The sequence below is a fragment of the Enterococcus sp. 7E2_DIV0204 genome (assembly GCF_002140855.1).
In the GTDB taxonomy this organism is placed as follows: domain Bacteria; phylum Bacillota; class Bacilli; order Lactobacillales; family Enterococcaceae; genus Enterococcus_L; species Enterococcus_L lemimoniae.
Genome location: NZ_NGKY01000001.1, coordinates 1,095,961 through 1,181,627 on the forward strand (window position 1 = coordinate 1,095,961; position 85,667 = coordinate 1,181,627).

At 36.6% G+C, this 85,667-nt stretch carries 74 protein-coding genes and 2 pseudogenes (1 of these 76 running past the window's edge); 16 read left to right on the forward strand and 60 right to left on the reverse strand.

From position 1 onward, the window contains the following. From A5819_RS05210 to A5819_RS05240, 7 genes are all read right to left on the reverse strand, one after another. Positions 1 to 52: the beginning of an acyl-CoA thioesterase gene (locus A5819_RS05210; protein ID WP_086277393.1), read on the reverse strand. Its footprint begins 443 nt before the window's first position; 52 of the gene's 495 nt are visible here — the first part of the coding sequence; its start codon is at positions 50 to 52; its stop codon lies off the left edge, out of view. Between the two features lie 24 nt (positions 53 to 76). Next, entirely contained in the window at positions 77 to 637 is a 561-nt protein-coding gene (locus A5819_RS05215) for a nucleoside triphosphate pyrophosphatase (RefSeq protein WP_086277394.1), read from the reverse strand. A 25-nt stretch (positions 638 to 662) separates the two neighbouring features. Further along, a complete protein-coding gene (mutL, locus tag A5819_RS05220; protein ID WP_086277395.1) occupies positions 663 to 2,744 on the reverse strand; it encodes a DNA mismatch repair endonuclease MutL in 2,082 nt (693 codons plus the stop codon). A 38-nt stretch (positions 2,745 to 2,782) separates the two neighbouring features. Beyond that, positions 2,783 to 5,350, reverse strand: a complete 2,568-nt coding sequence (mutS, locus tag A5819_RS05225; protein ID WP_086277396.1) for a DNA mismatch repair protein MutS — start codon at positions 5,348 to 5,350, stop codon at positions 2,783 to 2,785. A gap of 2 nt (positions 5,351 to 5,352) precedes the next feature. Further along, the gene (locus A5819_RS05230) at positions 5,353 to 5,721 is read right to left on the reverse strand and encodes a RicAFT regulatory complex protein RicA family protein (RefSeq protein ID WP_086277397.1); all 369 of its coding nucleotides are present in this window, start codon (positions 5,719 to 5,721) and stop codon (positions 5,353 to 5,355) included. A gap of 425 nt (positions 5,722 to 6,146) precedes the next feature. Next, on the reverse strand, positions 6,147 to 6,944 hold the full coding sequence (locus A5819_RS05235) for a TIGR00282 family metallophosphoesterase (protein WP_086277398.1): 798 nt from the start codon (positions 6,942 to 6,944) through the stop codon (positions 6,147 to 6,149). 118 nt (positions 6,945 to 7,062) lie between these two features. Continuing rightward, positions 7,063 to 7,965 (reverse strand): helix-turn-helix domain-containing protein, encoded by a 903-nt coding sequence (locus A5819_RS05240; protein WP_086277399.1) that lies wholly within the window; start codon positions 7,963 to 7,965, stop codon positions 7,063 to 7,065. Between the two features lie 432 nt (positions 7,966 to 8,397). Between A5819_RS05240 and A5819_RS05245 the strand changes: the two genes are divergently transcribed. Next, entirely contained in the window at positions 8,398 to 8,583 is a 186-nt protein-coding gene (locus A5819_RS05245; RefSeq protein ID WP_086279653.1) for a helix-turn-helix transcriptional regulator, read from the forward strand. Between the two features lie 116 nt (positions 8,584 to 8,699). On the opposite strand, the gene A5819_RS05250 is transcribed toward A5819_RS05245, so the two are convergent. Further along, positions 8,700 to 9,290 (reverse strand): family 1 glycosylhydrolase, encoded by a 591-nt coding sequence (locus tag A5819_RS05250; protein ID WP_176271363.1) that lies wholly within the window; start codon positions 9,288 to 9,290, stop codon positions 8,700 to 8,702. Between A5819_RS05250 and A5819_RS20065 the strand changes: the two genes are divergently transcribed. After that, positions 9,219 to 9,455: a PTS sugar transporter subunit IIA gene (locus A5819_RS20065; protein ID WP_369596902.1), complete on the forward strand. Its 237-nt coding sequence runs from the start codon at positions 9,219 to 9,221 to the stop codon at positions 9,453 to 9,455. The genes A5819_RS05250 and A5819_RS20065 overlap by 72 nt on opposite strands. Positions 9,456 to 9,517: 62 nt before the next feature. Here the strand turns inward: A5819_RS20065 and A5819_RS18910 are convergent. The 8 genes and pseudogenes from A5819_RS18910 to A5819_RS05285 form a co-directional block, all read right to left on the reverse strand. Then, positions 9,518 to 9,686, reverse strand: a pseudogene (locus A5819_RS18910) (cell filamentation protein Fic); the annotation flags it as partial. A gap of 72 nt (positions 9,687 to 9,758) precedes the next feature. After that, a complete protein-coding gene (locus A5819_RS05255) occupies positions 9,759 to 13,541 on the reverse strand; it encodes a SpaA isopeptide-forming pilin-related protein (protein ID WP_139843282.1) in 3,783 nt (1,260 codons plus the stop codon). Between the two features lie 118 nt (positions 13,542 to 13,659). Continuing rightward, a complete protein-coding gene (locus A5819_RS05260) occupies positions 13,660 to 14,286 on the reverse strand; it encodes a hypothetical protein (protein ID WP_086277402.1) in 627 nt (208 codons plus the stop codon). After that, positions 14,216 to 15,379, reverse strand: coding sequence for a DUF916 and DUF3324 domain-containing protein (locus tag A5819_RS05265; RefSeq protein ID WP_086277403.1), 1,164 nt, complete (start codon positions 15,377 to 15,379; stop codon positions 14,216 to 14,218). The genes A5819_RS05260 and A5819_RS05265 overlap by 71 nt, the downstream gene beginning before the upstream one ends. A 72-nt stretch (positions 15,380 to 15,451) precedes the next feature. Continuing rightward, the gene (locus A5819_RS05270) at positions 15,452 to 16,270 is read right to left on the reverse strand and encodes a WxL domain-containing protein (RefSeq protein WP_086277404.1); all 819 of its coding nucleotides are present in this window, start codon (positions 16,268 to 16,270) and stop codon (positions 15,452 to 15,454) included. Between the two features lie 58 nt (positions 16,271 to 16,328). Next, positions 16,329 to 17,177 (reverse strand): WxL domain-containing protein, encoded by an 849-nt coding sequence (locus A5819_RS05275; RefSeq protein ID WP_086277405.1) that lies wholly within the window; start codon positions 17,175 to 17,177, stop codon positions 16,329 to 16,331. After that, positions 17,174 to 17,467 (reverse strand): LPXTG cell wall anchor domain-containing protein, encoded by a 294-nt coding sequence (locus A5819_RS05280; RefSeq protein ID WP_086277406.1) that lies wholly within the window; start codon positions 17,465 to 17,467, stop codon positions 17,174 to 17,176. Before A5819_RS05280 ends, A5819_RS05275 begins: the two co-directional genes overlap by 4 nt. Positions 17,468 to 17,593: 126 nt before the next feature. Next, positions 17,594 to 18,274 (reverse strand): winged helix-turn-helix domain-containing protein, encoded by a 681-nt coding sequence (locus tag A5819_RS05285; protein ID WP_086277407.1) that lies wholly within the window; start codon positions 18,272 to 18,274, stop codon positions 17,594 to 17,596. 378 nt (positions 18,275 to 18,652) lie between these two features. Between A5819_RS05285 and A5819_RS05290 the strand changes: the two genes are divergently transcribed. The 3 genes from A5819_RS05290 (at position 18,653) to A5819_RS05300 (ending at position 22,406) form a co-directional block, all read left to right on the forward strand. Next, positions 18,653 to 20,581 (forward strand): MucBP domain-containing protein, encoded by a 1,929-nt coding sequence (locus A5819_RS05290; protein WP_086277408.1) that lies wholly within the window; start codon positions 18,653 to 18,655, stop codon positions 20,579 to 20,581. A 63-nt stretch (positions 20,582 to 20,644) separates the two neighbouring features. After that, the gene (locus tag A5819_RS05295) at positions 20,645 to 22,090 is read left to right on the forward strand and encodes a helix-turn-helix domain-containing protein (RefSeq protein ID WP_086277409.1); all 1,446 of its coding nucleotides are present in this window, start codon (positions 20,645 to 20,647) and stop codon (positions 22,088 to 22,090) included. Next, entirely contained in the window at positions 22,068 to 22,406 is a 339-nt protein-coding gene (locus A5819_RS05300) for a MucBP domain-containing protein (protein WP_086277410.1), read from the forward strand. Before A5819_RS05295 ends, A5819_RS05300 begins: the two co-directional genes overlap by 23 nt. Before the next feature lie 598 nt (positions 22,407 to 23,004). On the opposite strand, the gene A5819_RS05305 is transcribed toward A5819_RS05300, so the two are convergent. Then, positions 23,005 to 23,769 carry a DeoR/GlpR family DNA-binding transcription regulator gene (locus tag A5819_RS05305; protein WP_176271364.1) on the reverse strand — a complete coding sequence of 255 codons (765 nt, stop codon included), beginning with the start codon at positions 23,767 to 23,769 and terminating at the stop codon, positions 23,005 to 23,007. 155 nt (positions 23,770 to 23,924) lie between these two features. Here A5819_RS05305 and A5819_RS05310 point away from each other — a divergent pair, with 155 nt between their 5' ends. From A5819_RS05310 to A5819_RS05335, 6 genes are all read left to right on the forward strand, one after another. Beyond that, complete coding sequence (locus tag A5819_RS05310) at positions 23,925 to 25,016, forward strand: ABC transporter ATP-binding protein (RefSeq protein ID WP_086279654.1); 1,092 nt, start codon at positions 23,925 to 23,927, stop codon at positions 25,014 to 25,016. After that, positions 25,003 to 25,875: a carbohydrate ABC transporter permease gene (locus tag A5819_RS05315; RefSeq protein ID WP_086277412.1), complete on the forward strand. Its 873-nt coding sequence runs from the start codon at positions 25,003 to 25,005 to the stop codon at positions 25,873 to 25,875. Before A5819_RS05310 ends, A5819_RS05315 begins: the two co-directional genes overlap by 14 nt. Before the next feature lie 125 nt (positions 25,876 to 26,000). Further along, complete coding sequence (locus A5819_RS05320) at positions 26,001 to 26,843, forward strand: carbohydrate ABC transporter permease (RefSeq protein ID WP_086277413.1); 843 nt, start codon at positions 26,001 to 26,003, stop codon at positions 26,841 to 26,843. Between the two features lie 34 nt (positions 26,844 to 26,877). Beyond that, on the forward strand, positions 26,878 to 28,191 hold the full coding sequence (locus A5819_RS05325; RefSeq protein ID WP_086277414.1) for an ABC transporter substrate-binding protein: 1,314 nt from the start codon (positions 26,878 to 26,880) through the stop codon (positions 28,189 to 28,191). Positions 28,192 to 28,199: 8 nt separating this feature from the next. Then, positions 28,200 to 29,642 (forward strand): CehA/McbA family metallohydrolase, encoded by a 1,443-nt coding sequence (locus tag A5819_RS05330; RefSeq protein ID WP_086277415.1) that lies wholly within the window; start codon positions 28,200 to 28,202, stop codon positions 29,640 to 29,642. Continuing rightward, the gene (locus A5819_RS05335; RefSeq protein WP_086277416.1) at positions 29,639 to 30,346 is read left to right on the forward strand and encodes an HAD family hydrolase; all 708 of its coding nucleotides are present in this window, start codon (positions 29,639 to 29,641) and stop codon (positions 30,344 to 30,346) included. Before A5819_RS05330 ends, A5819_RS05335 begins: the two co-directional genes overlap by 4 nt. 848 nt (positions 30,347 to 31,194) lie before the next feature. Here A5819_RS05335 and A5819_RS05340 read toward each other — a convergent pair. From A5819_RS05340 to A5819_RS05440, 21 genes are all read right to left on the reverse strand, one after another. Further along, on the reverse strand, positions 31,195 to 32,097 hold the full coding sequence (locus A5819_RS05340) for a helix-turn-helix domain-containing protein (protein ID WP_176271365.1): 903 nt from the start codon (positions 32,095 to 32,097) through the stop codon (positions 31,195 to 31,197). Between the two features lie 453 nt (positions 32,098 to 32,550). Continuing rightward, positions 32,551 to 33,150 carry a response regulator transcription factor gene (locus A5819_RS05345; RefSeq protein ID WP_086277418.1) on the reverse strand — a complete coding sequence of 200 codons (600 nt, stop codon included), beginning with the start codon at positions 33,148 to 33,150 and terminating at the stop codon, positions 32,551 to 32,553. Further along, the gene (locus A5819_RS05350; RefSeq protein WP_086277419.1) at positions 33,143 to 34,261 is read right to left on the reverse strand and encodes a sensor histidine kinase; all 1,119 of its coding nucleotides are present in this window, start codon (positions 34,259 to 34,261) and stop codon (positions 33,143 to 33,145) included. The genes A5819_RS05345 and A5819_RS05350 overlap by 8 nt, the downstream gene beginning before the upstream one ends. A 9-nt stretch (positions 34,262 to 34,270) precedes the next feature. Next, on the reverse strand, positions 34,271 to 35,023 hold the full coding sequence (locus A5819_RS05355) for an ABC transporter permease (RefSeq protein WP_086277420.1): 753 nt from the start codon (positions 35,021 to 35,023) through the stop codon (positions 34,271 to 34,273). Then, complete coding sequence (locus tag A5819_RS05360) at positions 35,020 to 35,904, reverse strand: ABC transporter ATP-binding protein (protein ID WP_086277421.1); 885 nt, start codon at positions 35,902 to 35,904, stop codon at positions 35,020 to 35,022. Before A5819_RS05360 ends, A5819_RS05355 begins: the two co-directional genes overlap by 4 nt. A gap of 167 nt (positions 35,905 to 36,071) precedes the next feature. Then, complete coding sequence (locus A5819_RS05365; protein ID WP_086277422.1) at positions 36,072 to 36,779, reverse strand: hypothetical protein; 708 nt, start codon at positions 36,777 to 36,779, stop codon at positions 36,072 to 36,074. 45 nt (positions 36,780 to 36,824) lie between these two features. Continuing rightward, positions 36,825 to 39,425: a YfhO family protein gene (locus A5819_RS05370; protein ID WP_086277423.1), complete on the reverse strand. Its 2,601-nt coding sequence runs from the start codon at positions 39,423 to 39,425 to the stop codon at positions 36,825 to 36,827. A 28-nt stretch (positions 39,426 to 39,453) separates the two neighbouring features. Next, entirely contained in the window at positions 39,454 to 40,068 is a 615-nt protein-coding gene (gene lepB, locus A5819_RS05375) for a signal peptidase I (RefSeq protein ID WP_086277424.1), read from the reverse strand. Positions 40,069 to 40,085: 17 nt separating this feature from the next. Next, positions 40,086 to 40,637, reverse strand: a complete 552-nt coding sequence (lepB, locus tag A5819_RS05380) for a signal peptidase I (RefSeq protein WP_254907221.1) — start codon at positions 40,635 to 40,637, stop codon at positions 40,086 to 40,088. A gap of 106 nt (positions 40,638 to 40,743) precedes the next feature. After that, the gene (locus A5819_RS05385) at positions 40,744 to 41,409 is read right to left on the reverse strand and encodes a hypothetical protein (RefSeq protein WP_086277426.1); all 666 of its coding nucleotides are present in this window, start codon (positions 41,407 to 41,409) and stop codon (positions 40,744 to 40,746) included. A gap of 427 nt (positions 41,410 to 41,836) precedes the next feature. Further along, complete coding sequence (locus A5819_RS05390; RefSeq protein ID WP_086277427.1) at positions 41,837 to 42,910, reverse strand: DUF916 and DUF3324 domain-containing protein; 1,074 nt, start codon at positions 42,908 to 42,910, stop codon at positions 41,837 to 41,839. 80 nt (positions 42,911 to 42,990) lie between these two features. Beyond that, a complete protein-coding gene (locus A5819_RS05395; RefSeq protein WP_086277428.1) occupies positions 42,991 to 43,785 on the reverse strand; it encodes a WxL domain-containing protein in 795 nt (264 codons plus the stop codon). 27 nt (positions 43,786 to 43,812) lie between these two features. Further along, entirely contained in the window at positions 43,813 to 44,616 is an 804-nt protein-coding gene (locus A5819_RS05400; protein ID WP_086277429.1) for a WxL domain-containing protein, read from the reverse strand. A gap of 2 nt (positions 44,617 to 44,618) precedes the next feature. Beyond that, on the reverse strand, positions 44,619 to 44,960 hold the full coding sequence (locus A5819_RS05405) for an LPXTG cell wall anchor domain-containing protein (RefSeq protein ID WP_086277430.1): 342 nt from the start codon (positions 44,958 to 44,960) through the stop codon (positions 44,619 to 44,621). An 18-nt stretch (positions 44,961 to 44,978) separates the two neighbouring features. Next, positions 44,979 to 47,525 carry a MucBP domain-containing protein gene (locus A5819_RS05410; protein WP_086277431.1) on the reverse strand — a complete coding sequence of 849 codons (2,547 nt, stop codon included), beginning with the start codon at positions 47,523 to 47,525 and terminating at the stop codon, positions 44,979 to 44,981. A gap of 43 nt (positions 47,526 to 47,568) precedes the next feature. Then, positions 47,569 to 48,255 (reverse strand): winged helix-turn-helix domain-containing protein, encoded by a 687-nt coding sequence (locus A5819_RS05415; protein WP_086277432.1) that lies wholly within the window; start codon positions 48,253 to 48,255, stop codon positions 47,569 to 47,571. A 237-nt stretch (positions 48,256 to 48,492) separates the two neighbouring features. After that, the gene (locus A5819_RS05420; protein ID WP_086277433.1) at positions 48,493 to 49,653 is read right to left on the reverse strand and encodes a site-specific integrase; all 1,161 of its coding nucleotides are present in this window, start codon (positions 49,651 to 49,653) and stop codon (positions 48,493 to 48,495) included. A 542-nt stretch (positions 49,654 to 50,195) separates the two neighbouring features. Beyond that, positions 50,196 to 51,848, reverse strand: coding sequence for a peptide ABC transporter substrate-binding protein (locus tag A5819_RS05425; RefSeq protein ID WP_086277434.1), 1,653 nt, complete (start codon positions 51,846 to 51,848; stop codon positions 50,196 to 50,198). Between the two features lie 168 nt (positions 51,849 to 52,016). Further along, positions 52,017 to 53,573, reverse strand: coding sequence for a ribonuclease Y (gene rny / locus A5819_RS05430; protein ID WP_025871645.1), 1,557 nt, complete (start codon positions 53,571 to 53,573; stop codon positions 52,017 to 52,019). A 256-nt stretch (positions 53,574 to 53,829) separates the two neighbouring features. After that, positions 53,830 to 54,879 (reverse strand): recombinase RecA, encoded by a 1,050-nt coding sequence (gene recA, locus A5819_RS05435; RefSeq protein WP_010762249.1) that lies wholly within the window; start codon positions 54,877 to 54,879, stop codon positions 53,830 to 53,832. Positions 54,880 to 54,986: 107 nt separating this feature from the next. Next, on the reverse strand, positions 54,987 to 56,234 hold the full coding sequence (locus A5819_RS05440; protein WP_086277435.1) for a competence/damage-inducible protein A: 1,248 nt from the start codon (positions 56,232 to 56,234) through the stop codon (positions 54,987 to 54,989). Between the two features lie 339 nt (positions 56,235 to 56,573). On the opposite strand from A5819_RS05440, the gene A5819_RS05445 reads away from it, so the two are divergent. Continuing rightward, the gene (locus A5819_RS05445) at positions 56,574 to 57,686 is read left to right on the forward strand and encodes a PspA/IM30 family protein (RefSeq protein ID WP_086277436.1); all 1,113 of its coding nucleotides are present in this window, start codon (positions 56,574 to 56,576) and stop codon (positions 57,684 to 57,686) included. Between the two features lie 126 nt (positions 57,687 to 57,812). On the opposite strand, the gene A5819_RS05450 is transcribed toward A5819_RS05445, so the two are convergent. The 11 genes from A5819_RS05450 to A5819_RS05500 form a co-directional block, all read right to left on the reverse strand. After that, positions 57,813 to 58,601, reverse strand: a complete 789-nt coding sequence (locus A5819_RS05450; protein WP_086277437.1) for a TraX family protein — start codon at positions 58,599 to 58,601, stop codon at positions 57,813 to 57,815. 235 nt (positions 58,602 to 58,836) lie between these two features. Continuing rightward, positions 58,837 to 59,460, reverse strand: a complete 624-nt coding sequence (locus A5819_RS05455; protein WP_086277438.1) for an NAD(P)-dependent oxidoreductase — start codon at positions 59,458 to 59,460, stop codon at positions 58,837 to 58,839. Positions 59,461 to 59,539: 79 nt separating this feature from the next. Further along, complete coding sequence (locus tag A5819_RS05460) at positions 59,540 to 59,953, reverse strand: Rrf2 family transcriptional regulator (RefSeq protein ID WP_086277439.1); 414 nt, start codon at positions 59,951 to 59,953, stop codon at positions 59,540 to 59,542. A 177-nt stretch (positions 59,954 to 60,130) separates the two neighbouring features. Next, a complete protein-coding gene (locus A5819_RS05465; RefSeq protein ID WP_086277440.1) occupies positions 60,131 to 63,145 on the reverse strand; it encodes a polysaccharide lyase 8 family protein in 3,015 nt (1,004 codons plus the stop codon). Positions 63,146 to 63,256: 111 nt separating this feature from the next. Further along, a complete protein-coding gene (locus A5819_RS05470; RefSeq protein ID WP_086277441.1) occupies positions 63,257 to 64,060 on the reverse strand; it encodes a gluconate 5-dehydrogenase in 804 nt (267 codons plus the stop codon). Positions 64,061 to 64,075: 15 nt separating this feature from the next. Next, a complete protein-coding gene (gene kduI, locus A5819_RS05475; protein WP_176271366.1) occupies positions 64,076 to 64,918 on the reverse strand; it encodes a 5-dehydro-4-deoxy-D-glucuronate isomerase in 843 nt (280 codons plus the stop codon). Positions 64,919 to 64,931: 13 nt separating this feature from the next. Further along, positions 64,932 to 65,939, reverse strand: coding sequence for a sugar kinase (locus A5819_RS05480; RefSeq protein ID WP_086277442.1), 1,008 nt, complete (start codon positions 65,937 to 65,939; stop codon positions 64,932 to 64,934). Positions 65,940 to 65,943: 4 nt separating this feature from the next. Further along, the gene (locus A5819_RS05485) at positions 65,944 to 66,588 is read right to left on the reverse strand and encodes a bifunctional 4-hydroxy-2-oxoglutarate aldolase/2-dehydro-3-deoxy-phosphogluconate aldolase (protein WP_086277443.1); all 645 of its coding nucleotides are present in this window, start codon (positions 66,586 to 66,588) and stop codon (positions 65,944 to 65,946) included. Between the two features lie 24 nt (positions 66,589 to 66,612). Next, positions 66,613 to 67,413, reverse strand: a complete 801-nt coding sequence (locus A5819_RS05490; RefSeq protein WP_176271367.1) for a PTS system mannose/fructose/sorbose family transporter subunit IID — start codon at positions 67,411 to 67,413, stop codon at positions 66,613 to 66,615. Then, entirely contained in the window at positions 67,406 to 68,197 is a 792-nt protein-coding gene (locus tag A5819_RS05495; protein WP_086277445.1) for a PTS sugar transporter subunit IIC, read from the reverse strand. Before A5819_RS05495 ends, A5819_RS05490 begins: the two co-directional genes overlap by 8 nt. Before the next feature lie 352 nt (positions 68,198 to 68,549). Further along, a complete protein-coding gene (locus tag A5819_RS05500) occupies positions 68,550 to 69,482 on the reverse strand; it encodes a PTS mannose/fructose/sorbose transporter subunit IIAB (RefSeq protein WP_086277447.1) in 933 nt (310 codons plus the stop codon). 357 nt (positions 69,483 to 69,839) lie between these two features. Here A5819_RS05500 and A5819_RS05505 point away from each other — a divergent pair, with 357 nt between their 5' ends. Further along, entirely contained in the window at positions 69,840 to 70,547 is a 708-nt protein-coding gene (locus A5819_RS05505) for a GntR family transcriptional regulator (RefSeq protein WP_086277450.1), read from the forward strand. Between the two features lie 17 nt (positions 70,548 to 70,564). Here A5819_RS05505 and A5819_RS05510 read toward each other — a convergent pair whose 3' ends face one another. The 4 genes and pseudogenes from A5819_RS05510 to A5819_RS05525 all read right to left on the reverse strand — a co-directional run bounded on the left by A5819_RS05510 (position 70,565) and on the right by A5819_RS05525 (position 76,230). Further along, a complete protein-coding gene (locus tag A5819_RS05510; protein ID WP_086277454.1) occupies positions 70,565 to 72,343 on the reverse strand; it encodes a beta-galactosidase family protein in 1,779 nt (592 codons plus the stop codon). Positions 72,344 to 72,355: 12 nt separating this feature from the next. Next, positions 72,356 to 73,519, reverse strand: a complete 1,164-nt coding sequence (locus A5819_RS05515; RefSeq protein WP_086277458.1) for a glycoside hydrolase family 88 protein — start codon at positions 73,517 to 73,519, stop codon at positions 72,356 to 72,358. Between the two features lie 142 nt (positions 73,520 to 73,661). Continuing rightward, positions 73,662 to 74,489 carry a hypothetical protein gene (locus A5819_RS05520; protein ID WP_086277460.1) on the reverse strand — a complete coding sequence of 276 codons (828 nt, stop codon included), beginning with the start codon at positions 74,487 to 74,489 and terminating at the stop codon, positions 73,662 to 73,664. Then, a pseudogene (locus tag A5819_RS05525) lies at positions 74,476 to 76,230 on the reverse strand (DUF2264 domain-containing protein). Before A5819_RS05525 ends, A5819_RS05520 begins: the two are co-directional and overlap by 14 nt. A 432-nt stretch (positions 76,231 to 76,662) precedes the next feature. Between A5819_RS05525 and A5819_RS05530 the strand changes: the two are divergent. Both A5819_RS05530 and A5819_RS05535 read left to right on the forward strand, forming a co-directional pair. Beyond that, complete coding sequence (locus tag A5819_RS05530; RefSeq protein ID WP_086277462.1) at positions 76,663 to 77,469, forward strand: hypothetical protein; 807 nt, start codon at positions 76,663 to 76,665, stop codon at positions 77,467 to 77,469. A gap of 215 nt (positions 77,470 to 77,684) precedes the next feature. Then, positions 77,685 to 79,457: an oleate hydratase gene (locus A5819_RS05535; protein ID WP_086277464.1), complete on the forward strand. Its 1,773-nt coding sequence runs from the start codon at positions 77,685 to 77,687 to the stop codon at positions 79,455 to 79,457. A 100-nt stretch (positions 79,458 to 79,557) separates the two neighbouring features. Here the strand turns inward: A5819_RS05535 and yqeK are convergent, their stop codons facing one another. From yqeK to A5819_RS05555, 4 genes are all read right to left on the reverse strand, one after another. Then, positions 79,558 to 80,139 carry a bis(5'-nucleosyl)-tetraphosphatase (symmetrical) YqeK gene (gene yqeK / locus A5819_RS05540; RefSeq protein ID WP_176271452.1) on the reverse strand — a complete coding sequence of 194 codons (582 nt, stop codon included), beginning with the start codon at positions 80,137 to 80,139 and terminating at the stop codon, positions 79,558 to 79,560. A gap of 93 nt (positions 80,140 to 80,232) precedes the next feature. Then, entirely contained in the window at positions 80,233 to 80,799 is a 567-nt protein-coding gene (locus tag A5819_RS05545) for an NADPH-dependent FMN reductase (protein WP_086277468.1), read from the reverse strand. 11 nt (positions 80,800 to 80,810) lie between these two features. Then, complete coding sequence (locus tag A5819_RS05550; protein WP_086277471.1) at positions 80,811 to 81,878, reverse strand: LLM class flavin-dependent oxidoreductase; 1,068 nt, start codon at positions 81,876 to 81,878, stop codon at positions 80,811 to 80,813. A 38-nt stretch (positions 81,879 to 81,916) separates the two neighbouring features. Next, entirely contained in the window at positions 81,917 to 82,336 is a 420-nt protein-coding gene (locus tag A5819_RS05555) for a MarR family winged helix-turn-helix transcriptional regulator (protein WP_254907299.1), read from the reverse strand. Between the two features lie 199 nt (positions 82,337 to 82,535). On the opposite strand from A5819_RS05555, the gene A5819_RS05560 reads away from it, so the two are divergent. Next, positions 82,536 to 83,507 carry a tRNA-dihydrouridine synthase gene (locus A5819_RS05560; RefSeq protein WP_086277475.1) on the forward strand — a complete coding sequence of 324 codons (972 nt, stop codon included), beginning with the start codon at positions 82,536 to 82,538 and terminating at the stop codon, positions 83,505 to 83,507. A 183-nt stretch (positions 83,508 to 83,690) separates the two neighbouring features. Here A5819_RS05560 and A5819_RS19190 read toward each other — a convergent pair whose 3' ends face one another. The 3 genes from A5819_RS19190 to A5819_RS05575 form a co-directional block, all read right to left on the reverse strand. Beyond that, positions 83,691 to 84,137, reverse strand: coding sequence for a DUF6287 domain-containing protein (locus A5819_RS19190; RefSeq protein ID WP_254907222.1), 447 nt, complete (start codon positions 84,135 to 84,137; stop codon positions 83,691 to 83,693). A 358-nt stretch (positions 84,138 to 84,495) separates the two neighbouring features. After that, entirely contained in the window at positions 84,496 to 84,927 is a 432-nt protein-coding gene (locus tag A5819_RS05570) for an SMI1/KNR4 family protein (RefSeq protein WP_086277477.1), read from the reverse strand. 56 nt (positions 84,928 to 84,983) lie between these two features. After that, a complete protein-coding gene (locus A5819_RS05575) occupies positions 84,984 to 85,583 on the reverse strand; it encodes a hypothetical protein (protein ID WP_086277479.1) in 600 nt (199 codons plus the stop codon). Positions 85,584 to 85,667: the final 84 nt, after the last annotated feature.

The window sequence follows — 85,667 nt, forward strand, 5'->3', positions numbered from 1 at the left end:
GAGGATAGGTGATCATATGTGTTTGGATCGCTCTTGTTTGGGAACATTTCATTGATTTTTTCCTTCTTTCCTTGTTCTAGCACTGATCAAAAGACGGCAGCATACGATAAAGAGTAGCGATTGGAAGGCCCATGATCGAATAGTAATCCCCTTGGATACTTTTTACTAACAGGGCTCCTTGTTCTTGGATTCCATATGCGCCTGCTTTGTCTTCATACTCTTTTGTATCTAAATAACGATTGATTTCTTCATCTGTCAAATCATAAAATTCAACTGTTGCTGGAACCGTTGCAGAAGATTCTTGATCATCTTTCATCAAGACAACACTGGTGTACACTTTATGTGTTCTACCACTCAGTTGTCTCAACATCCGAAAGCCATCTTCTCTAGAAGTGGGTTTTCCCAATATTTCATTATCGATCGTGACGATCGTATCAGAACCGATCACTAGATCATTTGGATACTGTTTTGCAATATGAGCTGCTTTTTGCGCCGCCATCGTCAAAACATAATCCATTGGCGTAAAATAACTTTTTACATCTTCATCAATATCAGCCGGTACTACTTCAAAATCAGAAATGATGCGACTTAATAACTCATGTCTACGCGGCGATTGAGAGGCCAGGATAACTGCCATTAGGATAAAACCTTCTTCCCTATTTTTAATGTGGATCTTGAATTCGTTTAAACATTTTTTCCATATCTGAGTTAGTAAAGTGGATCAAAACAGGGCGTCCATGAGGGCAATTGAACGGATTTTCACACGTTTCTAAATCCTTCAGCAACACTCGAGCCTGTTGTTCATTCAGATAATGATTGGCTTTGATCGACCGTTTACAGCTCATCATAATTGCGGTGGCTTCACGGAATTTTTTCACGCTAACAGATCCAGTCGTTAAAAACATGTCAATCATTTCCCGAATGATCGATTCTTCTTCTCCTGCTGGATACCATGTTGGATGAGATCGAACAATGAAACTGTTTTGACCGAAATCCTCTAAGTGAATCCCGACTTCTGCCAATGTTTCTTTTTGTTCTTTGATCTTTAACGCATCACTATTAGGATAATCAATCACGATCGGTACCAATAATTCTTGTAAATCATTGGTAACTTCACCGATTTTTTCTCTAAAATACTCATATTTGATTCGCTCTTGAGCGGCGTGTTGATCAATGATATACAGGCCGTCTTTACTTTGAGCAAACAAGTATGTGCCATGCATTTGACCAAAGTATTCTAGTTCTGGAAAACGTTCTTTAGGACGTTCATCTGATAACTTGTTCAGCATTTTATTTAAGTCATTTTTAGCCTCAGTCTCTGAAAAATCAAACTCTGGATGATGGCTCAATTCTTCTTCATAGACTTGTTCATCTACGTTTGCCGCTTCCTCACTTGATGAAACAGTCTCCTCTGATGTCTGAGATAGCGCTTGCTGATCACTATCAGGAAAGGAAGCTTGCTCCTCAGGTGAACTAAATGCGTAGGCCAACAAAGCCTCTCGCTCAGAGTCTTCTTTCGTTTGTGGTTCGGGTGTTTGTGCCCAACTGTTGACTGGTTTTTGTGTTGAAAATTCTGCCGTTGTCTCTTTAACAAAGAAATTACCGCTAGCTGCATCATATCCTAAACTACTAGGTTTCCGATTCGGTTTAGCCGGTGCTTCTGGTTCTGTTAGCGGAATCTCCATTTGTTCGACCTTTGGCTGCATTTCAACTTTCTTTTTAAAGCGCAAATTGTCTGCCGCATTGGGGATCAGTTGCTCATGACTCAATACTTCACGAATCGCTGTACTGATCAAGGTCATCAGCTCTTTCTCCTTACTTAAACGAACTTCTTGCTTGGTTGGATGAACATTGACATCGACTAACAGCGGATCCATCTCGATCTCTACTACCGCTAATGGGAAACGACCCACCATCAATTTAGAGCCATAACCATCAACGATTGATTTATTCAAAGCAAAGTTTTTGATGTAACGGCCATTAATGATCGTTGATAAATAGTTACGACTCGCTCTAGTAACTTCCGGTAAAGAAACATACCCCGTCAATTTAAAGTCTAAATCTTTCGCTTCGATTTTCAGCATTTTTTTAGCCGTACTGATGCCATAGATACCTGCGATTGTTTGTTTCAAATCACCATTGCCAGCTGTATTCATCATCTTATTGCCGTCATGTACCAAACGAAAAGCAATCTTTGGATGGCTCAGGGCTAAACGATTAACAATATCGCCCACATTGGCTAATTCGGTTTGGATCGTTTTAACATATTTTAAACGCGCAGGCGTATTGAAAAACAGGTTTGAAACGGTGATTTTTGTGCCTTTTCTTAGCGCTGCTGGACGATGTTCTTCGATCGTTCCGCCTTTCATTTGTACAAGGCTACCTTCTTCTTCATCTGAGACAGCCGTTTCAACGCTGATTTCCGATACAGAAGCAATACTGGGCAAGGCTTCACCGCGAAAGCCTAAGCTACGGATCCGAAATAGATCATCTCGGGTATGAATTTTACTTGTTGCATGTCGTTTAAAGGCATTTAAGATGTCCTCTTTAGCGATTCCTTCACCATTATCAATGACTTGAATCGTCTTCAAGCCAGCTTCCTCAATGAAAATGTCAATTTGCGTACTGCCAGCATCAATGGCGTTTTCAACAAGTTCTTTAACTACAGATGCCGGACGTTCTACTACTTCACCCGCAGCGATCTGATTGGCAAGCTGTTCAGATAGTTCTTGGATTTTTCCCATTTAGGATCATCTCCTTGTTCCATTTTCCACTCTGGAATTTAGATTCTTTTTTGTAGTTCGTGTAATTTATTTAAAGCGTCCATTGGTGTCATCTCTAATAAGTTGATTTTCTTTAACGTATCGATCACACTTAATTCATCGGTGGATACTTCTTTAAAGAGGGATAATTGTTCTGTATCTTCTTTGATTTCATCTTTGTATTCAATCTGTTTTAGGGGTTGTTCTTCTGACTCTAAAGCAGAAAGGATCGTTGCTGCACGTTCTAATAAATCGCTTGGTAATCCGGCGATTTTCGCTACATGGATCCCATAACTTTTATCTGCTGGACCTTCCATCATTTTATGTAGGAAGACAACTTCGCCATTTTTTTCCACAGCCCCGACATGAATATTTTTTAATCCGGTTAGGTTTTCATCTAACACGGTTAGTTCATGATAGTGAGTAGAGAACAGTGTTTTGGCTTTGACTTCTCGGTGGATATATTCGATGATTGCTTGGGCTAATGCCATTCCATCATAAGTTGCCGTCCCACGTCCCAACTCATCGAATAAAATCAAACTGTTTGGGGTAGCGTGACGTAATGCTTGATTGGCTTCCATCATTTCTACCATAAAGGTACTTTGGCCTGCAATCAAGTCATCTGATGCGCCAATTCTGGTAAATATTTGGTCAAAAATCGGTAACTCAGCTGATTCAGCTGGTACAAAACAACCAATTTGAGCCATTACTACAGTTAACGCAAGTTGACGCATATAGGTACTTTTACCTGACATATTTGGTCCAGTGATCAATAGAATGATGTCTTCTTTACTCATATGCACACTATTTGGAATATATTCTTGGTGGCCTAAAACCTTCTCCACAACGGGGTGCCGCCCTTCCACAATATGCAATTCTTTGCTATTGCTTTTTAAAGTTGGACGCACATATTGGTATCGTTCACTGACGGTAGCAAAGGCTTGTAACACATCAACGGCACTGATCGTTTTCGCTAATTTTTGCAGTCGTTCGATGTTCGCTTTGACTTGTTCACGTACCTCTAGAAATAGTTGATATTCTAGATCAACTGATTTTTCTTCTGCTTCTAAGATCAGGGTTTCCATCTCTTTTAGTTCTGGTGTGATAAAGCGCTCTGCATTTGCTAAAGTTTGCTTACGTTCGTATTTGCCTTCTGCTAAGTTGGCTAAATTAGATTTTGTGACTTCGATATAATAACCAAATACACGGTTAAACCCAACTTTTAGGGTTTTGATGCCTGTTTCTTGGCGTTCTTTGGCTTCTAATTCAGCTAGCCACTGTTTGCCATGACGCATCGCATCGCGGTATTCATCTAATTTTTTATTGTAATTATCTTTAATGATATTTCCTTCAGTAATCGCAAGGGGTGCTTCTTCGTTGATTGCTTGACTGATCAGTTCAACAACATCCTCTGCTGGATTTAAATCAAGTAACAGATCATTCCATTCTCCTTGGTTGATGCCAACAATCAATTCACGAACCAATGGAACTTGTTCTAAGGATGTTCTTAGTTGGATCAAATCACGTCCATTAACATTTCCAAATGCGACACGGCCAGCTAAACGTTCTAAATCATATACTTTTGTCAGTCTAGACTGTAGATCGACACGCTCAAAGTAGGCATTTAATAATGATTGAACCATCGCTTGGCGTGTTTGGATTTGTTTTTCTTGGATCAAGGGACGATCCAGCCATTGTTTTAACAAACGTCCGCCCATTGCGGTTTTTGTTTCGTCCAACAACCATAATAATGTTCCTTTTTTCAAACCAGTCCGAATCGATTGTGTCAATTCCAAGTTGAATTTAGAATAGTGATCCATTTTTAAGAAATGGTCTGGTTGGTACTCGACAGCTTTTTGAATGTGTGATAATCCGCGTTTTTGCGTTACCGTTAAATAAGTCAATAATTTCCCGGTTACTTCGACTTCTAGCGGATGTGTCAGCTCGCTGGTTAAAAAGCTGAACTCGGCATTTTCTTCTGCTTGTTTTTGTTCAGAAAAAATAATATTCAAACGGTCTTTCAACGTTTGTTGTAATGTTTCTGCTAATGGACTACCTAGCACGATTTCTTTAGTTTGTAGTGCTGAGGCTTCATTGATCACAGCATCTTCATCGCTTAAGACCGCCGTTTTCAATTCTCCCGTACTTAAATCGACATAGGCTAAGCCAAAGACGCCATTTTCTTCTACGATAGCCGTTAAATAGTTGTTGTCTTTTGCATCTAAGCCTTTACTAGTCATAACCGTTCCTGGAGTGATCAGCTGTACAACTTCACGTTTGACCATACCTTTGGTTGTTTTAGGATCTTCTACTTGTTCACAAATCGCTACTTTATAGCCTTTTTCTATCAATGTATCAATATAGCCTTGAGCGGCATGGTGGGGAATACCACACATTGGGATCGGATCATCCGCATTGCGATTACGGCTCGTCAAGGTCAATTCTAACAACTGTGAGGCATTGATCGCATCTTCGTAAAACATTTCATAAAAGTCGCCTAATCGGTAAAATAGAAAAGCGTCCTGATATTGTTCTTTGATTGCTAAATATTGTTCCATCATTGGTGTGTTCTTCGTTTTTTGAGGCATTATTACCCTTCCTTTTCTAGCTCTTCATTGATTCTATACTGGATCATGTCTGTGACATGTTGTAAAAGGTCGTTGGCTTCCATCAGTTGTTCTCGATAAGCGACAACTAAGGGATGTTCATCGAATTCTTTCGTTAGTGCGTCTGCTCGCTGGATTGCAGCTTTCTCCGCTTCTGGTTTATCATAATGCGCAAATTGAACAGCATCTTTTTGTGCAGCTTTGATTTGTTCAACTAAATCTGTCAGTTTCTCATTTTTTTGAACTTTAGCTTCTAATTCTTTATAACGCTGAATCAATTCGTCCTCACCAAGTAAGGCTAATAATTTGGTTAATTCTTCGTTGATTTTTTTATCTGTAATGGATGGCTCCATGTTTTCACACCTTTATTTTAGGGTAGATTTTGTTGGAAAATGAGTCTACTTATTTTAACATAATTCCAGCAAAATCAACAGTTTACGTAAAATAAAACAGCAGGCCTTCTTTTATAATATACGGAAAAAAACGGAAACTGCAGAAAAAAAGAGGCAACCATTTTTTTAGGTTCCCTCTTTTTTCTAAAGAATAGCTCTATTCTTCATTTTTCTTTAATTCGGCTACTTGTTTTTCTAATGCTTTGATTTTTTGTTGTCTTTTTCTATATAGATATACTGCAAGAAGTAACATCAGGACAATCAAGAACAGAACGAGATATAGAAAAATTTATGTCTTATGTCTAGAATATCAAGAACTAAACAAAAAAACGGAAGTATTGAACTCTTATCGCCAGAGTTCAATACTTCTGTCTTTTTAAATAAATCTATTCTTCAAATGGTCGATCTTCACTGATCTGGATCGGTTCTATTTTTTTAGCTTGACCTGTTTGATCATCGATATCAATGACACAAGCAGATAGTAAACTTCTTCCTTCTTCAACAACTTCAAAACGTTTTGGTAAGGCTGTGATAAATTTTTCTATGATCGGTTCCCGCTTCATACCTAATATGCCATCATATGGTCCAGTCATACCAACATCACTTAAAAAGGCCGTTCCTGCTGGCAAAATTCGTGCATCATTGGTCTGAACATGTGTATGAGTCCCTACAACAGCGCTGACTTTACCATCTAAAAACCAGCCCATTGCTTGTTTTTCACTGGTAGTTTCGCCATGAAAATCAACAAAAATCAACGGCGTCCGCTTGCGTGCTTCAGCAATCAATTCTTCTGCTTTACGAAAAGGATCGTCGATATCTGCCATAAAAACACGGGCCTGCATATTGATTACAGCCAACTCAAGCTGGTTGACCTTCACAAACACCATTCCTTGTCCTGGTGTCCCTTGCGGAAAGTTAGCTGGTCGGATCATTTTTTTCGCATCATCGATAAACTCAAAGATCTCTTTATTATCCCAAGTGTGATTACCTAGTGTGACAACATCCGCACCATCTTGTAAAAACTTCTTGTAGATCTTCCCAGTGATCCCTCTACCTGCTGCCGCATTCTCGCCATTAAGAATCGTTACTTGGGGACGATATTTTTTCTTTAGTTTTGGTAAATAGGTGGTGATTGTATCGCGACCTAGAGATCCTACTACATCTCCTATAAATAATATACGCAAAAATCTTCCTCTTCTCTTTTGATTTCTGTTTTTATTATAGAGGTTTTTGGGGTGGAAGGGAAGAGGTGGAGATATGCTGAGGGTTTACCTGTAACTGGAAGTAAAAAAAATTGATCATTTAATTATGTTTTACAAAAATAACTGGAAAATCTTTTTTATCGATGTGTTCGTCCATGCCAGCTAAAACTAGTTTGACATCGGTACTAATTTGATCTGCTAAATCAATATCACCTATATCTTTTAGTAAATGTATATACTCTTGAATTCTCTGTATATATTGATAATCACCGATATTTACATAATCTAATAAATTTTCTAAATACTTTAAATGTGTTTGATAATGAAAATCTTTTCGCTCTTTATCATTTTTCTTAGCTAAATAAATATATTTTCTTGCAAGATAATACTCTTTTTCGTAAATCCTAGATGTTATTGCATTCAAAAGAATATAATAAAAAGAATCGTTAACCTTTATAGTTTGTTGTACTTCAGTAAGAAAAATTTTTTGTATAAGTACATCTGCTTTTTCTTTTTTAAAGAATTTCATCGCATTTCTAATAATTATGTAGTCATAGTGCTGATAATCCTTTTTACCACTCATCAAAGAGTAGATATTTTCTAATTCCTCTAACTTTACTTCGTCAATCTCATCCCATAATTGAGAAAAATAACATTGTATAGCAAAATAATTGGATAGTTCTCTTAAATTCTTATTTTTGTTTGAAAGTTCTTTAAAATAATTAACTAACTCCTGTTTGGCAATTTCATCTTGCAAGTTCTGAACACAATACAAGTACAGAGTTTTAAACTCTTGTTGCTCTATATCTAACGGAGCCATAGCAAAAACTTCTTCTGGTAAAAGTGATAATACATTAATTATTTTTTTCAAGTCTGTTATTTTGAGTTCCTGTTTTCCATTTTCAATTCTAGAATAAACAGAAGGATCAAAATTAGTTAAAATTTCTTTCTGCGTGAAATCCATTTGTTTTCTAAATAACTTCAAAACTTCATGTATTTCCATTATTTCCTATCCTTCCAAAGGTTATTTCAGCATAAAATATTTATTTCAAGACAAAGACAGCATTATTCCATGCTTTTTTAACAATTAGTTCAATAATAAGTTTATAAAGCCTTTAATATCTGATATTATTATAAGTATCTAGTTGTTAGCTAATAGAAATTGAAGTGTAATTACTCAATACTATTTAACTTTTGATTCCTAGACAAAAAAACTCCTAGCAATCATAAAACTTGGGGAAGTTATTCATGCTAGAAGTCATTGATAAAAGGAATGCTTTCCATTCATCTGTAGCTCACCGCTAAGTATTAAATATAATTCACAAAGTTAGAATTAGTATATATTTTTAATCAAAATTGCTAATAAATGTTGCGTGCGTTATTTTTTTACTATCATAATCACAAAAGAAAGAGGCTATCATTTATGAAAAAACCGATCAAAAACAATTTGCAAGAAACCCGTAGCAACAGTAGTATGACCCAAGAAGAGCTTGCCGATAAGGTCGATGTTTCGATTCAAACGATTCAAAGTATTGAAAAAGGAAAATATAAACCTTCTGACTCGTTGGCACTTAACATTGCGCGCTCACTAGGTAAAGAGGTTACTGAAATTTTTTCTTAACTCACTAAGAGTTTAGACCTTCTACTGGTAACAGACAGACAATATTCAAAAAAGATCAGATTCCATCTTAGCTAGAATCTGATCTACCTTCACTTTTATTTTTTTACGCTCTAAAGTTACAACCTTTTTCCATTTCCCCTAATAACTCCCTGATACCAATAAAAACTATCTTTTTTATACCTAGTCAATTCTCTGACATCGGTATCCGTTCGATCTACATAAACAAACCCATACCGCTTTCTAAAGCCACTAGTTGTACTGATCAAATCAATAAAAGACCATGGGTAAAAACCAAAAACCTCTACACCATCCTGAACAATGGCTAAATGAACCTGTTCAAGATGCTTCTTTAAATAATCAATGCGATAGTCGTCACGAATTTGGTGTTTCTCGTTTAGTGTATCGATTGCTCCTAAGCCATTTTCTGTGATGATCAACGGCATTTCATAACGCTGATAAATCCGATTTAATGTAATCCACAACCCTTCTGGATCGATTTCCCAATCCCAGTCATTTCTTTCTAAATATGGATTACTACAACCTTTATAGATTCCTTCAATCACTTCTTTTTCAGTCGAACCTACTTCACCCGCTTTATTGATCACTAATTCTTTAGCACGGTCTTGTTCAGTCACGTGCTCCACCGTTTTACTATCATAATAATTGAGCCCGATAAAATCACATTTTCCTGCTTTGATCTGGTCCAAATCGTGGTGATGATTGCGATAAATCAGTCGGAGCGAAAGGAGTTTCGGAAAATTTTTAACTTGATTATTGAATCGTTGGATAATAAGGAAACGATCGATGCACTGTTACAAGCCGATTCTTATGAGGAATTTGTGAGTTGCTTGGTGGATTCGTTTCGATTTTAACCATTAAAAACTTCCTGAAAAAAACACTTAATCTGAGCGTTTTTTTCAGGAAGGCTTTTTTATTATAGATCTTCTGTACTATATTCAGTATAGCCTTCATAGTAATAACTAATATCGATTCCCTTCATAATAGACCTCTCGATCATCCACTGCAGCAGTCAACGCATTTTTGATCAAATAACGTATTTCCAAATCATTTACTGGACTACTTAACTCTCTAGCAAACATATATAAAAATAACCTAAGATTTGCTTACTAAATCTTAGGCTACTTCTTATTGATATTTACTTTCAACTAAGTGATTCAGGGCTCCTGAATAATCTCCCAAGTAACTTCCCCTGTATAGTCATCAGCTAATGTCCCTTTAGCTGGTACTTCCAGTTTAAAGCCTCGGTTTTCACTTCCCGCTGTATCTAAAATGAAATTGAAATCTTTCTTCCCTTTATCGTTAGCATCTTGTTTATTATTCACTAATTCTCCGCCAGATCCATTCAAAACAACATCCGTTGCACCATTTCGGTAAATCAAACGGGCATCTTTTAGCACTTTATTTTCTTGTGTCGTAAATTCTTTCGATAAGAAAGCATTTAAGCGAATATTGCCTCGCGTCTTGCCATTTTTTGTTGTAGCAGAGGTCGTAATTTGGCGACTATCTCTAAATCCTACTTCAAAATCATCTGTATTAGCATAAGAAAGCACTTGCTCAAAGGGTGTGACGAAGCCTGTTTCAAAGGTTAAAAGTTCAGGAACTTTTAACGAAATCAGTCCTTCATATTTATAATAGACTGTTTCACTATCATATGGAATCGTCAATGCTTCCTCTGATCCATCCATTTTTCCTTTATCAAAGGTCAAAAAGCGATAATCTAGGTTTTCTAGCGCTAACGCATCAAGTTGATCTGTGATTGCTTTTTGCTCTTTTAAATTAACGATAGTACCGTTACCGCCTTTGATCGTTATCGGATCGATCGTTTCTATATCCGTTCCATCTTGATAGGTAAAATGAACGTTGATTTTCCCTTCTTTAACGTAGGGAATCGTCAGTTTGTTTTCACTGGTTGGCGTCAAAGTGATTTCCTTACCTGGATCTTTATAATCCTGATTGGACACATAGCCCTCTGGCGGACTGATTTCTTTCAAGGTATAGTTTGTAACGACATATTCTTTTAGAAGAATTTGACCGTTTGCATTTGATGTTAGCGTATCTTTTACCTTTCCATCTTTATCGATGATCTCGTATGTTGCATCAGCTAACGGTTTATTGGTCACAGAATCGATCATAGTGATCGTCATATCTTTTAAGATCAGATTTCCACCGCCACCTGCGCCAGAGTTATCGATATCAAATTTCCCCGACCAATTATTGTTTAAATAACTTTGTGTTGTTGTAGAGCCGCGATAGTCAATAAACGGATGACTTGAATTTCCTCCTGTGTAACTTTTCGAGCCACTTGTGGTGAAATTAAAATTCAATTTTACGATCAAGCCATTTTTCAACTGATCATCATTGATAGTGACAGCCCACGCTGAATAACCACCACCACTCACTGAAATAGTTGAGGCTGGTAAAGGATTACCTTCTCCATCCGTAACTTCTCTTAAGCTGGAAAGTTCTTTCGAATCGTTTGACGGGACAATATTGGCAAGGTCGATTTTTGTCCCTTTAATCAATGCAAAACCGTTGTTTTTATTGACCACCAAGGTTCCTTCAGCAATATTAGCATACGTCTCACTTGTTTTTAGTGTAAAACTTTTTGCTAAATTGTTATTAAAATAAAATCTGGTAGACGTTGTATCGACTGGGTCAAAGCTATCATTTGTTTGACTGATTTTTGCATAATCACCCGCAGCATTATAATAATTATTTTTGCCTAAAGTAAAACTAACGATGATTGCTTGCGTTAATTTTTTGTTTTTCACGCGAATTTGATTCTCTTCGATACTTATTTCAGGATATTCCTCACTGTCAGAAGTGATTTCTTCATCTGGCAGTAGATTGGTATAATCTGTTGTAGAAAATTTTTTGACCTTGTTTACTGTAAACTTTCTATCTAAAACCGAAACATCCATACTTTTATAATTGATAACGACCTCATTATTCGTAAGATCGGCTCCTGATGGATTTATCAGTAATTTCACTTGGTTCACAGGTTGTTCTTTAACTTTTTCAGCCAGAGTATACATGCCATTTTTTCCTAGTACAAATGGTGAATTCGTAAAAAGATAACTCGGGATATAAGCATATCCAACTGTTAGAAATTCTTTTTCTGTTGACGAAGCAAAAATGAACTTCGGTGTGATTGTATTTGTCGCTCGGGAATCTTTTGGATTGATTGTTTTAAGATCAACGCCTGTTTCATACGTTACTGTGAGCTTTTCTTTGACTTCTTTTAAAAACTTGATTTCAAAATGGTCTGAAGAATCGACCAATTCATAATCGGTTCCTTCAACTAACTCTTTTTTCACACCATTTTTTCCAAATTCCACAGAGCTGATTTTCAAATTTTTCAAGGTCCCTGCTTTTACACCATCACCAAATGTATCTGTTATTTTCGTGATTTTTTGATAAAGAGAATTGATCGTTGCCGTCCAAGCGATGCTATTTTTTTCCGTGTTGAATGTCCCGCTTTTCATGTTGGCAGCTTGACCTTTAAAGGCTGTCGTACCGTTTGTTTCGTATCCATTTCCAGAAAGAATATATTTACTATTGTACGATGGTGTAACCGTCTCATCTATTCCAGTATAGATATCTAAGCCTAACGTACCTGTCGTATCTTCACCTAAGTAAGTTAGTGTTACCTCACCAAATACATCACTCGTGATTTTCCAGTTACTGATTGCTTTTTTAGTCCCTTCGACAATGGAGCCATTGGCATTGAATGTGACGTTATATTCTTGAGCTAATTTTGTATCGACCGCCACCAATGCTGGATCCTTATCATTTGTCAGAATGAATGTATCCCCTTTTTTTAGTTGCTGATTTGTTCCATTGATGTAGATCGGTGTTTTAACGAGTCTTTCATTTTCTTTGACATTGGTATCTGCAACAATTGTCCCTAACCCCAAATAACCTAATTCCACTACAAAGAAGTTAACTGAAAACCGGCTGTAACTGATAAAATTATCAGTAGTTGTTCCTGGATAAACAATAAATGTCATCCAGGATGCTACTGTCCCTCTTTTCCCGTTAGAAATAGGATTAAAACCAGTGTAATCAAAATTCATTTCCCCCTCTGAAACTTCTAATGCTTCATGGAATTTCTCTTTAAACTTAATTTGGCTCAACTCATTTGTTTTTTCAATCACATCAAAATCTTCATTGACCTTTAATTCTTTTTTTTCACCTATGCGCGTTCCATCAATCATTGTTTCATACGTATAGAATTTAAATGATGAAAGGTCTTGTGTTGCATTAACATAACCGTCGCTCCAACCACTTGGCATTAATTTTTTTGAGAAACTGACTTGAAGATTATTTTTTGATAAATCTACACGGGCGTAGTTGACGTCCATTGCACCATAAGCACCGCCACTTGTAGGCATCAATGTTGTTTCATTCTTCTCTTTGTCAAAAGTCTTTCCATAAAGATATTGTGTGCTGGTTTTCTCATATAGATGAAAGATATAATTTGTTGGCGTTTGTGTTTCAAAAGGCATGGTTTGTTTGGAATTTAGTTTGCTATCAAATTTGATACGTGTGACTAAATCCAATTTATATTCTGCCGATTGAACATCCTTTATCATCGTTAAGGCCAATTTTCTTGTTGCTGGATCAATGCGATAAGTCGCTGTATCACTCAAGCCACCTTCAATAACCTGCGTGTAGGTGAAGCCTTCTGGTAATGTTGTTTCAAACGTATCGCCTGTTTTATAATTTTTATTCGTGAATTTGAACGTCATTGTGACTTTGACTTCCGAATCATTTTTGAGGTAATCTTCTTGCTCTAACACTCGACTTTTTTCACTTGGAACGATGATTTTCGCTTCTTGAAAAATATTATCTGTGATTGCTCTGGTTGGTTGTACTTCTTGCGCTTGGAGCTTATTTTTAGAACTTAAAGAAGTGGCGATAAATATACCTATCACTAAACTAACCCCTAAAATAAGCAAAGAGAGAATATACTTTTTTCTTTTCATAAGCCGTGAAATAGAACACTATTTCAACTGTTCACTCCTCTCGTTTCGTCCGATGTTCAACAACACTCTATGTTTTGTTTTCATTTTTGTACTTAAATTCAATCCGTTCAGTAGAAAAATAACTGCTATTTAGGTACAACTTTTCTTTCTGTTTCGTCCAATGAATATTTTCTAACGTCATATGTACGACTTTATTCAAATTAGAACCTGGCTGAATTTGTTTGATTCCTTTTTTTGTGTACTGCAAGGTAAGCTCTTTTTCAGTTTGATCAGAAACTGTGTATAGATCGGACTTTTTTTCCAATGTATTGATTTCCTCTTTAGAAAAGTTCACTTTCGCTATTTTAGCGAATAATTTTACTTGTTTCCCATCATATTTATTGACCCCTGCGGCCGTCCATTTTCCTGTAAACACAAGCGTAAACCCTTTTGTTTTTTTGTAATCCGCAATAGCTAATTCCCACATATTTCCTTGGCTTGTTAGCCGCATGGCTTGATCGGTCGATACCCAGTTGCCGCTGATTTTATTGGCAAATGGATAACAGATATACCCTGCAATACCACCGCTTATTAGAAGCATAAGTAGTAAGGTCAGAACAAGGTAGAAAGAAAAAGGCTTTTGCTTATCTTCGTTTATGGTTTCCTGAACTTGGGGAAGATCGTTTATCGGTTGTTCGTTGTTTTCGTTTGTCATGTTCTTTTCCTTTTTTTTGCTTTTTTTGACGTGCTCGTCTTGCTTGTTCTTTTCGTTTTTTCTTCTTTTTGGATAAAATGACCAATAGAATAATAAGAACAATAACAAGTAAAATGAAGATTCCCCCGCCAATCAAGATATAGAGCAAATAGTCCTTCTCAAGATCCACTGCTTGTTCATTCAGCTCGTTTGCTTCTTTTGCACTGATGACAAATTCTTGATCGAATTGCCATTCTTGTCCTGTATCTTCTGATTTTGCTTTGACTTTGGCAACATAGGTACCTGCTGAAAAGGGTTGATTCTCCCAGTTAATCGGAACATTATAGTTAGTGTTTGGCGCTACTCGATAGCCTTTTACCTTTGTTTCATGCAAAGGTGTGTTGTCTCCTTTTTTACTGACAGCAGCATCATAGGAGACGTTATCGATAATCGTTGCTGTGGGATTTTGCAGATTTACTTTCACTGTATTGCGCCCTGCAACTTGGGAGGCAAAGACTTTTTTGAGTGCTAAATCGGATTTTGGCAGATCATCTGATTCTCTTAATTGGATGGCTACTGAATACGCAAAATTATTAGAAATGTTGAAGCCTTTTTTTGTTTCTTCGGTTTTCTTTTCTCCTGCATCGGCACTTGTCACACGAATTGCACCAAGAATTAGCCCTTCAAAAGGCTCACTGGGGATATCTAATGTTACTTTCGTAACGGTCGTGCCTTTTGCCGGAATGCTGACCGTTTGTTCTGAGGTCGCAATACTTGATAAAGGATATTTTAAAGAAGAATCTTTATTGGTTTCATCTTCTGTATAGACAAATGAACCGCCATCTCCTGTATAGGCTGGGTTGATGTTGATGTTGACTGTAGCGTCTTTGTCCCCTTGGTTATAGAGTTGAAAAGAGAGTTCCTGTTTTTCTCCCGGGTTCACTTTTAAATCATAATAGCCTGCATCTTTTGTCACTTGATTGTCTGGTAAAATAGCTTTGACGGAAATGGGAATTTCTTCTCCATACGCTGGAGAAAATGGTATTAGGATCAGCAAAGCTAAACATAAAAAGACTCGTCTGCTCCAGCTCATCGATTGTTTTAGTAGAGTCATACATTTTTCCTTTCTAACAAAATTGGAAAAAAGTTCCTAAAAATGGAACTTTCCACCAATAAAAACTGGGTTTTACGGTCCGACCGTTAGAGTCCAATTTAATTTAGCTCCATATGCTTTAGCTTGTACCCCATCGCTTTGTGGAACATTTAGTTTTACATCTGTATTTTTGTCTGTTAACGCTGGTGAATCTACTTTTCCGTAGTTTGATTCGTCATAATCTTTTTGGAAGACAACTGAACTGATGGTTCCGTTTGTTGTTGTTTGATCAGTCTTTCCAGCTTTAGATGTTAGTACAGCGATACTACCAGTTGTATCCACACCTTTGACAGGAACTTGAACAGTACCATCACTCGGGATTGTCAGTCCTGTCACAACATCGGTCACATTTCCAGTTTGAACATTATTGGTCAAGGTTTGGTTGTACAAATTGACTCTAGATGCTTTCAAAGCATGTCCTCCTGTTTCTTTAAACAGCGCTTCTTGTTCCACTGTCACAGCCCATGCCGTTCCTTGCACACCAGAAACATCGCCGACTTGTACAAAGTGAGGAATAGCATATTTGGTCGTATCGCCTGTTTTTTGATAATGTTCATAAATAGCATCATAATTTTTTGTATCGACACTTGTTTCGTTACTACCAAAATCAAAGTCTGGGACATGCATCAATTGAATATTTTCAACGGTTACCCGTTCATTATTGCCATCAACGATATCGATTTTTTCATCTGTACCAGGTTTGATTGTATTGATATCACCAGATTGAGGTACAAATGACGCTTTTCCATCTGTTTTTACTGCTCCTGTTTCGGCAAAAGCTGGTGTTGCTAAGCTTAAAATCCCCGCTGTTACTAAGCTCAATCCTAAAATTCTTTTTATAGTTGGTTTCATTTTTTCGCTCCTTGTCTTTGTTGCTGATAAGATGTTTTTTTATTTAATGATTCGCTCTTTACGGTTCTACAGTCAATGTCCAAGTTAAATCAGCTGAATAAGCTTTCGCTTGTGATTGGTCACTTGCCGGTACATTTAATTTGACCCCTTCGTAGCGAGATGCTGTAGGTGTTTTAGTCGCATCGTAGTCTTCTCCGATATAACTATTTCTAAAAACAGAAGAAGTATATGAGTTCAATGTGAAGCCAGGTGTTTTATTTTCCAACACTACTAATTCATCTTGTGTATCGCTTTTAACAGGAATCGTTGAATACGCGCCAAATTCATCTGTCTCACTTAGTGCAACACCTGCAACTTTGTCTGCTAAATCTGTGGCTGCATAGGCGGTACTTGTTAACGTATTTCCATAAATTCGAATACGAGATCTGTCTAATTGTTTTGGTGTGCTATCGTTTGTTTTGAATACGTCATCTTGTTGAACGCTTAATTTCCATTTTGTTTCACTATTCCCAGATAAATCCGCTACTTGAACAGAATGAGGCATATAAAATGTTTCAGCCCCTTGCCCTTTTGTTCTTTTTTCAGTTAACGCTTCGTATTCAGTTGTTTTCAACTCTGTTTTATTTGAACCAAATGAAATGTCTGGTAAATGTGTTACATAAACATTATTTGCTTCTGGTAGTGGTTTTGGTTTCGTTGGATCTGTCGGATCTGGGTCTGGATCTAATGGATTAGGATCTTTTGGTCCTTCTTCTGGTTTCGATGGATCAGGACGATCCCCAGCAGTAAATTCTGTTTCAGCTTTTGTTTTGGCTGTTGCACTTGCATCTACTGCATAAACTCCTGTAGAGCTGTAACTTAATACCAATCCACTCAACAATAAACTTGCAACTAATTTCTTTTTCATTCTTGTTCCTTCTTTCGTGTGTTTTTATTTTTTAAGTAAAACCATAGATAAATGAAAATCAACAGACAAATCCCGATAATAAGTAAGTACAGGCTCAACGCTTCCCCTGTATGAGGAAGTATTCCTTTTTTATTTCCAGAAAAAATAGTATCAATAATCGGTTTTTTCGGATGGTCACCTTGAATAAAAGTAATACCTGATTGCGTTTTTCCAGAGGCTTCTGCAGATGTTCCATAAAATGGGACAAATAAGAGCAGTAAACAAATACTAGATTGAATTAGTTTTTTCATAATTGCCTCCCCTCTGCCTTAAATAACGATATTCTTTTCTACTAAGTGATGATTTTGTTTGTCGGAGGATTTGCCTTGGCTATTGACTCGTCAGATTCTATCGCTCACCCCCTCTCCAGGTTTACTTCATTCGGATAAAGTTAGCATGTAGCCTCTTGAGCGGATTGTTTTGATCAATTCTTTTTTCCCATCACTTGTTTGAGCTATTTTTGCTCGGATTTTACAAACAATATTCGCCACTCTGCTTTGCCCACTTTCACCCAATAAATCTATTCCCTTACCCAAAAATGATTCTGCAAGCATTTCATAGGTGCAAACCTCTTCCTTATGTTCATAAAGAAGAGCAAACAGATAATATTCTGATTTTGTCAGTGAAATAGTTAAATGATCAACATTAAGGCTTAGCTTTAAGGGGTCTAATAGCACCATTGGCTCTTTTTTCATTTTCATGTGTTGCGCCGATTCCATTGTATTTAAGCTGTTGCTAATAGCTAAATCTATTTCTTCAATGGTGTAATCTTCAAAAATTCCACAAACACCTAATTGTAAATAAATGTTTTTTTCCTCTACTCGTTTTTCAGTAGTACTTATCCAGATTGGAATCGGTCGACGCATTTTACTTTTGATAACCCATTCACAAACCTCTACAACACTGAATGTCTGATTTTTACAGATAAGCAATGCATCTATATCTTGTAAGTCCTTCTCATCGACTACTTTTTTATTTTCTACTAAACATCCAGAGGCTTTATAGGAAATAAATGTTTCACTACTCTTCTTTTCTGTGTTTAGTATCCCAACCCTCATAACATTCCTCTCCCATTCAATTAAAAAATCTCAAAAACAAATCATAATTATTTTTATTTTGCTTATTTAATATTCGTCTAGATACAAATAAAATACAATCACGCCAAAGGAACTATTTTCCCGTTTTTTTGCAAATGTCCGCATTTTTTCCGAACTCACGAAAAAATAAAGAAATTCTTTTTATTATTTTATAGATGTTATTAGTGAAAAAGTGTACTATATTAGTTGATTTCTTTTTCTTATATAAAATATTTTTGATATCAAAAAGTTATCCATAAAGAATAATCGATAAAAATAAGTGGTTTTTTACCAAAAATAAACTTCACAAAAAGATTGATTCTTTCACTTTATAACTATATTTATTGAGGAGTATTACTATTGAACAACGCAAAAAAAATTTTTCTGCCTTCGATGATCTGTTTGGGAATTTATACTTTAGCAAATTTGCCCATCGAAGCGACAGCAATCAACCAAGATGAACCAATGGCAATGGAACACACACCTTCTTCTGAATCAGCTACGTACAATTCTTCTCTACACTCATCCAGTCCAGACCTTCCTTTTACAAGAGCTACATCAGAAATAGTATCCGTTCCTGACAAGGTTCTAAGAGAAACTATTTTAATAAAATTAGGAAAATCAACAGATGATGTACTTACTAAGCAAGATATGGAGAGCCTGACTTCTTTAACGATAACGAATGCTACATCTATACAAATCAACAGTTTGGCTGGTCTAGAATTTGCAACAAACTTAGGTGCTATCTCTTTAGACAATAACAATGTAGGGGACTTTACCCCTTTGGAACAATTGACATCGCTCGTTTTTGTCAGTTTAAGTGGTAACTTTTTAACCTCTAGTACTTTTCCTGATCTAAGCAAAAGTACTGGGATTACTCATATTTCAGTAACTTCCAGACAACTAGATAATGAGGTATTTTCAAAATTCACTACATTGATGAATCTTGAGCGACTCTATTTAGATAAAAATATGTTTATTACGACACTTGAGCCCTTGAAACATTTGCCAAAATTACGTTCAATTTCCGTTCAATTTTGCGGTATTACAGATTTTACTGTAATCAATGATTTTCCAGCGCTGAATGACCTAGCAGCCTTTGGGCAAAATACTGGCCGAACAAGCCTTCCAGTCACGATGTCTCGGAGCACCTTAGGCTATGATGCCACACAACAAACCGTTTTTATTCCATTTGTTGAAATGCCTAATCGAATCACAAATTTTGACGGTTATGTACCGCCATTTACAACATCAACTTCTGCTAGTAACACTGTACTTGAATTCAATGATGCACAATTGCCGGAAGATCGCTTACAAATCACAGATCTTGGAATTACTGTCTCAGCTGTTACAGAAGAGGATTTTCATAATCTCGCTAGTATTACATATAATGCTCGGATAAATAATCCTGTAGGAAACTATGAGACCCCACCTAATTTTAGTTTCTACGCCATTTCTGCTGGAACGTACTTCCAACAATTTAATGTGATTGACGAACCTGAAGATGGAGCACCAGTGACCGTTAAATACCAGGATGAAGCGGGTCAGCCTATTAGTGAATCTACTGTCTTAGAAGGAAAAATCGATGCCTCATTCACAGCTGTACCTAAAGACATCAATACTTGGGTATTGAAATCAACAGCTGGGAATACAGAAGGCACCTTCACACAAAATCCTCAGGAAATTATTTTTACCTATGAAAGAGCACTTGGCGAACCTGTAATGGTCTACTATACTGATACACAAGGGAAGCCACTTGCTGAACCAGAAACATTGCAGGGACAGCTTGATACACCTTATACGTCTGTAAGCAAACAAATAACAGGCTGGCAACTAAAAGAACTTCCTAGAAATGCTAGTGGATCGTTTACGAATCAAGCCCAAACAGTCCATTACATGTATAAAAAGATAGAGAAACCCTTAATTCCTTTGACCCATTCACATTCTGCATTCCCCACAGAATATTTTGGTTACGGAACTAACCCTATCATTAGCAGTATTACTCACATCGTTAAGAATCAAGTGGACGTTTCTGAGGTATTAAAAGAGGCTCTAGAGTTGCCAACGTGGTTTCCAAATACACTGGCAACCACTGAAAAAACGAGTGATTCCAAAGAAACGGTGCAACAACAAGCTAAGGAAAAACAAACAGATCATGATGGTAGAGGCTCTGTGACGATTAAGTTTGTTGATGAACAAGGCAATGAACTTACTACGCCAAGTACTATTACAGGGAAAATCGGCGAATCTTACAGAATCACAGCCAAAAAAGTTAAAAAAATAAACTAAATACCGGTTTAGAAACAATTCTTTTAACGGTTTTGCTTCTAATCCAACAATGGGGAGAGAATAATGGAATATTTGCAATTTTTAGATGAAGAAGATCGCGATAAGTTACACTTACTTATGAACTTACAACTTTACAACGATCAATATTTAACTCAAAAAAGATTACTGGAGCTCACAGGGTTATCGAAGTTTTTATTGGAAAAATATATAAAAGAGTTAAATGAAGAGTGTCCAGAAATAATGATTTCTGAAGAAGTTTACGATGAACTGATTTATCAGCCTATCTCTAATGATATGATTCAAAAGATACAACATACTTTCGCCCAACGTTCACTAAAATTTCGTTTTTTTATTGAGGTGCTAGTAGAAGAGAAAACGATAAAAAAATTTCAAGAAGAACAACATATTGCCAAAACGACGCTTTACCAAATTCGCAGCAAAGTGTTAACTCAGCTAAAAAAAGAGCGGATCGTGATTCAAAAAAATAAACTGACTGGAAACGAGATGAAAGTACGTTCCATTATTTTTGACCTTGTTTCTTATTTCTATTTTGGAGAAGACTATCCATTTTCCAAGGATAGCAATCAAGAAGTACAACAGCTTCTACAGTTATTGACTACACATTTTGGTTTAGACTCAACTTTTTTTCAGAAAAAAAAGTTAGCCTTATTTATCCACATCGTCTACATTAGAATAAAAAAACATCATGAGGTAAAAGAAAATCTGTGTTCTATCAATAAAAAGACAAATCACGCACTTGAACAACAGATGATCCTGATTGAGCAAGCACTCCGTCCAACAAAAGACACAGTTCCTGAATCGTTCAATGAAAGTAACTACTTATTAGCCTTTCTATTTGTTTCTGAAATGTTCACACCTGAACTGACATTCAATCAAGAGTTATTTACACAAAACCAAGAGGCTACGCAAGAACTAGTGGAGCGTATAGCCACTCAATTTCAAATTACAGATTTACAAAAAACGCAGCTATACGATTCTTTTTTGAAAAAACTGTTAAGTCTATCTATTTTCAAACAAAGTTATACTACATTTGTCGAAACTGCAGCGTATAGCTACTTTGCTGAGGTTTATTATCCCTTACATACATTGATCTTACGGTTTATCCGAAAAACTCACTTTCTGATAGCTCTAGAACTGTCCAAAAATGATCAAGCAAAACTTTACTATGACATAATGTTTTCCATATTATCTATTTTAGAACCTTCACAATTAGGAACACCGATCAATATTTATATCGATTTTTCACATGGAATAGCCTATACAGAGTATATTTGTCAAAGCTTGCGGCGCTTTCGTGATTTAAATGTTAGTATTCAGAAAAAATTTAACAATGATACCCATATCTTTTTATCTGATTACCATCTAAAAGAAACAAGTTGTCAGCAAATCATTTGGAAACAACCGCCAACTCCGTCTGATTGGGCCAAATTTGCTGATTTAGTGATTGAACTAAGGGAGAACGAAAATGAAAAAAACAATATCTTTTAATCTGTGTTTGTTGACAGTTTTTCTAGCTTTTTTACTAATTGCTCAACCAACAATGATTATTTTTTATGCCAAAGAAGAGGAACACCACTACTGGGAATTAGTGAGCCACCCAGCTTTACAAGAAGGAACTTTTACAAATGAGCCACAAGAAGTTGTTTTTGTTTATCGGAAAAAGACAGTCTCAATTCCCTCGCGAATGACCACTATAGAATACCCTGCTGTAGTGGTTCCTCCTGGACAGAGAGCAGCTACGCAATACGGAACATTGTTAGGGAATCTTTCAGGAATCTTTCTTTTTGGTTCTACTCGACTGTAATTATGAAGTGAGTTCCTACTCAACAAAAAATAAGGATAAGGTTGTGGCGAAAACTATTTCTCTAACTTGACCGATTTTTCCATTTGAACTGCCAGATAGTCTGAGGGTATTACTCTGCAAAATATTTTTCGTATTTCTGGTTACTTCTTTTGAAAAAGAGAAGTTATTTTTTTCAACCGTATGGGAAGCACTAATTGGTTGGTGAAATTAATACTGTATTAGGAAGAAACTTCCATGCGTGAATAATAAAAAAGTATTGATCAAAACAAGTTCCGAGCTGTTGAATACAATATACAGAAAAAACTAAATAGTGGCCTGTAACTTGGTTGAAGAGGAGCATTTAACAGAAAGAATATTTAAAATATAAAAGTATGAAGTATATGTTTTTCAAGACCACCTTCAAGTATATTACATGCAAAAGATAACAAATCTTTAGGCACGCTAAAATGACCCGTTTATCGAACGATAGACGGGCTATTTGATGTAATAGAGATCCTATGATCCAGCGCATTAACTAACTATTTATCAATAAACTACCTTCATAAATTTTCTACTTTTAATTTAGCCTGTCGTTTATAGAAAACTTTGAAACAGAATCCTATCTTTCTCCAGTAAAGATAGGGACTCCGCATTTTTCATAATTATAAGCTACAACAGGAGAAAGTTGATCATCCGTTATAACTGCACTAACTTGATGCAAAGGGCAGACGCTTAACAACGAGGTGCTATCAAATTTGGTCGAGTCTCCTACTCCATATATTGTCGAACTATTTTTAATCATTTGTTTTTTTAAAGAAGCTTCTCCAAAACCATAGTCTGTAAAACCGTTGCTTAAAGAAATTCCACTAAAACTCATGAAAAAGACATCTATATGAAACTGTTTTAAATAGTCAGCACTGAACTCTCCTACAAAACAAAGTTCATCATTCTTTATTAATCCTCCGGGCATGACAATTTGAAAACGACTTCTTTTAGAAAGTTCCACCGCAATGATTACAGAGTTTGTAACTACGGTCAGATTTTTAAAATGATGGGTAAGCTCTGCCGCGATTTGCGTATTGGTCGTACTGACATCCAATCCAATAATTTGGTTTTCCGACACAAATTCAATTGCTTTTTTAGCAATTTTCCGTTTTTCCACGCGGTTCAAATTTTGACGATGCAAATAATCTGTTTCGTTGACAAACTTTTGATTATAATAAGCCCCACCATATATTTTTTTAGCTATTCCACTTTCTTCCAACAATTCTAAATCTTTTCTTGCTGTTTCACTTGAAACATTAAAAGCCTTTGCAATATAACTATTCTTGATTGTTTTATTTTTTTTTAGATACTCTACAATTGCTTCTTGCCTTTTATTCATCGTCTCGCCTCCTTTTTTCATTATACTTATTTCACATTAACAAACTTGGGATTTGGCAAAACATTAACTTTGAATTAACAAACTTAACTTTAAACTTACAAAGACCTTACAAACAATCCTTATAATCGAATTTAAGAAAGGGGTTTGTGATTCTATTGGCTAAAATTGAATTAAAGAATATTAGTAAAACGTATGATAATAGAGATGAAACAACCATTGAAAACTTTAATCTGTCAATTGACGAAAAAGAATTTATTGTGTTAGTGGGGCCTTCGGGTTGTGGCAAATCTACCACTTTGCGAATGATTGCTGGCTTGGAGGAAATTACATCTGGCGAGTTATGGATGAACGGAGAAAAAGTGAATACTGTAGCATCAAAAGATCGAAATATCTCGATGGTTTTTCAAAACTATGCTTTATTTCCGCACTTATCGGTTGCAGAAAATATTTCGTTTGGCTTAAAAGTAAGAAAATTTAAAAAACAAGAAATAGAAAAATTGGTAAAAGAAACTGCCACAGTTGTTGGTTTAGAAGATCTCTTAAAGAAGAAACCAAAGGAATTATCTGGAGGACAAAAGCAACGTGTTGCCTTAGCTAGGGCTATAGTAAAACAAACCGATATTTTTCTGATGGATGAACCGTTATCCAATTTAGATGCAAAACTTCGAACACAAATGCGAGAAGAAATCATTCAATTACATCGAAAATTACAAACGACTACAATCTATGTTACCCATGATCAGGTTGAAGCTATGACAATGGCTACAAGAATTGTCATTTTAAAAGATGGAGATATTCAACAAGTAGGGACACCTTATGAAGTGTTTCGATTTCCCCAGAGTAAGTTTGTCGCGGGTTTTATAGGGACACCTGCAATGAATTTTTTACCTGTTTCTTATCAAAATAAGATGCTCTATTTAAAAGGAGTTTCATTATTAGCTGAAGAATTAATACTACCATTTGAAAAAACGGAATGGACTTTGGGGATTCGACCAGAGGATATTCATGTGAATAATGAACAAGGCTTGCCTGCTACGATTGAGTATATGGAATTGCTAGGTTCTGAATTGCTACTTCATTTGCATCATGAGTCTTATTCCTTTTTAGCTAAAGTCCATCATTCTCATTCCTATCAAGAAGGACAACAAGTATACTTACAGTTTCCAGAGGAAAATTTCTATTTATTTGATAAAGAAAGTGATAAGACATGGTACTCCAAGGGGGCTTTTCTTCATGAGGAAAAATAACTATTTACTTGCTTTCTTTTATGTTGGGCTCCCTATATTGCCTTTGCTCATTTTCTGGTTCATTCCTTTAGTTGTATCTGTCTGGTTGAGTACTACAGACTGGGACTATATAAATCCTGTCATCCAGTCTGTTGGCGTAGAAAACTATACGACAATTTTAGGTTCATCTGAGTTTAGAGCTGCTTTTGGAAATACTATCTTTTTCACATTATGGACCGTCATTCCAACTTTAATTCTTGGCTTTTTCACAGCTCTACTCATTCACTCGATTTCTAAAGGGAAAACTTTGTTTAAAACTCTTTTGTTTTCTCCTTGGGTAACCCCTACTGTTGCGATTTCAATCGTATGGTCTTGGATTTTCGAGCCTAAAGTTGGCGTAATCAACCAAATTCTGGGGTTTCTTCATTTGCCTCAACCCTCTTGGTTACAAAGTTCCAACTTTGCTATGTGGGCGATCATAATTGTTACCATTTGGAAAGGGATTGGCTGGTGCATGATTTTTTATTGCGATGCTCTTCAAAAAATTCCATCTGAAATTGAGGAAGTGTGCGAAATTGAGGGAGTTTCTTATTGGAAAAAAATGAAGAGGGTTTATTTTCCCTATGTTTCTCCCACTACCTTATTTTTAATTGTAACTTCCATTATTTCTTCACTACAAGCTTATGATCAGATTCAAGTCATGACGCAAGGGGGGCCTTCTGGAAGCACAAGAACTTTACTTTACTACTACTATCAGCTTGCATTTGAACAATTTAACATGGGACAAGCTACAGCTCTTGCTGTGCTGCTTATTTTCATCACAGCTCTTATCTCTCTTGCCCAATTTTTGCTTTCAAAATATTGGGTTCATTACAATTAATGACAAGTTTTGGATAAGGTTAGCACAACTGTTCCTCAAAATTCTAGTCTTCAGAAAAAATATAGCATTGTAAACGTCTAGTACAGTTCGTTTAATCAGTAAGAAACATAAGGAGTGAACTACAAATGAAGGGAAATCACTGTCGAACATTCGTTGGACTCTTTCAATATACTGCACTAATTGTTTTAAGTATCGGAACGCTTTTTCCACTAGTATGGATGGCACTTAGCTCTTTAAAAACAACAGATGAAATGTTTGCCGTTCCCTTGCAGCTTCTTCCTAAAGAAATGCAATGGCATCATTTTGTAGATGCCTTCAAACTGGCACCATTTGCTATTTATTTAAAAAATAGCATCGTGACTTCTTTTTTAATTGTCATTTTTCAAATTGGATTATCTTGTATGGTAGCCTATGGCTTAACCCAAATTAAGTTTAAAGGAAGAAATTTAATCTTTCATAGCTTGCTTCTTTCTTACATGTTGCCCTCAGCAGTTACGTATGTTCCGAGTTACGTTATATTGGCAAAATTAAATTTATTAGATTCTCTCACAGGAATTGTGATTTCAAATATCGGAAGTGTATTCAGTATTTTTTTACTAAGGCAAACCTTTCTAAATATACCTAAGGAGGTGATTGAAGCTGCCCGAGTTGAAGGCGCATCAGACTGGCGGATTTTATGGCGTGTGATGGTGCCGATGTCTAAATCAAGTGTTTTTACCTTATCCATTATTACCTTTATTCAAATGTACAACAATTATCTTTGGCCTTCACTAATCGTAAAAAGCCAAGATAAATACTTAATCACAGTTGGATTAAGACAATTTTTTACTATGCAAGGCGCATTTGCTGATCAGTGGCCCTTAATCATGGCGGTAAATGTCATTACAGTCATTCCATTATTAATCGTCTTTATTGTTTTCCAAAAATGGTTAATCAAAGGGATTGGCGATAGTGGCGTAAAAGGATAAACACAAACTAAAAATAACTTATTGGAGGAAAATCATGAAAAAAGTAATGAATGTTCTATCTGTTATGAGTATATTGTTAGGCATTAGCCTTGTTCTGACAGGCTGTGGAAATACAAAAAATACCGATTCTAAAGAAAGCGGCTCAGAAAAAACACAAATTGAATATTGGTATGGGTTAGGTAGTGAAGCCGACAAAAAGATGAAAGAGATTATCCAAGAATTCAATGACTCACAAGATAAATATGAAGTTAAAGCTGTTCCACAGGCAGATTACGCTGAAACGTATCAAAAACTTCAGGCTGCTATTGCTTCTAAAACAGCACCAGGATTGGCGATTTTAGGAAATAGCTATTTAGCCGATTTAGGAAGCAAAAATGTACTTGAGCCCTTGGATTCGTATTTAAAAGAAGACAAGGAATATAATGAATCAGATTTTCTTAAAGTATTTATGGAACAAGCAAAGGTAAATGATTCTGTTTTGGGTGTTCCTGCTTATGGTACCACGCAAGTCATGTATTACCGAAAAGATTTACTTGAAAAAGCTGGTATTTCCCCAACAGAGGCCTTCTCTTCTTGGGAAAACTTGATTGCCGCAAGTAAAAAAATTAAAGAAGAAAACATTGCAGAAATTGGCTTTGAACCTATGTGGGGACAAGATAATTTAATAGATATCTCATTAAGTAATGGGGGAACGATCCTAGATAAGGATCAAAAGAAGGTAACAATAAGCACTTCCGCTTGGATCGATTCTTGGGAGATGATTCGAAAAGCTATTCATGAAGATAAAGTGATGTCTATAAATTCTGGCGGACAGGGTTGGGAATACTGGTACAAGACGATTGATGATGTGACTAACGGAAAATCGGTTGGCTATCTAGGCTCTTCAGGGGATAAAGGAAATCTAGATTTTTCAATCATTGATTCTGCAGAACAACCCGGTGTAGGAAGTAATCAAGCAAAACCGATCGCTTCTGCTCTTTATCTTGCAATTCCAAGCTCAATTGATAAAAAAGAGAAGGAAGCGGCTTATGCCTTTATTCATTACTTTACACAAAGTAAAGTTCAAGCAGACTGGTCAGAAACGATTGGTTATATCCCAGTAAGAGAATCCACATTAGACAACGAAGACTATGCAAAATTTTTAGAAGAAAAACCATATTATGCCGTTCCCTTTAAGCAAGCGCAACATGCAAGCCCTGCTTTCATTGATCCAACTGGTGGAAAAATTGTAGATGCTCTTAAAATAGCTGCAGATCAGGTAGAATTAGAGAATGTTCCTGCAAAACAAGCATTGTCAGAAGCTCAGAAAAAAGCACAAGAAGCACTAGACCAAATAAATAAAAAGTAGGTGTCAAAATGAAGTTTAGCATAACTCCTTCTACAGAAAACAGTAGCCCCAATATTTTGTACAAACCCTTTCAGCTTGACCTAGCACTAAGCACAGTCGCTTTGGAAATCACGGTCTTCACAGTTGGAGATATTTGGTGTTCTTATATTCTTTATGACGGAAACGGAAATATAAGGGCAGAATATATTGGACCGTCTACCCCACAACCTGTAATTATCACAGAAAATACCCAATTTTCTCCTAACACAATTGCAGGAAATTTCGGTTCAGCACCATGGTGTTTAGAGGTTTGCGGCATTATGAAAGAAAACACTCCCCTTGAGAAAATAAAAATTGAAATCGAAGTAACTGAAAAAAACAACGCCCAGCTTAAACATTTGAAAGAATCGTTGCCTACTGAAAATCCATGGTATTCTATTAAAAAAGGTGTATTTGAACTAACAGATGAAAACCCTCAAAACAAAAAAGAAGAAACTAAATGGTATCGAGGTGATTTTCATACCCACACTATCTACTCAGATGGAAAAATGAGCCGCGAGGAAAACCTGATCCAAGCTGAGAAAATGGGTCTAGATTTCTTTACCGCAACCGATCATAATATTGTCCCAACTTCTTGGCCTCATTCAACAGAAGTTCTCGTTATTCCTGGAGTGGAAATCACATCTCCACATGGTCACTATAACCAAATTGGTGTTAGAAACAGTCCTTTTCAAGATAAAGGTTTTCTTCTTCTCCAAACTACAGAAAAGTTAGCTGAATCTTTTGAAAAGAAAGAGACACAACAACATTTAAACTCCATCAATCATCCATTTCTAGGAGAATGGAAATGGTTGGCGGGAGAAACAAACTTACACCTGGTGGATGCCATTGAAATTTGGAATGATCCTACGTATCACTTAAATCCTGATGCAACCGAAAAAGCTTTGTTAGCTTGGGATCAAGCATTATCTGATGGGCATAAAATCACTGGTATTGGTGGATCTGATTCACATTTACGACCTGATGATCGCTATCCAGAAGCCGAATTCCCTTCACTTATTGGGGATCCTTCAACCTATGTTTTTTCAGAAAAGTTAGATATTCCGAATATTCTTTCTCGTGTAAAAGCTGGTAATGTTTGGGTTAGCCGTTTTGATTGTAAGATTGATTTTGCTGTAGAAGGTCAGATTGCCGGTAGCCGATTGCCCTATCAAAAACATATAACGGCCTTCGCCAACGTAACAGGAATCGATACGTGTAGAATTGAATGGATTATCAATGGCGAAATAATGGCTACAGAGGAATCATCAGAGAGTCAACAGTCCTTTGAGTTTGTTAACAATTCTTATAACTACATTCGTGTTACCATTCGAGACCTTGAAGGGAAACTGATCGGCTTTACTAATCCCGTTTATTTTGGAGAGAAACAGCCCAGTCTGACCTATTGGAAGGAGTTAGCTGAGACCTTATGATCAAAGGTATTTTGATGGATAAAGATGGTACACTAGTCTACTTTACAAAAGATTGGGTTCATATGGTTAGAAATTTTATTTTAAAATTCACCGATGGTAAAAAAGCAGAAACTATTTTAGTAGAAATTGGCTATCGCAATGGAATCTTGCTTAGCGATGGATTGTTATCTTCAGCTTCTACTAAAGAAATTATCACGATTATCGCAAGTTATTTAGACTATGATACTGAAAAATTACTTAAAAGTTTTCAATATTATCAATTAGTCTGTCTAAAGGAAGAAAAACTTTCTCTTGAACCTGTTCCAAATCTGGTTGAAACTTTGCATAAACTGAAAGAACAATCGATCATTTTAGGAATTGCTACAGCAGATGATTATGAAAGTACCTTATACACTTTAAAAACCTTAGGTATTGACTCCTATATTGATTTCGTAGGTACCTCAGATCGTTTTCTTGCCAAGCCAAATCGAGAAATGCTGGATGAATTTTGTATCCAAAATCAGTTGCAATACGAAGAAGTTATCCATATTGGTGATACCTCAGTAGACATGGAATTTGCACAAACTTGTTTAGCAGGAATTGGAGTATTATCTGGAAACGGGACAGAGCAAGAACTGAAAAAATACACAGACCATATCATCAATCGTTTAGATGAAGTAATAGACTATTTACCTACTATTCTTTGTTCTGTTACAAAAACTTGAAATGATTATTTTTTTTAAAACTTTTAAACAAGGGTTCTAATAGTATTATATTTTCTATACAGATTGAAAAGCCGACGATGATTCTTTCTTTTCGGCTTTTTTAAAAGTTTACTCGTATCATTAAAGGACTTTTTATCAAGTATTCAACGCTTCTTTAATCACATTCCAACGTTACTATTCTTTTTTGAAACACATCTAGTTAAAGTTTTACTATTATTAATCTCCATATACCTAGTTATTTTTAAGAACCATTGAGACAATTTTTTAACTATATAAAATTGTCTTATTTGCTTAACTTGAATAGACGTATTATTAACGATCGTATACTTAAATCAATTCAGCAGAAACTGTCACCATATTTTGTTGACTTCAAAAATAAGACCCTACAGACAACGAGGAACTCCCGTCATAACTTATGCCTAGTAATATGAGCAAATGTGTGATTGGTAAGATTTTGATAATCTAAATACGCCTACTAAAAAGGAGATGAAGAAAAATTGAAAACCTACCCTAATACTGAACAAAAAGTAATGGCATTTCCTAAAGAAATAAAAGAAGATACTCAATGGATGAGTATCTTCTTTTATTTCTTATTGACCGAATCACAGGATATAAGATAAAAAACTATTGTATTCACTATAAGTTAACACAATTAAACATAAAAATGGTAAACTAAACATGTAGCGATAAGCTACAAAAAGGCGCGCAAATCCCTTTTATGAATCTCTTAGCAGACTTCACCATGCCTATATTGCTAAGGGATTTTTTATTTATACATGGTTTAATTATATTACTATTTGCTTTCTTGTACAAAATAAACAAGAATATTCTGCCAAATTGGCAACATTCTAATATTGCTTATTGAAATGATTTCTAAAAATAATAACTGGTTCTTCATCTGTTGTAAGGATATTTTCTAATTCTAACTTTAACGCAGTAGCTAGTTCATACTCTTCAACAGAATTTAAAAAATTAATCGCTGCTTCTAACTCTTCTTTAGACGTTTGATTTTTATTTTGAACGTAAGACACCATATTCTCTAAAAATTTTAACATGATTTTATAAGGTAAATCATAATTTTCCCGTTCCTTTTTTGCTAAGTCAATATAATAGGCACACTCGCTATACTTCTTTTTTTTGATAAGCGTAGTAATCAAGTTACAAATTAAATTTGTGATAAATTCTTTTGTGGCAGCATTTCGATACTCCATGTCTTTTACAGGGAACGCTCTATTCATAAGAATATCTATTTGATCATCTCTAAATAAATAAATTGTATTAGAGAGAATAGCGTAATCATAATGAAAATAGTATTTTTTTTCATTTAAAAGAGTAAATATTTTTGCTAATTCTGTATCAGATAAAATTAGCACTTCTTTCCATTGATTGGAAAATAAAGTTTTAATGACGATATAATCAGATAATTCTTCTAGCGACATCTCTTGAGAAAAATACAACGTGTTAAAGTATGAAATAATCTTTTCTTTGGTCGTAAGATTTTTGGGATTTACCTTATATTCATACAAGAGAGTTCTCATTGTTTTTCCAACAGAATCATTATCAAAATAATTTGAAAATTCATCCAACGGTATTGATAAGTTGGTTAAAATTTCCAGTAGTTCAGAAAAGGTTAAATTTTTTCTTCCTGATTCAATTTTTGAATATACGGAAGCATCGACATATTTTAATAATTTTCGTTGCGGTAGTTCCTTCTTTTTACGTATATAAAATAGGGTCTCTTGTATATTCAAAATAAAATCATTCCTTTTTTTCTTAAATTGTATCATAATGAATATGTAAAACATAATATTCAAAATGGCAAAGGAGGTATAGCTATGATTATTTCTTCAGTCACACTTGTAACGTTGATCACAACTTTCATTTTAGTTAGTGGTTAAAATAACACTCAGAATCATCAAAGTTGATAAATGAAAGGGTATCTTCTTGACAAAAAATCAACACCTACAAAGGTAGCACCTGTATCGGTTGATACGGGCGCTATTTTTTTAATCAGAATTATGCAAAATAAGTAATTAAGTACTTCTTTATAAAATATACTCTCCAATAATAATGGATAAATTAAATAAATACATTTTATATCATGGTACTTATTGATAAACTAATCAATAAAGAACATTTTTTTACTATCTATCCATTTCCACATTTAATGCCTATTCTTATTTGCTCTAAATGTATCTTCCTAATTAAATCCAGCCTTTTTCCTTAGCAATACTTACTGCGTCAATTCGGTTTTTTGCCCCTAATTTATTCAAAATCTCTGACATATAATTTCGTACCGTTCCGCTCGTCAAAAACAACTTTCCCGCAATTTCCTTTGAGGACAAGCCCTCCCCTACTGCGAGCAATACTTCTTGTTCCCGTTCAGTCAAAGGGTTTTCTTGCTGTGAAAACAGTCCCGTTACAAGTTCAGGTGAATAAAATTTTTTCCCTTGCATCACAGCGCGGATATTTTCAATCAGCTCATCTGTCGGAGTGTCTTTTAGAAGATAACCTGATACGTTCGCTTTCACGGCACGTTCAAAATAGCCTTCTCTAGCAAACGTAGTTAAAATGATCACCTTTTGTTCTCGATACCGTAACTCTTCCGCTATATCTAAGCCCGTTTTTAAAGGCATTTCGATATCAGTCAAGCAAACATCTGGTTGATGCTTTTCAATCAGTTCCAATGCTTCCACACCATTTTTGGCGATCCCTACAACTTCTAAATCCTCTTCTAATCCCAGAATCGTTGCTAAAGCTGATGACAGTAACCCTTGATCTTCAGCGATAATTAGTCTAATCATTGATCGGCTCCTCTTTTTTATCCACAGGCACTGTGAATATCACCTTCATCCCATTTTTTTGAGTAAATTCGAGTTTTCCACAGATGCTTTCGATTCGCTCTTTTAATCCCATCAGTCCATTCCCCTGAATCGAGTCTTTCATTCCTTTACCATCATCTGCAACTGTAAAGATATAATTTACGCCACTCTTTTCAATGATGATCCTACAGTGGCTGGCTCTACTATGACGAATCACATTCGTGACACATTCACGTAAACAGTAACTCACCGTATTTTGGAGGTCTGTAGCTAGCTCGGCAGTTAACTCTTCCCCTTCTGTGGATAAAATGATTTTCGCAGCCCGTAAGCTTTTTTCAATCGTGATCATTTCTTCGGCAATCAAAACATGACGCATGCTCGAAACTATTTCCCGAACTGTTTGCAGGGTTCCTCTGGAGGTCTCTGCAACTTCTGCAATTTCTTTTTTCGCTCGTTCAGAATCTTTGTCTAGCAGTTTTCCTGCTAATTCTGTTTTGATCGTCATAATCGATAACGATTGACCTAATGTGTCATGTAAATCTCTTGCGATCCGATAACGTTCTTCTTGTTTGATCACGTATTCCATCCGCTGCGTAGACTGATACATTTGTTTCCGCAATTCCGCCTGTTTACGAATCGATCGACCAGCAAATGGAGCCGCACAGATAAAAAATCCATACACAAAAATCGTGATTTTCAAATCTTGTGTCACATATTCCGGCAATTGACTTAAACCAAACGGCACAGGTGTTAGTGTGCATAATAACGCAATATAATAATACTTAAACACGTGCTTCTTCATTGGAATAAAACCAATCATCCACGCTGGATAGATAAACAAATAGATATAACCAAAGTACATTGTATAAAACAGTGATATTCCATACATCAACGCCATCCAAAATGGAAACCACTTCCCATTAAATAAACAGTTTCGATAGGTCACCACAAAAATCCCCAGAGTAGCTAGCGCTAGTTGCTTATCAACATTATCATAGGGAAACATTGCGATGATCGGAATCAAAATAAAAATCAACCATATAAACGAAACAAAACCATCCTCTTTTGGATACAACCTAAACTTGCCAATCATAACTTACCCCTAACGTTTTATTTCTTCTTTACGACCATTCAGATATATTGATAATACCATAATTCCTACAAAATAAATGAAGATGATCAAGATTCCTTTGCTATCTGGTAATTGTCCTGCTGCTAGCTGTTTCGCACCTTGTGCTGCATAATAAGTTGGTAAGCCTGTCGCCATTTTTTGAACTATCTCTGGAAACATATCGATCGGCCACCACAATCCACTTATGATCGCAAGCGGCATCAAGATCATATTGTTCAATACACTTGCTGTGTTGGGATCTTTTACAAGACTGACAATCGTGGCTAATGCGACAATCGGTAAACAACCATATAAAATCCACAAGGCACTGAATACCCACGCGCCAAAGTCCATTTGAACACCATTTACAAAATGCCCCACTATGAAAATTACGACTAATAATAACGTATTGATCAAAAACTGGGTTAGAATTTTGCTGAGATAATAGCTTCTTTCAGGCAACGGAGATAAACGTAAAAACTGCTTCACACCTTGCTTACGATCTTCGATCAACGTCATTGAAAAAGAAAAGAGCGAGCTGATCATTACGCTATACGTCGCCATTTGAATCATACTGTCTTTGTAAAAAACAGCCAGATACTCTTCAGGAACCCCCATATTAAATACTTTTGTAAATAGCAAATAGAAACCGACCGGCATGCCTAAAGAAAAAAAGATAAAAGGTTTGCTTCTAAATAACGAGCGGTTTAAATCTGTTTTAGTTTGAATGATCAATGCGTTCATTTAGTTTCCTCCTCGACTAAGGTATTAAAGACCGTTTCTAAGTTCCCTGGGATAATCAATAGATCTCTAAATTTGATTTTGGCTACGAATAACTCAATAAGTGTTTCATCACTATTTGATGAATATAGCGTTACTTGGTCTTCCTCTTTTTCAATCGTTGAGACATACGGTAAATCTGCTAGCTTTGCTTCGTCTTCATTGTCTAACAACTGAAAGGTCAATTTATTTTGCAACATTTCAGCTTGAATACTTGCTAATGTCCCATCATGAACCAGCGTACCTTGTTTCATTAGTAAAATTCGAGTTGCGACTTTTTCAATTTCTTCCAAATAATGTGTGCTCAAGATAATTGTTTTGCCTTGTTCTTTTAGTGTATTGATTTTTTCCCAGAAAATTTTACGGCTAGTAACGTCCATTCCGGTTGTCGGTTCATCTAAAAAAAGTAGTTCTGGATTTCCAATAATGGCTAACCCAAATGTTAGGCGTCGTTTTTGTCCGCCAGATAATTTAGTCGTATAGGTATTTTGTTGTTCACTTAACCCAGTTATGTCCAGTAATTCCTCTAGAGAAAGCGGATTAGGATAGAAACTCCGGAACAGAGTTAGTAGTTCTTTGACTTTGACATTTTCTAAAGTCGTACTTTCTTGCTGCATAACACCCATTTTAAGTTTATTTTTTTTATTCATGGGATTTGCCCCTAAGAGACTGATTTCACCAGTTGTTGGCCGGATCAGTCCAGTTAAACAGTTGATCAATGTGGTTTTGCCTGCACCATTTGGACCAACCAAAGCAATGATTTCCCCTTGGTTTACGGTTAAAGAAATAGTATTTAAAATTGTTGTTTTATTAATTGTTTTTGTGAGTTTATTGACTGTGATCATTTTTTTCTCCCCTTTACTTATGTCCTTATTTTATCTGTTTATAAGGGGACTACGTTAGATGATCTTGTCATGGATTTATATGACATTTGTCATGTTCTGTCAATAAATAAAGCGAGCTTGTAGCGTAACTTAAAAAGTTATGCTACAAGCTCGCTTTATTCTGACCCTTACTCAATCGAAATTAATCCATCTATTTCTTTAACCATGTTGTTTTCGTCATAGAAGATCGTTAGAATCCGGCTGGTAGATTGTTGCTTCTTTGCTGTTTCACTATCATTATAGATTTCAATCATTTGGCTAGAACCTTCGTCCTTAGTTTGTGCCATTTTCTGCTCTGCTTGTTTCATTACCTGATCCAAGTCTGGTAATTCCATCGCTTCACCTAGTCTTCTTAAGAGTAAACGAACCGTTTCTCCTTGAAGTTTATTATCTGATGCTGAACATTGAATCACTATCGATTGCTTCGTTAAATAAACTTGTTGTTTTTGTTGATTCACTTGAAAATGGGCTTCTGCTAATCCAGTATAGTTTGGATCAGTAGTCTTTTTTCCTATAACGATCCCTCGAATCGTCAGATTCTCTGCTTCACTTTTGATTGCATACTGCACTGGGGTCTCTAACAACAATGTTTCTTGTGTTAATGCTAATGACCGCTCAAAAAAAAGCGGCATTGTTAAATCGAATTTTTCTTTCATGAGCTTGTTTGCTTCTATTTTAGATAGTTCCGGGTAATCCAATGAACTAAATAAATTTGTACGTTTTTTTGACCAGTTTGCTCCATCATTCTTCTGCTCAGAAATATTTTTTTCGATGCCCGTTTTACATCCTACAAGAAACAGTAAACAAAAGATGACTATTGCCGGAACTTTCTTCATATAATCCCCTCCAATATGCTACCATTCATCAGAACCTTGTTCACTCTAGTACTTGTTACGACGAATCAAATAATATTGATAAGCACCAAAACTAACTATACTCAAGAGAGACAAGAAGCTTCCTAGGAGCAAGCCTTGCGGTCTATAGATAAATTCCACATGGTGTCTCCCCGCGGGAATTGAGATACTTAGTAAACCATCATTGATTGTACGAATGGGAACCTTTTCTCCATCTACTTTTGCTTGCCAGCCTTTATCTGCCGGAATTGTCGTAAATAGAATTCGCTCTTTTTCTGTTGTAACCGTGGCGGTGGCCTTACGCCCTCTTACTTGAAATTTTACGCCTTTTTCTTGTGCTTTTTGTGCGGCCTTTGCATATTTTTCTGTGTTTAACATCATGACTGTTGGATCAACTAATTCCAACTGATCTGTATAATAGAATATGGCTTCCACAGTAATGTCTTGTGCGGTTTCATAATCCCCTAAAGAATAAAACTGTCCTGTTTTTGTTAATGATGTCCTCGTTTTCTGCTTGTCTGACGTAACATGTATTTCAGTACGCTCTTGTCCCCTAAAGTTTGCTGGAAATAAATCCAGATACACTTGAGAGTGAGGATTCACTGCTATTTTCCATTTGATTTTTAGCGGCTCATTTTTTTCTTTTGCCTTTAAAATCAACGTATTTTTATCATACTTAACGCCTTCCTTTAAGATCGCATTCTCTGTTTTGATTATTTCTGGAAAAGCCGTTGCATACAGCGCTTCTTCATTACCAGAGAGGGCCAACAGAAGACTGGCAGGATCATTGGCAAGTTCTTTATCATAAATTTCCTCATCCGTCAAAATCCCCATCGGCAATGCATATTGGTTTTTATACAGTTGATAGTCACCCATCGTATTTATTTTCTCAAAACCTGCTTTAGACACGTCAGTATATGATAAATTATATTTAACGCCCATCAGTGTATCCATCAAAATAGTATTATTTTGGTATCGGATAGACAAATTCGTATCATATGAGCGAAAGCCTAATGTATTCATATAGAAAGAAGAATGTCGATTTCTGATCGATGAAAACAGGCCGATGCCACTATACCCATAGCGAAAACTTTCATTAGGTGAGCTGGCTGTATTATTTTCCATACGATAAAAGGAGTCGTTTTCGTCTTTAGTCTGTTTAACTAGCTTTTGAATATCTTTATAATCTTTCTCATAACCCGACCGCTCTGCATAGCCCCAATCGCCTTGGATGCCTTTCACTAGCAATCGTGTATTCACTCCCACTTCAAAGAAAAAAATCCCCATAAATAGACAGACCAGTATCTTTGTTTGGCCTTTAACTTTATAGTTACAAAAGAAAAACACTAGATAAACTGCTAGAAAAATCAACGTTAGTATAAATGATGTATATGTCAAATAGTCGTATTGCTGACTTTTTGCTGTAACTACTCTGGTAACTGTAAATAACATCATCAACCCAAGAAAAATATTGACCACCTGTTCAAAATCTTCTTTTTTATACGCCGACCAGCCATATCCTGCCAATAATAAAATCGTAAAAGAAAATAAGAAACTGAACCTAAAAAGAAACATATTTGGCGCATGCAATCCATGCCAAAATAAATTCAGCGGTTCCACATAAAAACTAGTCGCCAATACGATCAATAACAGACCATAACAAATTTTTTTGCTTAGTAGTATCTTCTTACTTAAAAAGAAAAATAGGCCAAAAACTAGCGGTAACAATCCCACGTAAATAAACGGAATTGAGCCATAACGAGTCGTATCATAGACACCAACCATATTTTTGACCACTAGATCCCAAGGACCTGTGGCAGCTGTTTTCCAACTCTTTATAGTCGTCAACGCTTCCCCATTCGTCCGTAAGTCGACCAACGCTGGAAATAATAGCATCATAGATGCGCCTCCTGCCAGTAACGATGTCAAGAGATAACTTGGCAGGCATTTTAAATAGCGCGTACGATTTGTAAATAAGCGTACAACAAAGTAAAGAAATGAATAGACACCAATCATAAAACCAATATAAAAATTGGAGATAAACAACAAGAAATAACTGATAAATAAAAGCCAAGACTGACGTTTATCCATAATAAGGTGGATACCTAAAATAACCAAAGGAAAATAAATCAGGCCGTCTAACCACATGACCATTTCTGAATTTGCAATCGTAAATCCCATCAAAGCATAACTAACACTCAACAAAAGCTTCCCCCATCTAGGTAGGTGAAATGTTTGAGTAGAGAAAAACCAAAACGCTAGACCTGCAAAGCCGACTTTTACCAGCGTTAAATAATAAATAAAATCAGGAATATTCTGATTATCAAAAAAATAAACAAAAGGAGTAAAGATACCACCTAAATAATAGCTGATCAATGATAAATAGTTTAATCCTAATGAGCCAAACCAGGTGTAATAAATGCTCTGATCACTTTTCATCAAATTATTGAAACTAGCAAAAAAATTAGCATATTGTCCAAATCCGTCGCTAGCTAAGATACTGATTTTACTACCAGGATAAATACCGATAGAAAAATAGACACCGGCTAATATAACAATGGGCAAGACAAAACTAGCCACAGCATACCTAGTACTCCCTGAGAAAAATAGTGCTCGTTGTTTTTTCATATGTTTCCTTTCTATTCTTATCTAATTTTTAGTGCAGTCTCCCTAAACGAGTTAATGGATAATAACGATACATCGCTACACCTTCAATTTGTTTTGCGGAAACCAAGCCGAAGGAACGGCTGTCATTTGAGTGATTACGATTATCTCCTAACACAAAATAATTATCTGCGGGAATCTGTTTTAGTCCTCCCATTTTATGTGCAACAGCTCTGTTCACTGTGATTTTTATCGTTCCATCAGGAAGGTGACTAGATTTGCTACTCCCTTCAACAGAAAAAGTGGGTTGCTCCTGATTTAAAAATAGACTTGTTCCTTCTAACCAAATATAATCTCCTGGCAAACCAACCACTCGTTTTACGTAAGATTCTTTCTTTTTTTTCAATGGATCTAGCGTCACAATCGAATACCGCTTTGGTATTTCCCCTTTATTTACAAAAATCCGATCGCCATTTTCCAATGTTGGAAACATCGATGAACCATCTACAACATGGGGGCCAACTTTGATTAAAAAAAAGATGCCTAGAAATATACACAAGAAAAAAGTACCATTGGATACTAAAGCCGCGAACTGCATATATGGCTTTTTTGTTTTTTTCCGTTTTCTTGGCGCTGGTTTACTTTTATGATTAATTTTCTTATTCATCTCTCTGTCCTTTGATTTTAGTAGCTAGTCAACATATGTAACGGCCAAATCCGCATTTCTACTGTTCCAATGATCTCTTTTTCATCCACTAAGCCATAATAACGGGAATCTGATGAATAAGGTCGATTGTCACCTAACACTAAATACTTTCCTGCTGGAATTCGAGCATATTTATTATTAGGGATTTGCTGCAACCGAAAATCCGTTGTTAACAGCTCTTCATTTTGTTCCGCTCGTTTTAGTTGGCTTTGTAAAAAACGTTCCACACTTTCTTGTTGATTGATGAACAGATGATCATTCTTGTATTGGATACTTTCACCTGGCAGCCCGATCACGCGACGAATTGATTTATCTTTGCTATCGGGGACTTTAAAATAAATCAACTTGAAACGTCGAACGGTTCCAAGTCGATTTACAAAAACGCGTTCACCATCATTGACTGTAGGTGCCATACCATATCCTTCACTTTTGGGTAAAGAAAAAAGAGTCATGGACATCACAATAAAAAGAAAGAGCACGATAAAAATAGTCAATCCTATTTCTTTCCACAGCTCTTTCGTTGATTTCATTCTCTTGCTATTCGGGGATAATTTTCGGACCTGACTCCTCGAACGTTTTTTTCTATGGCTGTTATAATCATTTTTCTTCTTTTTTTTAGTCATTGGTTTCATCTGCTTATTTTTTTTGTTTCAATGCACTTTCATTGATTTTAAAATAGGTAATGATTTTACTTTGCGTTTTTTGTGCTTTTTGTAGATCATTGAGATAGGTTTCACGTATCTCTTGATTACTTAACATTTCAGCACTTTGATTATTCAGATTTAGGCCTAATTCTTTGACCTGATTATAATACCGAGTCAATAGTCGTTGCCCTTCTTCTGTCAAACGGCCATCAGCGCCACGCATCCCGAAACTAGAAAGCTTTGCCGCTAATTCTCTTAAGTTATTTTCAGATTTCTCTGAATTGTGGCTTTCACTCAACGCATCGATTTGATTTTTGGTTTCATTGAGTAAATAATAACCTTGAACGATCCCTTCTGAATCTCTTTCACCTAAATTCGTTGCCTGATAATAACGAGCGTAAAAGGCTGTACTACTTAAGATACCAACAAGAACTACACAAATTACTAAGCCCCAACGCTGTTTCTTACGTTTACCTTTGACTTTTTTCAATGTTCGTCTGATCTTTTTACGTTTCCGGGTATTTTTTGTTTTAATTCTTGTAAGTTGCTGAATTTTTTTTCCTGTACTAAAAAGGAAAAAAATACTAAATAAAGAAAATAGTGCAAAGAGGATAGCACTTGATAGTGTTCCAATAAATACCCAATCCAGTAATGACATACTTCTATCCTCCTAATATAAAAGCGTAGCAGGCTTGATCAACTCTGACAGGAAAATAGGAAAAATCGATTGTGGTGTTCTTTACCACAAACTATTTTTATCTTTTTCCCCAAGAGTTAGCCTGAGAAGCTAGATAACAATAAAAGCGTAGTGGGCTCGTTTAGTCTCGTAGAAAAATAGGAAAATATGTTTGTGACGCTTTTCGTCACAGGCAGATTTTGTCTTTTTTCCTAGAGACTAGCCCACGCAGCTAGATAACAGTAAAAGCGTAGTGGGCTCGTTTAGCTCCGACTGGAAAATAGGAAAAATCGATTGTGGTGTTCTTTACCACAAACTATTTTTATCTTTTTCCCGAGGAGTTAGCCTGCGCAGCTAGATAACAATAGGGTGACAACATTCCCCACACTTCACCTTATCCTTTTCAACATCAGCTTTTTTTCCGCCCAGTTGTTTTTCTTTTCTTCTTATTTTTCTTTTTATTTATGATGCGAACTATCACAAATATAATCAAGATCACTACAAGAACACCTACAATAATCATTACAATCAATTGCCAGTTGATTCGGTTTTCTTGTAGTAGACTGACATCCTCTTGGTTGAACTTATCAGCTTCTTCATCTGTGATGATAAAATTTTGTTCCCATTCCCACTTCTCACCAGTCTTAGCCGATACTAAAATATGGGCACGATAATCTCCTGGCACCATTTTTTCACCATTCATTGATACAGGGAAATTGATTTTAGAATTGGGTGCCATCCGCATTTTTGTCTGCTTTGTTTCATATAGAACTTCATCCGATTTTTGTCCCATTATTTGAACATCTACTGCCATGTTATCTAAATAAGCAGGTTGTGTATTGGAAAAATCGATAACAATTGTATTTCGATAATTTTTTAGATCCGCATAGACTTTATTTAATTCTAGATCGGGTTTGATTTTTTTGTCTGTTTCAGTCAATAACATTCCGACTAAATAGGCATATTTATTCTTGATCATACCTGCTTGTTTTTCCGAAGCTTGGTCCCTTTGAATCATATAAATACCACCTGAAATAACACCATCAAAGGTTGTTTCAGGCATCGTTATTTCTAGTTGATAGTCGATTGTTTGTTGGGGCGGGATCACTACGGATTCTTGCCCTTTTACAATTTCAGCAAAGTCATATTTTAACGATGAATCTTTTTCTAAGCTTGAAGGACCATTTTCTAAAACACCATTACTATTAGTTTTTGTCCCATTTAAACTGATATCGACTGTAATTTCCTTCTCTGAGCTGTTACTCATTTGAATAATAGCTGTTTGTTTTTGAGCTGGTTTCATTCTTAAATCAAAGTAACTTACTTCTTTATGTTGATTGTCTGGGTAGATCACTTTATAGGTAAATCCACCACTAGCAGTTTGTTCACTTTCTTTATCTGCCAACACACTATTCGGTAATATAAAGAAAGCTATTGCTATGTATAGGATACTCATTACCCAATTGATTATTCTTTTCTTCATTTTTTTGCCTTCTTTCAAAGAGAACAGGGCTCATCACAGTGATAACATGGATGAGCCTGTTCCAAACATACTTTTATGATTTATTCGCCAGTCTCAGGTACTTCCGGAGCACGTGTATCTGCAATAGTCCAAGTGATTGTTGATGTGTACTCACTTGCTGTTGATAATTTGTTATTTGCTGCTGGAATCCAAAGTTTTACTGATTTATCTGCATTGCTATCAGCAATTTTACCGAAAACTAAATCAAAACGACCAAATCCTTTATCATCCGCATCTTGATTTACAAATTCAGAAGGAGTTGTTCCATCTGTAGCTAATACTTTTGTTGTTGGTGCTGCTGCAGAGTTAATTTGACCAGCATCGCCTGTTGTTGTTAAACGGATGTTATCATATGTGATCGTAGCTGCTTTCAATTCTTTACCCGCTGTATTCGTGAAAGTTGTTGCTTTGGCAGTTAAAGTGTATTTGTTTGGTTTATCATCTGCACGTTCATCTTTAAAGGTGACAAAGTTAGGCATTTCAACTTCGTTTGCTTCATTGTCTTTTTCTGTTGTTTTAAAGATTTTTGCATAGTATTCCCAGCCACCTGCTGTTGCTGAAGTGATTTCATTTGTACCAAAATCAAGTGGTGAAATAGCAATTACTTTCAATGGACCATTATCCGTATTTCCAGTTGGTTCTGTGATTTCAGGACCGTCTGTTTCTGGCGGTGTCACAGTATCCGTTCCAGTACCTTCTTGAGTAAATTTCACTTTACCTGTTGATGAGTGAACTTTTTCATCTCCGCCGTCTGCTTTTGTTGCTGATGGTAAAGCAAGTCCGATTCCGACTGCTGTTAATAACGCTACTCCGCATAATTTGTGTGTTAATTTCATTTCTGTTTCCTCCCAAAATGTTTTTATTTATGGCAACTCAGATAATATCCAAGTTAACATCGTTTGATAGTGGACTGGGTCCTTTTTTGTTTTACCTGGTATGGTTAAAGAGACTGCACTATTTTGATAAATCGGCTGATTGTTGAAAGCCGCATCTATAAATGGCTGTCCATGTTGGTCGATTCTGGGGCTTAGAGTATCTTTTCGCCCCTGACCATTGTCGATCGAAGCACCGAAAATGATCGACCATGTTCCTTCCCCAGTACCTGGTCGTGCCTGTGCTAAGTCGTAGGTCTCACCAATATTATTGATATGGATCACTTCTTTGGAGACACTTGGGGCATACCCTGCACTATTGACTGAATTCGTCCACGATTGATCAAAAGAAATCACTGCCCCTTTTAACTCTTTATTTTTCGTAGACTCATTCCTTAATTGATTTTCTTGGCGGACTTGCAAGGTCCAACCGCTCCCTTTCTCCCGGTAATCCGAGAGTTGTACAAAATTTCCCCTTGCACCTGTTCCGTCTAAAAATAACTGTGCATTTGCATAATACACCTGATCTTTTTCTGAGATCTCGTTATTCCAAAAACTTAACTGAGGAACAAATTCAAATCTTAATGGCCCATCGGTTGTAGGACTTGGCCCGGGATCTACACCTTTATTAGGATGTTCTGGATCAACAACCCCTTTAGGATATTCTCCAGTAAACTGAATTTTTCCATTTTCCGAATGACTAAGTGGCTCAGCATTCACATTTAGTGGTTGTAAAAAGGATAATGTCATGACTACAAATGATAATTGGAGTATTGTACTGTTCTTTTCCAACATGTTTACCCTTCCTTCCCATTTTTTGTTTGCTGATTCTTTTTACGTTTCCATAAAATAAACAACACAACCAAAAGAATAAGAATGGCGCCGCTGATTACTAAACTTTTTTTCACTAATTCTCCTGTTGAAGGGTATCTACCTTTAGGTTTTATAGAGCTGTCTGGTTGCGTTACCGTTGTCGTCGATTCTATTGAGCTGCTATCCGTACTAGCTTCATAAAAACCAATACCTGCGTTCGTCTGAACTTGACCTATTTCTTCAGCATGAACCGGCGTATAACAACCCAAACCAATGCCAATACAGAGAACAGAGGTCAATAGGAAATATACTGCTTTTTGTTTCATTGATTTTCCCTCCATTGTCTAATAAGCCTCTTCTACACGCCAAATCAGTGTTGTTTCATACTCGCCGATTACTTTCACTGCCCCAGAGGGAACATCCAAGCGAAGCCCTTGTTTATCTGGTCCCCATGTCTTAGTTGAAACATTGTATTGACCAGAAGCTTCATGTTTTGTCCGCAATACTTCTTGGGCATCGACAGATAGTGTTTTTTTATCTGTTGCTGTTTGATAACTTAAAACACCATTCAGTACATGAGTAGGACTGTCAGGAATACTTAGCTCGCCCTCTAACTTGACTGATAGCTTCCAACTATCTAGATTTTTACGATTATCCCAAATAACTAATGGTTGATCATAGGAAGGATTAGCATCCTTTGTGCCCTTCCAACTGACTTCATGACTACCAAAATCAATTTCCGTTGGCCCAGAATAAATAGATAACGTTCCTTGGAATGTGTAGGTTACTTGCGTACCATTCGCCTCGATCAATACTGCCGTTTCATTTGTTGGGCGTCCTGAAGTTTCCAACAAATATCGTTTAGTAAGAACTTCCGTAATAGCTTCTTTTACTTCTTGGTCTTTCGTTAAATCTACTTTTTCGCCGATTGTTTTTTCTTTTACTAATGCTTCATGTAATTTGCCATTAGCTTCATCTACAAATTGAATCGTCAAATTGGCTTTCGCTTTTTTGTAGTAAAAATAAACATCTTGTGGCGTTTCCTGAACTGTTCCTGACGCATTTCCTTCTGTCCGATCATATAGATAATCGGCAATAGTGATAGGTGTTTCATTATAGACTGTCCCAACTTTTTGATTGATTGTTTTAGGAGCTGCTAAATCAGCTTTATTTTCGTCGACATAATGAATCGTTACGTGTCCTTTTATTAAAGGGATGTTCACGATTACTGGATTAGATGAAGACCCAACTTCATTTACTGAAGAAAGGTAATCAAATGTCGTTTTTAGTTGAACATCATTTTGGCTGCTTGTAACTGTTGCCTCTAAACTTAGCTCATAAGGAACATCTGCGCGTGAAAACGCTAGATTGGAAATGATTAATTGATTATTTACTTGTTGGATCGACGTTTCAGGTATTTTCACCCCATCTAAAGCCAATGTCCCTGCTCTATAGGTCAATCCCTCAGCTAAATTTACTCTCATCTTCGTTCCATCTGTACTCATAATGCTATTTCCATCAAAAATAATCGTATCTTTTAGTTTCAACGTGTCGTTTTTCTTAGCATCCACGGTTTCTTGCAGTGCACTATTTTGAGTAAGATTTTCTATCTGCGCTGTTTGTTCAATGTCTCCTGGTAATTGTGTAATCGCTATGGCATTTTCCTCGTAAGATCCACCTGTAGATCCAGTAAAGCCCCAATAAACTTCTGTGCCACCAAATTTTGTATTCAGATCAGGAATCCGATACGAGTCTGAACCTACTCCAGAAAGTGTGTAAGATAAGGTCTGAGTAGCAGAATTCCATATAACATCTAGTGTTCTCCATGTATCATTCGATAAATATTCAGGTGATAAAATCCAGCTGTGATGCTGACCCGTATAGCTATTATTTTGTAGTCCAGGTGTAACAAATGCCACATGACCTTTTTTACCGTTTTCACCAACTTCTCGATCCATACGATTACTTGATCCATTATTAAAATAAGTATCAAATTCGATCGATAACCCTCTTTGAACGTATGGATTTCCAGAACGACCACCATAATACGCACCTAATCCCATACCAGAAGAGCCAATAACAGCTGTAGGGGTTGTTGCCATTCTAGGATCATTTTGTAGTGTGAAGGTAATTCCATCCCCGGCACTTGCTCCTCTATTTCCTAAATATAAATAGGATTTCAGGTGAAAATCTTTTTTTAGATTTAATTTTTGTTGAGACCAGATCGCTCCGATCTGGCTACCCATATTTTTTGTGACCCGCAAAACTTTTCCATTATTGATCAGTTCTGGGCCTGTCCCAATTGGCGCTCGAAAAACATCCAACAATGGTAGACTATCAACCGGCGGTGTAGTTGCATCTCTTGTCAATGCTCTTGATTGTTTCAGCGGTTTTGCTTCTTGTTCTACCGATTGCATTTCTTTCATTTTAGCTGGAGTGAAATCAACGTTTTTTTCGGCCAAAACCACTTGCTGATCCCCCAAAAGATTGATTTTACCTGAATTTCCAGTTGCTTCTTGCTCTACTGAAAAAGACAAAACAAGTTGTTTTGTACCGCCCTCTATAAGCAATTTTTTATTCTTTTGTTCTTTTAAATCTGTTACCACAAGTTTTCCATCAAAGGTTGAATCAGCACCATTTTCTATTGCTTCATCTTCGATATATTTGAGACCTTCCGTTTCCAGTATTAAACTTTGTTTCTCCGTATTGCCGATAGTTAAAACAACCGTTGCGCAGCTTGAGTCTGTTTGGGTAGATATATCGATTTTAACTTGATCATTTGCCTGTTCCGCCGCTTTGATCGGTGAAAATGACTTGATCATAAATAGGATACTGATCACTGAAAAAAATGCCATGATCCAACCAATCACCACTATTTTTCTTTTTTTCATTTTTTGTTGTCCCCTTTCAAAAAAGGTAGTTACATATTTCCTATTATTCGTTGCAAAGTAAGTATCCTCTTGACCTGACTGTTTTTATAAAGACGGGACTTGAAGCCTCTCTCTCTATTTTTTCTCTAATATGGAACATAATATTAGCGATCCTGTATTTTTCATTATTATATTTTTGATGCCAGACCGCTTCAAAAATTTCTTCATATGTTACGGTGTTCCCCATATTATCTGCAAGAACTTGCAATGTTCTATATTCTAAATTTGTTAGTGGCGTCGTCGGTTTTCCTCCAATTCTCATTACTTGGTTTCTGCTATCTAACGTAAATGAATCATTTTCTGTATCCAAACCTAGCGGTATTCCAGGTTGCTCCAACTGGTTTCTTTTCAATGCATTTGTTATAGTTAATCGGAAAATGTCTGAAGTCTGATTATCATCAAAAATACTATCTGCACCTAATTGGAGAAAAACTACCTTGCTGATGTTATTCATTTTTTGTGCAGCAATCCAAATGAAAGCATCTGATTGCTCTCTTATTTTTAAAATCAATTCACTAGCTTCACAAATAATGTCATCATTTGTGCCAAAAATAATGATACCGTCGATTGATTGTGAAAGTTGCCCGATCCTATTTTGATCAAGTTTTTCGATTAAGCATTCTTTTTCGATTGAATGTATGTATTTTTCTTTATCAAAATCTGACAGCTTTATATAGCCTATGTGATACATTTATTCTCCCCCTGTTCCAAATACATAATTACTTACTAGATATGAATCTTCACCCTTTCTTCTATTATTAGGTCTTTAAACATTTTCAATATATTTCACACTAAAAAACTGTAATCTAATTTCTTTATCTTTATTGTTTGACAATAAAGAACACCTTAAAAATACCTTGAAAATACTGAGTATATTATAAAATTGACGACTTTCATGACGGCGTATAAAATCAAAAAAAGTCGTGAGCTAGCCCACGACTTTTTTTAATTTATTAGTATCTATGAAATTTTGAGAGGAGGAAGATAGCAGATAGTCCATTGCTGAAATAGCGGCTCTTCGATTTTCTAACATGGAATCTGTATATGTATCTAGCGTCATCTTTACTGATGTATGTCCAAGTAAACGACTCAAACTTGCAATATCAGCACCATTCTCCAAACAACGAGTGGCAAAAGTATGTCGTAATGAATGAAAGTGTATATTTTCCAACCCAGCCATATGAAGCATTCGTTTAAAACGATAGTTGATCAGTCGTGGTTCGATTATTTTTCCATTATCAGCAACAACGTATTCACAGTTTTTTTGTTTTTGCTTATCTAATAAATATTTTTTTAAGTTTGGTGATAATGGAATAACTCTTTTTGAACTGTCAGTTTTTGGTGATCCCTCGATAAGTTGTGTTTTCTTTTTTTCATTTGTCGTTCTACTTATCCTGTAGACCGTTCGCTGAACCTGGATCGTCTCCTTATCAAAATCAATATCCTCCCACTTTAATCCACTGATTTCACCAATTCTCATGCCAGAGTATAAAGCTAAAATTACGGGCGAACAGCTTTGGGATTGAAAAGCAATCAGCTCTAATTTACGTTGGTCTTTGATTGTTAATGCTTTTACAGACTTTATTTTGACCTTTGGCAGCGTACTTCCAATACAAGGATTTTGGCTAATATACCCCTTTTTTTCTGCTTCACACAAGCAAATTTTTAAAATATGGAAAATATTCCTTATATACCCAGAAGATAATTGTAATTTCTCTAAATATTCGATAAATTCTTGGATATCATTCGAATCAATTTTAATTAATTTTTTTTTATTAAAATAAAACAATAAGTAGTTGTTGATGATCCCAGAATAAACCGAAAAAGTAGTAGGTTTAACGATCTTTTTTAAATATTTTTCTTTCCAAAATAATAGCCAATCAGAAAAATCACCATAATAAATTTTTCTACAGTTTTGTTTACCAACGTATTGAGCTTTTAATACTACCAACCGTTCTTTAACTTCTGTATATTTTTTTCCATAAACATAGCCATATTGAATTTTTCCGTCAGGAGTGCGGTTTTTGATATAACGCCCTTCCCAACGCCCATCTTTTCGTTTATAAATATTTTCTCCTTTTTTTGACATATTGATTTCCTCCAAGTTTTTGACGGTATTTTTGACGGCTTATCTTTATAACACCCTTCAAAGCCTATTCTATCAATATTTTCTTATATAAATGATAGATATAATTGTTAATAATTCTCTAATTTTTTGTATTTAAAAACAAAAAATGAAAATAATATTTTTTATCCCCCCATTGACTTAATCATGTTTTAACATTAGAATCGTAATTATAGTAGAATTATTTTTTTCTATTTATTGCTCTATTCTATATTGTCAAACAATAAAGAAATTTAAATCATATTATAAATAATTATATTTTTGAAACTGATTTTTCACCCTGCGTATTTATTTTAACGCATATACATTACAAAGCTATTTATTTTTTTATTTTCCATAAATTTTATGTTTTTTGAATCAAAAATAATCTGATAAAACAAAACTTTTCTTTATTTTGTTTTATCAGATTATTTTTTCTACTAAAAAAGAGATGAGGCTGAACTGTAAAGTTCTGTCTCATCTCTTTTCATTAAAGTAATGTTGAATTACTGTTATTTATTTGTTTATTAATCTTCAATATACGTCCATTTAAAGTCGTATTTTGCCCCAGTTGAATGATAGACAACATCTTTAACTTTTTCAGAGCGAAGATGTGCTTCAGCTTTTTGATACAATGGAATAACACCCATATCATCCATTAATATTTTCTCTGCATCCAACATATCTTGCCAGCGTGCTTCTGGGTTATTTGCATTTGTTGTTGCAGCACTTTCAACTAGTTTGTCATATTCAGGGTTTGAATAATGACCTCTATTATAAGAGTTATCTGTTGTAAATAGATCTAAGAAACTACTTGGATCAGCATAATCCGCCCCCCAAGCGCTAACAGCAATTTGGAAGTCGCCTTTATTTGAACGATCTAAGCGAACTGAGAAAGGTACAGGACTAACAGATACTTTTAAACCTTCTAATGTATCAGACAATGAACCTTGAAGATACTCAGCCATTTTCTTCGCATTGTCGGTATCATCGATCAATAAATCGATTGATACTGTAGAAACACCTAATTCATCTTTGGCTTTTTTCCATGATTCTTTGGCTTTATCAACATTGTAGGTTACTTCGTCACCTAGCTCTTTAGCGAAGTCTTCATCTGTTTTGGGATCTGCCGCTAAACCTTCTGGAACTAATCCCATTGGAACAGCTGAACCATTCGCTAAAATTTGTTCAACTAACGCTTTACGATCAATTGCATAAGATAATGCTTTACGTAAATTTACATTTCGGTAAGGTGAGTTTTCTTCTCTTTGATTTGGTTCAAGATAGAATGTTGAAGCACCTTTTAAAATAATATAGTTCGGCTCGTTTTTCATTTGTTGCGCTAACTCACCAGATAACGGTACTTCATCAGCTTGTCCATCTTGGAACAAGTTCAATGACGTTGGCGCTTCTTTCACAACATCGATTGCTACTTTGTCTAGTTTAACAGTATCTTTGTCCCAGTATTTATCATTTTTTGAGTAAGACCAGCTTGTATCTGTTCCAGGTCCATCAAAATCAGTTAAGGTAAATGGACCATTGTAGACTGATTTGTCACTAGCTGTTGTATAGTCTTTACCATATTTTTCAGCAATATCTTGTCTTTGCGGTAAAAATGATGGGAAAGCCAATAAGTAATCAAAGTACGGTGTTGCTTTTTCTAATGTAATTTCTAATTCATAATCACCTACTGCTTTTATCCCTAACTCTTCTTTTTTCATTTCGCCCTTAGAGATTTTTTCAGCATTTTTTACAGAATTGAACATGTATGCATATTCTGACCCAGTTGCTGGATCAACCGTTCTTTGCCAGCCATAAACAAAATCTGCAGCTGTTACTGGTTTGTCGTCAGTCCACATAGCATCTTCTCTTAATTTCACTTTATACGTTAGACCATCTTCGCTAACTTCTGCCTTTTCGGCAGCTCCAGCTGGTTGAGGTTTATTATCTTTATCTAAACGATAAATTCCTTCATAGACATTATTTAAGGCTACAAAACTTACTTCATCTGTCGCTAATGAAGGATCTGCACTTGGCATTTCTTGTCTTTCAATGTATCTAAATACTTTTTCTTCGCTACCAGACCCACCGTCGGCATTTTTAGAATTCCCGCCACATGCAGCTAAGGCAATACTTGATAAAGCAATCAAGCCTAGTAAGGCACTTTTCTTTAATTTCATCTAAAAAACCCCCAATTTTAATAAAAGCTACAAAGAATATATCAAAGTTCTATGTTAGCCACTATTAAAACACCACGACAGGTTTAGTAAAAATATTCTGAATTTTTTCTAATGTAAACTAAAAAAAGAAGCAACTCACCTTAAGGCGTTGCTTCTTTCATTCATTACTTATTTAGCATAATCAACTGCACGTGTTTCACGGATAACAGTCACTTTGATGTGTCCTGGGTAATCCAAGTCGTCTTCGATTTTCTTACGAATATCTCTTACTAAACGAACAGCTTCTAAATCTGTGATTTCATCTGGTTTGACCATGACGCGAACTTCACGTCCTGCTTGTACAGCGAAACTAGATTCAACGCCTTCAAATCCATTAGAAATATTTTCTAAGTTTTCTAAGCGGCGAATATAGTTTTCCATTGATTCGCTACGAGCGCCTGGTCTAGCAGCTGATAAAGCATCTGCTGCCGCCACTAATACTGAAATAACAGACGTTGCTTCAACATCACCATGATGTGAGGCAATTGCATTAATAACTGTTGAGTTTTCTTTGTATTTAGCAGCTAATTCAGCACCGATTTCGACGTGAGATCCTTCAATCTCATGATCCAATGCTTTACCAATATCATGTAGTAAACCTGCACGTTTTGCTAATTGGATATCTTCGCCTATTTCTGCGGCCAAGACACCAGTTAATTTAGCCACTTCGATTGAGTGATTCAATACGTTTTGACCATAACTTGTACGGAAACGCAATCGACCTAAAATCTTGATCAAATCTGGATGTAACGTATGAGCACCAACTTCAAAAGCTGCTTGCTCTCCGTATTCACGGATTCGTTCGTCCATCTCCTTACGAGACTTTTCAACCATTTCTTCAATACGGGCTGGATGAATCCGGCCATCTTGAATCAATTTTTCTAGTGTCATACGAGCAATTTCTCTACGAATTGGGTCGAATCCTGAAAGTACCACAGCTTCCGGCGTATCATCAATAATCAAATCGATTCCTGTTAAAGTCTCTAATGTACGAATGTTACGTCCTTCACGGCCAATGATTCTTCCTTTCATCTCATCATTTGGTAAGCTAACAACAGAAACAGTTGTTTCAGAAACTGAATCCGCCGCACAACGTTGAATCGCTAAAGAAAGTAAATTTTTCGCTTTTCTATCTGATTCTTCTTTTGCACGTTGTTCAGATTCTTTGACCATTACGGTTAACTCATGACTTAGTTCTTCTTCTGTTGATTTCATGATGATATCTTTTGCTTCGTCTTTAGATAGTGAAGCAATACGTTCTATTTCTTGGTGTTGCTTTTCAACTAGTTCTTCTACATCTTTTTCTCGCTCATCAATTAATTGCTGTCTAGCACCAAGTTTCTCTTCTTTTTCTTCCAGTGAGTTTTCACGTTTTTCAAGAGAGTCATCTTTACGATCTAATGTTTGTTCTCTTTGTAGTAAACGATTTTCTTGAGATTTAAGTTCTACTTTGCTTTCTTTCAACTCACTTTCAATTTCTGAACGATACTTCTGGTTTTCTTCCATAGCTTTTAATAAAGCTTCTTTTTTCAGAGTCTCTGCTTCTTTATTCGCACTTTCGATTATGCCTTCTGCAGAGGACTTTGCACCATCTATAGCCTTTTCATGACGTGATTTTGCAACGACTAACCCTAAACCAAGACCGACAACTAAACCGATGATAGCGAGGAGAATTCCTAAAACCATTGTTTCCACCTCCGTACTATCTTCAATTTTTCAATATTCATGTAGTTTTCTGATAAACTATAATCAATTATCAATATGCCTACTTGCATACGTGTTTAGCACACAACTTTATTCTAATGTTTGTACACCAGTGTGTCAACTTAAAAAAGCCCTTTCCGGTTGAAAGAGCTCTGATGCTGAAAAGAATCCCAACTACATAAAAAAGCAAACCAATAAAAAGCTGTGAACAGCTCTCATTGGTTTGCTTTGTTTGATCTTATTCTTCGTCAAGTGGAAGTTCTTCTTGTGCTTGTTCTTCTTCAACGATTGCGGTTCCATCACCGATACCGAATGCATCACGAACACGTTTAGAAACTTCTTCTACCATTTCAGGATGTTCAGTCATGTAAACTTTAACATTTTCACGACCCTGACCAATTCGTTCTTCTTTATAGCTATACCACGCGCCGCTCTTGTCAACAATGTCTTTTTCAACAGCCATATCAAGTAATTCACCTTCTTGAGAAATCCCTTGGCCGTACATGATGTCAACTTCAGCTACTTTAAATGGCGGTGCTACTTTATTTTTTACAACTTTGATTTTTGTCCGGTTACCAATAATGTCTGTTCCTTGCTTCAATTGTTCAGCACGTCTTACTTCTAAACGAACTGTTGCATAGAATTTCAAGGCACGTCCACCAGGTGTTGTTTCTGGGTTACCAAACATAACCCCAACTTTTTCACGGATTTGGTTGATGAAGATCGCAATCGTCTTCGTCTTGTTGATTGAACCTGAAAGCTTACGTAAGGCTTGTGACATCAAACGTGCCTGCAACCCAACGTGACTTGCACCCATTTCGCCATCGATCTCTGCACGAGGTACTAGCGCCGCTACAGAGTCAATTACGACGATATCGATCGCACCACTTGAAACTAACGCATCTGCAATCTCTAATCCTTGTTCACCAGTATCGGGTTGTGAAAGAAGTAATTCATCAATATTAACCCCTAAAGCTTGTGCATATTGAGGATCTAACGCATGCTCTGCATCGATAAATGCAGCCGTGCCACCTTGTTGTTGCACAGAAGCGATTGCATGTAAAGCAACCGTTGTTTTACCAGAACTTTCTGGTCCATACACTTCAACGATCCGTCCACGAGGATAACCGCCGACACCTAAAGCCACATCCAATGCTAGAGAACCACTAGGGATCGTCGAAATTTGTTGATCGATCTTCTCCCCTAATTTCATTACTGAACCTTTACCAAAGTTCTTTTCGATTTTTTTTAGTGCGGCATCTAAGGCCACTTTACGATCATCTGCCAATCGATAATCCTCCTTATATATAAACGATTTAAATTCCTTTTCAATAAATATATCATAACTGGTTTATTGAAAAAAAGCAAGAGAAAAACGAACAAACATTCGCCTTTTTAATTTTTCTTATTTACTGCTCTTAAAATCAGGTCTAAACCTTTCATCACAGCACTTTGGCGAACATAACGTCGATCACGGTTGAAATGTTGAAGCACAGCTATTGTTGGTTGACCTTTTTCAGCAAACCCAATCCAAACAGTGCCAGCAGGTTTTCCTTCTAATTCATCTGGACCTGCAACTCCAGTAAAGGATACCGCAAAATCTGTATCCGCTACTATTCTTGCTCGCTCTGCCATTGCGATTGCGCACGCTTCACTGACAGTACCTTCTTTTTCCAATAGTTTCGTATCAATACCTAAAAAATGTGCTTTTGTTTCAGCAGAATAGGTGACAAAACCACCTTTAAAAACCTCTGATACACCAGTTATGTCTCCTAACGTACTTTGAAACAATCCTGCTGTTAAGCTTTCTGCGGCTGTTACAGTTTTTCTACATTTCTTTAATGCGTCAACAGTCACTTTCACTAAGCTATTCTCATCCCCATAGCCATAAAAATACATACCTACTTTGGCCATGATCTTAGCTTCTAACTCATCCAACAGTTGTTGCCCTAAATCATCATCCGCAACCTTCGCAGTCAAACGTAATGTAACTTCATTTGGTTTGGCGTAAGGTGCGATCGTTGGATTGGTTTGCCTATCTATCAATTCTTTTAACTCAGTTACTAACTGTGATTCACCAATGCCATAAAACCTCAACACTCTCGATATCAGCTGTTCTGCTTGCGGAAATCGTGCTGCTAATAATGGACGAACGTTTTGCTGAAACATTGGATTTAATTCATTGGGCGGTCCTGGTAATAATAAATAGGTCGTCTCATTTTCAGTGATCAAGGAACCGACTGCTAGTCCCGTAGGATTTTGGATAGCGACCCCACTTTCGATCATTAAGGTTTGTCTTAAATTGTTTTCTGTCATTTTATTTTTTGAAAACTTAAAAAATTCATGAAGACGTGCAAGTGCCTGCTCATCTTGGACTAACGTCCGGCCAATATGTGCTGCTACAGTATCTTTTGTTAAATCATCATCTGTAGGACCTAATCCACCGCATAAAACGATCAAATCACTACGGTCTTCAACTTCAACCAATAACTGTTCCAAACGCTGTGGGTTATCTCCTACAACGGTATGATAATACACCTCGATTCCTAAGTCTGCCAACTCTCGTGATAAAAAAGTCGCATTTGTATTGACAACTTGACCTAATAATAACTCGGTGCCAACTGCAATGATCTCTGCTTTCATTTTTCTCCTCTTCTCTAATAAGATACGTAAACGATGCTTATTTCATTTTATCATATGATTTTTTTTTATTGCTACTTAACGTCTTTGAAGGTGTAATTCCCTGAAAATTGAAATATTTATCATTAGAAAAATAATACTACACAATTTGTTAAATGTGCTATCTAGCTTTTCGGGATAGCTCTGACAGAAAAAGATAAAATCTGCCTGTGGCAAAAAACGCCACAAACACATTTTCCTATTTTTCTGTCAGAGCTGGACGAGCCCGCTACGCTTTTACTATTTTCCTGTCAAGGCTGATCAAGCTCTTTCAGCTTTTAAAATAAGGAGGAAAAGGAATTAATGACAGTATTTATTGGCATTATAAGTTTTTTAGGATTTATCACTGGTGGCGTTCTTTCACTAAAAGCCGTTTTTAAAAAGCAACCAAAACAAAAAGTTTTACTTTTAACTGGAATCAGTTCTCTAACAATGATCGGGGCTATGGCTTTATCACCTGCCACACCCAGCCTTTCATTAGCAGAAAAATCGGTAGAGACAAATGACTCTGGAATAGCCACAATCACAGGAAAAACAAATGAGCAAAGTAACATTACCGTTGATGGTGAAACGATTGACACTAAAAACGGCAAATTTTCTTACAAAGTAACGCTGCACGACGACCAACCACAAAAGTTAACATTCATGGCTTCAATCGGTGACATAGAGCAAGCTGAAACAATCGAAGTCAAACCTTCAAAAGCATTCGTTGCCTTTTTAAATGAAGAAAAGCAAAATAAAGAAACCCTTAAAAATGCTGAAACAGCTCTAATATTAGCTGAAGGTAAACCTACGCAAAAAAATTATGATGAAGCTGCAACTCGCATCGCTTCATTAACTAAGGAACAAGATGATTTTATAAAACGTTTAGCCATTGTTAAAGATAACGTCCCAATCTACACAGCGGTTGAACTGGCAGAAACAAAACAAACGAAAGAACAGCTCGATGCTGCAACAGCATTAGTTGCACAGGCAACCTTAAACAAAGATGCGCTCGCAAAACGATTAACTACTGTTCAACAAAAAATCACTGAAAAGGAAAAAGCCGAAAAGCAAATCGCAGCGGCTCGTGAAGCGGTAGAAAAGGCCGAACAAGAACCAACAGACGACCACTACAACCAAGCAATCGCTAAAATCAAAGAACTACCCAATGGTCATCCAGACTTAACTGCTCGGGCAAATGGCATAAAACAAGCAATAACCACTCAAAAAGCCGCAGCTGAACAACAAGCACAAGCAGCGGCTCAAACACCTGAAACACCAACACCCAATACCCAAGAAACAGGTGAAATGGTTTTGGTTACTACAACAGGTTCTAAATACCATAATCGCAAATGTGGGAATGGGACGTATACTCCAACAACCTTAGAAGAGGCACAAGCAAGAGGTCTAACACCCTGCTCTAAATGTTATTGATCGCAACTAAATACAAAGCTGTATAAACAAAGTGTCTGGGACATAACTCTGCGAGTCATATCCCAGACACATGGAATCCGAATAAACGGTGGAATCAGAAGAAATCCCACCGTTTATGATGATAAATCAATGCATATACACATAAGCTGAAATCAAATACAAAATCCAAATATGCAGTGGATAGAATACGTAAAAGAAATTTCTCATACCTCGCCCTTTTTCCCCATTGAACAACATGATAGGTAGTACGGCAAAAATCATCATCCATTGTGTCGACCCTTGAAAAAAGTAAAATAGTGCAGCTAAAGCAATCAATGTACATTGAAGCCAGCGATAATCTTTAGCTAAATACAATAACGGAATCAACAGTACCATCAAGCCATTCTCAGCAAATAGTAATGCAGGAACAAAAGTTACAATCTGGACTGCCACCATGACCGTATTTGGATTCGACATAAGCGAAAGTAAAATCCCTGAAGTAATAATCGGAAATAATATAATGACTATCCCCCATATTATCTTGCTAACCTTTTTATTTGAATTCCCTTCAGAAATCTTATCGATTCCGTACATCATTAATGTTCCAACTAAAATATCCCGAAAAATATTATTCATTAATTGAACTTCTTCATATCCAACGATCTTCTGTAGCGCGAAGCTTCCAAGAGTCATGATGACCATACCTACATACAAACGCAACATATATTTCTCTTTACTTCTTGTATGACTAAAACCGACTACACTGACAAAAAAGAAAAGGATTGCAACGGGACGCCCAAACCAATCTAACCAACTAGGTGCTCCCATTGGAACAAACATTTGATGAATATGATCGATAAACATCAAAATGATTCCGATTATTTTTAAATCAAATGTTGTGAGACCTTTAAACTTACTTGTTGTCACATTATTCATTATTGCTTCCTCCTCATTCATTAACCTAGCATATTATAAATTAAAGGAGCTTTTTTCACCTTAGAATCACCTTACGTCAGCCTATCAATTTCGTCATGTAACAGCCTTAAACTCTTAGTGCTTTAACACTTAGAAAATAAAAGAAGCAACAAGGTTGGGACAGAAGCGTTTATTCGGGTGAAAATAGCCTGAAATATAACTTTTTAAGTTATATCCCAGGCTATTATTTCATTTTTTATTGATGAACACTAAAACGTTGGTTTGGATGTACATTTTTTTCAATTTCATCCACCATTGCAATTGCATAATCAGCATAAGAGATATAACTCTTACCAGCTTGATCCGTTTCTAATTCTTCGCCAGCCACAACATATTTACCTGTTGCAGGACCTTCCGCATCAAATTCAGCTGCTGGACTAATGTAGGTCCAGTTAATATCTTTCGCAGCTTCTAGTAAGTCCAACCCTTTACCCATAGCTGTTGCTAATGGTTTAAATGCTTCTGGAAAATCTGGTGTTTCACTTAAGCGAACCGTATGTTCTGGATTTACAAATAAACTTCCTGCGCCACCGACAACCAACAAACGTGTTTTTGTATTCGTCAAAATATCGATCAAATGTTGTGTTGAGCCAGTAAATTCACTCACATCACCCCAGAATCCTAACGCACTAACTAAAACGTCAAAGCCTTTCACATCTTCTGTTGTTAAACTGTACACATCTTTTTCGATAACGGGTGTACCATCTGTGATTTTTGCTGCATCACGAACGATAGCAGTCACTTCTAATCCACGTTTCTTTGCTTCTTTCAAAATTGCTGAACCTGCTTTACCGTTTGCTCCTAAAATTGCTACTTTCATATTTTATTCTTCCTCTCTCGTAATGAAACTTTTTTTGTTACATTTGCTCTTAAAAAGAGAAGAGACACGTTTAAGTCTCTTATTGCTTAATTTGATGGATCACATCAGCTAAGGCAATTTCTTTTAATTCGGCTTCCATGCTTTGCTGAACTTTACTATATTGTTCTTCTAAAGCAGACTGGATATTCGCTCCAACAAGGCAGTTCGGATTAGGATTTTGATGAATGTTGAATACTTCATGATCTAACTCGACCGCTTCATAGACATCATAGAGAGAAATATCTTCTGGTTTTTTCAACAAATAGGTTTGAGTTGCGCCTCTACTTGTGTGGATAAGTCCAGCTTTTTTTAGCTTACTCATCAACCTTCTGACAACAACTGGATTGGTATTTACACTTGATGCGATCAATTCAGAATTGACACGATCGGGTGGCCCGATTTCAATCAAACTTAGAATATGGATTGCAACACTTAATTTCGTCGACATGGCCATGTCTATCACTCCAACTCTTAGTAACATTCTAAGTTACATTTAAATCTTACTGCGATTCTTTAAAAATGTCAACAAATAAAATCACTTTATTTTATTCTGCTTAAAAAAAAAACGATTTCTAGCCTAAACATTCCCTATTACTTAGGGAAGTCAGACTAGAAATCATTTTTTACTTATTTACTCTACAACGATTTGTTTACTACTTCCACCTGTGTTCTCGAAATGAATCGTAAAGGTATCATTGGCTTCGTCATATGTTACCCCTTCACTTAGCGTCACAATTTGCTGGAAGTCTTTAGGTATTTTGACTGTCATAACGACATTTGATTGCGTTGGCTCTGCTAACACATAGGTTTTCTTGCCTTCATTTGTTTTCTTCAATAAAGACACCGCCTTGTTCGACGTGATTCCCGCTATACTGCCACCAGTCTCTTCCCAGATATTCACACCTAAGTAATTAGCTTTTTTCAACTCTACAGCTTGAATATCAGCTGAATTAGCTAAAATCGTTACAGGTTTTTCTGCCACATATTTTTTTAGACCTGCTTCATCAATTCCCGGCAATGTTACATATGCATACTGCTCATTCGTTGGATTTTTCCCGTGATCTAGTACAAACTTGCGATAGTTTCCAGTGTATTGATCGTTACTAGGAAAAGCTTCATTGATTTCTGTATACGATCCTTTACGAACTTCACTGATTACATCCACTGTTGCATTCTCCGGGAAATAGTAGCCAATATTCGCATTTTGGTGATTTGATTTTAATAGTAGCCATTCTTTCGTACTGCGTTCTTTTTCTTGTTGAATCACACCATTATTTGACAGTACGTCATAGGTATAGTTGTCATTTAATAGACGATTATCTACTATGGTTTCAATCGAAGCTGTCGTATCTCCTTTGATTCCCGCGCCTAATGCGACAATTTGTCCATCTACCACAAACCATGATTTTTTTCCTTGGAGATTCATTGGTAACACGGTCCCATTATTTTTTGTTCCTGTTTTATTCAACGCCATCCCTACAACAGCTTGATTATCTAGAGCTACGCCGCCAACCCATTTTTCTTTTGAGGTAACTGTTGTGAAGGCGGATACTTCATCTTTTAAAGGAACGGTATCTACAGTTGTACCTGGCAACCGATAAGGATCGACTGTTGGCCAATAAGCAGAATTAAATTGTACTTCGTCATCATTATACAAATACAACATACCATCAGCTGTATGCCAGCCACATTTATTTTCTTTGTTGCCTGCTTCAAAGGACGAAATCCTGCTAGAATATAAACTTAAACCCATCATGTAATTTGGTGTTCTTTGAACAAATCGATCCATTGAGGCATACATTTTTGTCCCGACAAATGGCAAGGTCTCACCAATGATTGCTGTATCGTCCAATACAGACATCGTCATTTGTAAATCATTATAATCTCTTGCATTAGTCAAATAATACGTTGGATTTTCTTTCATCCAATATTTAGCAGCTTCTTTAAATTTCGTTTGGTATTCCGTTGGAGCAAATTTTGAGACGATCAATAAATTATAAAGCGTTGTGGAACCATAACCTGTTTTAGTTTTAGCTGGCGCTCTAGAGATTGAACGACCATTGACACCTGGTAACATTTCGCCTTGATAGATCAAAGGAATAAATGCTTTGTCAACATTTTCAACGAACGATTGAACAATCGCTGGATCCATTTCAAATTTAGAATCTTTAGTGATTGCTAAGATTTGGCCCACACCTTTCATCAGTACATTGCCATATGATCCTGTATAGGGAATATTATTATGCTGAATAAAGGAACCATCTTGATAAAAACCGTCACCTTTGGTCACTAATTTAAACACATCGACAATACTGCTAGAAGCTTGACTGATTTTCCCATCATTTTCTTGTAAAATGCCCAATGCTAAAACAGTTTGAGCTAAATCTGTACGATTCGCTCCCGAAGTTACAAAGTTAGGAATAAATGCTAGATCAACGAACGTTCCTTGGGCTTTGGTATACAATTGTTTAAACGGAGCAGGCACATAGCCGCTCATAGCTTCCGTATACTGCTGTTGTTTAGCTTGTGGTACTTGATCTCCTAAAATCATTAAAATACCAATAAATTTTTGCGGTACACCAATCTGCCAATCCCACCAATTGCCATGATATTTCTTCCCGTCGTAGCCTTTTTTTGTCACCATGAAATCTAAGCCGTCGTTGATTGCAGCAGCTATCTGCGGATCATGATAAAAAACACTACCTTTTGTTCCATAGGCTAAAGCAAGTTTTTGTAATTTAGTAAATTGTGTCGTCAAATCTGCTGAAGCTGTGTTCCCTTGCTCGATTGGCCAAAGATATGTTCGATTTGGGTCTTTATTTAAGGTTTGGTATAATTGCTCCGCTTCTTCTGAAAGTTTTTTAACGTAGTTTACAACGGTCGTATTGGTTTCGTCATACTGATCAGAGACCAATTGATTTTTCCATTTTTTTTTTAAAGTTGCATAATCGCTTACGTTATTTTCAACAGGAAGACTGCCAACTGCACCACTACGCATTGACAGGACGTTTAGTTTTGATAGATTGCCAAAAAGGCGAATCCCTACATATCCTTCCCAATCACCGTCAATACTCGTAGAAGTATTCGGGTAAATCACTTCATTATTTTCATATAACAGTTGGTCATTCAAAAACGCTTCGATGCTCTTTCCTTCATAACGGATCAATACTTTATAGCGTTGCCCTGAAATCAATTTAGGCCCAGTAATCGTTGTAATCCATTTTCCTCCAGGTTGTCCTAATTGCCATTGCCCATCTCGAGTATAAGCGAAAGACTGCCATTTTTTAGAATCTTGTAAATCAGCGCGAAAGACTAACCCAAAATTCGTTTGTCCTTCATATAAAAATGTATATTCCAGATCACCAGCACTTTTACTGCCAGCATTTTTATTTAAGGAAACCGACTCTAAATTTGTTCCTTGTTTTGTATTTCCAATAATAAACCCATTAGCTGTACTTGCCTTATTGGCTTTTCCAACAACATCTTGCCATTCTCCCAGCTGATTAGCAAAATCTGATTCGTAAATACCAGTCTGGACTTGAGTTACTTCCTCAGCAAAACTCTCACCACTCAGTGCATAAGAAAAACTACCAAGTAAAAGTGAGCAGCCTACAATACACAGCCATTTTTTAGATCTATTGATCATTATTGTACCCTCCTTCTCTGATCGCGAAGCAAACGCTTTCATTGTTTTGTAAGTGAGAACCCATAATACGATTGGCGATCATGGGTTGCTCTTTCTACTATTATAAGTTGTTTACGGTTGTTTGCCAATATAGGCTAAAATACCACCATCAACGTATAAAATGTGTCCATTCACAAAATCTGATGCACTTGAAGCTAAGAAAACTGCTGGACCACTTAAGTCGACCGGCTCGCCCCAACGAGCTGCTGGTGTTCGTCCTATGATAAATTGATCGAAAGGATGACGATCACCGTTTTCTTGTTTCTCTCTTAACGGTGCTGTTTGTGGTGTCGCAATATAGCCAGGCCCAATGCCATTGCATTGGATATTGTATTGACCGTATTCAGAAGCAATATTTTTCGTCAACATTTTAAGCCCGCCTTTAGCTGCCGCATAAGCACTGACTGTTTCTCTGCCCAGCTCACTCATCATTGAACAAATATTAATAATTTTGCCGCCGCCTTTTTCGATCATATCTGGAATGACTGCTTTAGCCATGATAAAAGGTGCATTCAAATCCACATCGACCACTTGTCTAAATTCTGCCGCAGACATTTCGATCATGGGAATTCGTTTGATGATTCCCGCATTGTTCACCAAAATATCGATTGAACCAACCTCATCTTTGATTTGTTTAACTGTCGCTTGAACGGCCTCTTCATCTGTTACATCACAAGCATAACCTCGAGCTTTGATCCCCGCTTCTTGGTAAAGAGCCAGTCCTTTATCTACAGAGTCTTGAGATAAATTATTAAAAACGATCATAGCGCCAGCCGCAGCTAATGACTTAGCGATTTCAAAGCCAATACCATGTACAGCCCCTGTTACTAACGCTACTTTCCCATCTAAACGGAACATGTCCATATTAAATTCCATTTATATTCCTCTTTTCTATTTTAGTTGATCCATCGGCACCATATCCATGTCTGTATACGTGATATTTTCGCCGCACATTGACCAGATAAACGTATAATCACCTGTTCCTACACCTGAGTGAATCGACCAACTTGGTGAAATGATCGCTTGTTCATTGGCCACAACTAAATGCTTGGTTTCATCTGGTTTGCCCATCATATGGAAGACACGTGTATCTTCGCTAGCGTAGTCAAAATAAAGGTAAGCTTCCATCCGACGGACGTGTGTATGACAAGGCATTGTATTCCACGAGCTACCTGGTTCCAAGACTGTGTAGCCCATTTGAAGTTGGCAGCTTTCACAAACATTTGGGTGAATGTATTGATAGATTTTACGTTTGTTTAAGGTTAACGCTTCTCCTGTTTCCATCGGTTTGATTTGATCGATACTGATTTTTACATTCGGGTATTTATGATGTGCTGGAACGCTATTCACATAAAACTTAGCTGGATTTTTGGGATCATCTGATTGAAAAATCACTTGTTTGGTTTCTTTTCCGATATAATAACCATCTTGTTTTTTCATTGATTCTGTTTGACCATCAATTGTGATCGAGCCCGAACCACCGATATTGATTACCCCTAATTCTCGACGTTCTAAGAAGTAGTCAACACCTAATTCTTTCGTTAACACAATTTCTAATGACTCTGTTGTTGGTGTTACCCCACCAAAGATCATTCGATCATTGTGTGTATATGTCAAACTGATTTCACCCGGTGCAAATATTTTTTCTACTAAAAATTCTCTACGTAATTCTTCTGTTGAATAGTGACGGATATCTTCCGGACTATGCGTATATCTATTGTCCATATTTTGCATGATTCATACTCCCTTATCGAATTATTTTTCCTGAGCCACTTCTTAAAAAATCAGCGACTTCTTCTTTGTTGAACTGATTACAATCGCCATGTACGGTATGCTTTAATACCGATGCTGCTGTAGCAAAATCGACTGTTGCTTGCGGCGTCATTTGTTCTAATACACCATGTAAAATTCCACCAGCAAATGCATCGCCTGCACCAACTCGGTCTATAATTGGATCGATTTCATGGATATCTGATTCATAATAGTGATTATCCTGCCAAAGTGTACCGATTAATTGATTAGCACTAGCAGAATAGATTTTGCGTTTTGTTGAATAAAATAATTGAATATTTGGAAATAGTCGGTGCATTTCTTTGTAATAAAAGGCTAATTCATGTTCTTGTTCAGCTGGTTCATTGGTAATCCCCAAAAGATTGACTGCATCTAATTTCCCAGCTGAGCAATAGTCGACATATGGTAAAAGCTGTCGGATCACTTGTCCAGCTTCTTTTTGACTCCACAATTTACTACGGTAATTACTATCGAAACTAACTTTACAGCCTGATTTTTTGGCTTGTTTCATTAGCTCTAAGGTCATTGTCTGCCATTTTTTTGATAAAGCTGGTGTAATACCTGAAATATGAAAAATATCCACATCATCAAATAAAGTAGCTAAATCCCATTCAAGCACGTTCATCGCAGCAAAACCAGATTCAGCTCGATCATAAATAACAGCCGCAGCGCGTCCGCCAATCCCTGTTTCCAGATAATACGTGCCTAAACGTTGACTCCCTGTATGCAGATAGTGAGTGTCGACTTGATACCCATGCAAATGTCTGAACACTGCTTCCCCTAAAGCTGTATCAGGTACTTTACTCGCAAAAATAACCTCATGTCCGTAATTTGCCAAAGAAATAGCTACGTTGGCTTCACCACCACCATAATGAGCCTGCAAAGAGTTACTTTGAACTAAACGATTTCCCGACTGTGTTGATAAACGCAACATAATTTCACCTAAAGTAACGACTTTTCCCATCTGCTCATCCCTTAATTTCTTTTAGTTTTGCTACATACTGACGGGCAGTTTCGGTAACTTTTTGGAAGTCACCAGCTGCAGCGGGCGCTAATAAATCACCACCAACACCTACTGTGACTGCGCCAGCCTTAAACCAATCTGCCATGTTTGCTAAATTGACACCACCTGTCGGCATGATGCTCGCTTGAGGCATTGGCGCCATAAAGGCGGAAATAATACTTGGTCCATAAACACTTCCTGGAAACAGCTTCACGATATCTGCGCCACTTTTCAATGCCTCTTGAACTTCTGTGATCGTCATACAACCCGGTAAATAAGGAATTTGATATAAATTACAAAGCTCTGCTGTCTTTATATCAAAACTTGGACTAACCACATACTCAGCACCAGCCATGATCGCCAATCGAGCGGTTAAGGCATCTAATACAGTGCCAGCGCCGATCACAACATCCGATCGATCATTATAAACTGCTACTAATTCTTTGATCACTTCAGCAGCTTGCGGCACAGTGAAGGTCAATTCGATTCCAGTCATACCACCTTCAATAATAGCGTGACTAGCTTTTAACGCTTCTTCTTTAGTAGCACCACGGACAACAGCAACCACACCTGTTTTCTCTAAACGAGATAAAATATCGACTCGTTTCATTTAATCACCTATTCCTGCATTTTATTATCCTAGAATTCCAAAAGCACTTAATGCGATCGAAAGAATCAAAATGATCCAGATCACACGAGTTGAGTTTAAATTTTTCTGCCCTAACATCCAGTAAGTCAAAAGAACTAAAAGGATTGGGACTAACGATGGCAAAATAGCATCCAAAGTATCTTGAATAACTAATTCAACACCATCTTTTTTATAAACAAACGGTACTGTCGCTTTGATCACCGAAGGAATCAATGCACCGATCACGGTGATTCCTAAAACGGTTGCCGCATTCGTAAATGCTGATAATTTATCTTTTAAAGTCGTTACGAGTTTGACACCTTGTTTATAGCCAAGCGGCAATAATGCAGCTCGTCCAAACAATAACGCAATATTGGCAATGATCCAGATCACACACCCCACAACCGAACCATTTTGTGCCAAGGTTCCAGCAACTGAACCAAAAATCGTTCCCCAAATCACGTGGAACAATGAGTCACCAACACCCGCTAAGGAACCCATCAACGCTGTTTTTAACGCTACGATCGTGTCTTTTGCTTTGTAGCCATCTTGTTCTTCAATCGCAACATCGATCCCCATGATCAAGTTTCCGAAAATAGCATTAGTATTAAAAAATTGATTGTGCGTACGCATCATATCTTGGAATTGTTGTTCATCATGTCCGTAGAATTTTTTCAATACCGGTAAAATACCATATAAATAGCCAGAACTCATCATTCGTTCATAGTTCCAGTTTAATTGACTTCCTAAAATGTAGCGCCAGCTGATTGCATTCAATTCTTGTTTCGTTAGTTTTTGATTACTCATCGCCATCAAATCCTCCTTCAAAGTTGCTTGTTCCAGCATTTTCTTGCGCTACTGGTTTATCACTATCACGTTTAAATACGAGCATAGCTGCTACCATCCCAATGATCGAAACACCTAGCATTGGTACTTGTAGATAAGCGGCCAAAAAGAATCCTAATAATAGATAAGGAATATATTGTTTAGTCGGTAAGTAACGTAGTAAAATACCGACACCCACCACTGGTAAAACACCACCTGCTGTTTTCAGACCCGTCATCAACCATTCCGGCATATTTTCAGTAATGGTCGTAACTGCTGCATCGCCAACTAACAGCATCAATAAAATTGGAATAGCACGAGACAATCCCCATAAAAATGAACCTGACAATACTAAACGTGGAATCCGTTTGACCTGCATATTATCGATTGCTTTGTCGACACGATGCAACAGAAACACATTACAAAACCGTGCCACAACATCCAGCTGTAACATCAATAGTGATACTGGCACAGCTAAACCGATCCCATATTCAGCTCCCTTACCTGAAATAACCGCAAAGGCTGTCCCAAGCACCGCTCCAGTAAAATAATCCGGTACAGAAGCTCCACCAAATGCCGCAATTCCTAAACGCATAAGCTGTAAAGTCCCACCGACCATCAACCCTGTTTTCAAATCCCCCATGATCATCCCTGAAATCATTCCGGCAATGGCAGGTTGCGTCAACGTATTTGAAATAAGTGAATCATTAATTGCAATAAAAGCATAAACCGTAATAAGAATAATTTGATACGCCGCTAAATGCATGAATTTTCCTCCTAATTTTAAAAGCGGAACAAATCGGTTAATCCTGTAGAAAATTAGGAAATTGACATTGAAACGTTCTTTGTTTCACTGACAATTTATCTATTTTCCTAAGGATTGATTTGTGCAGCTAGATAATTTAAAAGCGTAGCGGGCTCGTTCAGCTCTGACAGGAAAATAGGAAAAATCGATTGAGACGCTTTTTGTCTCACTCTATTTTTATCTTTTTCCCGAAGAGCTAGCCCGCGTAACTAGATATGGTAACAACGTTCCGCTTCGATACACCTTGTACTTTTCAACATCAGTTCATTTCATTCACTGTGTTTCCTGGCACATTTCAAAGTGAGATAATATATTAATTTTTACTTTTCATTTTCTTCATAAAATCAATTGCCGGGTCATTTGGAACTAATTGAGCCGTAACATTTACCCCTTTTGAAGCAATCGATTCAAAAATACTCTCTTCATTTTCTAAAACCTGAATACTTTTCGTTATTTCACGAGCGCCTTCTTTGTAACTCATATTGCCAACATTCACAGTCTCGATTGGTCCGCCTGCTTCAATAAACCTTAAAACATCTGCTGGGTTTTTGAATAACAAGAACAGCCTTTGTTTACCATATTTACCAGCACAAATATTTCCCGCAGCTTCTGCAACAGGTAGAACCGATAATCGCATAGAAGTAGGTGCCGCCATTCTAAGAGAAGTCTTTTGCAAAGGATCTGAGGCTGCTTCATCGTTTGCCACAATAATTCTTTGTGTATCCAAACTTGTTGACCAAATCCCAGCTACTTGCCCATGAATCAAGCGTTCATCAATACGGGTATTGACGATATTGGCATAACCTGCATATTCACTATAATTACTGAGCTCAGTTTCTAAACTTGCTTCTGAAATATCTTTCTCAGCTTTATTCATACCAGCTTTGACATCCACAATGTTTTCTTTCGCCAAACAGACAAGTTCTTTGATAGAAGCTTGCTGATTGACAACAGCTTCAATTACGATTGAAAGAGTCATTCCGGCAATAATTTCAACATCAGCCACATTCAAATAATTTTTCACCGCAACGTTACAAGGCGTCCCACCTAGTAAGTCTGCAATGATCAGTGTCGATCCGTTAAGGGCTTTCATTTTTGAATTTAACTCATTTTCAAATTGGATATTATCCCCGTCAGGTCGTAAAGATACGGTATGAATATGTTCTTGTTGTCCAACAATCATCTCCAAACTACCTTTAACACCTTCAGCCATCCCGCCATGGCTTATCAATACAATGTTTTCCACTTGATTCCCTCCTTAAAATAAAAGCGTAGCGGGCTCGTTTAACCTTGACAGGAAAATAGGAAAACATGACTGGTGACGCTTTTTGTCACATTCAGGTTTTATCTTTTCCCCGAAAGGTTAGCCCGCGTAGCTAGATAGCAATGCAGGTCGCCCTACTTAACATGTTATGTTCCTTACGAATATACTATAACACATGATAACCCATCCGTAAACCTAATATCTTAATATGTTGATTTTTTATTATGACCTTACTTATTGTGCATATTTACTAACAGATTCTCTTATAAAGCAATTGCTAAAGTAAAATTAACATGTTATCCTTAATTGACTATCTTATGAGAATGGAGGTAATCTCTCATGATTCCTAAATATGAACAGATCAAACAAGATCTCTTAGCCGAAATAAAAAATCATACATTCATTCCCGGCGATAAATTTTATTCTGAAGCAGATATCAAGCGCATTTATTCTGTCAGTTCTATCACTGCAGTTAAAGCATTGAACGAATTAACCAGCGCAGGCTATTTGTACCGTATTCAAGGGAAAGGGACTTTTGTTTCAAAAGCCAAGATCTCCCAAAACGTTAAGTTTTCTGATATAGAACTTCACTCCTTAGATACTGAGAAAGTTCAAGTAATCTCTGTTGAAGAAGAAAATAAACCTGAGATTCTAAAGCAGTTAGGCTTACCTGCTAATGCTAGCTATTATAAGATTATTCGTGTGCGCTCTTTTGGCGATACACCTTTTTTAGCCCATATCACACATCTGCCTAAAAAAATGATGAAAGAACCAATCGAAAAAGACCTTGCTGCTTATGCAAGTGTCTACGAAAAAGTTCGGAAAGATTTTGCGATCGATTTGTTTTCATTAGCCTCTGTCGAAACCAATGAAATCGTCTTTCCAGACGATCCAGAGCTGTTAAATTTATTGCAATTGAGCTTTCGGGAACCAGCAGTTAAACAAGTCAAGCATTCTTATCTGTCTGACGGAAGTGTTGCCGAGTATATCGTTAGTTATAAACACTGGAAATATTTCAAAACAAAAATCGAAGTAGAAGCTGAGTAAGCTTCTGCTTCGATTTTTTAATCGACAATGGCTTTTTCTGAGAAGTGCAGTTCTTTGATTTCTCGACCTTCCGTCTCAAAAATCACCACTTCGTTATGACCCTTTTTCAAAAATTCTTTTGGGCAGTATAATGATCGGATCGGCCCGACCTCCCAGTAACGCCCAAGGTTGACACCATTGACTAACACAACCCCTTTACCATAGTCAGAACAATCAATAAACGTGTCCCCTAATGTATCCAGCTCAACCTCTATTCGATAAAACGAAGGCTGTTGTGGATTACTTCCCGCTGTATAATCAATAGCCTGCAACTGACTTTCAGACAACGTTAACGGATAGTGTCTATATCCTTGATGAAAATGAATATCCTGCATAATACCGCCGCGGATCCCTTTTGATTGAGTAGGACTATTTAGTTTAAATCCATAATTGACTCGGCCTAAATTTTCAACCAAAACATCTAAACTGATTTCTTTTTTATCGGGTTGTCCATTTATCGCCAACTCTTCTCCGACTGTTTCTTGATACTGCGTCGTCTGATACTTTCCATCCACATAAACTTGGACTCGGTCGCTAGCTTCAACGATTTTTAATTTATTTTCATGAAAATAATTTTTCAATTCTACTGAATACAACATATAGCCATATCCCTCACCGGCTTCTTCCATACTTAATGGATACATCGCCTGCTGAGCCTGGATCATCTGATCCTTTGTTGCAAATAGTGAAACACTTTCTTTTATAGGATATGTCCCGAGGTTCATCAGTTCTTTTTTACGCGGTTCTGCTTGCCAAACTTCTGGACAGACTTCTTTGATGGCTTTTTGAACATGAAAATACTTTTCTGTCGGCTCGCCCCATTCCGTCAACAATGCATCATAATCGTAACTTGTGACTTGCGGCAAATCTAACACACCGCGTGCTGAACAGCCATTATAAAAGCCAAAGTTTGTCCCACCATGAAACATATATAAATTTAACGAACCAACTTCCAACATATCTTTGACTTCTGTCGCTAGCTCTTGCCCATCTCGTTTGATGATTGGTTCATTCCAACGATTAAACCAACCATCCCAATATTCCATACACATGATCGGCCATTTTTTTCCATGACGTTTCATGAAGTTTTGCATCACTTGAGCATTTTCCTTTGAATGACTTCCGAAATTACCTGTCACAAAGATATCTTCTTCAATCAATGTTCCAGCATCAAGTACTTCATCCCACGCACCATCTGAAGTAAACAGTGGTACATCAACACCAAACTCTTCCATCAATTGTTTAGTTTGACGAAGATAGTCTTTTTCCATTCCATAAGACCCATACTCATTTTCGATCTGCATCATGATCACAGGTCCACCTTGAGTCAATTGCAGCGGTATTAGTTTAGGAATTAGAACACTAAAATATTGACGAACTTTTTCCATAAAACGTGGATCAGTCGAACGCAATCGCATGCCTTTTTCTCTTAGCAACCAAGCGGGCAGACCACCAAACTCCCATTCAGCGCAAATATAAACCGACGGGCGCAAAATAACGAGCAGCCCGATTTCTTGCGCAAGTTTTACAAAGGCTTCGATATCTTTTAAGTCTTCAAAATCATACGTTCCTTCAATAGGTTCATGTAGATTCCAAGGTATATAGGTTTCTACAGTATTAGCTCCTAGAGCTTTTAAGTTGTATAAACTATCTTCCCACTGCCCTGGTGTCATCCGGAAATAATGGATCGCACCACTGATCAATTTGACTGGTTTGCCATCTAGTAAAAAATCTTCTTTTATCTCAAACGTTTGCATCATCATTCCCCTTTACCAGTATCTTTGCCATTCTGGTTTTGCTAATCTGATCAAGGCTTCCAAATAAAAATAATCGCCCCATAAGTTTGGTTCATCGATTCCCTTGCCTTCTCCGTGTGCATATACTCCATGAAGCAATAAGCCTTCATTCCCTAATACTTCCTTAGCAGAATACTGTTCCCCCAATTGATAAATGATTCCTTTGGCAAGAGCCTTTGCATTTGGATAAACTTGTAACGCTTCAGCTTCCAATAATCCACACGCTACAATAGCTGCTGAAGAACTATCTTTATCTGAAGGTTGTTGGTCATTAAAATCAAAATCCCAATAAGGAACAAGATCTTCAGGCAAATGTGCTAGAAATACATCAACAATTTGTGCATAATTTTCTGGAAATGTTTTAGATTGCAGATACCCTTCATTCAACGGAATCCCTAAGACCGCCCAACTTTGGCCCCTTGCCCAAATTGATTCATCGCTATTCCCTTGATGCGTAGCTCCATGACTCGGTTGGCCTGTTTCAGGATCAAAATAATACGTATGAAACGTTGTTGCATCCGCTTTGATCACAGTCTCTAACAATGTATGGTAATGCTTCGTTGCAACAGCTGAATAGCGAGCATCGCCCGAAATTTCTGCTGCTTTAAATAGAATAGGCAAGTTGATCAAAGAATCAATAATCAAGCGATATTCTTTAGGATCACCATATTTCCCCCAAGCTTGGATAAAATTACCTGATTTCTGAAAACGTGCCATCAAAACATCTGCGGCTTGAATAATTTCTGTCTTACAGGCCTCACTTCCAGTTATTTGATAGCCCGCACCTGCTGATAGACTATATAAAAAACCGATATCATGATGATCCAATACAAAATGATTATCTAAACGTTGTTGAAAACTGACGATATTTTCCATTGCTCGTTTTAAAAACGTTTCTTTTCCAGTCCATTCATATGCTAACCAAAGCATTCCAGTCCAAAATCCATTCGTCCAATCATCATTGGCCTTAATCCGATATTTCCCATTGGTAGTACTGGCAGAAGGAAATTGTGTACCAAATCGTTCCATATTTTTCTCGATTTGTGTGATGCACCAATTGATTTGTTCTGCTAACCATTGCGGGCTCACCTTTTCACCCAAATCGATCAGCTTATCTTTATTTTCCTGAAGAGACATATTTCACAGCTCCTTAACTTGTTAACATATTAACCAAAATCATTATAACCCAAAAAAAATGAAAAAGCGAATGCTTCTTACAACATTTTTCCAACAAAAAAACCATGATTGCTTTCTAGGCAAAAGATCATGGTTCATTTCTTTACTTATTTCTCCCGAAAACTTCGATTTGAGTAAGCGCTGGAAACGGAGAATCATCCGCGGCTTTTTTAAGATTTTTCAAGGTCACAAACTCTGTTACTTTGGTTGGAAATTTAATTTCTTGAAATATTGTGTCATTGGTTGTGGCTAGAATTTGCTGTGTACCATCTGAAAATTCTAATGTTACTTCAGTCCAATAGCTATCGTGAGGATAATCTCCTCTAAATAGTAACCTGATCCAATCAATTTCAACTTTACGGCCAAATTCAATTGTTAACGCTGCATCTTTTTGTTGATTGATGCCCCATGAGGCAAAAGGAAACGAACCATGAGATAAATTTCCGTATTTTCCATCAATGGCATTTTTAGCAAAAAAAACTGCATCATCTCTCGTTTCTACATTCGCACTTGCATGGGGGTACGCACCTGAGCTTGCCTTTTGATCATGAGAATTGAACGAAAGATTTTGGTAGTTCTTGATTTCAAAGTCATGGGCTTTTCGTACCATCAAATGATGGCGTTTTGAATGAAATGCTGTTTCAACAGAAGCTTTTCTAAGTGATTCTATAAGCGGAATTTGATATTCCCATGTTTGTTGAGCAACATAAATAATCGATAACGGCAGGGTTTCATCAAGTTGTACGGCCAAGTATGAACTCAGCTCCGTTGTCGACACCACGATTTTATCCCCTACTTCATAAGTGTAACCTTTGATGGCTAAAACTGCCATTTCAGCCCCTTCGGCTATATATAACTGTTCCTCTTTTTCATGGTCAATTTTGCCAACGATCAGTCGATCTTGATTATTTTTCAACTCAATTTTTATCATTATTTCTCGTCTCCTTATCACTTTTAATCATACCGCCAACCAGACAGATCAAGCGATGTTCACCTGCAGACAATGATTTTTTCAAGCACGGCAAGCTAGTTCTTGGGAAAAATAAAGAAGTATTCGGTTCTGGCTGAATAATCAGCGCTTCGTCGTAGCCTTCTATCGCAACAATCTGAGATAACCAATCTTTTTCCGTTACAAAACTCCAATCTGAGCCTAGCTGTCCTTGTGGCTTTCTTCCCAATAATGGCAGACTAAACCCACCTTCTCGAACCTCTAACGGTACTTTTGTATTGATTTCATGGACTCGTAGATGCCACTGTTCAAAAGGATAAACTTCTGTTTCAATCGTCACACCTTCAAATGGCGACCACTTCTGATAAACACAATCTTCTGTCAGCCAGTAACTTTCCGTCACACCTTTCGCTTGAAAATCCCCTTCCCCGGCACGAGCAATAGCCAAGGTATTATCAAAAGCACCTTCTTCATAACGAGTACCTGCTTTAGAGACACTGAAGCCAAATTTTGTAGAATAGACAAGCTTACTATATTTTGCTTGTGCATGAGCTTGCTCTGCGACTATCATCCCAGCTGGAAATCCTAATAAGTGCTCTCCATCTCGCGCCTGCATTAAAAGCATATTTCCTTTTTCTACAAATTTCTTCCCTTGTTTCTTCACAGGTATTGGCACTGCTTCCCAAAAAGGATGATCGTGACGCACAGCCAACAACAAGAATGTCTTTAGCGCCCAATAAGGTGAACCTGGCGCATTATACCCTTCTGCCATCACAAGATTTTCATAATGATAGCCAATCGAAAGCCGACCATCGAAAGTAAAAATATCATGGTTTAGCCAATTTTTTAAATGTGTTGATAGAATTGTTTTTACTTCTCCCCAAGGAATTACTTCAACATCAGCAAAAATCAATGCAGAGAAAAAAGCGCCTTGTGCAAAACGATATGTTAAGCTGCGGCCATACGGTAGTGCTTCACCATCATTATCAAAATAATATATAAAATCTTGGGCAAATAACTTCGCTCTATTAATCAAGCATTGGGCTCTTTCAGGATCTTCTTCCTTCATGAAGGTTGCGTAAATCAAGCCGTAGTATTGAAAAGCAAACGGAATATAATAATCTCTTTGTGTCGTTTTCCCATCTACTTACCAGCCTTCACCAATATACATCGAATCAATCAATTGAAATTCTTCAGTTAGTTTTTTTCGGTCTAGTTTTTCACCACAATGAAACAATGCAGTTCGGATCAATACTTTAAAAAAAGTCCAATTATTTTTAGGGATTTTCCGCACTAAGGCTTGCGACAGCCAGTTTATCATGTTCTGTTGTGCTGTATTTGACAATAATTCCCAAACATATTTTTTGTGCAACAACAATGTCAATGACAGGGCAGCTGTCTCAACGATGTATTGATCATAGTCCTCGATCAAGCCCCAGTAGTAAGGACTAGCTGGATCAGTCCCTTTGATTAGTTTTGTTAAGTAGGCATCTCTTAATTCATCATCCTTTTGAAACCGCCAAGCAGGGGCAATGCCCCACAGCGGACGAACAAGCGCTTCCATGTCGGCCCGCTGTTGATCATAGACGGCTCCACTACTACCTAAATGTAAACCTGAAGTATCTGATTCAAGTATTTTCTGTCTCAAAGGACGAATGATCTCTTCCAAAGCCATTTGATAATCCTGTTTCGTCATAAAGTCATTACTCTTAAACTTTTCCATCGACCGAACCACCTTCATCAATTTACTGAACAGAATAACAAGACGCCACTTATTTTTCAACTATTTTTTTATTATTAAAATGAGTATCAAATGTGAGTATATTCATTTAGTTTTCCATACTTAACCTATTATTTATTCAACAAGAAATCAGCATTATCAACTTCATAAAGTAAAAAAAGAGAATTTCCGTCACCACTTAACCTATTAAAAATGAGAAAACAACAGCATCCACCTTCTGAAATACAAGTTCTATTCTCATAAAAAAACTATAAAAAAGCTCAGCCTACTGAAAATTACAACCGTCATAATAAATAACGCGCATTATTTTATATAACATTTATCGCTTGATCTAAGTTACAGGACTTATGACGAATTTCATGCTACTATTTACTTACTTATAAACTGAAAACAAGGATCAAAAAGGAGTCTAATATGAACATCAAATTATCTGTCCTCATCACAGAAACCAAAACAACCATTGAATTTAATAACAAACAAGGAATCATCACCCTATTTGATACTAACGAAGGCCTTCTGCTTGAACATGCAGCTGTCTATGTTTTGCTAAATGAAAATACGATTGTTTCGATAGGTAGATCAGAAGCTGGGGCTTTTCACACTGAAGTCACTTTTAATAAAATGATCACTATTGCTCCTTCATGGGATATTGAATTAGGCTATTTAGAACAACAGCTGATCACAGAGGCGTTAGAAAACGGCATCCAGCTAGAACAGAACTCTGGAGTAGCAACAAAAATTCCAGCTAGCGCTACCAAAACACTTACGACCTATAAAAATGAAGTGCTTATGGTCTTAGAAAAATTTGGCTACCCGTTTAAACATCATGAAGAACCTAAAAAGGCCAAAGCAAAACCAGCCAAAGCTCGGCATAAATGGACCAAAGAAATCAGCCAAATCGAATTTTTTATCGATACACGTGAGAGCAAAGCAACCGCCCTTTGGCACAAACGTAATGAAATGTTGTTAAAAGCCGGCGCTACTATGATGGCTAAACCGCCACTTAATAAAGATGGGTCTTTAGGCTTTTCAGCAAAAATGGGTCAAAGAATCAGAGAAGATCATCAAGACAAAGTGAAAAATAATGTGACCACAGAAGATATTATTTTAAAAAGCGTCAATGAAGTGGGCTTGTTTTTATATTTTGGTGGAACAAATAGTTGGCTGGAATTGATTGATGCCACTGGAAAAACGCTTAATGAGTGGACCGTTGTTCAATAATTACAGGTTCATCTCCTCTCTATATTTTCAGTCAACATAACTAGTAAGCTTTTCTAGCAATCAACACTGTTAGAAAGCTTTTTTCTTATACTTCTAACACTATTTTTCAGACAAAATCAACCAATTGTCCAATTTTATACAGCTATCCTTTGTTGACAAAAATGATCCTTGTTACAATGACGGTGTAACAGATCAAAAATCAGGAGGGATATTTTATGAAGTACGTAAGTGGAAACTATGAAGCATTTGCAAGAAGTAGAAAACCGGCAGGCGTTGATGAGAAAAGCGCCTATATCGTTGGTGCAGGCTTAGCTGGTTTAGCAGCAGCAGTCTTTTTGATTCGTGACGGACACATGAAAGGTAAAAATATCCATATTTTTGAAGAATTATCCTTATCTGGAGGCTCTTTAGATGGAAAATTCATCCCCCATGATGGTTTTGTTACCCGCGGCGGGCGTGAAATGGAAAGTCACTTTGAATGTTTATGGGATCTCTTCCGTTCTGTACCATCATTAGAAGTGGACGATGCTTCTGTATTAGATGAATTTTATTGGCTGGACCATGATGACCCCAATTCTTCAAGTTGTCGTATCATTTCTAATCGTGGGGAACGCGTAGCAGATGACGGCAAATTTACCTTATCTAAAAAAGCGCAAAAAGAATTAGTTGACTTATTTATGACCTCAGAAGATAAATTAGTTGGCAAACGAATCGAAGATGTTTTCACTGAAGAATTCTTTGAATCAAATTTTTGGTTATATTGGTGCAGTATGTTCGCTTTTGAAAAATGGCATTCTGCTATTGAAATGAGACGCTATGTGATGCGTTTTATTCATCATATTAAAGGTTTACCAGATTTCACTGCATTGAAATTTACACGCTACAACCAATTTGAATCTTTAGTAAAACCACTATTAGCCTTTTTAAATGACAATGGTGTTGACTTCCAATATGAAACAAAAATCAATAATATTCAAGTGGATATCACAGAGAAAAGCAAGGTCGCAAAAAGTATTTTATTAACCCGAGCTGGAAAAACCGAAGAAATTCATTTGACTAAGCATGATCTAGTCTTTGTCACAAATGGCTCAATTACTGAAAGTTCAACAGAAGGAGATCATCACACTCCTGCACCAATCACCCATGATCTAGGCGGCAGTTGGAACCTTTGGAAAAACTTAGCAAAACAATCTCCAGAATTTGGGAATCCTGATGTCTTTTGCGAAAACTTACCAGACGAAAGTTGGTTCGTTTCTGCTACAGTGACCTGGGAAAATTTTGATATCGAGCCTTACATCTCTAGATTGACGCACCGCAAATTACGAACAGGCAAAATCGTGACTGGCGGGATCATTACTATTAAAGATTCAAACTGGTTGATGAGTTTTGCAACACACCGCCAACCACACTTTAAAGAACAAAATGACCAACAAACAATCACTTGGGTGTACGGTTTATTATCTAACACTCCAGGTAATTATATTAAAAAACCGATTGAACAATGTTCTGGTGCAGAGATTGCCCAAGAATTGATGTATCATTTAGGTGTTCCTGAAGCAGACATTGCAAGATTTGCTCAAGAATCATGTACAGTAATTCCTGTTTACATGCCATTTATCACCTCTTACTTTATGTTGCGTGAACCTGGCGATCGCCCATTGGTCATTCCTAATGGTTCTAAAAACTTAGCCTTTATTGGTAACTTTGCTGAAACGGAACGTGATACAGTCTTTACCACTGAATACTCGGTTAGAACAGCGATGGAAGCTGTCTATCAATTACTAGATGTTGAACGTGGGGTTCCTGAGGTTTTTGCATCGGCTTATGACTTGAGAACATTAGCAAATTCTGTTTACTATCTATCCGATAAGCAAAAACTAACTGAGATGGATTTACCATTTGTAGAACGTAAAATCGTTGAAAAGTTCGTTGAGAAAACGAAAGATACGTATATCGGGGATATTTTGAAAGATGCTGATTTGTTGTAAGACAAGTTAAACATATCGTAATTATCCAAAAGACCTACTTAACTCTTTTTATAAAAGAGAACTAAGTAGGTCTTTTCATTATATTCTTTTAAAAGAAAGTCTAAGCAGGCTCTAATTGTTGTTTCAATTTCACATAGGCTTCATTCAACCACGGGTGGGTCACCTGAATACCATGATGCAATAAATAGTCAATATAATAATAAGCTGCAGATTCTAACGAATGATCCAATGCTGCCATCAGACCTGTTATATAAGGTGGTTCACCATCTTGATCCCATTTTATTTTATCTGCTATAAATACAACTAAGTCTAAAATAGAGTAATTCCCTTTTAAGGTAGTATGACATTCAATAGCGGATAATATCTCCGAATCATTTATGTTGAATTGACTTATAGCAATTTCCTTAGACATTCTCTGATGAATAATCATCGGCAACACTATTTCCTCTTTGTATAATGCTATCCCCATCTTGTTTGCTATTTCAACTCGCTGATCATCTGGATAAACTGCAGAAATATCATGTAAATACCCAGCAATCTGAGCCTTACGTGGGTCCGCCATAAACTGCTCTGCTAACTTATAAGCATAATCACCTACCGCAATACAGTGTGCATAAGTTTTTAAACAATTTGCTTCAGACAGAAATTGTTCTATCGACGCTTGTAAATATTCCTGATCAATAGTTCCCATATAATGACCTCCAGAAAGTTTACTTCATCGTACCATGATAATTTTGTTTCATTCTACCTCAATGTTCTATCTATAAGCTTTTCTTTAAAAATCATATTCCGCTTCTTTTTGCTGCATCATCATTTGATACGTATCCAGCAATAAGAACAGGTCATCCACAAAACGATCCAGACGAAACTCAATATCAGGATTTTTGATTTCTTGCCGCATAATATCTTCATCTGTAATGAACACGTAGTTAGGTACTAAATTAGCCTTCATATAACTCAAAACTGGACGGATTTGTTGTTCAGGAATCAAAAAATGTTTTTCCGATCCAGCCGTGACGATCATTCCAGCTACTTTATTCCGAAAAGCATTGACTGGCAGCAGATCAAACAAATTCTTCAAGGTTCCTGGCATCGATGCTTGAAAAATCGGTGTTCCAATGATCAAACCATCCGCGTCCATGATTTTTTTAAGTGCTGCGCCAATCTCACCTTCATGTTGAAAATACTCACGACCATCAGCAAAGGGAAATTGTATTTCAGAAAAATCAATCACATCCACTTCAGCCTCTTTGTGTACTTCTTTTATTTTATTGACCGCATAATGTACAGCTATTCTTGATTTACTACCAAATGCTGAACCGATTATTGCAACGACTTTCATAAATGTTCACCCTATTCTCTAGTATATTTTTTAACTTCTGGCATGACTTTTGTCGCAATCAATTCAATATTTTTCTTAACTAGGTCCAAAGGTACACCACCAAAATCGATTTGTGCCATAAAACGTTGATGACCATATAATTCATATTGATACAACATTTTTTCAATGATTTCGTTAACACCACCAACCATTAAGGTATCTCTACTATCTTGTGATTGAGCAAAATGTTGTTTTGGATACGTTCCGCCACGAATTGCTTCCCAACCAGCATTTAAAAATGGATACATTTCTTTACGTGCTTGGCTACCCGTCTCAGCTACATAAAACAAGCTTGTTGTTGCCAACGGAAATTCCTTTTCATCGTAGCCCGCTTCCGTTAAAGCTAAACGATACGCATCTACTGAGCGTTTAAAAATCGGAGCTGGTCCAGCTAATGTTGTTAGCATCATTGGGATCCCATCTAATCCAGCTTTGATTGCACTTTCTGCTGGACCACCTACAGCTCGCCAAACAGGTAAATGTCCACGAACTGGCTGTGGGAGAATTTCCACATCTTGCAAGGGTGCCCGGAAGTTCCCTTCCCAATTTATCCGCTCATTTGGTGTAGCCTCATTCAAGAGTTTCAACAAGTGCATTTTTTCTTCAAACAATTCTTCATAATCTTTCAAATCAAACCCAAGCAGTTCATAAACACCTACGCGAGAGCCACGTCCTGCAACGATTTCAGCACGACCATTAGAAATCAAATCCAACGTTGCATACTCTTCATAAACACGAACTGGATCATTCGTACTCAAAACCGAAACTGAACTAGTAAGTTTGATGTTTTTTGTTTGGGTTGCAATTGCGGATAAAATCATTTGATTAGCTTGCCCTACAAAATATCGTTGATGACTTTCACCCACACCAAAAACATCGATGCCCGCTTCATCCGCAAATTTTGCCGCTTCAATGATTTCGTTGATCCGTTGCTGCTGACTGATCCGCTCACCTGTCATTGGATTGGCAATATGATCACCTAACGAATATAAACCAATTTCCATTCCTTTTGAAGAATCGATTCCGTATTTTTTGTTCATTTTTCTTACACTCCTTTTTCTCTGATTAACTATAGTCTCTATTTCATTAATTTTTTACTGATTTTAGCTAGTTGTACTACTTCTTGTTTTGTTAGATTATCAAACACAGAAGCTTGTAACTTGCTTTGTTCAAAAAAACAGCTATCTAATAGCTCCTGCCCGCGATCAGTTAAAGAGATATACTTTTCTTTCCACTTTTGCTGACGAGTGATCCAACCATCTGTTTCAAATTGTTTAATCATTTGCGAAACACCGCCTTTAGATAGAAGTAGTTTTTCGCCCAATTCTTTTTGAGTAATTGGCTGATTTTCTTGGATATGATGAAGCATATCAAACTTTGAAACATTTAAATTATATTGTTTTAAAAATTCATTCGACTGCGTATTGCTCTTTTGAACAAATTGCAAGATAGACAGCCAGCAACTTAATTTTACTTTCTCTGAAAGAGATAATTTCATCACTATACACCTCTTTTTAAGTTTATAACTAAACTGATATTGCTAGTTTAACACACTTACTAAAAGTAAGCAACAAACTGGTACTTATATCCCGTTTACTCTGTCTTCAAAATCTTCCCTTTGATTCTTTCCAGTATTATTAGTATAATGATTATGTTTTTCAGAACGTTACAAAGTGCAATAGAGTGGAGATTATAGAATGACAACTAATTTTTGGGCAGAACTACCTAAGCCTTTTTTTATTTTAGCACCAATGGAAGATGTGACGGATGTCGTTTTTCGTCATGTCGTAAAAGAAGCCGGCGCACCTGATGTTTTTTTTACAGAATTTACCAATTCAGACAGTTATTGCCATCCTGATGGCATCGAAAGTGTGCGTGGACGTTTGGTTTTTACTGAAGATGAACAGCCAATGGTCGCTCATATTTGGGGAGATAAACCAGAATTTTTCAAAGAAATGAGCCTTGGCTTAGCTGAAATGGGCTTTAAAGGCATTGATTTGAATATGGGGTGTCCTGTTCCTAATGTTGCAGGACGCGGTAAGGGAAGTGGTTTAATTTTGCGTCCTGAAGTGGCCGCTGAATTGATCGAAGCCGCAAAAACAGGCGGCATCCCTGTCAGTGTCAAAACCCGGATCGGTTATGCAGAAATTGCAGAAATGGAAAATTGGATCACCCATTTATTAAAACAAGATATTGCCAACCTTTCAATTCATTTACGAACACGTAATGAAATGAGTAAAGTCGATGCTCACTGGGATTTGATTCCGCAAATTATGGAAATCCGTGATCGCGTTGCGCCACAAACCTTGATTACGATCAATGGGGATATTCCTGACCGAAAAAAAGGGATGGAACTTGCAGAACAATATGGCGTCGATGGTATTATGATTGGTCGGGGAATCTTTAAAAATCCTTATGCCTTTGAAAAAGAACCTAAAGAGCATTCGCCGAAAGAGCTGCTTGGATTGTTGGAGATGCAACTTGATTTACAAGATCACTATGCGGAAATAGTACCACGCTCGATTGTCGGATTGCACCGATTCTTTAAGATTTATGTTAAAGGATTTCCTGGAGCTAGCGATTTGCGGGTTAAATTGATGGGGACAAAATCTACAGATGAGGTTCGAATGATTTTGGGTGAGTTTTATAAAGAATCTTCGGTAGAATAAGGCTATTATAGGATTTTTTAAGTGCTCTATGAAAATAGAGTGCTTTTTCTTTTTACTGTCAAACTTTGATACGTATGGACAAGATAATATAAAAAAAGTACCCACTATTTTATGGGTACTTCAAGGATATTTCCGCCTTTCAATGTAGATACGTACAAATATTTTTTGGAAACCATCGATAACTTAATCACTTTTGTAATAAACGTACGCTGCTCGAACTGATGTAGCAGTATTTTGAGTGCCTACTGCAACAATCTTATCTTGGTTGTTATCTCCTTCTAGTATGTCACCCATTACGCCTTTGGGTAAAAACGATACGTAGATTACTGAACCTGGAAGATTACTTCTTAAAGAAACAAAACCTTGATTCGTTTCAAGCCCTAATTGTTGTTCATACGCTTTAACTTTATTACTATCCCCCATATAGGATACTAATTCAGGTGTCCCATCTGACGAGTTTAGTAGAGGAATGTCTACATTCTGCCCAATTATTTCGGCTGGTTGTTTCTGATTAGAAATATCTGTAAAGCTCATTGTATTGTTTTCTATAAAGATCGTATTTCCTAAGCCATTTCCCCAAGTTCCGTTAAGGTTGGAATAATCCCCTTGTTGTATTTGAGAGAGATCCATTACTTTGGGTACTTCTTCTTTTGCTTGTTCATGTGATGCTTCAGTTTCTTTTGTCTCTTGAGCTGTGCTTGATTGTTCTGTTGTTGGTGCTGTCGTTTTCTTCGTTACCTTGGTTTCTTTACTATTCGCAGTTAATTCTGTCGTTACTTTTGTACTAGCTGATGATTTATCAGTGTCAGCACTAGGTTTGTCAGGAAAATTACATCCTGCTAATAACCCTAAAGAGACTATGCAAAAACCTAATAAGAGTTAATTTAAACAGTTCTCTTATCGAAAATTTGATTATCCTACAATTATGCACAAAAAACGGTATCAGCATTTTTTGCTGATACCATTTTACTAGACTTATTGAAACTGATTAATCTATTAACTCCAGATAATATTCATCATCTTCCGAAATCTTTTTTAAAAATTCTTCTAGCGAGTCGGCTATCTTAAATTCATCATAATAAATTTCATTTCTCTCATTATTAGATATTTTTATTGAAATCATCGCGGTTTCATTCGCTTCGAAAAATACCAATTCATTTTCTAAATCATCATAAACTTCAATATCTGGAAAAAATTCATAATCATTTTGTTTTGATTTAAAATCTCTTATAGAATAAGGATCCATTATACGGTTGATATTATATTCAGAGCCTTTTATAAAACCATAACCTACACTCAAAAAGAATTCCTTTAGTTCTTTAGGAATTTCTAATTCTAATGCCGTTTCTACTTCAATTATGTCTTCCATTTTTATATTGTAAAAAATATTCCCACTATTATCTTCGCTACATTTAATCATAAGTCGTTATTCCCTTATTTTATCGTAAATAAGTATAGCTTTTGCTCATATATTTTTTATAGAACTGGTTCATCATTTTCATTCAATACAGTTTTTATTTCATTATTTTCATAAATTACCATATATTCATCTGGGAGAGCCAGAACTTGAATTATCTCAGGTTTTTGTTTTAAAAGTTGATAAGCATATAAGGCATATAGATCTTCTTCTGAATTATCCTCTTCTATACTACCTATATACCAACCTGAATCACCTAGTTCCACATCACTAGATCTTTGCATATACATTGTATCGAAAGTTAAAATATTTTTTTGAAGTATGATTTTATCGCTAAAACTAATTGATTTGCCTTCCAAGTTTAGTTTTCTCAAAAAATGACCTTGTTCTAACTGTACCCATAGTGCCAAGGTTAAATCTTTAGTCTTATCTTCAAAAGGATTTTTGCTAGTATCATTTGTTAGTATAACGAATGAGTCTTTATTTATTTCTTCTAAAAAATAAATTGACCAGCCAATTTGGAATGAAAATCCATTTATTAACTCTTCCTCATTCATATTTTTTAGGATGTAGAACAGGCTTAACAATTGAGGCTCTAACTCTTTTTCTACAGTAGCTATAAATTCTTTATTTCCTATTTTTTGCTTAAATTCTCTCATTCATTTCAACCTACTTCTGATGAGTATTTACAAAGATTCCAAGACTTTTTTCTAATTCTAATATTATCTCATCAGCAGAGAATC

Excerpts from the sequence above, each read along its gene's own strand:
- A5819_RS05470 (WP_086277441.1), bottom strand. The coding sequence starts at position 64,060 with ATGGAATTTAATATGGACATGTTCCGTTTAGATGGGAAAGTAGCGTTA.
- A5819_RS05285 (WP_086277407.1), bottom strand. The coding sequence starts at position 18,274 with ATGAGGGTTGGGATACTAAACACAGAAAAGAAGAGTAGTGAAACATTT.
- A5819_RS05265 (WP_086277403.1), bottom strand. The coding sequence starts at position 15,379 with ATGACTCTACTAAAACAATCGATGAGCTGGAGCAGACGAGTCTTTTTA.
- A5819_RS05410 (WP_086277431.1), bottom strand. The coding sequence starts at position 47,525 with ATGAAAAAAAGAAAAATAGTGGTGATTGGTTGGATCATGGCATTTTTT.
- A5819_RS05515 (WP_086277458.1), bottom strand. The coding sequence starts at position 73,519 with ATGTCTCTTCAGGAAAATAAAGATAAGCTGATCGATTTGGGTGAAAAG.
- A5819_RS05490 (WP_176271367.1), bottom strand. The coding sequence starts at position 67,413 with ATGAGTAATCAAAAACTAACGAAACAAGAATTGAATGCAATCAGCTGG.
- A5819_RS05320 (WP_086277413.1), top strand. The coding sequence starts at position 26,001 with ATGAAGGGAAATCACTGTCGAACATTCGTTGGACTCTTTCAATATACT.
- kduI (WP_176271366.1), bottom strand. The coding sequence starts at position 64,918 with ATGCAAAATATGGACAATAGATATACGCATAGTCCGGAAGATATCCGT.
- A5819_RS05370 (WP_086277423.1), bottom strand. The coding sequence starts at position 39,425 with ATGAAAAAACAACGAGCACTATTTTTCTCAGGGAGTACTAGGTATGCT.
- A5819_RS05535 (WP_086277464.1), top strand. The coding sequence starts at position 77,685 with ATGAAGTACGTAAGTGGAAACTATGAAGCATTTGCAAGAAGTAGAAAA.
- A5819_RS05300 (WP_086277410.1), top strand. The coding sequence starts at position 22,068 with ATGAAAAAAACAATATCTTTTAATCTGTGTTTGTTGACAGTTTTTCTA.
- A5819_RS05365 (WP_086277422.1), bottom strand. The coding sequence starts at position 36,779 with ATGAAGAAAGTTCCGGCAATAGTCATCTTTTGTTTACTGTTTCTTGTA.
- A5819_RS05260 (WP_086277402.1), bottom strand. The coding sequence starts at position 14,286 with ATGACAAACGAAAACAACGAACAACCGATAAACGATCTTCCCCAAGTT.
- A5819_RS05295 (WP_086277409.1), top strand. The coding sequence starts at position 20,645 with ATGGAATATTTGCAATTTTTAGATGAAGAAGATCGCGATAAGTTACAC.
- lepB (WP_086277424.1), bottom strand. The coding sequence starts at position 40,068 with ATGAATAAGAAAATTAATCATAAAAGTAAACCAGCGCCAAGAAAACGG.
- A5819_RS05240 (WP_086277399.1), bottom strand. The coding sequence starts at position 7,965 with ATGGAAATACATGAAGTTTTGAAGTTATTTAGAAAACAAATGGATTTC.
- A5819_RS05465 (WP_086277440.1), bottom strand. The coding sequence starts at position 63,145 with ATGATCAATAGATCTAAAAAATGGCTGTGTATTGTAGGCTGCTCACTT.
- A5819_RS05305 (WP_176271364.1), bottom strand. The coding sequence starts at position 23,769 with ATGAATAAAAGGCAAGAAGCAATTGTAGAGTATCTAAAAAAAAATAAA.
- A5819_RS05405 (WP_086277430.1), bottom strand. The coding sequence starts at position 44,960 with ATGAAACAAAAAGCAGTATATTTCCTATTGACCTCTGTTCTCTGTATT.
- A5819_RS05355 (WP_086277420.1), bottom strand. The coding sequence starts at position 35,023 with ATGAACGCATTGATCATTCAAACTAAAACAGATTTAAACCGCTCGTTA.
- rny (WP_025871645.1), bottom strand. The coding sequence starts at position 53,573 with ATGGTTTTAGGAATTCTCCTCGCTATCATCGGTTTAGTTGTCGGTCTT.
- lepB (WP_254907221.1), bottom strand. The coding sequence starts at position 40,637 with ATGAAATCAACGAAAGAGCTGTGGAAAGAAATAGGATTGACTATTTTT.
- A5819_RS05330 (WP_086277415.1), top strand. The coding sequence starts at position 28,200 with ATGAAGTTTAGCATAACTCCTTCTACAGAAAACAGTAGCCCCAATATT.
- A5819_RS05345 (WP_086277418.1), bottom strand. The coding sequence starts at position 33,150 with ATGATTAGACTAATTATCGCTGAAGATCAAGGGTTACTGTCATCAGCT.
- A5819_RS05280 (WP_086277406.1), bottom strand. The coding sequence starts at position 17,467 with ATGAAAAAACTAATTCAATCTAGTATTTGTTTACTGCTCTTATTTGTC.
- A5819_RS05400 (WP_086277429.1), bottom strand. The coding sequence starts at position 44,616 with ATGTTGGAAAAGAACAGTACAATACTCCAATTATCATTTGTAGTCATG.
- A5819_RS05495 (WP_086277445.1), bottom strand. The coding sequence starts at position 68,197 with ATGCATTTAGCGGCGTATCAAATTATTCTTATTACGGTTTATGCTTTT.
- A5819_RS05505 (WP_086277450.1), top strand. The coding sequence starts at position 69,840 with ATGATTCCTAAATATGAACAGATCAAACAAGATCTCTTAGCCGAAATA.
- A5819_RS05485 (WP_086277443.1), bottom strand. The coding sequence starts at position 66,588 with ATGAAACGAGTCGATATTTTATCTCGTTTAGAGAAAACAGGTGTGGTT.
- A5819_RS05325 (WP_086277414.1), top strand. The coding sequence starts at position 26,878 with ATGAAAAAAGTAATGAATGTTCTATCTGTTATGAGTATATTGTTAGGC.
- A5819_RS05360 (WP_086277421.1), bottom strand. The coding sequence starts at position 35,904 with ATGATCACAGTCAATAAACTCACAAAAACAATTAATAAAACAACAATT.
- A5819_RS05395 (WP_086277428.1), bottom strand. The coding sequence starts at position 43,785 with ATGAAATTAACACACAAATTATGCGGAGTAGCGTTATTAACAGCAGTC.
- A5819_RS05390 (WP_086277427.1), bottom strand. The coding sequence starts at position 42,910 with ATGAAGAAAAGAATAATCAATTGGGTAATGAGTATCCTATACATAGCA.
- A5819_RS05275 (WP_086277405.1), bottom strand. The coding sequence starts at position 17,177 with ATGAAAAAGAAATTAGTTGCAAGTTTATTGTTGAGTGGATTGGTATTA.
- A5819_RS05415 (WP_086277432.1), bottom strand. The coding sequence starts at position 48,255 with ATGTATCACATAGGCTATATAAAGCTGTCAGATTTTGATAAAGAAAAA.
- A5819_RS05335 (WP_086277416.1), top strand. The coding sequence starts at position 29,639 with ATGATCAAAGGTATTTTGATGGATAAAGATGGTACACTAGTCTACTTT.
- A5819_RS19190 (WP_254907222.1), bottom strand. The coding sequence starts at position 84,137 with ATGGATCTCTCTCAAATACAACAAGGGGATTATTCCAACCTTAACGGA.
- A5819_RS05550 (WP_086277471.1), bottom strand. The coding sequence starts at position 81,878 with ATGAACAAAAAATACGGAATCGATTCTTCAAAAGGAATGGAAATTGGT.
- A5819_RS05425 (WP_086277434.1), bottom strand. The coding sequence starts at position 51,848 with ATGAAATTAAAGAAAAGTGCCTTACTAGGCTTGATTGCTTTATCAAGT.
- A5819_RS05560 (WP_086277475.1), top strand. The coding sequence starts at position 82,536 with ATGACAACTAATTTTTGGGCAGAACTACCTAAGCCTTTTTTTATTTTA.
- A5819_RS05510 (WP_086277454.1), bottom strand. The coding sequence starts at position 72,343 with ATGCAAACGTTTGAGATAAAAGAAGATTTTTTACTAGATGGCAAACCA.
- A5819_RS05545 (WP_086277468.1), bottom strand. The coding sequence starts at position 80,799 with ATGAAAGTCGTTGCAATAATCGGTTCAGCATTTGGTAGTAAATCAAGA.
- A5819_RS05440 (WP_086277435.1), bottom strand. The coding sequence starts at position 56,234 with ATGAAAGCAGAGATCATTGCAGTTGGCACCGAGTTATTATTAGGTCAA.
- A5819_RS05350 (WP_086277419.1), bottom strand. The coding sequence starts at position 34,261 with ATGATTGGCAAGTTTAGGTTGTATCCAAAAGAGGATGGTTTTGTTTCG.
- mutS (WP_086277396.1), bottom strand. The coding sequence starts at position 5,350 with ATGCCTCAAAAAACGAAGAACACACCAATGATGGAACAATATTTAGCA.
- A5819_RS05570 (WP_086277477.1), bottom strand. The coding sequence starts at position 84,927 with ATGATTAAATGTAGCGAAGATAATAGTGGGAATATTTTTTACAATATA.
- A5819_RS05450 (WP_086277437.1), bottom strand. The coding sequence starts at position 58,601 with ATGAATAATGTGACAACAAGTAAGTTTAAAGGTCTCACAACATTTGAT.
- A5819_RS05215 (WP_086277394.1), bottom strand. The coding sequence starts at position 637 with ATGGCAGTTATCCTGGCCTCTCAATCGCCGCGTAGACATGAGTTATTA.
- A5819_RS05480 (WP_086277442.1), bottom strand. The coding sequence starts at position 65,939 with ATGGGAAAAGTCGTTACTTTAGGTGAAATTATGTTGCGTTTATCAACA.
- A5819_RS05270 (WP_086277404.1), bottom strand. The coding sequence starts at position 16,270 with ATGAAACCAACTATAAAAAGAATTTTAGGATTGAGCTTAGTAACAGCG.
- A5819_RS05520 (WP_086277460.1), bottom strand. The coding sequence starts at position 74,489 with ATGATAAAAATTGAGTTGAAAAATAATCAAGATCGACTGATCGTTGGC.
- mutL (WP_086277395.1), bottom strand. The coding sequence starts at position 2,744 with ATGGGAAAAATCCAAGAACTATCTGAACAGCTTGCCAATCAGATCGCT.
- A5819_RS05315 (WP_086277412.1), top strand. The coding sequence starts at position 25,003 with ATGAGGAAAAATAACTATTTACTTGCTTTCTTTTATGTTGGGCTCCCT.
- A5819_RS05455 (WP_086277438.1), bottom strand. The coding sequence starts at position 59,460 with ATGAAAGTAGCAATTTTAGGAGCAAACGGTAAAGCAGGTTCAGCAATT.
- A5819_RS05385 (WP_086277426.1), bottom strand. The coding sequence starts at position 41,409 with ATGTCATTACTGGATTGGGTATTTATTGGAACACTATCAAGTGCTATC.
- A5819_RS05555 (WP_254907299.1), bottom strand. The coding sequence starts at position 82,336 with ATGAAATTATCTCTTTCAGAGAAAGTAAAATTAAGTTGCTGGCTGTCT.
- A5819_RS05420 (WP_086277433.1), bottom strand. The coding sequence starts at position 49,653 with ATGTCAAAAAAAGGAGAAAATATTTATAAACGAAAAGATGGGCGTTGG.
- A5819_RS05445 (WP_086277436.1), top strand. The coding sequence starts at position 56,574 with ATGACAGTATTTATTGGCATTATAAGTTTTTTAGGATTTATCACTGGT.
- A5819_RS05575 (WP_086277479.1), bottom strand. The coding sequence starts at position 85,583 with ATGAGAGAATTTAAGCAAAAAATAGGAAATAAAGAATTTATAGCTACT.
- A5819_RS05460 (WP_086277439.1), bottom strand. The coding sequence starts at position 59,953 with ATGGCCATGTCGACGAAATTAAGTGTTGCAATCCATATTCTAAGTTTG.
- A5819_RS05530 (WP_086277462.1), top strand. The coding sequence starts at position 76,663 with ATGAACATCAAATTATCTGTCCTCATCACAGAAACCAAAACAACCATT.
- A5819_RS05230 (WP_086277397.1), bottom strand. The coding sequence starts at position 5,721 with ATGGAGCCATCCATTACAGATAAAAAAATCAACGAAGAATTAACCAAA.